The 82,358-nt window shown below is 40.0% G+C and carries 71 protein-coding genes, 8 tRNA genes and 2 pseudogenes; 28 read left to right on the top strand and 53 right to left on the bottom strand.

Going from position 1 to position 82,358, the window contains the following annotated elements:
• Positions 1–77 precede the first annotated feature (77 nt).
• The 3 genes from FTU37_RS07570 to FTU37_RS07560 all read left to right on the top strand — a co-directional run bounded on the left by FTU37_RS07570 (position 78) and on the right by FTU37_RS07560 (position 2,998).
• Positions 78–944, top strand: a complete 867-nt coding sequence (locus tag FTU37_RS07570; protein ID WP_373686295.1) for an AAA family ATPase — start codon at positions 78–80, stop codon at positions 942–944.
• Between the two features lie 3 nt (positions 945–947).
• The gene (locus tag FTU37_RS07565; RefSeq protein ID WP_179997719.1) at positions 948–1,619 is read left to right on the top strand and encodes an HNH endonuclease; all 672 of its coding nucleotides are present in this window, start codon (positions 948–950) and stop codon (positions 1,617–1,619) included.
• Between the two features lie 149 nt (positions 1,620–1,768).
• Positions 1,769–2,998, top strand: coding sequence for a transposase (locus FTU37_RS07560; RefSeq protein WP_180124101.1), 1,230 nt, complete (start codon positions 1,769–1,771; stop codon positions 2,996–2,998).
• 133 nt (positions 2,999–3,131) lie between these two features.
• On the opposite strand, the pseudogene FTU37_RS07555 reads toward FTU37_RS07560, so the two are convergent.
• The 6 genes and pseudogenes from FTU37_RS07555 to def (FTU37_RS07530) form a co-directional block, all read right to left on the bottom strand.
• A pseudogene (locus tag FTU37_RS07555) lies at positions 3,132–3,498 on the bottom strand (endonuclease domain-containing protein).
• 209 nt (positions 3,499–3,707) lie between these two features.
• Positions 3,708–4,748, bottom strand: a complete 1,041-nt coding sequence (locus tag FTU37_RS07550; RefSeq protein WP_180124100.1) for a molecular chaperone DnaJ — start codon at positions 4,746–4,748, stop codon at positions 3,708–3,710.
• A 90-nt stretch (positions 4,749–4,838) separates the two neighbouring features.
• On the bottom strand, positions 4,839–5,075 hold the full coding sequence (locus FTU37_RS07545; RefSeq protein WP_180124099.1) for a hypothetical protein: 237 nt from the start codon (positions 5,073–5,075) through the stop codon (positions 4,839–4,841).
• Complete coding sequence (locus tag FTU37_RS07540) at positions 5,065–5,217, bottom strand: hypothetical protein (protein ID WP_180124098.1); 153 nt, start codon at positions 5,215–5,217, stop codon at positions 5,065–5,067. The genes FTU37_RS07545 and FTU37_RS07540 overlap by 11 nt, the downstream gene beginning before the upstream one ends.
• A gap of 18 nt (positions 5,218–5,235) precedes the next feature.
• Positions 5,236–6,447: a GGDEF domain-containing protein gene (locus tag FTU37_RS07535; protein ID WP_180124097.1), complete on the bottom strand. Its 1,212-nt coding sequence runs from the start codon at positions 6,445–6,447 to the stop codon at positions 5,236–5,238.
• Between the two features lie 190 nt (positions 6,448–6,637).
• Positions 6,638–7,120 carry a peptide deformylase gene (gene def, locus FTU37_RS07530; protein WP_180025816.1) on the bottom strand — a complete coding sequence of 161 codons (483 nt, stop codon included), beginning with the start codon at positions 7,118–7,120 and terminating at the stop codon, positions 6,638–6,640.
• A 741-nt stretch (positions 7,121–7,861) separates the two neighbouring features.
• On the opposite strand from def (FTU37_RS07530), the pseudogene FTU37_RS07525 reads away from it, so the two are divergent.
• Positions 7,862–8,125 (top strand): annotated as a pseudogene (locus FTU37_RS07525) (MFS transporter); the annotation flags it as partial.
• An 89-nt stretch (positions 8,126–8,214) separates the two neighbouring features.
• Here the strand turns inward: FTU37_RS07525 and def (FTU37_RS07520) are convergent.
• Positions 8,215–8,697: a peptide deformylase gene (def, locus tag FTU37_RS07520; RefSeq protein WP_180124096.1), complete on the bottom strand. Its 483-nt coding sequence runs from the start codon at positions 8,695–8,697 to the stop codon at positions 8,215–8,217.
• A gap of 742 nt (positions 8,698–9,439) precedes the next feature.
• On the opposite strand from def (FTU37_RS07520), the gene FTU37_RS07515 reads away from it, so the two are divergent.
• The gene (locus tag FTU37_RS07515) at positions 9,440–10,720 is read left to right on the top strand and encodes an MFS transporter (protein ID WP_180124095.1); all 1,281 of its coding nucleotides are present in this window, start codon (positions 9,440–9,442) and stop codon (positions 10,718–10,720) included.
• A gap of 52 nt (positions 10,721–10,772) precedes the next feature.
• Here FTU37_RS07515 and FTU37_RS07510 read toward each other — a convergent pair whose 3' ends face one another.
• From FTU37_RS07510 to pnuC, 4 genes are all read right to left on the bottom strand, one after another.
• Positions 10,773–11,270, bottom strand: coding sequence for a DUF2505 family protein (locus FTU37_RS07510; RefSeq protein ID WP_180005318.1), 498 nt, complete (start codon positions 11,268–11,270; stop codon positions 10,773–10,775).
• Positions 11,271–11,447: 177 nt separating this feature from the next.
• Complete coding sequence (locus FTU37_RS07505; protein ID WP_180005317.1) at positions 11,448–11,603, bottom strand: hypothetical protein; 156 nt, start codon at positions 11,601–11,603, stop codon at positions 11,448–11,450.
• Positions 11,604–11,824: 221 nt separating this feature from the next.
• On the bottom strand, positions 11,825–12,124 hold the full coding sequence (locus tag FTU37_RS07500) for a hypothetical protein (RefSeq protein ID WP_180005316.1): 300 nt from the start codon (positions 12,122–12,124) through the stop codon (positions 11,825–11,827).
• Between the two features lie 77 nt (positions 12,125–12,201).
• On the bottom strand, positions 12,202–12,786 hold the full coding sequence (gene pnuC, locus FTU37_RS07495) for a nicotinamide riboside transporter PnuC (protein ID WP_180005315.1): 585 nt from the start codon (positions 12,784–12,786) through the stop codon (positions 12,202–12,204).
• Between the two features lie 222 nt (positions 12,787–13,008).
• Between pnuC and FTU37_RS07490 the strand changes: the two genes are divergently transcribed.
• From FTU37_RS07490 to FTU37_RS07480, 3 genes are read left to right on the top strand one after another with little or no spacing between them, the layout of a single operon-like run.
• Positions 13,009–13,794, top strand: coding sequence for a crotonase/enoyl-CoA hydratase family protein (locus FTU37_RS07490; RefSeq protein WP_180124094.1), 786 nt, complete (start codon positions 13,009–13,011; stop codon positions 13,792–13,794).
• Positions 13,795–13,848: 54 nt separating this feature from the next.
• Positions 13,849–14,739 (top strand): alpha/beta fold hydrolase, encoded by an 891-nt coding sequence (locus tag FTU37_RS07485; RefSeq protein ID WP_180124093.1) that lies wholly within the window; start codon positions 13,849–13,851, stop codon positions 14,737–14,739.
• Positions 14,740–14,789: 50 nt separating this feature from the next.
• Positions 14,790–15,353, top strand: a complete 564-nt coding sequence (locus tag FTU37_RS07480) for a TetR/AcrR family transcriptional regulator (RefSeq protein WP_180007549.1) — start codon at positions 14,790–14,792, stop codon at positions 15,351–15,353.
• On the opposite strand, the gene FTU37_RS07475 is transcribed toward FTU37_RS07480, so the two are convergent.
• The gene (locus FTU37_RS07475; RefSeq protein ID WP_168379275.1) at positions 15,335–15,823 is read right to left on the bottom strand and encodes a hypothetical protein; all 489 of its coding nucleotides are present in this window, start codon (positions 15,821–15,823) and stop codon (positions 15,335–15,337) included. The two genes, FTU37_RS07480 and FTU37_RS07475, sit on opposite strands and share 19 nt — an antisense overlap.
• A gap of 435 nt (positions 15,824–16,258) precedes the next feature.
• Here FTU37_RS07475 and FTU37_RS07470 point away from each other — a divergent pair, with 435 nt between their 5' ends.
• The gene (locus FTU37_RS07470; protein ID WP_180021235.1) at positions 16,259–16,705 is read left to right on the top strand and encodes a GNAT family N-acetyltransferase; all 447 of its coding nucleotides are present in this window, start codon (positions 16,259–16,261) and stop codon (positions 16,703–16,705) included.
• Positions 16,706–16,848: 143 nt separating this feature from the next.
• Here FTU37_RS07470 and FTU37_RS07465 read toward each other — a convergent pair whose 3' ends face one another.
• From FTU37_RS07465 to FTU37_RS07450, 4 genes are all read right to left on the bottom strand, one after another.
• Positions 16,849–18,645, bottom strand: a complete 1,797-nt coding sequence (locus FTU37_RS07465) for a diguanylate cyclase domain-containing protein (protein WP_180124102.1) — start codon at positions 18,643–18,645, stop codon at positions 16,849–16,851.
• A gap of 187 nt (positions 18,646–18,832) precedes the next feature.
• Positions 18,833–19,171 carry an FKBP-type peptidyl-prolyl cis-trans isomerase gene (locus FTU37_RS07460; protein ID WP_078191421.1) on the bottom strand — a complete coding sequence of 113 codons (339 nt, stop codon included), beginning with the start codon at positions 19,169–19,171 and terminating at the stop codon, positions 18,833–18,835.
• Positions 19,172–19,676: 505 nt separating this feature from the next.
• The gene (locus tag FTU37_RS07455) at positions 19,677–20,207 is read right to left on the bottom strand and encodes a YaeQ family protein (RefSeq protein ID WP_168379277.1); all 531 of its coding nucleotides are present in this window, start codon (positions 20,205–20,207) and stop codon (positions 19,677–19,679) included.
• Positions 20,208–20,272: 65 nt separating this feature from the next.
• Positions 20,273–21,286 carry a GTP-binding protein gene (locus FTU37_RS07450; protein ID WP_168379278.1) on the bottom strand — a complete coding sequence of 338 codons (1,014 nt, stop codon included), beginning with the start codon at positions 21,284–21,286 and terminating at the stop codon, positions 20,273–20,275.
• 568 nt (positions 21,287–21,854) lie between these two features.
• On the opposite strand from FTU37_RS07450, the gene FTU37_RS07445 reads away from it, so the two are divergent.
• The 3 genes from FTU37_RS07445 to FTU37_RS07435 all read left to right on the top strand — a co-directional run bounded on the left by FTU37_RS07445 (position 21,855) and on the right by FTU37_RS07435 (position 24,827).
• Entirely contained in the window at positions 21,855–22,076 is a 222-nt protein-coding gene (locus FTU37_RS07445) for a hypothetical protein (protein ID WP_078191424.1), read from the top strand.
• Between the two features lie 343 nt (positions 22,077–22,419).
• Positions 22,420–24,024, top strand: coding sequence for a bifunctional 3-(3-hydroxy-phenyl)propionate/3-hydroxycinnamic acid hydroxylase (locus FTU37_RS07440; RefSeq protein WP_180089124.1), 1,605 nt, complete (start codon positions 22,420–22,422; stop codon positions 24,022–24,024).
• Positions 24,025–24,146: 122 nt separating this feature from the next.
• Complete coding sequence (locus tag FTU37_RS07435; protein ID WP_180124092.1) at positions 24,147–24,827, top strand: hypothetical protein; 681 nt, start codon at positions 24,147–24,149, stop codon at positions 24,825–24,827.
• Between the two features lie 175 nt (positions 24,828–25,002).
• On the opposite strand, the gene FTU37_RS07430 is transcribed toward FTU37_RS07435, so the two are convergent.
• Complete coding sequence (locus FTU37_RS07430) at positions 25,003–25,611, bottom strand: glutathione S-transferase family protein (RefSeq protein ID WP_180074127.1); 609 nt, start codon at positions 25,609–25,611, stop codon at positions 25,003–25,005.
• 215 nt (positions 25,612–25,826) lie between these two features.
• Between FTU37_RS07430 and FTU37_RS07425 the strand changes: the two genes are divergently transcribed.
• Positions 25,827–26,735, top strand: coding sequence for a DUF4349 domain-containing protein (locus FTU37_RS07425; protein WP_180074116.1), 909 nt, complete (start codon positions 25,827–25,829; stop codon positions 26,733–26,735).
• Between the two features lie 119 nt (positions 26,736–26,854).
• On the opposite strand, the gene FTU37_RS07420 is transcribed toward FTU37_RS07425, so the two are convergent.
• From FTU37_RS07420 to FTU37_RS07375, 10 genes are all read right to left on the bottom strand, one after another.
• Complete coding sequence (locus FTU37_RS07420) at positions 26,855–27,748, bottom strand: LysR substrate-binding domain-containing protein (RefSeq protein ID WP_078191428.1); 894 nt, start codon at positions 27,746–27,748, stop codon at positions 26,855–26,857.
• Positions 27,748–28,953 (bottom strand): MFS transporter, encoded by a 1,206-nt coding sequence (locus FTU37_RS07415; protein WP_180124091.1) that lies wholly within the window; start codon positions 28,951–28,953, stop codon positions 27,748–27,750. Before FTU37_RS07415 ends, FTU37_RS07420 begins: the two co-directional genes overlap by 1 nt.
• Positions 28,950–29,546, bottom strand: coding sequence for a TetR/AcrR family transcriptional regulator (locus FTU37_RS07410; RefSeq protein ID WP_168379283.1), 597 nt, complete (start codon positions 29,544–29,546; stop codon positions 28,950–28,952). The genes FTU37_RS07415 and FTU37_RS07410 overlap by 4 nt, the downstream gene beginning before the upstream one ends.
• Positions 29,547–29,741: 195 nt before the next feature.
• Entirely contained in the window at positions 29,742–30,263 is a 522-nt protein-coding gene (locus tag FTU37_RS07405) for an acyl-CoA thioesterase (RefSeq protein ID WP_078191431.1), read from the bottom strand.
• 281 nt (positions 30,264–30,544) lie between these two features.
• Positions 30,545–30,721 carry a hypothetical protein gene (locus tag FTU37_RS07400; RefSeq protein ID WP_168379284.1) on the bottom strand — a complete coding sequence of 59 codons (177 nt, stop codon included), beginning with the start codon at positions 30,719–30,721 and terminating at the stop codon, positions 30,545–30,547.
• Between the two features lie 386 nt (positions 30,722–31,107).
• Entirely contained in the window at positions 31,108–32,100 is a 993-nt protein-coding gene (locus FTU37_RS07395; protein WP_168379285.1) for a patatin-like phospholipase family protein, read from the bottom strand.
• A gap of 242 nt (positions 32,101–32,342) precedes the next feature.
• Complete coding sequence (locus FTU37_RS07390) at positions 32,343–33,818, bottom strand: sodium:alanine symporter family protein (RefSeq protein WP_180124090.1); 1,476 nt, start codon at positions 33,816–33,818, stop codon at positions 32,343–32,345.
• A 59-nt stretch (positions 33,819–33,877) separates the two neighbouring features.
• A complete protein-coding gene (gene gltS, locus FTU37_RS07385; RefSeq protein ID WP_180124089.1) occupies positions 33,878–35,119 on the bottom strand; it encodes a sodium/glutamate symporter in 1,242 nt (413 codons plus the stop codon).
• Between the two features lie 632 nt (positions 35,120–35,751).
• Positions 35,752–37,059 (bottom strand): DcaP family trimeric outer membrane transporter, encoded by a 1,308-nt coding sequence (locus FTU37_RS07380; protein ID WP_180124088.1) that lies wholly within the window; start codon positions 37,057–37,059, stop codon positions 35,752–35,754.
• A gap of 644 nt (positions 37,060–37,703) precedes the next feature.
• Complete coding sequence (locus FTU37_RS07375; protein WP_180110909.1) at positions 37,704–38,906, bottom strand: multidrug effflux MFS transporter; 1,203 nt, start codon at positions 38,904–38,906, stop codon at positions 37,704–37,706.
• Positions 38,907–39,041: 135 nt separating this feature from the next.
• Here FTU37_RS07375 and yccS point away from each other — a divergent pair, with 135 nt between their 5' ends.
• The 4 genes from yccS (at position 39,042) to FTU37_RS07355 (ending at position 45,622) form a co-directional block, all read left to right on the top strand.
• Positions 39,042–41,210 carry a YccS family putative transporter gene (yccS, locus tag FTU37_RS07370; protein ID WP_078191437.1) on the top strand — a complete coding sequence of 723 codons (2,169 nt, stop codon included), beginning with the start codon at positions 39,042–39,044 and terminating at the stop codon, positions 41,208–41,210.
• An 85-nt stretch (positions 41,211–41,295) separates the two neighbouring features.
• Positions 41,296–41,856, top strand: a complete 561-nt coding sequence (locus tag FTU37_RS07365; protein ID WP_078191438.1) for a YcxB family protein — start codon at positions 41,296–41,298, stop codon at positions 41,854–41,856.
• 188 nt (positions 41,857–42,044) lie between these two features.
• The gene (locus FTU37_RS07360; protein WP_180124087.1) at positions 42,045–44,747 is read left to right on the top strand and encodes a sulfite reductase flavoprotein subunit alpha; all 2,703 of its coding nucleotides are present in this window, start codon (positions 42,045–42,047) and stop codon (positions 44,745–44,747) included.
• A 104-nt stretch (positions 44,748–44,851) separates the two neighbouring features.
• A complete protein-coding gene (locus tag FTU37_RS07355) occupies positions 44,852–45,622 on the top strand; it encodes a YdcF family protein (protein WP_180124086.1) in 771 nt (256 codons plus the stop codon).
• A gap of 53 nt (positions 45,623–45,675) precedes the next feature.
• Here FTU37_RS07355 and FTU37_RS07350 read toward each other — a convergent pair whose 3' ends face one another.
• The 11 genes from FTU37_RS07350 to FTU37_RS07300 all read right to left on the bottom strand — a co-directional run bounded on the left by FTU37_RS07350 (position 45,676) and on the right by FTU37_RS07300 (position 48,501).
• Positions 45,676–46,137: a DUF2750 domain-containing protein gene (locus tag FTU37_RS07350; RefSeq protein WP_078191441.1), complete on the bottom strand. Its 462-nt coding sequence runs from the start codon at positions 46,135–46,137 to the stop codon at positions 45,676–45,678.
• Positions 46,138–46,234: 97 nt separating this feature from the next.
• Positions 46,235–46,310, bottom strand: a tRNA-Val gene (locus tag FTU37_RS07345).
• Positions 46,311–46,408: 98 nt separating this feature from the next.
• A tRNA-Asp gene (locus tag FTU37_RS07340) sits at positions 46,409–46,485 on the bottom strand.
• A 44-nt stretch (positions 46,486–46,529) separates the two neighbouring features.
• Positions 46,530–46,605: transfer RNA gene (locus FTU37_RS07335), tRNA-Val, on the bottom strand.
• Between the two features lie 31 nt (positions 46,606–46,636).
• Positions 46,637–46,713, bottom strand: a tRNA-Asp gene (locus tag FTU37_RS07330).
• Between the two features lie 13 nt (positions 46,714–46,726).
• Positions 46,727–46,802: transfer RNA gene (locus FTU37_RS07325), tRNA-Val, on the bottom strand.
• Positions 46,803–46,823: 21 nt separating this feature from the next.
• Positions 46,824–46,900: transfer RNA gene (locus tag FTU37_RS07320), tRNA-Asp, on the bottom strand.
• Positions 46,901–46,947: 47 nt separating this feature from the next.
• Positions 46,948–47,024 (bottom strand) — tRNA-Asp (locus tag FTU37_RS07315).
• A 29-nt stretch (positions 47,025–47,053) separates the two neighbouring features.
• Positions 47,054–47,129: transfer RNA gene (locus tag FTU37_RS07310), tRNA-Val, on the bottom strand.
• Positions 47,130–47,579: 450 nt separating this feature from the next.
• Entirely contained in the window at positions 47,580–48,074 is a 495-nt protein-coding gene (gene elsL / locus FTU37_RS07305; protein ID WP_078192250.1) for a cell wall-recycling L,D-carboxypeptidase ElsL, read from the bottom strand.
• Positions 48,067–48,501 (bottom strand): YbaN family protein, encoded by a 435-nt coding sequence (locus FTU37_RS07300; protein ID WP_180039707.1) that lies wholly within the window; start codon positions 48,499–48,501, stop codon positions 48,067–48,069. Before FTU37_RS07300 ends, elsL begins: the two co-directional genes overlap by 8 nt.
• Positions 48,502–48,589: 88 nt before the next feature.
• On the opposite strand from FTU37_RS07300, the gene FTU37_RS07295 reads away from it, so the two are divergent.
• The 3 genes from FTU37_RS07295 (at position 48,590) to dapE (ending at position 51,012) form a co-directional block, all read left to right on the top strand.
• On the top strand, positions 48,590–49,453 hold the full coding sequence (locus tag FTU37_RS07295; protein WP_180124085.1) for a DUF1853 family protein: 864 nt from the start codon (positions 48,590–48,592) through the stop codon (positions 49,451–49,453).
• Positions 49,454–49,607: 154 nt separating this feature from the next.
• A complete protein-coding gene (locus tag FTU37_RS07290) occupies positions 49,608–49,757 on the top strand; it encodes an entericidin A/B family lipoprotein (protein ID WP_078191053.1) in 150 nt (49 codons plus the stop codon).
• A 121-nt stretch (positions 49,758–49,878) separates the two neighbouring features.
• Positions 49,879–51,012, top strand: coding sequence for a succinyl-diaminopimelate desuccinylase (gene dapE, locus FTU37_RS07285; RefSeq protein WP_180025835.1), 1,134 nt, complete (start codon positions 49,879–49,881; stop codon positions 51,010–51,012).
• Between the two features lie 68 nt (positions 51,013–51,080).
• On the opposite strand, the gene FTU37_RS07280 is transcribed toward dapE, so the two are convergent.
• The 6 genes from FTU37_RS07280 to pilG all read right to left on the bottom strand — a co-directional run bounded on the left by FTU37_RS07280 (position 51,081) and on the right by pilG (position 59,674).
• Positions 51,081–51,548, bottom strand: a complete 468-nt coding sequence (locus tag FTU37_RS07280) for a hypothetical protein (protein WP_078192254.1) — start codon at positions 51,546–51,548, stop codon at positions 51,081–51,083.
• A 3-nt stretch (positions 51,549–51,551) separates the two neighbouring features.
• Positions 51,552–56,066, bottom strand: a complete 4,515-nt coding sequence (locus FTU37_RS07275; RefSeq protein ID WP_180124084.1) for an Hpt domain-containing protein — start codon at positions 56,064–56,066, stop codon at positions 51,552–51,554.
• 162 nt (positions 56,067–56,228) lie between these two features.
• A complete protein-coding gene (locus FTU37_RS07270; protein WP_180124083.1) occupies positions 56,229–58,304 on the bottom strand; it encodes a methyl-accepting chemotaxis protein in 2,076 nt (691 codons plus the stop codon).
• A gap of 44 nt (positions 58,305–58,348) precedes the next feature.
• On the bottom strand, positions 58,349–58,885 hold the full coding sequence (locus tag FTU37_RS07265; RefSeq protein ID WP_078191058.1) for a chemotaxis protein CheW: 537 nt from the start codon (positions 58,883–58,885) through the stop codon (positions 58,349–58,351).
• A gap of 6 nt (positions 58,886–58,891) precedes the next feature.
• On the bottom strand, positions 58,892–59,260 hold the full coding sequence (locus FTU37_RS07260) for a response regulator (protein WP_078191059.1): 369 nt from the start codon (positions 59,258–59,260) through the stop codon (positions 58,892–58,894).
• A gap of 30 nt (positions 59,261–59,290) precedes the next feature.
• Positions 59,291–59,674 (bottom strand): twitching motility response regulator PilG, encoded by a 384-nt coding sequence (gene pilG, locus FTU37_RS07255; RefSeq protein ID WP_078191060.1) that lies wholly within the window; start codon positions 59,672–59,674, stop codon positions 59,291–59,293.
• Positions 59,675–60,017: 343 nt separating this feature from the next.
• Here pilG and FTU37_RS07250 point away from each other — a divergent pair, with 343 nt between their 5' ends.
• The 4 genes from FTU37_RS07250 to FTU37_RS07235 all read left to right on the top strand — a co-directional run bounded on the left by FTU37_RS07250 (position 60,018) and on the right by FTU37_RS07235 (position 66,700).
• Complete coding sequence (locus tag FTU37_RS07250) at positions 60,018–60,611, top strand: hypothetical protein (protein ID WP_373683064.1); 594 nt, start codon at positions 60,018–60,020, stop codon at positions 60,609–60,611.
• A gap of 46 nt (positions 60,612–60,657) precedes the next feature.
• Positions 60,658–61,761, top strand: a complete 1,104-nt coding sequence (locus FTU37_RS07245) for an efflux RND transporter periplasmic adaptor subunit (RefSeq protein WP_180124082.1) — start codon at positions 60,658–60,660, stop codon at positions 61,759–61,761.
• Between the two features lie 23 nt (positions 61,762–61,784).
• Positions 61,785–64,889, top strand: a complete 3,105-nt coding sequence (locus FTU37_RS07240; RefSeq protein ID WP_180124081.1) for an efflux RND transporter permease subunit — start codon at positions 61,785–61,787, stop codon at positions 64,887–64,889.
• A 95-nt stretch (positions 64,890–64,984) separates the two neighbouring features.
• Positions 64,985–66,700, top strand: a complete 1,716-nt coding sequence (locus FTU37_RS07235; RefSeq protein WP_180124080.1) for a proline--tRNA ligase — start codon at positions 64,985–64,987, stop codon at positions 66,698–66,700.
• 64 nt (positions 66,701–66,764) lie between these two features.
• On the opposite strand, the gene FTU37_RS07230 is transcribed toward FTU37_RS07235, so the two are convergent.
• The 6 genes from FTU37_RS07230 to FTU37_RS07205 all read right to left on the bottom strand — a co-directional run bounded on the left by FTU37_RS07230 (position 66,765) and on the right by FTU37_RS07205 (position 74,615).
• A complete protein-coding gene (locus FTU37_RS07230; RefSeq protein ID WP_180009837.1) occupies positions 66,765–68,072 on the bottom strand; it encodes a hypothetical protein in 1,308 nt (435 codons plus the stop codon).
• A 50-nt stretch (positions 68,073–68,122) separates the two neighbouring features.
• The gene (locus tag FTU37_RS07225; RefSeq protein WP_180124079.1) at positions 68,123–70,303 is read right to left on the bottom strand and encodes a DUF6160 family protein; all 2,181 of its coding nucleotides are present in this window, start codon (positions 70,301–70,303) and stop codon (positions 68,123–68,125) included.
• A gap of 30 nt (positions 70,304–70,333) precedes the next feature.
• A complete protein-coding gene (locus FTU37_RS07220; protein ID WP_168379306.1) occupies positions 70,334–71,023 on the bottom strand; it encodes a hypothetical protein in 690 nt (229 codons plus the stop codon).
• Positions 71,024–71,033: 10 nt separating this feature from the next.
• Complete coding sequence (locus FTU37_RS07215) at positions 71,034–73,094, bottom strand: hypothetical protein (RefSeq protein WP_180124078.1); 2,061 nt, start codon at positions 73,092–73,094, stop codon at positions 71,034–71,036.
• 245 nt (positions 73,095–73,339) lie between these two features.
• Positions 73,340–73,909, bottom strand: a complete 570-nt coding sequence (dcd, locus tag FTU37_RS07210) for a dCTP deaminase (protein ID WP_005008040.1) — start codon at positions 73,907–73,909, stop codon at positions 73,340–73,342.
• A 112-nt stretch (positions 73,910–74,021) separates the two neighbouring features.
• Positions 74,022–74,615, bottom strand: a complete 594-nt coding sequence (locus tag FTU37_RS07205) for a LysE family translocator (RefSeq protein ID WP_180124077.1) — start codon at positions 74,613–74,615, stop codon at positions 74,022–74,024.
• A gap of 436 nt (positions 74,616–75,051) precedes the next feature.
• Between FTU37_RS07205 and FTU37_RS07200 the strand changes: the two genes are divergently transcribed.
• From FTU37_RS07200 to FTU37_RS07190, 3 genes are read left to right on the top strand one after another with little or no spacing between them, the layout of a single operon-like run.
• A complete protein-coding gene (locus FTU37_RS07200) occupies positions 75,052–76,059 on the top strand; it encodes a TAXI family TRAP transporter solute-binding subunit (protein WP_168379308.1) in 1,008 nt (335 codons plus the stop codon).
• Positions 76,037–76,531 carry a DUF1850 domain-containing protein gene (locus tag FTU37_RS07195; protein ID WP_227591861.1) on the top strand — a complete coding sequence of 165 codons (495 nt, stop codon included), beginning with the start codon at positions 76,037–76,039 and terminating at the stop codon, positions 76,529–76,531. Before FTU37_RS07200 ends, FTU37_RS07195 begins: the two co-directional genes overlap by 23 nt.
• On the top strand, positions 76,528–78,540 hold the full coding sequence (locus tag FTU37_RS07190) for a TRAP transporter permease (RefSeq protein WP_180063268.1): 2,013 nt from the start codon (positions 76,528–76,530) through the stop codon (positions 78,538–78,540). Before FTU37_RS07195 ends, FTU37_RS07190 begins: the two co-directional genes overlap by 4 nt.
• A gap of 216 nt (positions 78,541–78,756) precedes the next feature.
• Here FTU37_RS07190 and FTU37_RS07185 read toward each other — a convergent pair whose 3' ends face one another.
• Positions 78,757–79,155 (bottom strand): hypothetical protein, encoded by a 399-nt coding sequence (locus FTU37_RS07185; RefSeq protein ID WP_180124076.1) that lies wholly within the window; start codon positions 79,153–79,155, stop codon positions 78,757–78,759.
• A 199-nt stretch (positions 79,156–79,354) separates the two neighbouring features.
• Positions 79,355–80,626, bottom strand: coding sequence for an iron-sulfur cluster carrier protein ApbC (apbC, locus tag FTU37_RS07180; protein ID WP_180034518.1), 1,272 nt, complete (start codon positions 80,624–80,626; stop codon positions 79,355–79,357).
• Positions 80,627–81,287: 661 nt separating this feature from the next.
• Here apbC and FTU37_RS07175 point away from each other — a divergent pair.
• Positions 81,288–81,626 (top strand): hypothetical protein, encoded by a 339-nt coding sequence (locus FTU37_RS07175; protein WP_180021292.1) that lies wholly within the window; start codon positions 81,288–81,290, stop codon positions 81,624–81,626.
• 48 nt (positions 81,627–81,674) lie between these two features.
• On the opposite strand, the gene FTU37_RS07170 is transcribed toward FTU37_RS07175, so the two are convergent.
• Complete coding sequence (locus tag FTU37_RS07170) at positions 81,675–82,073, bottom strand: hypothetical protein (protein WP_180021294.1); 399 nt, start codon at positions 82,071–82,073, stop codon at positions 81,675–81,677.
• Positions 82,074–82,358: the final 285 nt, after the last annotated feature.

Here is an 82,358-nt window from a genome sequence, read left to right as displayed (position 1 = left end):
CAATTAATTTGATGGCTTCAGCTTTAAATTCTGTGGTGTAAGTCTTGTGTTTCTTGCTCATGGTAAACTCCTGATGAGTGTGTTTAGTTTACCAAGTTAAAACCTCCTGTTTTTTCAGCACACATCATTCAATCAGCACCGAAATTAGTGATGCTCAAAATAATTTTTCTTCCAATATTGGAAATAAACTAGAACAACATTTATATAATATTACAGTAAACCAATCTTTATCATTAACACACAAAAAAGACTCTTCTTTATTTGAAAAGTATACCAATTGGTTTGAAAGTTTTGATGAAAATTTAAAATTTCTATTTGAGAATGAATCAACTCATTTACTCTTCGAAATAAACGACACTGAAAATAAATACTATATTGTTAAAGACTCTCAAAAATTTAGCTTTCAAGACTTATCTTCAGGATATCAAGCAATCTTCAACATTTATTCAGATCTTTTAATACGTACTGAATTTTTTAATATTCCTCCCTCTGAGCTCGAAGGAATTGTATTAATTGATGAAATTGATGCACATCTTCATATATCTTTACAAAAATTAATTTTTCCTTTCTTCACGCGATCTTTTCCTAAGTTGCAATTCATTGTAAGTACACATTCTCCTTTTGTTATTACCTCAACAGATAATGATACTGTTATATATGACATTTCCAGTGGTGAATTTTTTGAAGAAGATTTAAGTCGTTATTCACATGAGTCAATAATCAAAGAGTTATTTCATGTAAAAAATGAAAATGACAATCTAAAAATTCTCTCTGATCAGCTTTTAAAATTTATTGAAGAAAAAGAATCGATAGAAAACTTGAATGAAGTTCAAAACTTATTAGACAAATTAAACAAAGATTTTGAGAAGTTATCTGTTGAACTACAACTCCAATACATGGTAGCAAAAAATAAGCTTACAAAATTGAAACATGAGGGTAATTAATTCATGTTTTCAGTTGCAAGACCACCTACTTTCCCTAAAAGCTTAACCACATCTACTAAGGATTATCGTGCATCTGATGTAGTTGAAGTACTACAAGATATATTCTTCTCTAAATGCTATCTATGCGAAAGAAAAGGATTTCCCGACGTAAATATTGAGCACCGTGATCCACATGAAGGTGACCCTGTCAAAAAATATGACTGGGCTAATTTATTCTACGCATGCGTTAGATGTAATGGAATTAAAGCCAATATACACAAGAATATTTTGGATTGTTGCCAAGCTTTAGATGTAGCTCAAGCTATCGAATTACACTGCCCAATTGTCAATAATGATGACCACAAAGTAATTGTAAAGGTTGGAAATTTAGGAAGTAACCATGAAATTGAGTCAACAATTCGCCTTCTAGACCAATGTTTTAATGATACGAATACAGCTCTAAAAGGTATAAGTAGACATACATTGATAAAGCAAATTCAGAGATATCAAACTAAGCTTTTGATGATTAAAGATGAGCTTCTAGATGATAGTTTAATATTAACAACATCTGAAAAAAATCTGAGAATAGAAAAGTTAAAGGCTATGTGTGACCCTGAATTTCCTTTCTCTGCATTTTGGAAATGGTATATCACTCGTGATGTAGATTTATCAAAAATTGTAGGCAATGTCTTTTAAAGCCCTCACCCCAGCCCTCTCCCATAGGGCATAGGTATCTACACAATTCCTGTGCTTTACGTTAAATTGAAGAGCATGCTCTTCAATTTAACATCAAAGGCTTAGATCAGCGGCTAGTTAAACGCTATAACAGTCTTGTAAAGCTCAATATGAATCCTGTTGCCTCTCTTGCTCCCGCAATCAAAGATATTGCTTCTGCACAAAAAACTAGTTTCGCAACCACACAAGCCGTTTGGCGATTCTTGAACAATGAAAAAATCACATTTAAACAATTAAATGAACCTATTCATCAACTTGCTTGTGAACAAATCAAGACATCACAGCACCGCTATGCTTTAGTCGTTCATGATTGGTCACAACTACAATACGTCACACATCGCAATAAAACTCAAAAATTACAAAGAACGCATCAGTACGATTCGGGCTATGAATTACAAACCAGTTTACTTGTCGATGCAGCTTCAGGACTTCCCATTGCACCTTTAGCTCAAACACTTTCAGATGCTTCGGGTTGTTATTCAACATTCAATGAACAGCACACCGAGCGTCAAACACATTTGGATTCTCTTGCTGAACAAATTCAAAAAATTGAACAGTTTCCCATTGAGAAAACCTGTGTTCATATTATTGATCGTGAAGGTGACTCTATTGCCCACTTAAGAGAGCTTAGCAGCAATGATTTTCAATGGTTAATTCGGGCAAAAGAAGGTAATCGGATTGAATATCAGGGTGAAATTTTTAAAGTTGGAGAAGTGGCGGAACAGCTAGAAACACAGCAAGTGAAGCCCGTTGCCTATAAGGGTAGGCAACATCTGCTTCATGTTGGAGAAACCGATATACGCTTGACCCGTGCAGCCAAACCCAAAAGAAAAGATCATACAGGTAAAAGGGTTGCTCCTCAGCAAGGTGAGGCAATTGCAGCTAGGCTCATTATTGCAGTGGTTAAGGATAGTGAGGACAAAACGATTGCAAGATGGTCATTGATCAGTAATGTTTCTCCTGAAATTGATGCCAGAGAACTAACAACTTGGTATTACTGGCGATGGTCAATTGAATGTTATTTCAAACTGCTTAAACAAGCAGGACATGATATTGAATCTTGGCTTCAAACCACACCTGAAGCAATTTTAAGACGATTACTGATCAGTTGTATGGCTTGTGTGCTGACTTGGAGGGTGCAACGCTGTACAGATGAGCAGAACCAAAAAGTACGTGCGTTTCTCACCCGTCTATCAGGCAGACAACAAAAGAGAGGTCATCTTGAAAGTGCTCCTGCCATATTGTCAGGGCTTTCGATTTTACTAAATACGTTACAATTGCTTTCAGAATATTCCATAGAAGAATTAAATGAAATCGCTGCAATTGCCATAGGTACCTAAAAGATGTGTAGATACCTATGCCCATAGGGAGAGGGAGCGTCATTTGATTTAATGCCTGTATAAATTTCACAAGGGAGTTCCCTCTCCTGAGCAAGTTTTAAAGCACTGCTTTAAAACGAAGCGCAAGTGAGGGTTAGGGAGAGGTATTTTTTAATTCAGCACACCTCTGCCACAAATCCTCCAACACCACATCCGTCCGCCCCAACACATCATGATTCCAATACCGCACAACCGTTAAACCCAAAGCCTCTAAAAACTTCGTGCGTTCAGCATCATACTCAATGGCATCATCCATTCCATGCTGACTGCCATCTAACTCGATGACTAAACCAAGTTCATGACAGTAAAAAATCTACGATATACGGTTTGATCACATGCTGACGACGAAATTTAAGATTCATAAAACGCTTGGCACGGAGTATTTGCCACATGAAGTTTTCAGCAGTGTGCCGCATGGATTTGGCGAATATTAATAGTTGGGGGTCGAGTTTATTGTTCATTGCATTTTGCTTTTTATTATTTTATTTAGATTATCAAATTTTATAACCTCTCCCTAGCCCTCTCCTACAAGGAGAGGGAATATTCATTATTAAGCCAATTGACGGTATTTAATTAGATGCAGCTCCCTCTCCTGAGCGAGTTTTAAAGCACTGCTTTAAAACGAAGCGCAAGTGAGGGTTAGGGAAACATGCTTTTAATGAAAAAAGTATCAAAGCACCCCATTCTCCAACAATACCTCCAACCCCTTCACCTTCTCCATATATTTCAGTCGTTCTTTTTCCCACTTCACTTGTTCTTTCAACACTGAAACATCACCATCAATCACCTTATACACATCTTTCACCTGCATATTTTTCGGCTTGGTTTTTTCACTCCAGTGAAAACTATCCGTGATGTCATCAATCTGACTGGCTAGACGTTGGCTTTGAGCCTCAAGCGCCATTTTATAAAACTTTAAATGTTCATCCGTTAAAGCTTTAGGGCTTTTGCCTTTATTGGTTTCAAGCTGTAGTTGCAGCTTTAGTAAATAAAACAAATCCTGTGCTTCATGGGCTTGGTTCACCACTTGCAGCAATTCAGTTTTTTCAGCTTTTTTAGTTTCATCAGGTTCACGGTCAGGGTGAATCATGGCGGTGATTTTTAAATACACAGTTTTAAGCGATTGGTTCACTAACTTTTCAGCTTGCTCACGCTTTTGTGCTAGGCGTTTACGCTGGTGCTCTTCTTTCTCACGTTGATATTGTTCGCTGTCCCACTCTTCATATGACTCATATTCTTCTGTCGTTTCTTGTTCTATATCAACATAACCTTTTACTATGCTCTGTTCAGTTTGGGCTAACTTGGCTTTTTTATTCGGCTTTTGATTATGTGCATGATACTGCTGATAAAAAGCATCGACCTCCGAGACTTTTTCAAGTTCAGCAGTATTTAAATAATTAGATTTTTTCAGCTGCTTTGCCAGTTTCGCAAGCTTCACATCGAGCTGTGCTAAATCTGCTTTGGCTAAGTCTTCTTGCTGTAGATGTTGCCAAAGCTGAGTTAGTTGACGGTAGTACACCGCATGCAAATCACGATAGATCGGTACAAGTTTTAACTGAATATAACTCTGAATCTCACTTTTGGCATTTTGCCAAAGATCTAAATCCAGCTTTTGCTGTTCGATTTGCTCAATCAGTTTATTCAGCTTTTTATGCTGTGGCGATAAAGCTTCAACACTCGGGAGTAAACTGACTTTTAACTCAAAAGACATAAGCAAATTTAACACAAAAAGAAAATTATAGCCGATCTAAGCATTAAACTTATGGGCCCTTTGCCTAAATCAACAATGGATTTTTATCAATTAACCATCAAACCGTTGTAAATATTGACTCAACTCTTCTCGAACCACCACCTCATGCCCTGCATGACTTCGACTTTGTTCCAAGAGATGCTCTGAGTCGATCACTACCACGCGATGACCATCCGCAATTAAACGATCTACACCTTCAAACAACATTCGGACACCAACATCGTGTATCAAAGAAATATTAGTCAGATCTAAAACAATATGGTTATTCGCGACAGGTTCATTCTGCAATAGTCGCTGCCTCATTACAGATGAAGCGCTGTTGAACACATTTTTGTACCCACGCCGCTAAGCCATGATCAAAATGAATATTCTTTTGCTCGGTCTGAAAGTCGAGCTGCGCTAATCCGAGCTGAAATTGTAATTGCTGCATAACTATCGTTTAAATTATTTAATCTTCTGCCAAGTTTAACTCACGAAAGCTGCGTACTTGGTTACGACCTTGTTGCTTTGCCATGTACAGCGCTTGATCGGCCATACGCGTGACCACAGCAGACGGTGTCCCCTCAATCGCAGTTGCCACACCGAAACTTGCACTAATCTTCAACATTTGACGGTTGGCTATCATGGTTTCAGCTTCAGAAATAGCCAATCGACAGCGTTCAGCGACCTCTATCGCCTGCTCTAAACTCTGATTTTTTAAAATTAAAATGAATTCTTCACCGCCATAACGTCCAACCACATCTTGTACACGAGTATTGTCATTTAAAATTTGAGCAACACGTTGTAAAACGGCATCTCCTGCATCATGTCCATATTGGTCATTGATCAGTTTAAAATGGTCGAGATCAAGCAAAACGACTGCAAATTCAGGCCGTATCTGTTTACTGAGCCTATCAAGTTCATGACTGACATAACGACGGTTAAACACATTGGTCAGCCCATCAACACGGCTGAGGACTTCCATCTTTTGTTCACGGTGTCGCCACTGTAAAAGCAAAATCTGAAAAAATACTGCACTGACGATCAATATGGGCAAATACAACTCCGCCATACTCATGAGCCAAAAGGCGTTGTCGTAAAACTCACTCTGTTTTAAAGCTGGGCTGAAAATCGGTGCATATTCTAGATGGTCAATCGAAGTTTGATAGCAAATGTAGCCAATAAACAGTGTGATCGGAAATGTAATACTGAGCATAATCGCAGGACGATAAAAAACCAAACCGACCATCAGCAGATTGACCGTCCCCGCCATAGTGGCAGGACTATAGATCCCGATCATATAGCCACCATAGATCATGCCGATCCCAAACAGGACGGGCGCAAAATAGCTAAAAAACAGTCTAAAATTTAAATATTTTTTGAAATAAAGACTGAGTACTGCCAATACGCCATAACTGAGTAGGACTATACAAGCGACGATGATCCTGAACTTGAGTTCACTCGGATTAAACCAAATCCGATTGGTCGAATAATAAAAATTCATGATGCACCACTTCAACACGCTAACTTGACTCAGCATGCCAAAGATGAGAAGTAAACGCCCTTTATCGTAGTCAGACCAATTGATGATGAGATAGTCTGACTCAAACAAAAGATGCTTCAATTTACGCCATTGTACGCCCCATTTCGTACAGACAGCATTGCCCCAATTTTTCCCCATTAATCTACTTTTTTATTTTATTATTTCGCTAGTTATACAAGGTTTTAGCTTCAAAAAGAAAGTCTATTTTCACAGTTAAGCATGCAATCTTTGAAGCCTTTAAACTTCACTTGCACCACTATTCAAATTACTTTTCCGCTATTTTTTTAGCTCAATTGGTCACTTTTATATTTTTGGAATAGCACGGTTTTTATTCTAAACGCTCGGTGAATAAGATCCCGTTCAGATGATCGACCTCATGTTGTACGATCCGTGCGGGAAAGCCATTCAAGGTTTTCTCTTTGACTTCACCTTGAAGGGTCAAATATCGCACGTGAATTTGCTCGGCTCTCGGGACTTGTCCTCGTGCATTCGGCACACTTAAGCAGCCTTCTTCACCCAAAACCGTGGTCGTAGATCGAGATGTAATCACTGGATTGACCATCACGATCGCCTCCATTTCAGGCGCATCGGGATAGCGTAAATTTGCACGTGAAGCCACGATAATTACCCGCTTAGAAACATAAATTTGCGGTGCGGCAATGCCTACGCCTTGACGCTCAAGCATAGTGGCATGAAGTGTTTCACTTAGTGCAGTTAACCATGCAGAACCTATTTCAGATGCTTGCACCTCTGCGGCAGTGAGCGTCAAAATTGCTTCACCACGTTGTGCAACAGCAGCAATATGACTCATGTATTTATCCTTTTTTAAGTCTAGCAAGCTTAAATTATTTAACTGATGTTACGCACGTAAAAGTAATTACGCATTTTTAAAATGATATTTAAGTTTATTCGACGAAGTCTTACATCTAGGATTTAAATAAAGGGATTAGCCTTCGGCTGGAGGTACTCTTACGAAACAATGTTTCTCATTAGGCAAAATGAGAAGCAAAGCTTCGCAAGGAAACCATCTTGCGGTGCAATGCACCTCACCGACAAAACTCGTTCACTAGTATCAAATTGTTCAAAGTATCGCAAAAACTTTTTTGATTAGAAGGAGTCCTGTCTCAAACACTTGCGGATGACCTTAGCGCGTATCGTTCATTTATTTAAATCAAATAACGCTTCTGATGTTACTGCGTAATATCAGTTATTTAAAAAAAACAACCATGCAATATGCATTATTATCGGTTCTGAGTATAAAACAACAGCATGCTATGGCTTTGAATCTTTTGTGGTTTATATAGAGCACAAAGTAAAATAGTAGATCATACTACCCTATACCATTGATATTTATCATTTATACATCAAGTTACGCCATTATCTATTACCAATCATTCTTTAAGTTAATGCGACTTTATCTATATTATTTTTTTCTTAATTAATAATATTTTCATAACTATAAGTTTTTAATAAGGCAACAAAGTTTGATTATTCAATAAAAAATTGAATCACTAAAATCGTCAAATGCTATTTGCTGCTGGAAAATATTTGCATGGAAGCTCAGCCACGCCTGACTCGTCAAGATAAACGCACCCTCGGACTGTCATCCCTCGGTGGCGCACTTGAGTTTTATGACTTTGTCATTTATGTGTTCTACGCCAAAATTATTTCGGAACTGTTTTTCCCCACTGGACTCAGTCCATTTTGGGCGATGCTGAATACTTACGGTATTTTTGCAGCCGGATATTTTTTCCGCCCATTGGGTGGTGTGGTGATGGCGCATTTTGGCGATTTAATTTTACTATCTCGCTATTTTTTTAATCAACAAATGTCAACAGACCCTACTTTTCCGCTATTTTTTTAGCTCAATTGGTCACTTTTATTTTTTTGAAATAGTACGGTTGATTATTCTAAACGCTCGGTGAATAAGATCCCATTCAGATGATCGACCTCATGTTGTACGATCCGTGCGGGAAAGCCATTCAGGGTGTTCTCTTTGACTTCACCTTGAAGGGTCAAATATCGCACGTGAATTTGTTCAGCTCTCGGGACTTGTCCTCGTGCATTCGGCACACTTAAGCAGCCTTCTTCACCCAATACAGTCGTTGTCGATTGAGATGTAATCACTGGATTCACCATGACAATCGCCTCCATTTCAGGCGCATCTGGATAGCGTAAATTTGGACGTGAAGCCACGATAATCAGCCGCTTAGAAACATAAATTTGCGGTGCGGCAATACCTACACCTTGACGTTCAAGCATGGTGGCATAAAGTGTTTCACTTAGTGCAGTTAACCATGCAGAACCTATTTCAGACGCTTGTACCTCTGCGGCAGTGAGCGTCAAAATTGCTTCACCACGTTGTGCAACAGCAGCAATATGACTCATGTATTTATCCTTTTTTACGTCTAGCAAGCTTAAATTATTTAACTGATGTTACGCACGTAAAAGTAATTACGCATTTTTAAAATGATATTTAAGTTTATTCGACGAAGTCTTACATCTAGGATTTAAATAAAGGGATTAGCCTTCGGCTGGAGGTACTCTTACGAAACGTTGTTTCTCATTCGGCAAAATGAGAAGCAAAGCTTCGCAAGGAAACCATCTTGCGGTGCAATGCACCTCACCGACAAAACTCGTTCACTAGTATCAAATTATTCAAAGTATCGCAAAAACATTTTTGATTAGAAGGAGTCCTGTCTCAAACACTTGCGGATGACGTTACCGCTTATCATTCTTTCATTTGAATCAAATTACGCTTCTGATGTTACTGCGTAACATCAGTTATTTAAAAAAAAACAACCACGCGATATGTATAATTATCGGTTCTGAGTATAAAACAACAGCATGCTATGGCTTTGAATCTTTTATGGTTTATATAGAGAACAAAGTAAAATGACAGATCACACCACCCTATGCTATTGATATTTATCATTTATACATCAAGGTGTGCCATTATCTATTACCAATCATTCTTTTAGTTAATACGACTTTATCTATATTATTTTGTTCTTAATTAATGATATTTTCATAACTATAAGTTTTTAATAAGGCAACAAAGTTTGATTATTCAATAAAAAATTGAATCACTAAACTCGTCAAATGCTATTTGCTGCTGGAAAATATGTGCATGGAAGCTCAGCCACGCCTGACTCGTCAAGATAAACGTACCCTCGGACTGTCATCACTCGGTGGCGCACTCGAGTTTTATGACTTTGTCATTTATGTGTTTTACGCCAAAATTATTTCGGAACTGTTTTTCCCCACTGGACTCAGTCCATTTTGGGCGATGCTGAATACCTATGGTATTTTTGCAGCCGGATATTTTTTCCGCCCACTGGGTGGAGTGGTGATGGCCCATTTTGGCGATTTGATTGGTCGTAAGCGTTTATTTAGTTTGTCTATTTTACTCATGGCTCTGCCTACACTGATGATCGGTGTGATGCCAACTTTTGAAAGTATTGGCTATGCAGCACCACTCCTGCTCCTACTGATGCGCGTGATTCAAGGCATCGCGATTGGTGGTGAAATCCCTGCGGCATGGACTTTTGTTTCAGAGCATGTGCCAGAGCAAAAAATTGGGATCGCCAACGGCCTACTCACTGCCGGCTTATCTTTGGGTATCCTATTGGGCGCACTGATGTCTTTGTTTATTTCATTACAATTTACAGAGTCAGAAATCCATGACTGGGCATGGCGGATTCCATTTATTCTAGGCGGGATCTTTGGTTTTGTTGCGCTCTATCTCCGCAGTTATTTAAAAGAAACGCCTGTATTTAAAGCCATGCAAGAAAAGAAACAATTGGCTAAAGAGCTTCCAGTGAAACAAGTGCTACAACAGCACAAAACAGGCGTTGTGATTGGTATGTTGTTTACATGGTTCTTAACTGGCTGTGTTGTTGTGCTGATTTTAGCGATGCCAAATTTACTCACAGGCGCCTTTGGTTTTGAACGTGCAGATGCCTTTAAAATGCAAAGTGCCGCTATTGTGATGCAAATGGTCGGTTGTATCTTGGCAGGTCTTTTGGCAGATCGCTTCGGTGCGGGCAAAGTGATGCTGTTCGGTTCCCTCCTTGTCGCGATAATCGCGGGCGTGTTCTATAACAGCTTGGGCCATGTGGCAGCATCGACCGTGTTTACGCTCTATATGCTGCTCGGTTTGGCATCAGGTACGGTCGGCATGGTGTCTTATAGTATGGTGAAAATGTTCCCTGCACAGATTCGTTTCTCGGGCATTTCATTTTCATACAATTTGGCTTATGCCATCGCGGGTGGTATCACCTTGCCATTGGTTCAATGGTTGAGTTTATACAGCAACATTGGCGCTATGTATTATATTTGGACCGTCTGTTTGGTGACCTTCTTTACTGCGATGCTCTATCGTCAACGCTTTGAAAAAACATCTCACTAAAAATAAAAAAAGCGGTCAATGACCGCTTTTTTAAACTCGCTTTCAAGTCGATTCAGGCTTTTAAATTTTTACGTAATTCATCTTCTACAATTTCAATCTCGAGCTGACTAAAACGACGAATTTCACCTTCTGCATGTTTTTCTAGTAATCCACCAATCAGTGGAACTTTGACTTTCACCGTCCAATCCAAATTAAAACTGACTTGTGTCGCATCACCACTGACACTTCGTTTGCAACTTGCTTCGAGCGGTAAGTTCGGATCAAGTTTGACATCTGATGTTAACGCCGCCAAATTACTAATATCCGTACGTTTCAGACGAAACGCATCTTTTAAAAACTTCTTGGCAATATCTGGAATATTTACATCAAGGTTATATGCACGTTTTAAGGTATACATATCGCCTGTTTTTTTTGATTCTAAAATTTCTAGATTTTCACCCGGTATGCGTTTGCACACCGCTTCATGCAAGCTGATATCTGCGGCTAGTCGTTTAAAATCTTCAATTGAAACGCCATGAATAGTGGCATTGACGGTAAATTGATGTGCCATTCTCGTAATCCTTCAGGTCAATATTGGTTTTATTGTTTTATTTCGCCCAGTCTACAGTTGCTAAAACTGTGCTTTTAATTAAATCGAAAAGCGTTATGGCTGTCATTGACCTGAAACCAAGCTGAAAAAACAGAATTGCCATACTGCAACTCATTGGACTCTGCCTTAAAGGACTTTTTAATAGATTTGCCCATGCTGATCTTTAAACTCGAGCTGAAATTCCCAGCCCGCATCGATTTTTAAATACATCCCTGCATAGGACAACTTTGCGTACCAATGACCGAAGTCGAGGCTTACAATATCAAAGCTGGCTTGTTCAGGCAGCTGTTGCATTGGTTTTGCACTTATCAAAGCGCTTGGTTCAAAAGACGTGCAGTGCGAGCCATAATCATGAAAAAGTTCGAAACATAGCTGATTAAAAATTTTAAATGTTGAATCTTTTGGGTCAAGTTGCGTCATTGCTTTAATAACGTTCCATATCTTTTCATTTCTTCTTACGCTTATTTTTTTCTTTTTTAAAACGAATCTTTAAAGAGCTGATTTTAAAAATTTTATTAATTTAAAAGCATGCTATGCACCACACCATCCCGATCACGGTGTACCAATTTGATTACTTGTGAATAATCAATCAAGATACTTTGGTGTTTGTAACTGATTTGGATGCCGTATTCATCTGCACCATCATCCAAACCGCTGATGCTACATTGCGTGCCTTGTGGAAATGCATTGAGCCATTCAGCGTTATACACATCTGCTATTTGTTCAAACTGAAAAAAGCTCGCTTTTTGCTGCAATAGAAACCCAGCTTGTCGATCAAAACGCAGTTGCTGCTCAAGTTGAAAGTCGATAATCATGACTCTGCACGCTCTTTACTTATTCATCGGGTTCGGAATCGGCTATTAAAAGTAGCTTTGCCATCACCCAATGATCCTTATAAAGCTTTCATCGCCTGTTGCTGCTGTTTATTTTTGACTTGTGTCCATTGCCACCAACCAAATGCCGCCAAGCCCACAAAACCAGCATACAACGCCGCAGTGAGATACAGGTCTTTGTATATAAACATACCCACATAGATAATATCGACAAATACCCAAAGCACCCAAGTAGCAATATGTTTCCGGCTGGTCCAATACGTTGCGAGTAAGCTAAACGCGGCCAATTGTGCATCCAAAATCGGTACGGCTGCATCGGTAAAATAGTGCAAACTTAAACCAAAAATCAAACCGCCCACCGCTGCTAAGAGCATTTGAAAGATCACGAGTTTGGTCGCAATCGGTTCAATACGGATGTCATGATCTTGTTGTTTGCCCTTCAACCAGTGATAAAAACCGTAGAAGTTCACCACCACAAAGAAAAACTGCAAAATGGTTTCGCCATAAAGTTTGTAGGTATAAAACAAGTAGGCATACAGCAAAAAAGCTGCAAAGTTAAACCACCAACACCACATATTTCGCTTAATGGTTAAACTCACCCCGATTAAGCTAATAATAACTGCAAATATTTCTAAGTTCGACATGGTTGATTGGGCCTTAAAAAAGCTGCAGCTATTATGGAAAAAATCAGCCCAAAGGCAAGCTATATCACACACTATTTCATATCAACTCTGTAAATTTTAAATCAAACCACTCATCCACCAGACGATGATTTTGATGTTTTGAACGCATCAGTTTTGACAGTTTTCTAACAATCTTTTAAAAACTTAGCTATGCATAAAGAATAATCAGAAGGAATTATCCAAATGTCAGAACAACAAGGTCGTGTAAGTCGAGAAATTCGTGGTCATCTTTATTTAATCGGTTTGGACCGTGCAGATAAACGAAATGCGTTTGACAGTCATTTAATTCATGACCTTTCACTGGCGCTCACTGAATATGAAGATGATCCAAATTTACGCTGTGCGGTGATTTTTGCTCATGGCGATCATTTTACTGCGGGTCTAGATCTGGTCGAACTACAACCCAAACTTGGCAGCGGGCTGTTTAATTTTCCTGATCAGCAAATTAATCCGTGGGGAACCAACTCACGACAACGAAAAAAACCAGTTGTGGTCGCGGTACAAGGGTTCTGTTTTACAGCGGGTATTGAACTCATGCTGAATGCCGATATCGTGATCGCACAGCGTCACACGGAGTTTGCTCAAATGGAAGTGCAACGTGGCATTCTTCCCTTTGGTGGCGCAACAGTTCGCTTTGTGCAAGCAGCGGGTTGGAATAAAGCCATGCGCTATTTACTCACAGGTGAACGTTTCAATGCGCAAACGGCATATGACATGAACTTGGTGACTGAAATCACCGACCAAGCGCCCTTATCTCGTGCAATAGAACTTGCAGAACAAATTGCACAGGCTGCACCACTGGCGGTTCAGGCAACACTCGCTGCAGTACAGCAAGGGATGCATTTGGGAGCCGATGCTGCCTTTGCTCAATTGGATCAGCACTTACAACCACTACTAAAAACACAAGATGTACAAGAAGGTGTGATGGCCATGCTACAACGTCGCGCAGCCAATTTTCAGGGCAAATAACCCTTTATTTAAAGTGAGTAAACCCTTTACGTCCTGCCTATCAAGAGAAAAATTATGTCAACGGATTTAGAACCAGCAGCGCAAGAAATACATAGTACACCCGTGAGTTTCCCTGCAACCGATGGTTATACGCTTTCAGGCGTTGAATATCGGCCTAATACTGCCGCTAAGGCCAATATTATTATTTCAAGTGCTACAGGTGTACCTCAACAATTTTACCGTCGTTTTGCCGAGTATGCCGCAGGACTCGGTTATCAAGTATTAACTTTTGATTATCGTGGTATTGGACGTTCTGCTCCTCCAAAACTCAAAGGCTTTAAAATGTCCTACCTCGACTGGGGACGTTATGACCTTTCTGGTGCCATAGCTTATATGCAACAACACGGTCAGGAAACTTTTCTAGTGGGACACTCCTATGGCGGTCAAGCATTAGGCCTCACCTCAAATCACGATCAGATACGTGCCATGTATTGTTTTGGCACTGGCGTAGGTTGGCATGGCTATATGCCCTTTAAAGAAAAAATGAAGGTTCATGTGATGTGGAATATCGTTTTTCCGCCAATGGTTGCCATCAAAGGGTATTTGCCTTGGAGCAAACTCAATATGGGCGCTGACCTTCCTGTCGATGTCTATAAACAATGGCGCCGTTGGTGTAAAAACCCAACCTATTTCTTTGCCGACCCTGAGCTGAGTGAGTTATCTCAACAATATGCTGCTGTTCAAACGCCGATTTATGCGGTCGCTGCACTCGATGATGACTGGGCATTACCCAATTCACGACACGCTTTTATGCAGCATTATGCGCAAGCGTCAATGCACTATATCAATATTGAAGCGCAAGATTATGGTCTAAAACAGATTGGTCATATGGGATATTTCCGCAAAGGTGCTGAACCCTTATGGCAGGAAGTGATTGGAAGGTTTAACGAGCTATTAGTCGCCTAGACCAATTTACTTCATACATTGCACATTGAATTATTCGGATAGAGAGATACATGCGTCCACGGAAAAACACCTCTGAACATCTGTTGTTACAGTCAGCACACGCCTTTAAACGCTATGGCTATATGGGCTGCAGCATGGGGAAATTGGCTGAAGCCTGTGGACTCTCAAAAGCTGCGTTTTATTATGACTATCCGAATAAAGACGCTTTGCTGATGGAAATTTTAAACCTGACACACGTGAAGTTAAAGCACAGTATTTTTCAGCAATTACAGCAATCCACTGCATCACCTCAACAGACTTACCCGCACATCCATCAACTGGCCATCCAGTTTTTTAGCCAAGGTGGATTAGGTTGTTTAGTCGGGATATTAAGTATGGAACGTCAACATTTGCCTACCGAGATTTTTGCGAAATTACAGTCCATCTTTCACGAGTGGCAACTCGCCTTTGAAGTGTTTTTTCAGCGATGCATGAGCATCGAACATGCCGCGCAACTTGCCAAAATCAGCTTGGCGGATTATGAAGGCGCAATTTTAATGGCCCGAATAACCGATGATTTGAGTTATCTCGATTTAGTCCAAGATCGCATTTTGCTTCAACTTGCGGAGTCTTGATAGCGATATTCAATTTTATGTTCTTCGCCAAAACGGTCGACATGTGTATAAAACTCACCGTATCGGCCTAAATAATACTCGAGCGATTGATTGTAAAAATTCCAATAAATCGACCATTCATTCAAATCTAATTGGCGAATTTGAGTTTTACAATTCACTGGCATGCGACGTAAAAAGACTTCTTGTAACTGCTCGGCTGCCTGTAGCGAATCTAATTTGTATTGTTGTTGAAAGAAAATTTCCGCAATATCATCAAAAAGTTGCTGTTCATATTCATCAACTTCAATGACCTGATCGACTTGGCGTATAGCATCATCATTCGATGCTAAAGAGATACTGTTCGATTTTTCTGGTGCTTGGTAGCGCGTATATTTTTGACGATATTTTTCTGTTTTTAGGATTTTTTTGACCACAATGCCCGCTGCAGACAACGCGATCAGAATACATATCACAATGAGAAAATTAACCATAATAACAACCTACTGCCGATGACGCGCATGCACATCTTGAATCATCGAATATTTTTATGGACTAATATAACGCACAATAACGTTTAAAATTCATACAAAATTATTTTAAAGCTGAAATTTGGCCTATTTTCTTTGCTAATTTATTTCAAACTATTACACCTGCTGAAATCATTGAGTATGTATACATTTCTAAAAGATCTATTATTACTTTAAAAACAGTATAGTTAGATGCATTTATGTGGTTATTTATCCATATTTAATGATTAATTTATAAATATACATTTGTAAATTTTGCAACAATTTTGAAATAAAAACCCAACCCAACAGCGCAATGGCAGCAAAAAAACATAAAACGCAACAATAAGCCTCTTTAAGCACAGGGCGATATCTTCTGAAATGGCAGGCTGTTGGAGTTTTTTATAAAAAGAAAAAATTATGATACGCGAAGCACAAATCCAGGACATACCCGAAATTATTCACGTGATTCACAACAGCATTCGTTCATGTATCCAGGACCATCAACGTAATGAAAGTGTGATTCAAACTTGGCTTGAGGAGGCAAACCAATCAAATATTTTAATGTGGATGCTTTACAACGACAGTTGGGTCTACGTCAGTGACAATCGAGTGGTCGGCTTTATTTTAGTCAGTGATCAGGGACAAATTTTACTGAACTATATTTGCCCTGAACGTCAGTACCAAGGCATTGGTAAGGCGTTATTATTAAACATGATGCACTGCGTCCGGAAAAAGAATATTACCGAGATCAGTCTAGAAAGTACCCATACGGCACTCGCCTTTTACCAAAAATATGGCTTTGTCGCACATCAGGATTTTGAGCCTACCGATGTTCCGCTCAAATTGGTTAAACAGCTCTGTTAGTAGAGAGGCAAACCTCATAAAAAGATAGATTTTCAAATAGGATGAATATGATAGGTGAATTTAAAAAGAGATCAATCTAAATAAGTATTGGCAAAGGATACTAGCGATAGCACCGCAAAGTTTTCACCGTTTACAACGGAGTATCAAGGCTTAAGTTGATCGCGTCCTGCCTGTTTGGCCATATATAAATAATGGTCTGCATGCTTCATTAAGGCTTCGATACTGTCGAAGTCATTCTGCTTATCCATCCATGCCATCCCCAAACTCAGTGTGACGTAATTTTTGTCATCACCCCGATTAACATGTTCAAGCTGTTCATTACGCATGGCTTCGAGTACCAATTGTAATTGCTCTTGGGCAATCGCATACGGAACATCATGCATCAATATGGCAAACTCCTCTCCCCCGTAGCGAGCCACATAGGCTGAACTTGGCAGAGTGTTTTGCATGGTTTTCACGATCTGCTGTAACACCTCATCGCCTTTGAGATGTCCATAGTGGTCATTATAATTTTTAAAATAATCGACATCTAACATGGCAAAGACCAATGTTCGATGGCTATGAAAACGGACTTCCGAATATAAGCGTTGAATTTCAGCATTCAGTGCACGGCGGTTGAATGCCCCCGTTAAGGCATCAATACGAATTTGTAGCTCTAGCTTTTTATTCAGCTCATGGAGCTGTAAGGTGCGCTCTTTGACTTTCTGATCGAGTGAACTGTTTAGCTCAAGCAAACTATTATTCAACTGCTCGGTATGCATAGACTGCTGTGCATAATGGTGCGATTGCTGAAACATGATCAACAAGGCATACAAACTGGTTGAAATGAACGATAAATTGACTGAATCAATCAAATTCATCATCAGCAAAAAGTCGTTTAAAAAGGTAATGCACAGGAAAATAACCGCGATTAAATTTAATTTTGAATACGGTTCTTTCTTTTTCAGTGTTACGTAAAAACCATAAGCAAAATTACTTAGAACAACGATCACATAGGCAAAACTGTAAGTTGCCAAAGGTTGAAAAATTTCAGGCGTCGAAACAAAAGTCACTGAAATATTCAACGACAACAGCAAAATCGCGATCTGATAATTTAAGGTAAATAAATAGCGACGACTGAGCAAGTGGATATAACTTAAAAAGAAAATCGATGCCAAATAGGTAAATAAGTATTCTAATCGCGTGCCCCACAACCAATTGATATCGGTAAAAGTGGTATAGGCATAAGGTGCTGAAAATAAATTATGGAGTGCTAAAAAGACAATAAATAAGCCAAACACCAAGTTACTTCGGCTATTGCGACCGCGTAAACCTCGGAAAACAGAAAATAGGATCGTAAATAGTCCCACACCCAAGACGGCGCCCGACACCATCCCAATACTCATCATTTGTTGTTGGAATTGGCGGTTTACTGTCTTGGCGATACCAATACGCATTGGGTTTTCAAACCCGCCATGCATACTGTTAAAACTTGAAGCCTGAATGGTTAAAGTGAAATATTCATCTTGTGCCACAAAATAGGCAATTCGCGGTGCATTCTCCGTTTTTTGTTCTGCTTCAGTACGCCCAACTTCTCCCAAACGAACGATCACATCACCATTTAAAAATACCCGATACGCACCGTACTGATTTGGAATCAAGACCGCGATACGTCGGCCAATAAATTGTTTGGGGATTTGGAAATGTCCAGTAAATGTCCCAAAGCCTTTACTATCCCCTGTGATGTCTTTAAATGATACGGGAAGATAGACCGTTTGACCGACTAGAACTGAACTCGGAGACGTTAAAAATTGATTTGGATAAAACAACCATTTGCCTTGTAAGAGGCTACTGGTGTCTTCAGTGAAGTAGATTTGGTTAACTTCGTTTTGATGTTTTAAATAAAACGATTTAGGAGCAGTTTCATACTGTGCTTGAGCAGTCGATACAGTGAATGCCAATGTAAAAATAATAAAGGTAAGAACCCAGAACAATCTGGTGCAAGGCAACTGTAAAGACAACGGCTTTGATTCCTGCGTTTATACTCGAGCAATTATTCTAATCTACGGTAAAAGACAAAAATAACAACTACTATTTTATCAAATTGATCAATAACTTCCATGTCACTGATCTAAAACAGTCGCTGTATTAATCGCGAGTTTTTACATCATACAATTCAATCTCAAAAATAAGATTTGAATTGGCAGGAATTACATTACCCATTTTACGTTCACCATAAGCCAAATGTGATGGCACGATTAACTTACGTTTACCACCGACTTTCATCCCCATGATGCCCTGATCCCATCCTTTAATTACACGGCCTGTACCAATCACTGTTTCAAAATAATTACCACGATCCAGTGATGAATCAAATTTAGTACCGTCTTCTAACCAGCCTGTATAGTGCGTTGTAATCAAAGCGCCTTTAACCGCTTCTTTACCTTCGCCTACCACTAAGTCAATAATTTCTAATTCCGTGCTCATGCTCTCAACCTCAAATGCCGCAATCTAAATAAAGCACTATTATAAACAGAATCAGTCTGAACATGATGCCCTTGAATGCGTTAGAACTTACCGACTCAAAGTTGAGAACACAATGATTTAGATCAGTATGCAAATAAACATTTACTAGTAAAGCTCACATGTCTTGAAACATTTAGGAGTATTCCATTATCACTAAGATGCAATGGGAAGAAACGAATAAAAAATTTAAAGCGCTCTAAAAGTTTGAACGTTCATTGAATGAAGAAGTTTAAGCGCTATAAACAACGCTATTTACATAGCTAATAAAGAGGATTCTTCCATTGGCGTTACATAAATTGAGGGCTAGAAATTTTCCCGAATTAAATTTTTATTTTGGTTTTAGATTGACTGAGTTTCAAATCAACTTTTAAATTAACAGAATTGTATTAGCTGAAAAATAGTTATAGCAACAAGGATGCAAGCCTGAACTCACATCCATCGTGATGAATTAAATCACATCAAATGCTTATTGCAATTGTGTCCATTCAATCACCGCTTGAGCTTTATCACCAATCAAAGTCCATTCGCCATCCATTACGTTTAATTGTAAAGACATGGTTCGTTCGCATAACTCTTGAATGGCAGCTGTACTCGCTTCAGATAATTGCCAAATTTCAACATTCTTCAGGGTTTTCAGTTTGCTGTTGCGTTTATACCATTCGTCTACTGAAGAACCATAGGTAATCACAGCAACTTGTGGACAACGAGCACTGGCTTTTTTGACTTTATCTTCGTCAGGACAACCGACTTCAATCCATTTCACCAATTGACCTGTTAAATCTTTTTCCCACAACGCAGGTTCATCTGTTTCGAAAAGATCTTTGGTAAATTCTAATGCTTCGTCAGCATAGCGTGCATATGCCAAGACACGTACCATCAAACGTTCAATAGTTTCAGAAGGATGCAAAGCCATCGTCAATTGATAATCACCATATTGGTGTACATCCATATTGGCAATGTTCAAATCTGCTTTATAAATTGTAGCTTTTAGCGCCATGTGAAAGTCCTCAAATTTGGCGCCTAGCATATAAGATTTAGCAAGCTTTTGCTGCGCTGATTTACTTATTTCTCCGCTTTATCGGCATCGATACGGCACTGCATTAATCGATCTTCAAATTCGAGCCATTCACGTTCAGTTTGGTAAATAATTTCGACACGATTATCGATACTTTCCTCGCTCGACTGATAATTAAACTGATCAGGATTAAAGTTAAAGGTTTTCCAACCTTGGTCTGTCTGAAAAATACCTTTGATCCGTAGCCAATCTTGCTGCTCACAGAGTAAATCTAACAGCTCAAAAAAGTCGAAAATCCATCGTTTTGGGAGTTTCCAACCTGCGACACTATAGCCCTGAGCGGATTCAACATAATGATAAGGCAACTGTTTAATTTCTGTGGGTACATCGACCAACGTTTGCTTTTGCATCGCCAATAAAGGCTGAATTTTACGCGGACTTCCCACATAGGCGAGATCAATATTTGCCAGTTTTAATTCACCTTTGACGACATTGATCCATTGCTGCTGATACGGTAAATACGCTTGTTTGAGTCGTTCCAAACCAGCTTGATCGGCATCACTCATACAATCGACATGAGACACCACAACGATTTGTGCCACTTTGAGTTGATCGGCATACAGGTTTTGCGAAGTCCAATCTTGATCATGTAAGCGTGAGCCATCGACCACGGTCACCAATGCTCGCATGGCTAAATGCGGATGCCAATGTGGCTCAGTCAATTGCTCCAAAAGTTGTCCCGGATGCCCCAAACCTGTCGGCTCAATAAACAGTCGGTCGGGTTTCACCTCTGACAATAACCGTGACAACGCAATTTGCATCGGCAGTTGGCTGCTACAACATAGACATCCACCCAATAATTCCTTCACCGCAAAGCCCTGATCTTGCGGCAACATCTGTTGATCGACCCCAATTTGCCCAAACTCATTCATCAGTACGGCCCAAGTTTCGCCCGCTGGCTTTTGCTTTAATAACTGCTGTAAAACTGTGGTTTTACCCGCACCTAAAAAGCCAGAAATAATATGAACCGGAATCGCACCGTGGGTAGAAACTAATTTCAAAAGTGAGTCACTCAAATAAATAGCCAATGATTGATGGCCTTTACCATAATGATTTCAAAAAAATGCTGCAAGCCTAGTCTTCATTTCTCCGTCTTCATTTTCCTAAAGCATAGATTAGCCTAGTATCCGAGGCATTGAATGATGATCTGGCTGTTAAACAGCCTATTTATTCCATTTGCATGAATGCATGACATATCTGGTCACATTTTATTGGCAAAGTTAACTCTTATATTTAAAAAAATAGCCATATCGAAAAGAATCCTTACATTTGGATTTTAGTGAAAATTCTGGATTCAGCTTAATTACGACTTCGATGTAATCATCATGTAAACAATGAATGAATCATGAAGTCGATTTGGTCATTTTTTCTTGCAAAGTTAAATGAAGATTCCGATATTTTTTTACATTTAAAACACAGGATGGACGGTTATGTATTCATCCAGTTAACCAGTCTGTTTCACTTTGTTGCTCGCATTGATCACTCGGTTTTCTCAATTTAGCATGAGCTCTCTCCTGATGGACGTGATGATCTTTTCAGGACTTACTAAAATATATAAGGATGCTCAAAATGAAATTAACTCAAATTTTACTTGCTTCTACTCTAGCTGCTGCAGCTGCAACAAGTTTTGCTGCGAGCAAAGATAAACAAGAAGCGCCTGAACAAGAAAAAGTAGTGGTTAGCACTCAAGAACAGCCAGCGACTGAAACAACTGCTGCTGAAGGTACTGCTGCTCAACCTGCTTCAGAAGCAAATGCTGAAGGTTCTGCACCAGCTCAACCTGCTCAGTAATAGACGAATAGCGTACTCCACACGCTAAATTCATTTAGTCTGCTGCTCAACATTTATCCCTCACTAATAAAATGTTGTGCTAAATGAATTAAAGTCGCCGGATCATTGAAAAATGGTTCGGCTTTTTTATGCTCAAAGCCACTGATTGATAGATTTTAATGATCGATAAATCATTCAAAATGATTGATGATTTTCATATAAATAAATATATATCATTCACTTAAAATAAAACCCTGCAAAAAACACGACAATTCGATTCATCGTTTCGACTTATGCCTAGCTTGTTGAAAGCCTAGCTTTAGAACTTAATAGTGGCATATGTGAAGTGATTGGATGTTTACGCATGAGCAATAAAGCAAATTACACAACGGAAGTTGCCATTCTGGGCGCTGGTCCTGTCGGCTTAACCATTGCAAACTACTTAAGTAAGCAAGGCGTCAATGTCACTGTGATTGAACAACTGGACAGCCTGATTGACTACCCACGTGCGATTGGTATTGATGATGAATCATTACGTACCATCCAATCATTAGGTTTAGTGGACCAAGTGTTACCGCATACGACACCGAACCACGCGATGCGTTTCTTAACCCCTAAAGGTCGTTGTTTCGCAGACATTCAACCGCTCACTCGTGAATTTGGTTTCTCACGTCGTAATGCCTTTATTCAACCGCAAGTCGATAATGTACTGCTACAAGGTTTAAAACAGTACGAAACCACAAATGTTTTATTCTCTCGTCAATTGTCTGATTTTAGCCAAGATGCCAATGGTGTAACGCTCAATATTCAAAATAAAGACGGTGAAGCTGAAATAATTCAAGCGCAGTATTTGATTGCTTGTGATGGTGGTAACTCTGTGGTACGTCGTACCCTCAACATCGGCTTCGATGGTAAAACTGCACCGAACCAATGGATCGTGATCGACATCAATAATGACCCACTTGCAACGCCACACATTTACCTATGCTGTGACCCTGTGCGTCCTTATGTATCTGCTGCACTTCCACACGGTATTCGTCGTTTCGAATTTATGGTGATGCCTGGTGAAACTCAAGAAGAATTAAGCAAACCTGAAAACATTGCCAAATTATTGTCGAAAGTACTTCCAACGACCGATGGTATTGAAGTGATTCGTCAGCGTGTTTATACCCACAATGCCCGTATTGCAGATAAATTCCGTGTAGACCGTATTTTACTTGCAGGCGATGCTGCGCACATCATGCCAGTATGGCAAGGTCAAGGGTATAACAGTGGTATGCGTGATGCATTCAACCTTGCGTGGAAAGTTGCTATGGTTGTACAAGGCAAAGCTGGCCCAGCGCTTTTAGATACATACCAAGTTGAACGTAAAGATCATGCCAAAGCGATGATTGATCTTTCTGTAATGGCGGGTCATGTCCTTGCGCCACCAAAAAAATGGCAAGGTTTCGTGCGTGATGGTATCGCGTATGCGCTCAATTACATCAAACCGATCAAACAATATCTATTGGAAATGCGCTTCAAGCCAATGCCGAAGTACAACGATGGTGCATTGATCAATAACGGTGTTAAAGATTCACCTGTGGGTAAAATGTTCATTCAACCATATGTTCAACTTGAATCTGGTGAAAAAGTCCTACTTGATGAAGTCATCGGTAACGACTTTGCAATCATTGCTTGGGGCGTTGATCCGAAATGGGGTCTGTCAGATGCGACCATGAAAAAATGGCAAAAATTGGGCGTTAAATTTATCCAAGTATTGCCTGCTGTTCAGCTTAGCAATGAAAATCGCACCAAGTACGACAATGTGATTACGATTGGTGATATTGGTACCGATATTCGTGGTTGGTTTGGTAAAACCACTGAATCTGTTACGATTCTTCGCCCAGACCGTTTTGTTGCAGCGATTGCAATTCCACAAACTTTAGACAGCGTGAGCCAACAATTGTTTGCAAAATTGCATGCTTAATAATCGAAATAGATCTACAAGAATTAAAAATCACCATGCATAAAGCATGGTGATTTTTTTCTATAATCACTATAAACATCAGATGCTATAATCGTTCAATACATAATTATAAGCTTCGCAAAATGCAAAAAAGATTTCAGAAATTATTCATTTATAGTTTGTTAGGTTTTATTTTTATCTGTTCACTCATTTTCGTAGAGATACATCATTTTCATGCCAATAGTTGGTTACCTATTTTCGTTTTTTGCCTCTGTTTTCTTATTTCTTTGAATTGCTATTTATTACGCTTAGAAAAAGATGTGAACAAAAACGAAGAATCTAATTTTTTGTCCTTCCATTTATACATTTCATTTTTTTATTCAATCATTGCCAGCTTTTTTCTCACCACAGTGATTCTTGCTTTATTTGCATTACAAACGCAATATTTTGGTCAAGATAAAAATATCATTCTAAAAGGCCAAGTCTATTCACCCACATTTACACTAGAAAAGAAGCCCTGCCGAACTCGCCTTAAATTTCCCGAAAGTGGTTGGTCTACCTTCGCGTATCTCTGTCTAGATACCAAGAAACATAACTTTTCTGGTTATTACAAACTCCATTTGAAAACCAGTTTCGCAGGGGCTGCGATTCAGCATTATTATTGGATTGATGATCAATTAACATATCAGCAGCATCGTGCCTTAGATATGGATCCACATCAAAAAAGGCTACTCGAAATATATGCCAAACTTGAAAGAGATTTAGGCCCACCTCTATCTGATGATGAAGCCCATGATTTTTTAAATAGAACCAACAACGATTGAGTCTATTTAATTTAGCGCAATATATGCCATACATTATCTAGGCAATAATTAAAATCGCTTTATCATCTTAGTGATTGATATTTAAAACTCTTTCTTTTTAGTTCTCAAAGAAAGAGTTATATGAATAGACATATAGCAATACCAAGTTCAGCCAACAATCAAATAAGCATCCAAGTTAAACCGACTGAAACCAATGCACATTTTTTACCGATTCACGTTGCTGAATCTGCTGAATAAAAGGTTTAAATTCATCTAAATATGGCAATATTTTGAATGAAATTGCATACACCATCCAATAAGCTAAATACAAATCTGCTGCGCTAATTTTATCCCCCAACAGATATGGCTGTGCCTGCGCAAGCCCTGTTTTAATAAAATCTAAAAGTATTTTTTCATTACCAAAACTCAAACTGCCACGTTTTTCATCCATCAACTCAGTACTAATGCCGACATTTTTCATGTCCATATATTCAGTCAGCGGACCATGACAAAAAAACATCCATTTCAAATATTCACCCCGTTTTGGATCATCCAATGCGGGTGCTAAACCTTTGTCACTGAATTTATCGGCTAAATAGCTAAAGATGGCTGCAGTTTCACTGATCACAGCAGTACCATCGACCAAGCAGGGAACTTTGCCCATGGGATTAATCTTGAGATATGCCGCTTGATGCATCTCTTCATATGGCACTTCAATAATATCAACTTCTGACTCGATGTCTAATTCTTTTAATAAAGGCAGAATGGTATTACTGCGTGAGCGTGGATTGCTGTAGAGTTTCATTGCTGGGTTCATTGTAGATATCCTTATTTTCATCCTTGTTGTTCTGTCTATTACTATACGCGGCTTTATGTAGAATTATGTTGCGTTCATCCGTGCTTTAAACACTTTCCGATACAATACGCCCGACTAATAATTACGCTAAATTTGAATTTATATTTAAAGCAAAAAGTATTTACTCCGACTTTCTGATAATCAAACAATTGAGCTCTACATCGATGAAAAATAAATATTTAATTGCCATGTTTACGGTGATTTTAATTTCAGGCTGTTCCAAGAAAACCGAAGAAATGGCAACTGAAGCCAGCGCAGATGCACAACCTGCTCAAGTCAGTACACAGCAAGATCAAGCAGCGGAAAGCACTTCCAATGAGCCGTCTACCACGCCTGCAACAACACAAAAACCTGAAACTATTTTAAATGAGCAGGTCAACCCAGCCGAAGCCTCTCGTAAAATGGTTCGAGAAGCCAATGTCAGTTTTGAGTCGAAAGATGTGGTTAAAACGGCCTTAGAAATTGAAAAACTCACGCTAAGTTTAGGTGGCTTTATTGAACAGAAAAATATCGACTTTGTGGTGCAAGAGAGTCAATCCTACCCGATTGCTGACGGCAAAATTAAAATCTTTGAAAAAATAAATCCGCAAGCGGAAATGATCATTCGTGTGCCAAGTGAAAAAGCTGCACATTTCGTTAATCAACTGTTGCCCCTTATGCATTTTTTGAACCGTCAGCAATATTCGGCAAAACGCTATGAGCTAAAACTACTCGAAGAAAAAATGTCGCAAACAACGGTCGTGCCAGACCATGTAGCAGCAGCGCAAGTCAATGAAATCTCACGCCTGACTCGCTTAGAAGTTCAAGATCGTGTCCGCTATAGCACGATTGTGATTGGCTTTACTCAACCTGCCACTGTCCGTGAACATATCGATATTAACCTTGATGCTGTTGCGCAGTTAAATGGCGATAGTTTCTGGCAAAGAGCGTGGTATGGTATTCAAAAAGGTTGGCAATTTGTGTTGAGCCTACTGGTTATTCTCATTACGATTTGGCCACTCTATCTGATTATTTTTATCGGTTTGATTGCCTACCGCGTGATGAAACCCTATTTACAAAAATGGTTTAAATAAATCAGAGCGATAAAGGCAACTTATCATTGAGTCTTTGATTAAAAATACGATAAATAAAAAATCCCGAAGCGCTTAATTCAGGATTTTTTTATTTAAATCTTAGGGCAATATTTAAAGGCTTAGAAAAAGCCCATATAGAACTGCTCTTTTAAGACTTTTAAAATCAATTCGATTGCATCATTTTTACGATCTTTTCGATAGCTCGCATACAAACCAATGGTCGGCAAAGGTTCAACCGTACTTTTAACCAATATTTTATCACCGAGCAATGGAATGACATAAGACGGTACCAAACTCCACCCCACGCCCATACCGACCAAATTGACATTTAACAAAATATTGGTCGAATGCTGTACCAAGTTCACATTCAGTTTATTTTGCTTAAAGAAATCTTGAATAATTCGGTATAGCTCAGGTGATGAATGTTCATCACTAATAATAAAATCCTGATTATTCATGTTTTTAATGCTAATGTGCCGCTGTTCTGCCACAGGCGAATTTTTCGGTACAATCAGCGCCAAAGGCTCAGTAAAAATCTGAACAGATTCTATATCAGGGCTTTCTTCGACATAACGGGTAAAGGCAATATCAATTTCCCCTTTACGCACTGCACTGATCTGATCGACATCCATTAAACTATGAAAATGAATTTTTAACTCAGGAAACTGAGCACGGATATTCGGCATGATATAAGGAAAGACCTTCATTTCAGCCACAGGAACAAAGCCGATATTCAGTTGTTCTTTACTGAGCTGCGCAATTTGACGCGCATCTATCATGGCTTTTTCAGCATGTTCTAAACTCAAACGCGCTTCTTTTAAAAAGGCCTGACCTTCTGCAGTCAACTCAACTTTTCGGTTGGTTCGCATCAATAATTGCACCCCAACTTCCTGTTCTAAGTCTTTAATTTGCTGACTTAAAGAAGGTTGCACAGTACACATTCGCTGCGCAGCCTTGGTAAAATTTAGCTCTTCGGCAACCGCAACAAAATATCGTAGATGTCGTAATTCCATTATTCAGCTCCTAAAGCACTGCGTTTAAATTGGTTTGCCACGAATAAACGATACATCCACAAAGTGAACAGCACCATCACCGCACAAAATAAATAGGTTGCCTGAAATCCAAAGTATGCAATCAGCACACCCATAATGACCGAACCGACAGCAAGGCCAATATCAAACAAGGCAAAAAAGGTGGATATCGCATGTCCCATTCGGGCTTTTTCTACCGTTTGAATCGCGACCGTTTGCAGGCATGGGAAAACTGAACCGTAGCCGATGCCCATAAAAACTGCCGATATCCAAAGCACCCATTGATTCGTGAGAAAACTCACAACCACCAAACCAATGGCAAAGCAAATAAATGATGGATAGATGACTGCACTCGGGCCTTTACGATCATAGACTTTGCCAACCCAAGGACGGACGAGCAACATCGACACAGCAAAGACAATAAAAAAGATACTGGTATAAGCGAGTAAATGCTTCAACTCTGCATAAGCGGTGATAAAACTCATCACACTCGAATATGCAAATGCGGTCAGCAATGCCACAAAACTGATGGCAAGTACCCGTGTTTCTATCACATCACGCCATTGGATGGCTGCGGATTGGCTCGCTTGATCACTTGATTTATGCTGTACGTGTTCTTGTATTTGAACCAACCACGTAAAAATATAGCCCACTGCAACCAATAAGGCTAATACTGCAAATAAGGTACTAAAACTGCTGGATTGAATCATACTCAGCGCTAAAAATGGCCCGATCACCACTCCTAAGTTGGTCGACATGACAAAGTAGCCCATGCCTTCGCCCTTTCGATGATCTGGGATGTAATCATTTACGATGGGAACATTGACCGTGGTTAATATACTGAACCAAAAACCATGTAAAAAACGAATGACCAACAACGACCACATGCTGTCAATCCACAAATAACTCAGCGCAAAAACGACAAAAATAAAGCCTGAAATACGTACAGAATTGGCTTTACCAAAACGCTCAATGATCATGCCGGAAAAGGGACGAATCGCAATGGATGACACCAAAAACAGCGTTAAAGCCATACCCGCTTGCTGAATCGAACCACCCAATTCTTTCATAATATAAATGGGTAATATGGTCAGCAGCGCAAAGTAATAGCTAAATAAAAACAAGTTATTACTCAGACAAAAAACAAAAGACTTGTTCCATAACGATGCCTGATGTTGAGTAGTCATGAGGTCATTGCCTCGCTGCTACGCGTGGCTTGGTGCTCCGTAAAAATCGGGTTTAGCGCCAACTGCACCAGTCGCTTGATATAGTCTTCATCTGGCTGAGTGTTAAAGAAAATGATCTGATAATGAATCGGGCCATACAACATATCCAACATGAGTTCGAAAGGATAATCCGCGCGAATTTCGCCTCGTTGAATGGCCAATTGGATCAGCTCACGTGTCGCTTCTCGTCGAGGTAACAAATACTGTTTAAAAAACTCACCCGCTGCTTCACGATGCTCCGCCAAAACCACGAGCAACGCTCGACCCACGTGCTGATTTAAAGCCCGTGATAGTTTGAGCAATTGTTGATTTAGATTGAACTCTAAACTTTGTGATAAATCGAGTTCAAACACCGACGCGGTGTGTGCTTTAAAAGCATCGAAAACCAGATCGGACTTATGCTTCCACCAACGGTAAATCGTCGATTTTCCCACGCCTGCGCGAGCCGCAATATCTTCAATGGTCATGCTTCGATAATCACTTTCCGCCAAAGCATCTGTGACTGCCTGTAAGATACATTGCTTACGCCGAGAAGTTTTTTCAGTTTCACTCATAATTTAAAAACGAAACGCTACGTATCGTTTCATAATAAACAGTATTGGACTGAATGACTATCTTTAACTGAGCTTTGAAGAATAAACTTTAGTCGCACACTCGGAATTAAAATCCGTACTGCACTTTCCAAACGAATTTCAGAATAAAAAAAGATCGCTTAAGCGATCTTTTCAAATATTCAGCCACCAAAGCGATTAGCTTTGTGTCGATTTTTTATAAATACTGCAAGAAGGATGATGATTTTCCTGTAAACGTGCCACTTTACGATGTTCCGCAGCTTCGAAACGACAACGTTTCCAGTCATTATCTAAATTCAATGCCGGAATTTGTTTCGGTTTACCTTGATCATCAACAGCGACCATTGTGAAATAGCAACTATTGGTATGACGTACTGTACGTTTTTGAATATTCTGAGCTTCAACACGAATACCAATTTCCATTGAAGTACGACCTACATGGTTCACACTTGCAAGGAAAGTCACTAACTCACCCACGTGAATCGGTTCTTTAAAATTTACTTTATCGACTGATAGTGTCACCACGTAGCTACCAGAATAGCGACTTGCACAAGCATACGCGACTTGGTCTAACAATTTTAGAATCGTTCCACCATGCACATTACCCGAAAAATTCGCCATGTCAGGAGTCATTAAAACTGACATCGATAATTCTGACTGGTCGTCTAGTGCATTCGCAATTTGATCTAATGGGGACATCTTGTTTCTCTAGACTCGTGATATAACAATGATTAATGTGATTATTATATAGATTTTAATCAAAATTAAATGTTCAAATCGGCAAAAAAACCATCATTATTATTTATAGTGATCATACCATCATTCAGTAAAATATATATCGATAACGATATACACCCGATAAACAAGTATTTATTGCGCTATCTATCAGTTTTTTAAGCAAAGCTACGCTGTGTTTTATATTTAAAACACATCCATTAAAACGCGTTGCTCCATCGATTCAACACAGCACTGCATTAAACTTAATCTTCTAAGACTTTTAACATCTCGAAAGAGACGTTATCATAGCTGGTTTTTTGTTCACCATCATTAGTGCTTTCTAGCGTATAAGAATTATCGACATGTACATGAGTGACAATAAATACGCTATCTTCCATCATCGCAAGCTTTACTTTTTGCCCCACATCAAGCGTTTTCATCTACTGCTACCTTCAAAACAATTATTGGTTTTAAGTATTAATAACCTGATGATATTCTAAACACTTCAACGCTATTGGTAAACGTAAGCACATGAATAAAAATGCTAATATAGGTATATACTCTTAAAATCTACGTAAAACCAATTAATAGGATTTTCTTAATTAATTTCAAATAATTAACTGTATATTTTCGTATTATCACGATTTTTATATCTGGCAAATCTTTTGATTAAGACCTAAAACCAATCATCATCCAATATATTAATGATTACTAGATACTATTGAGCATGGGAAAAGCTGAGAGCAAAAATTAAAATGCTTTGCTGAAATAAAAATGCACCCTGAGAGGTGAACAGGATGCATGTCAATTTACGGATCGTACCAACCTAGTCTTTGGCTGCTAAATAAGGAATATGATGCCCCTTGCTGTATTGATGTTCAGCATAAACCCGAGAAATCTCTCCAAGTTTTTCTAAAGTTGCCTCTTCACCTGCTAGCATCGTCGCTTCACGGTCTTTCACATCAAATATATGTGCTTTTTCACGTAAATCAGGTTGAATCACAATGTCTGCACGCTTGAGTTCTTCTTGAGCTAAACGATTTTGCATAATATTGATATTTTGGTTAAACAAGCCCCAAACATTCGACGTTTCGGTATGAATCGGTCGTGCCAAAATATCCACTGCAATAATAATATCTGCCCCTAAATCTCGTGCAACATCCACAGGAACTGGGCTGACCAAGCCGCCATCGACATATTCTGTGTCTTCAATAATCGTTGGAATAAACATACTCGGAATCGACACTGAGGCACGAACAGCCTGTCCCGTATTGCCATAGTTGAACACGACTTTTTTGCCATCCTTTAACTCAGTTGCCACCACATACATCGGGGTTTTTAACAACTCTAAAGGCACGTCATCAACTTGCTCATTGATATAATCTTCAACTTTTTTACCGTCAAAAAAGCCTTTTTTGTCCAAACGTATTTCTCGAACATCATTGGCTTTCATATTCAAAGCGATATCTCTTAACTCATTGGCACTTTTACCTGATGCATAGATTGAACCCACAATACTGCCCGCACTGGTTCCGACAATAAAATCAGGGTGTATTCCCTGCTGTTCAAGTATCTGAATGGCGCCAATGTGCGCATAACCACGTGCCCCACCACTCCCTAAAACCAAAGCAACAATCGGACGCTTTTCCTGCTTTTTCACTTTTTTAAAGTCAATGCGGTTATTCGCCACTTGAGCAGGTGCTGCGGTATAAGTCCGAATTTGTGAGGTTGTTTCAGCGCTGACCGTTTTTGAGCCCACACTTTGACAACCCACAAGGCTGATTGCGAATGCAGTCATCAAAACAGTTATGCTTTTCATTGAGAGATATTCCAAATGCAACTCGAGATTTGAAGAGAAAAAGTAGTCTAATCAGTCCACATTCACGTCACTGTTATTATTCGTTAATGCCTCTGACCGATGCACATTATATTGACATACAACCTAGAAAGTCATTGGCTGTCAAAATTTCAGTGTCTAGCAGAATTTCCACATCAAGATCCAAAACATTGTCTAGCAAAAAAAGCCCCGATAACGGAGCTTTTTAAAGTTAATTTTTGACTTTACCAAATATCGGAATTAACGCGATCCTTATATTTTGGATGTTCATCCATTTTAAATACTGGCTCTTTTACACCCCGTTTTAACTGTGAGGTGTAGTCTTTCATCAGCATCAATAAGAATGGCGTCAGCAATAAAATCGCAAAGAGGTTAATACTCGCCATTACGCCCATGAAGAGATCCGCTAAGTTCCAAATCAGTGGCACACTCATGATTGAGCCAAAGTACACCATCATGAGGACGACTACGCGGAATATAAACATGACCTTAGGATTGTTATTGATAAACTGCACATTACCTTCAGCATAAGCATAGTTACCGATTACTGAAGAATAAGCGAATAAGAACAAGATTATGGCAAGGAAGTCATCTCCCCATGCGCCAATCTGGCTTTCAAGCGCCATTTGCGTCAAAGCAACACCCTCAAAGCCTGCATTTTCATACAAGCCAGATGCCAAAATAATGATCGCCGTACAGGTACACACCACAAATGTATCGACAAAGACACCGAGCATCTGAACTAGGCCTTGATTGACAGGGTGTTTAACATCTGATGCTGCCGCAGCATTCGGAGCAGAACCCATACCCGCTTCGTTTGAGAATAATCCACGCTTAATGCCTTGCATCATCGCCATAGAAACCATAGCACCGAAAAAACCACCTGCCGCAGCATCAAATTCAAAGGCTTTACTGAAAATTAACTGGAAAATATCTGGGAGAATCGCAAAGTTAGCAAATGCAACATAGAAAGCAACTGCGAGATAAAGCAACGCCATAAAGGGTACAAATCTTTCTGCAACTTTGGCGATTCGTTTAATCCCGCCAAAAATAATCAGCGCTGTTATAAAGACAAGGAATAACCCTACCCATGAAATTTCAAAACTAAAACTGCCCAAACTCAATACTAGATTGGCTTTATCCCAACCCCAAGCATGTGAAGTTGCACCCGTAATGGCATTGGCTTGTACTGCATTAAAGACAAAACCATAAGTTGAAATCAGCGCGATGGCAAAAACCACACCCAACCACTTTTGCTTTAAACCTTGTGTAATGTAATACGCTGGGCCACCACGGAATTGCTGATTTTGCGTATCACGCACTTTAAAGAGCTGTGCAAGTGAAGACTCCACAAATGCTGGACTCATGCCTAAAAATGCGGTAAACCACATCCAAAACACTGCACCTGGCCCACCAATTGCAATCGCAATTGCAACACCTGCGACATTACCTACGCCGACACGACTTGCCAGTCCCGTCACAAAGGCTTGGAATGGTGTAATCCCATGCTCATCATCGCCTTCTTTACGGCTAGATTTCATCACTTTAATACTATGAAAAAATAGACGAATCTGAACTGCGCCAGTGATTAAGGTATAGAAAATACCAACCGCCACTAAGAATACGACTAAGAAATCCCAAAGCGGATCATTAAAAACTTTGACCCAGCCCATGAGAGTTGCATTTAATTGTTCATCCATAATCAATACCTAAAATGCGAATACAAAAACAAAGGCTCTAAATTAGAGCCTTTGTAGAATTAAGCGAAAAATTTGAGAATTAATTGAATAACCGTCGCATTAATTAAATCAACAAAGAATGCGCCACATAGCGGCACAATTAAGAATGCCTTATGTGAAGGGCCATACATATTTGTAATCGCTTGCATATTTGCCACAGCCGTCGGCGTTGCACCCATACCAAAACCACAGTGACCTGCTGATAAAACAGCAGCATCATAGTTTTTACCCATGACACGGAAAGTCACAAAAGCAGCATACAAAGCCATCGTCAGCGTTTGTGCACCCAAAATGACTACAAGTGGGCCAGCGAGATCGGATAATTGCCATAACTTTAATGACAACAATGCCATCGCCAAATACAAAGATAGAGATGCATTACCAAATACATCGATAGCGCGGTCGAAAATTTGTACACGGAAAATACCTTCCAGTACATTTCGTAAAATTACGCCGCCAGCCAGTGCCCAAACAAATGTCGGTAATTCAAATACAGTACCTTTACTAAAACCTGTCATGAAGTCCGCAAATGCTAAACACCCTGCAAATAAACCTAATGTGGTAATTGCATTATCTGCTGTAATAAGACGAACTCGATGCGGATATTCAAACGGTACATATTCTGTTGAATTAATATCTGCTAGAGGAGTGTTATCACTTTTTTCAATTTGTTCATGAGTACGAGGCGTTGCAAGTTGATAGCGGTTAATTAATAGCTTAGCCAGTGGACCACCGATAATGCCGCCAATAATCAAACCAAATGTCGCACTTGCCATACCTAAGGCTAACGCACCTTGGATGCCATGTTGAACTTCTAAAATTTCACCCCATGCGCCTGCAGTACCATGACCACCAGTAAGGGTAATAGAACCTGCAATCAAGCCAATCAGAGGGTCAATACCCAGCACCGTCGCAAGACTAATACCCACAAGGTTCTGCACCATGATGAATGAAGCGACAGCGACGATAAAGATGACCAAGCCGATTCCACCCTCTTTTAATTTGGCAAAGTTTGCACTCAAACCAATAGAAGCGAAGAAAATCAGCATGAAACTTGTTTGTAATTCACTACTTGTGGTAATGCTATAACCCCAAAGACTATGCACCACCAAAGAAATAATCGCGGCAACTAAACCACCGGCAACAGGCTCTGGAATGTTATATCGACCTAAAAATCCAATACGATTAACAAGAAATCGTCCCAACAAAAGCACAATTACCGCTGCGATTAAGGTATAAAACGCGTTAAAACTAAATTCCATATAATTTGTCCAAAATTATTTGAATATTTTTAAAGCTCTTCTATCAGCATTAGCTGCCTTTATGGTCTGAAATACAACTACATTTTGTAATTTCAAATCAATAATGCAATTCAACGACTCAAGCTAAAGAGTTTGAAAAATATTCATCATCTGATTCAAATAAGTAAGTCTGAGCTTTAAAAATTAACTCAAAATGACTAACAAATCGCTAAAAGTTTTAAATTGAGAAACAGCCTCAAATGAAGCAAATTCAATGACAGAACATTGTGTATGTCTGTACTGTTTCGCACTATTTCTGAAAAGTCGCACATTATGCAGCCTGAAAAATAAAATTTCAGTACTTTTTATTACAAAAAGTTAATTTTTCTATAATTTAAAGTTATATCCAATTGTTTTTATTTAAATGCATTCGTATTTTTTATCTATATAAAATATTAAACATTTAAGCGTGATCTATACACTGTACGTGATTCAACGACTGCTTTAACCAGTACGACATCATGACTCAGGCGATTTAGTGAATCCATCTACTTAGTGCTGTGGGTTCATTTACATTGATATGTCCCCTTTTTAAACAAAAAAAGCCTGAACTGAGTCAGGCTTTTTTGATCGATTAGAATCGGAATTTGAGCTTAGAAGCTATATTTAGCCATTAAGCCAACGCGGTTATCTTTATATGTTTTCCCTGTAAACGCTTCACGTTTACCATTCACATATTCAACACCTAAATCAATTGGTTTCACTGGTGTATAAATCACATTTAACCAAGCTTGCTGTACTTCTTTGTTTGCAGAGTTATTTCCAACATCTTTAAATGCTTTTGCATAATCTGTATCTTCATCAGCAAATAATGCACCATAAGCTAAAGTTGAACGCAACTTTTCATTAAACTTATAGGTTGCACCGATTTGTACTGCGGTAAATTTATTCTGCTCAATATCCCCATTAGCATCAACAACATATGCGGTATTTGAGCCATATAAATAGTTGCTGTTCCCTTCTACATAAGATACATCACCATTAATTTTTAGCTGTTTCGTCACATCAAACGTTGTACCAGCTGCCAAACCCCACCCTAATTCATCATCATTACCGCCTTGAACTTTATGATGTTCCACAAGCGCACGTGCAGATGCATTCCCCTTACCATCCGCATAACCTTGAGTCAGTTTAGCTGTTAAAGCTGGAAGACTATATTTTACTAAAGAGTCAGTAACAGAATCATCCGTAATCCCTTTAGATGCTTTACTGTCGCCTTCTTCTGCAGCAACAAATAATTGTGTTTGCGGTGCAAGTTTTACGTTGTAACGCACTTGTGGCAAACGAGTTGTACCACCGCCCACGTTAGTAGCAAAATCAATCATTTCTGGTGCATGGCTAGACAAGAAGTTTGATGTGGTCTGACCAAATAACCAGTTGTTAAAGGTTAAATAACCATGACGTAGACGAATAGTTTCGCCACTTCCATTGAAATCGACCTCGATTTTACCGCCCACTTTATCATCACCACCGACCGGTGCTGTAAAATCTAAACCAAAACGTGTGGTTTTTGCTGTCGCACGTAATTTATCTTTTGTATTTCCATCTGTAGACGCAATTTTGTTGAAGTCATCATCAGCACCTTCAATGATGTAGTTCGCATCACCACGAACAAAACCGTAAAGGCTTACATCTGCACCTGTTTTAGATTTCAAGCTTGCAGCTGGAGAAGCTGGTGGCGGTAGTGGTGCAACAGGACGCGCTTTAACTTGCTGAATCTCTGTTTGTTGCTGTTGTTGAACTTGCTGCTGCGCTTTAATCAAACTTTTCAGTTCTGCAACTTCTGCACGTAATTGTTCAATTTCAGAAGTATTGCTGCCTGCATGAGCCATTGAGACCGTAGCCAAACTCATGGCAACAACAAGGGTTTTCATTGGGTGGAATACAGTTTGAGTTTTCATCCTAAGCTCTCTATTGTCCTGTCATTGTTGTATGCCCTAACTCTGGGCGCTTTGTTATTCGCCTATTTGAGCGGACAAATTTCAAGCTGCATATCCGTGCTTTAGTCGCATTAAAGTCCCAACTTGCAGCCCTTAATAACGAAATACTTGAAAGCAAAAAGCAAAAACGCTGAATCCATCACTGAAAATAGACTGAAATATTTAGTTAAAATTCAGACTTAGCCGATTCAGATGGCAAAAAAGCTCAACACCCATACCTTAAAGGTAAAAATCCATACTCTATAGGTATGTCATAAAAACGATAAAATCCGACACATTACCGATAGAGGCATTCGATAGATATTGATTCAGCATAAAGCACTGTGTTTAATGCAAATAATACTTATTTATCAGTTGCTCTATTTCATTCGAGTGGGACAACAGCGATCCACCGTTTCACTTTTTATTTTCAAGTGGATGATGGTTTAGAGATAAATTTCGAGCAAACAGCAATTGAGCTCAAGGTGCGATAAATAGCGCCCTCATTGAAAGTTATGAATGATGAACATTTATAATGAGTGACGCGGATATTTGATCAATAATACACGTACGTTGATGACCGACGTTTAAGTCAGACCTGCTAAACGTCATCACCTGCATTTAGTTCAACCCATGGCTGAAGCTTTTAAACTACGCATGGTGAACATTGCAACAACCACAAATAGCAGCATAATCAGAGCCATATTGATTAGCGCTGACCATACTAAAAAGTTCAAAAACACTCCGGCCAATAGACCACAGGCAAATTGCATACTTCCCATGATTGCACTGGCTGTGCCAGCTCGTGAGCCTTGTTCAGACATCGCCAATGCCATCGCATTTGGACCAGTGAAGCCGATTGAAGCAACACATAAGAACATGCCAAACATTACAACAATGATAGAGGAAAGATTATATAATCCTGCCGCCAATAAGATCAGCACACCACACAATTGAAGTGCATTACCCAATTGCAAACGATGGCGAACATCCAGTCGATTTGCAAGTTTCTTATTGAGGGTTGAAAACACCATAATCCCTAAAGCATTCGCCCCAAATACATAAGCAAATTGCTGTTGGCTCAGACCATAACCATCCATTAAAATGGCAGATGAGCCACTGATATAACAAAATAAAATTGCGCCAGAAAAACAGCCTGTGAGCATCGGTTTACGGAAAGTTTCGTCCTGTAAAATCGCACCATATAAACCTAAGACTTGCTTTAAACTTAAGTTTAAACGTCGCTCGACGGGTAGGGTTTCTTGAAAGAAAAAATGTACACAGAAAAGACAAAAAATACCGACAAGTACCAATACCGCAAATATGTATTGCCATTCAAACACCTGCAAAACCCATGCGCCTAAAGTAGGTGCAATGATTGGTGCAATTGTTGTCACGATCATCATACTCGCAAAGGCCTGAGCTGAAGCTTGCATACTTAAGCGATCACGAATTGCAGCACGAGCAATCACCACACCGACACACCCCCCCAAGGCTTGCAAAACACGAGCAGCGATCAAGCTCCATTCACTATTGGCAAAGACACACAGAAAACTGGCACAAATATATAAAACCAAACCGAAATATAGCGGTGTTTTACGCCCAATACGGTCGCTGACTGGCCCATAAATTAACTGCCCAATCGCCAAACCCAAGAAATACGCTGGAAGACTATTGGCCACTTGTTGTGTCGTGACACCAAAATCGTCAGCCATTTGAGGCAAAGCAGGCAAATACATATCGATTGAAAGTGGCCCCAAAGCAGTCAGTAACGCCAATAAGACGATCCAGCGTTGAGAAAATTCCTTTTGTGATTCGACGCTTTTCATAAGAATAATTCATTTATCGCAAGCAAGTTTTGCAGACAAGTTTACACTGCACATAGTATTATTTCTTGGCTTCAATGTGAAAATTCACACGATACACATTGCTTACTGCCCCATCGCTTTAGCAAAGGAAAAATTTTGAACGCCTGGCTCGCACGACTGAAACAAGCAACCTATAACACGACCTTTATGTATAACTTGCGCATGGTCATTGCCTTCGCAGGAACAGCCTTTGTCCCATATTTTTTAGATCAGCAATTGATGACCATTCCCCTCACCTTGGGTGTGGTTGCCGCTGGTCTAAGTGATATCGATGACCGCTTTTCAGTCCGCGTGCTCAATCAAATTTATACTTATATTGGGTTCTTTGTTACTGCGGTATCCATTTATCTGTTGTTCCCGCATCCGATCTTATTTGCATTGGGCCTGATTGTGTCTTGTATCGGTTGGATTCTTTTGGGTTCATTGGGTCGTCGCTATGCCACCATTTCTTATGGTTGTTTGGTGATCTCCGTGTATTCCATGCTTGGGGTCGAACTTTTTGAAAATTGGTATACACAAGCAGGTTTATTGGTCATCGGTGCGATGTGGTATGGACTGCTTTCGACTTTGAGCTTTCTACTGTTTCCTGTACGTCAAGTTCAGGACAAATTGGCGCAAAGCTATTCATCTCTAGGTGACTTCTTATTTGCAAAATCTAACTTGTTTGATGTCGATATGACACCAGAAAGTTACCAGCAAAGTTTGATTGAGCTATCGCTCGAAAATGGCAAATTAATTGGCATTTTCAACGATATGAAAACGGCCTTATTAACGCGTTTAAAAGGTGACCGTGGACAAAAAGATACGCGTCGTAGCCTGCAATATTATTTTGTCGCGCAAGACATTCATGAACGTGCCGATTCCGCGCATATTGATTATCAAAAATTGACCCGTATTTTTGAACATAGTGATATTTTATTTCGCTTTCAACGCGTGCTTTCGATTCAAGGTAAAGCTTGTAAAGATTTGAGTATCAGTATCTTACAGCGAAAACCTTATCATCATAATCAACGTTTTAAACATGCGTTCCACAATCTAAAATTGTCACTCGAAAAGCTGCGTGAAGAACAAAAATACGATGAAGTCTGGATCAACTCTTTATTTGCTTTATACCAAAACCTAAAAGGCATCGATGCGCAATTACGTAATGTCGAAACCGAGCGTTATATTGACCGACAAGCCCTGATTGAAAATCGTTTAAAAGATGATGATTTAAAAGGTTGGGACGACATCGTCATTCGATTCAAACAACATTTGAGCCCTGAATCGGTGCTGTTCCGTCATGCTGTGCGTTTATCGACCGTGTTATTTATTGGTTATATTTTTGTCCAAGTGACCAATATCAGTTATGGCTATTGGATTTTATTGACTGCCCTGTTTGTCAGCCAGCCGAACTTTAACGCCACCAAGCGCCGCCTCTATTTACGTATCATTGGCACATTGGTCGGGATTATTTTAGGTTATGCGATTTTATATTTTGTCCCTTCTGTCGAAGGTCAGTTATTGCTACTCATTTTAAGTGGCGTATTGTTTTTTGAACTACGTAGTAAGCAATATGCACAGGCCACTGCATTTATTACCATTTTAGCGCTGATCAACTTTAACTTAGATGGAATGGGTTTTGCTGCAGCTATGCCACGTATGATTGATACGCTCATTGGTTGTGCCTTGGCATGGTTTGGTGTGAGTTTCATTTTCCCAGATTGGAAATTCCGTCGCCTGCCTCGGACCATCAGCCGTTCGATTCAAGCACAGTGTGATTATTTGGCCGAAGTGGTTGAACAATACAAATCTGGTCGTAATAACGGGTTGAATTATCGTGTGGTCCGACGTGCTGCCCATAATACCGATGCAGAAGTAGCATCACTGATTTCCACTTTAGCCACCGAACCCGATACCGATCCGACTCAAAAAGCTTTAGCCTTTGAGTTTTTGTGCCTCAATCATACCTTTATTAGTTATATCGCAGCCTTGGGTGCGCATCGTGAAAAAATTCAAGATCAACAAGTCTTAACCTTATTGGATAAAGCTACGGATGACATTCAAGGTGCATTACTACGTGACGAAGTACCAGACTTAACGGCGCAAAATATGTTGCAAGAAATCCGTCAGCGGTTGTCACAAAATAGTGAGGAAGATCAAAAATCCTTGATCGTGCTACAACAGCTTTCGTTGATGTTTAACGTGTTGAACCAATTTAGCCAATTGAAACAAAATCTCAGTCATGAGCATGATCAGGCATCGACTGAACTGGCTTCGCTATAATTTGGATGATTTTGGAACAATATACTCACTGAATTGGTATAAATAATGCTAAACTTTTTACAGTTTTAAATCTGTTACTTTCACTATGACCGCAAAAAATTTATATGCCTACACGCTAGAGCCAGTGGCTTATGAAATTTCTGAAGAAGAACAACGTTATGCTCAACTTGTTCTGTCTCGCAGTAACTTCAAAATTGGCAAAAAAGCATGGCTAATTATGGGTGCAATTCTTGCACTGGCACTCTTGGGCCTCATCTTTATTAAGAACTATTCAACAGTATTTTGCTGGGTAGCTATTGTCTGTGTTGTGATTTACTTCCTTGTGCGTAAATTCGGTATCGAATGGTATGCGAAACGCAAACTGAATGAAGTCCCTGTTCAAGAAATTAAAGGCATTCGTATGGGTGTTCAGCCGCATGGGATCTCAATGCAGCAACGTATGGGCGCAAACATGGGTACGATGACTGTCGGTTGGAAAGACATTCATGAATGGTATGACACCAAAGACTTCATCCTTTTAAACTTTAAAGTGAAGGGTCAAGACGGTGCATACATCTTGCCTAAACGTATGGATAGCAAGAAGTTTCCATTTTCGACCATTCGTAAGCACTTAAATGAAACTGTAGGCCCAGCTAAAGCTATTTAAGCCAAACCGACATTTGTGTATAAAAAACCTCCGTTTTTTGGAGGTTTTTTTATCTGTTTAATTTTCGAATGATCATTGATAATTACAATAATGAGAATGAATATTACTTACTTTTTCCACATTCTCTACTACATCATCGTTTATAATTCGTCGCAATTCAGCAACCTTTTATCAATATTAAATCCATCATGTTTAAGAAAACCCTTTTCCAGATTCACTGGTTCTTGGGGATTAGTGCCGGCTTAATACTCTCGCTCATGGGGGTTACAGGTGCCATTTATTCCTATGAACAGCAAATACTTAAAGCAATCAATCAGGATAGCTATGTGGTTCAGGCTCAACAGCAGCCCAAACTAACCCCTGCTGAGCTTTATCAGCACTTTAGTCAGTCTGATCCTGACATGAAAATTAACAGCATCTCTATTGCCTCAGATGCTACCGCCTCAAGTACCGTGAATATTGTCAAAGAAGGTGCTCGTCGTGGCTATAACATGATGGTTAACCCCTATACAGCCGAAGTTTTACCTGAAATCAAAGGTCAAAAATTCTTCCAGTTTGTACAGCAACTACACCGTAATTTAACCGTTGGCCCTGTAGGTAAACAAATTACGGGCGCATGTACACTCATGCTAATTTATTTTGTCTTGAGTGGTTTATATCTGCGCTGGCCAAAAAGACATTCTGTAAAACAATGGCTTGCAGTTAAACCAAAGCTCAAAGGACGTAATTTCCTGTGGGATCTACATGCTGTCGTCGGCACATGGGTGATTATTTTCTATCTGATTTTGGCATGTACAGGTTTGTATTGGTCTTATGACTGGTGGCGTAATGGCATGTTTAAGGTCATGGGCGTTGAACGTCCACAGCCCCAGTTACAAGAAGGTCAAAAAACCAATGGGCACCCTACTGAACAGGCAGGTGCAAAGCAAGGTGGTGAAAAACATGCCACTGAGGCAGAACAAACTCGTGGTGAACACCAAACACGTTCTGAAAGAAATCCTGCAAGGTCAGGTCCCTCAGAACACGGCGCTCAAGAAAACAAACATGGTGCTGAAGGTCGCGGAGAAAAACGTGGTCTAAAACCAGAACAAGTGAATATTGCTCTTACGCAAAGTTGGAACGGCTTTAATCAAAATATTGGTCGTGAATACTCAAGTGTCACTTTTAATATTCCGAAAAAAGCCAATGGTGAATTAGAAATTAACTTTGTGGATGCCATCCCTCAACATGAGCGTGCGCGCAACAAAGCGACTTATAACTACAAAACGGATGCTCTTACCGATATCGAGTTATACGAAGATAAAAAGCTAAATGAAAAAATCATGACCAGCATGTTGCCTGTACATCGCGGTAGTTTCTTCGGACCGATTTATCAGTTCTTTGTGGTTATTGCATCCCTCATGATGCCGCTGTTCTTTGTCACAGGATGGATGCTCTATCTCAAACGTCGTAAACAGAAAAAACTGACACAGCAAGCCCGTCAAAGCTTAGCACCAGTTACCATCGACCCAAATGCACAGCCTTGGTTAATTTGCTATGCATCACAAACAGGTCAGTCTGAACAATTGGCATGGCGTACAGCAACAAGCTTACAAGAGGCTCGTCAGCCTGTCACAGTGAAAGCTGTTCAGCAACTTTCAGCAGATGACTTAACGCAAGCCGCTCAGGTTTTATTTGTTGCAAGTACCTATGGCACTGGGGAAGCACCTGACCTTGCTTCAAGCTTTGAACGTAAACTGATGGCACAAGGCCTCGATTTGAGTCATGTTCAGTTTGCCGTATTAGCTTTAGGTTCAGAAGAATATCCGGATACTTTCTGTAGCTTTGGTCATGCGATTCATCGTTGGATGCAGAGTAATGCTGCGAAGCCCCTGTTTAACACGATTGAAGTCAATAATGGCGACACCCAAGCCATTCAAGCATGGAATAGCGCTTTAGCCAAAGCGACTAAACTTGAACTTCAGCACATGCAAATTGAAAAAACTTTTGATGCATGGACATTGACCAAACGTGATTTACTCAACCCGAACAGTTTAGGTGCACCTGCATTTAATATTGAGTTAAAACCGCAACATGAAGCCAATTGGCAAGCGGGTGATATTGCAGAGATTCAACCAGGTAATAGTGCTGAACGTATTGCAAACTTCATGCAAAAGTACCAAATACAAAGTCAGCAAGTGGTTGATTCTACTCAGCAACGTATTGAAGATGCATTATGGGATCGTAACCTAAATACGGATGTTGAACCATTTACCAACCTTGATCATTTGCTTGAACAGCTTCCACCGCTTCCAACTCGTGAATACTCGATTGCCAGTATTCCAAGTCAGCAAGTATTACGCTTAGTGGTGCGTCAGCAATCCAATGCGGATGGTGAGCTCGGCTTAGGCTCAGGGTGGTTAACACAACATGCTGCGATCAATAGCACACTACAACTGCGTATTCGCACCAATGAATCATTCCACCTGATTGCAGATAATCGTCCTGTGATTTGTATTGGTAACGGTACAGGTATTGCTGGTTTACTCAGCCTGTTACATACACGAGTTCGTCAAGACTATACGCAAAACTGGCTGATTTTTGGTGAGCGCCAACGCGCACATGATTTCTTTTATCAAGACGTCATTGAAGCATGGCAAAACACCGGTTTAGTTCAACGCATAGACCTCACCTTCTCTCGTGATCAAACGGAGAAACGCTATGTGCATCATGAGCTACGTGATCAAGCGGCCTTATTAAAATCATGGGTAGAACAAGGTGCCGTGATTTACGTCTGTGGTAGTATCAATGGTATGGCAACGGACGTTGACCACGCATTGATTGATATACTAGGTGAAGATGTTGTTGCTGAACTGCGTCAAGCTGGGCGTTACCGTCGTGATGTTTACTAATAAGATGTTTACTCATAAATAGTCCCAACTAAAAACCAGACCTCGTGTCTGGTTTTTTTCACGCTATACTTAGGCCAAATACGAATACTGCTTTAATTTTTTGCATGAAAAGAATACTACTGCTTTGTGTAGGCTTGCTGCTCTGCGTAGATGCCATTTGGTTACTTACATTAGATAAAATTCATTTAGGCATCCTTTTACCCTTAGTCATTGGGTGTATTTTTATTTTATCCGGACTATTTTCAACCCAAATCCACAATATTTTAGATCAATACCCTAAACTCAAAAGGCTCTGGCGTGCTACATGGTGGTTGTTTTGGCTTTGGCTATTGAGCCTTTTACTGTTTTTTGCGTATTTACACTTCAATAGCCAGCAATCCAAGCCATTTACTTCCGTCCAAGCCATCATCGTTTTGGGTAGTGGTATTGAAAATGGTCAACCCTCTCCGACCTTAAAGGCGCGTCTCGATGCCGCAGCACCGTATGCCTTGCAACAACCCAATACTATTGTGATCATGACCGGTGGTTTAGGCTTTAATGAAAAAATGACCGAATCTTCCGTCATGAAACGCTATTTACTTCAACACTATGACATTTCAGCGGCAGGCATATATGAAGAAAGTAAAAGTACCAGTACAGAACTCAACCTGATCAACAGTAAAATGATTTTAAAACAACATCAGATTTCTCTTGATGCCCCCATTGCAATTGCCAGTAGTGACTTTCACCTCCCACGTGCAAAAGCAATTGCACGAAAGTTAGGCTATACACAAGTGTATACCATTGCAGCACCTACACCGCTGTACATCCGCTACAACTCTTGGTTACGTGAATATTTTGCCTTTTTGAGTGGTTTTGTACTCAATGAATATTAAAAAAGCCCTTGTTCGACCAATGAACAAGGACTTTTTATGCTGTAAATAAACCATTAATTTAAACGAATACTACGTGGCAAAGGAATTTTAAGGTTTTCAAAAATTTCTGGGCGCTGTTGATAGACTTGATATAAATAATTTTTAATATCTAACAGCATCTTTTCAGGCGCAACCAAAATATTTTGCCCTTCTGGGGTTAAATCTAAAGATACTGTAGTGCTCTCGCTGCGTAAAAACGGAATGACTTTTTCGATAAAGTCTTTTAATGAAATTTCCTGAATTTCATAATTGGACCAATTGTCTTTAATTAATAAACGTGCCAAACCACGGTTTTGCCAAATGGCGAAGGAACGTTGACCTGTAGGTGTCGCACAAAGTGCCCAACCATCTTGATATAACGCAATCACGCCACCTTGAGCGACCATATTTTCAATAAATTGTTTATAGGTTTCTTGAGGATTGTAATTTGTGGTTTGAGTTTTAGACGCTGCCTTGCGCTGATATGGATTTCTCATAGATCACATACAATATTAAAATTATTATAGAGCGGATTCTATGTAAATCAGAAAATTTAGGCAAGCTTTTGGATAAAGAAGTTTCTATAGAAGAATATGGTGGGCGCTGACGGGATCGAACCGCCGACATTCTGCTTGTAAGGCAGACGCTCTACCAACTGAGCTAAGCGCCCTGAGCGAAGAGTAACAAAGCGAAGCTTTGTCTGAGCGCAAGAGAAAAATCGAAGATTTTTCTAAAGGCATTCTCTTGAACAGAGATTTTTAAGATAAATGGCGCAGCGGACGGGACTCGAACCCGCGACCCCCGGCGTGACAGGCCGGTATTCTAACCAACTGAACTACCGCTGCATCACGTAGTTTCTTTCGAAACACAACCTATATCTTAAAAGATATGGTGGGCGCTGACGGGATCGAACCGCCGACATTCTGCTTGTAAGGCAGACGCTCTACCAACTGAGCTAAGCGCCCTTAAAGGGTACAACAATTATATTCTTTGAAATGGCGCAGCGGACGGGACTCGAACCCGCGACCCCCGGCGTGACAGGCCGGTATTCTAACCAACTGAACTACCGCTGCATCGCAAAAAATATGGTGGGCGCTGACGGGATCGAACCGCCGACATTCTGCTTGTAAGGCAGACGCTCTACCAACTGAGCTAAGCGCCCTCAAAAGGTCTATCATGTAAATGGCGCAGCGGACGGGACTCGAACCCGCGACCCCCGGCGTGACAGGCCGGTATTCTAACCAACTGAACTACCGCTGCACTTACACAATGTCGCTATTGTGGTTCAAACGAATTAAGATTTAAAGTGGCGCAGCGGACGGGACTCGAACCCGCGACCCCCGGCGTGACAGGCCGGTATTCTAACCAACTGAACTACCGCTGCACTCTAAATATCTTAACGCTGAAAAGGCTTGGTGGGCGCTGACGGGATCGAACCGCCGACATTCTGCTTGTAAGGCAGACGCTCTACCAACTGAGCTAAGCGCCCTTTTCAAAACATGTTCATCGTTTGATGAGGTGCATTATAGAGAATCCTCACGGTCTGTCAAACGCTTTTCTAACTCTTTTCCACTTTTTCTGTTTGAGTGATTAAAAAATAAGTTATATTGCGGAAAAATCAGTATTTTTGAACATTTTTTAGCTATAAACCTGTAAATTTATTACTAAAAATAGGACTTATATTCTGCATCATTCACATAAAAAACAGTTTTTCAGATGGACTCATAACTAATCATTCAGCGAACCGACGATTAATTCACCACACTCACGGCATTCTAAAACAACCTAGTGTACAAAATACATTCAAACACGATTTTCTGTTAGTTTGCGAGCATTACTTCTGACAAAAAAACGCCTTTCAAACTCACTTTAATTTTTCAAATCTTTGTTTTGATGCCATGAACTTCGGTTTTCATGGCTTATGCTTATAACGACGTGTTCAATGTTCAGTGATGTAAACCAGCGCATTTAATGGAATCAATTGATAAAGTTCTACAACATCGCTGTTTCGCATGCGAATACAACCATGTGACATCGGTATGCCCATAGGCTCGCGATCTGGTGTGCCATGGATATAAATATAGCGTTGATAAGTATCACAGCCCTCACCTGCATTAAAGCCCGGTTCCAAACCACTGAGCCATAATATTCGAGATAATATCCAATCCCGATCAGGATGTGATGCGGCAAGTTGCTCATCGTAAACCTCTCCGGTCCACTGACGTGCTTTAAAAACTGCATTTTGAGGTTGTTGTCCACCAAACTTTTCAGCGACTTGATGCCAGCCTCGTGGGGTCTTACCACTATTTTCCTGCTCACCAATGCCATTTTTACCCGATGAAATCAGGTAAAACTTATTCAGCTTCGGCAAAGTTAAAGTTTGATCTTTCAAGTTAATCAGGATATCGGCTTGATCTTGGGTATATTCAGACATGCTCTTGCTCTTTCTGCTTATCTTTATCTTCTTGTTTAGTCTGCGGCGATTGTTCAATAGTCCGCATCTGATTTGGCTCAGGTCGTGTCCATAACCAAATACCAACGATCAACATGGTTAAGTCCGTGAAAATCTTGACGGCAATCGGTGCAGAAGTAAAAAGCATAATCAGACCACTCACAAACATCATGATCGATGCAAACCATTTTGCTTTGCGGGGGACGGTGCCATTTTCGCGCCAAGCGCGTAGGGTTGGGCCGTATTTAGGATGATTCAATAACCAAGCATCCATTTGTGGCCAGCCTTTTGAAGCTGCCCATGCTGCTAATATTAAGAAGACTGTCGTGGGCATTCCCGGCAATAAAGCCCCTATAAAGCCTAAAATGACAAAGACAACCACTAAGCTTCGCCAAAACAACGTCTTCATACCGCTACCCTGAACTTTCAATTCAGGTAGTATAAGATGTTTTTAACAATTATCCGTTGTTATTCTGCATTATTCGAAAGGTTTCAATATGGCTGTAACCCCGACAACGTCGTCTTATTTTGAGCCATGGTTGCAATTTAAACAGCCCTTAGTTCGCCAATTGGCTTTCTGTATTGCCAGCCCAAATATTCTGCAGCAAATTCCCTATGAACTCGAAATCCGCTATCCCTTTCATTTTCATCCAAGCGAGCTTTGGCAAAAACATTTTGAAGCCTACCTACCCCGTTTAAAACAACTCGAACAACACCCAAGTACATTAGTAGAATTTTTACAAAAATTAAAAAGTACTCGTCTTGGTTTACGTTTCGAAATGTTTATGTGGTTTTGGCTTCTCGATCACCCATACCATCCATACCAGTTACTCGGACATAGCATTCAAAAAATTGACGGCCCTCGTACAGTAGGTGAACTCGATTTTGTTTTAAAAAATACCGAAAGTGGTGAAGTTGAACATTGGGAAGTTGCTTTAAAATATTATCTAGCCGAGCGTGATTTTCAATTACCCTATTGGTATGGCTTAAATCGTAGTGATACTTTGGCTCGAAAGCTCAATCATTTCACCCAAAAACAATTCCAATTTGACGAAGCACTTGGGCAGCAGATTCAACAACGCTATTGCGTTTTAAAGGGTCAATTATATTTACCTATTCAGCGTACCAGCACATTGCCCCACTGGGTCAATCCTGCACGTAGAATAGGTCAATGGGGACATGGCATTCCATCCACAAATCAAGGCTATTATCGCCTACAACGACATGAATGGATCTGCGTGCAGCAGCAACCGACAAGTGAAACCGCACATTGGTGGACAGATGGTTTATATAAAAAAGACAGTGATGAAAGCTATTATATGTATAGACAGCCACGCTTGGTTTTGCCGCAAACGATTTAAGACTCAATGCACCATTTAGTAGAAATTTACATTTATTTACTCAACCACCGTAAAAACCACCTACTGTTTGATACGGCTATTTTTTAATCTAAATCTCACATCAGAATAATTTATCCCTCTAAAAATTATTCTTTCATAATGGAGAATACAGTCAATGAAAAAAATTTTAGCTGCATCACTTATGGTTGCTTTTGTACTGACAGGTTGTAATACAGTAAAAGGTGTTGGTAAAGACGTATCTAAAGCTGGAGATGCGGTAACCAATACTGCTGAGAAAACTTCGGAAGAAATTCGCCGCAATTAATTTCTTTCCCAAGAATTTATAAAAGAGCCCTATTTTTTAATAGGGTTTTTTTACGTCTAAATTTCCCTTCGCTTGTTGATTCGCCTATTATATTGCGACATTTTTGACTTCTGTATTTAGCATGACCTCAACAGCAACTCTTGATCTCAGCCTAGAACTACTGCGCCAACCGTCGGTGACACCGATTGACCATACCTGCCAGAACATTATGGCAGATCGTTTAGCCAAGATTGGCTTTAACATTGAAAATATGCGTTTTGATGATGTAGATAATCTTTGGGCACGTAAAGGGACTGAAGCACCAGTATTTTGCTTTGCAGGTCATACTGATGTGGTACCTACGGGTAACTTGGATGCATGGGGTTCTGACCCATTTCTTCCTGAAATTCGCGACGGAAAACTATATGGTCGTGGCAGCGCAGATATGAAAACAGCGTTGGCAGCTATGGTTGTCGCTTCCGAACGTTTTGTTGCGAAACATCCAAACCATAAAGGTTCTATTGCATTTCTCATTACCTCTGACGAAGAAGGTCCTTCGATCAATGGGACAGTCAAAGTTGTTGAAACTTTAGAAGCGCGTAATGAAAAAATGACTTGGTGTTTGGTGGGTGAACCTTCAAGCACCAACACACTTGGCGATATTGTTAAAAACGGTCGTCGTGGTTCGCTAAATGCCAATTTAACAGTTAAAGGTAAACAAGGTCACGTTGCTTACCCACATCTAGCAATCAACCCAATCCATACAGCTTCAAAAGCATTGGCTGAGCTTTGCGATACCGTGTGGGACAATGGTAACGAATACTTCCCTGCAACGTCGTTCCAAATTTCCAATATTAATGCCGGCACAGGTGCAACCAACGTTGTTCCGGGCACGATGAATTTACTGTTTAATTTCCGTTATTCAACAGAAGTAACGGCAGATGAACTCAAAGCACGTACCTTGGAAATTTTAGATCGTCATGGCGTTGAGTATGACATCTCTTGGACGTTATCTGGTCTTCCATTCCTTACGCCTGTAGGTGAGTTAGTGAATGCCGCACGTGATGCCATTCGAGATGTTACAGGGACTGAAACAGAACTTTCGACCAGTGGTGGTACTTCTGATGGTCGATTCATTGCGCCTACAGGTGCGCAGGTGCTTGAGTTAGGTGTTTTAAATGCCACGATTCACCAAATCAATGAACACGTCAATGTGGCAGAACTGGAGCCACTTTCTGAAATTTACGAAAAGATTTTAGAAAACCTGTTGGCTTAAGTATTCCCTGCATAGTCAAAAAAAGGAACTCCATTGAGTTCCTTTTTTATATCTCGTTTTTGCAAATATTAAGCCGCTTGAAGCCCGATGCTGTTTTGAATATTGGCTAAATTTGGAATATGAAATACCTGATCGGCCATGCGTACATATTGGAAAATATTGGCATCTTTCACAGCTTTTTCTTCATCAACCACTTCAGAAATACGCAGACGAATGGTTTTCGGCATTTCATTACACATCAGTGCAAAACGCTGCCCAACATCATCACCCTCAATCACCAAAGCCACACCCTGATTTTTGGCAGGATCATTGACTGAGAAAACAGGCAATTTCAATTCATGCCATTCAACAAAAGGAACCTTGGTTGCACTATCAAGCGCTGATAGCACAATATTTTGTGGCAACAACATTGGCTCTTTACCATGACAATCAATGATATACGCATCGATAAACCCAGTAGATACCGTAATGAGATGTTGCAGTTCCTGTTGATCAATTTTATCGCTGACAATCTGAGAAACAGTATTTTGGCTCATAGATTACCCCTGCTTTTCTGCAATTAAAGCTTCAATATTGGCAAGCAATTCAGCTTCTTGGAATGGTTTACCCATATAGTGAGTCACACCTAAGCTAAATGCACGCTCACGATGTTTTTCACCTGTACGAGATGTAATCATAATGATTGGCAAGTCACGGTGAATGTCGTGGTGACGGACTAAGTTTGTCACTTCGAAACCATCCATACGTGGCATTTCAATATCGAGTAGCATCAAGTCTGGACTGACATTTTCAAGCTGCTCAATTGCATCTACACCATCTTTCGCGGTCACGATGTCATAACCTTGACGTTCAAGTAAGCGTGAAGTCACCTTACGTACTGTCACCGAGTCATCGACAATCATCACTAAACGACGTGCATTGGATTGACGGCCCAAATCACGCTGCTCAGCCGAATGTTTAACACGCTGCGTGGTTTGAATTTGACGTGCAATATTTTGCCCATCTAAAATCAAACATACATGACCATCACCCAGAATCGTAGCACCTGCAATCGCGCCCACACTGGTAAATTGTTGACCAATTGGTTTCACCACGATTTGAGAACGTGATCCCACCAGCTGATCGACCAATAAAGCAATGGTTTGACCACTGTTGCCTTTAATTAGTAGTACAGGCAATGAATGGCCGACATTATTTAAACGTGGAATTGGCTGATTACCCACAAACTCTGATAGATAACGTAGTTTGTAATTGGTATTGTCAATTTTAAACACGTCATCCTTACTATTGAAGTAAGTTTCAAGTGCCGTAGGTGCAATACGGACAATACGTTCAATTTGCGCTAATGAAATCGCATATTGCTGATCGCCAGCTTTCACCATCAAGGCATCGCTGACCGCTACCGTCGTTGGTACACGAATCGTAAAGGTCGTCCCTTTACCTAACTCAGACTCTACGGAAACATGACCACCCAAGGCTTTAATTTCACTTTGCACCACATCCAGACCAACGCCACGACCCGAAATTTGCGTTACCGCTTGTGCCGTTGAGAAACCTGGATGGAAGATCAATTGCAAGATTTCTTGTTTATCGAGGAACTGATCCGCTTTGATTAAACCAAGTTTTAAGGCTTTGTCTTTAATTTTGGTTTCATCAATCCCTTTACCATCATCACTGAAAGACACCAGTACATCAGTACCCTGACGACTAATATTCAAGACAATGCTACCCACTTCTGGCTTTTTCAAAGCCAAACGGTCAGCAGGATCTTCTAAACCATGGTCGACCGCATTACGCAGCATATGTTCAAATGGTGTCACCAAACGCTCTAAGATCGTACGGTCCAATTCACCTTCTGTATTTTGAACAATCAATTCTGCAGGACGGTTCAAGGTCGAAGAGGTTTGACGCACAATACGTTGTAAACGTGGTAATAAACGATCAAATGGCACCAAACGGGTACGCATCAGACTTTCTTGAATTTCTGACTGAATACGTGATTGTTGTAATAACAGACCTTCCGCATCACGGATTTTTTCTGCCAAGGTGCTCTTGAAGTCGACCAAATCCGACGCAGATTCAGCTAAAGATTTTGACAATTGGTTAATCGATGAATATTGGTCCATCTCCAATGGGTCGAAATCCGCATAGCGTGAATTTTCAGAACCATGTTTGGCAATAATTTGTGACTCAAGCTCACCATCCATTCGACGTAACTGGTCAGCAAGTCGCTTAATCGCCAACTCCATTTCATTCAATGTATTGCCTAGCTGACCTAAGTCCATCTCAATACGTGAACGGTTAATCGAGTTTTCGCCTGATAAGTCAATCATCTTCTCGACGAGATCAGCCGAGATACGAATCATCTCATTACTGTTATCAGAAGAATTAGCTTCAGACCATTCACCCAACATAGATGGAGGTTCAACACCATCACCTTGAATAAATTCAAAGCCTTTACTGACAATACCTTGTTCTAATTCTGCAACACGGTTTGGCAATTGAACCGTAACATCCACATACTGAATGGATTCTAGGCTCAATTTGATGCTATCAAAATTACTATAGTCGTGGTTGAAGATCGCTTCTTTTAACCATGCTAACGTCGTTTTGAGTAAGCCGTCATATGCATTTGAGTTGAAATGATGAACCGCGAAATGCTCAAACGTCGTCTCAAGTTGATACGCAATTGCGGCAACAGGTTCATTTTCAACCATACGCGCACCACCCTTAATACTGTGGGCAGCACGTTGTAATTGAAGCAATACGTTACGGTCACTACGTTGTTCAGTCCATTGATTTAATAATTGAACGGCTTGTTCAAGAATTTCCTCAGACTCTTCAAGGAAGGTTTCTTCCATGACAGAACGTAGATCGTCATCTGGATGCTCAACATGTTCAGCAACCGCATGTTCAAGATGTTCAACAGCAGACTCAGTGTGAGCAGTCGTTTGAGCTTCAACCACTGCTTCTGCAGTGTCTTCAGCAACATCCATCGGCTCTGACACCGATACATCTGGTTCTACTGCTGTTTGTTCAGTTTCAGCAGAAATAGGGGCCGAAGCCAATGCAACAGCTTCTGAACGCTCTCCTGCCACAATTGACTGAATATTCTTGAGAATATCGATCACATTATTCGCTGGGTAGTCGATCCCTTGGTCACGAATGGTTTGAATACGATCTGAAATATCATCCTGCACTAAACGAATAATTTGAATTAACGCAGGCGTAATCGAAATTTGCTGACGAATAATGCGCTCATAAATCGACTCTAATTCATGCGAAATTAAACCCACATGAGATGCGGCAATCATATTTGCACCACCTTTTAGGGTATGCAAATAACGCATTAAATTATTCAAAGCTGAAGTATTGGTCTGATCACGTGTCCAAGTACTGAGGTCTTGGTCAATCCCCACCAATAATTCTTCTGCCTCTTCAATAAAGATCCCCAAAAGATCTTCATCAAAGTCATTATTCGCATCTGCCGCTTGCATCTGTTGATGATCAAGTTGAATACGCTGACTTAATTGTGCGAAGTCTACTGCTGTTGTATTTGGAACAGCGGCTTTATCTTCTACAGTGGCAACAGGTTCAGCAACTACATGGGCTTCTGGTGTTGTCGTCGCTGCAACTGCTTCAATGTCTTGTTGAACAAATGCAGTCAGCTCATTTAAGAAACGTTGAACCTCTTCACTTAACACTACACGCTGACCCGCAGCTAAAGTGTCAAATAAATGAATAAACTCTTGATGTGCTTGCGCAAATAACTCATAGCCATAATCAGCATGGAGTAATTCAGGCTTTTCAATTAAAGACTGATACGCTGCACGCAGTTGAGTTGTGAAATCATGGATTCCAACAGACGCACGATTATCCGTATGTTCAATCAACTCTAAAGCTTGCTGACTGAGCTGTTGAATATAGTCTGGGAATTCAGCAAGGGCACGTTTATCAAACTCAAATTCAGCATCTAATAACTGATCAATATTTAATTCGATTAGTTTAGAAACCAAACCTTGCGGATTATCTTCAGGCGCCAATTGATCTTGGCTTGCAAAACCATAATCATCCCAAGCGGCTTTAAAGGTTTCATAAATAGACGCAAGATTTGCCTTATCTCCTGAACGCAGTACGTGTAAATAATCACGAACAAATTCAGCATATTGAATCAATAAAGCAGTTTCTTTCGAGCTCGATACGATTTCGTCTTGTAATAAGGTTTTGAATAAGTTTTCAACTTTTGAACTGGCTTCAAAAATCTCTTCGATTTGCGCCATTGACGAACTACCACGCAAGGTGTGTAGCGCGCGAATCAAGCCATTATAGTCTTGTGATTTACTGTCATCAGATTGGAGGAACTGATCAATCGTTTGTAGATGTTCTTCAGCTTCTTCAATAAAAATGCTCACTGTCTCTTCGACCAGTGACGCATCTGCATCCACTTGCTCAAGAACAGGTTCTGATTCAACGACCACATCAATCGTGCTTTCAAGCACTTCTACAGGTGACGTAGCTTCAACATCAGTCAGTTCTAAACCAGTGACATCATCTTCAGATTTTAATTGATCTGCCAGTTTTAATAATTCTTCGAGTGCAGGCTCAAGGCTGATATTTTGTTGTAATTGTTGCCCCATTAAAACCAATGGACGTAAGTCAACATCCAATTCGGCAACATTTTTAAACCGTGGATAGAGCTTATATTGATAAACATTTAAAACTGTTTGTGCAAACTTTTGAACGGTCGGCGTTAACTGTACCGAACCCGCAATAACACGGTTCAGCGTATCTTCAACTGCCCATGCAGATTCACCCGCCGATTTTGCCCCGACCATACGACCCGAACCTTTCAGGGTATGGAAATGACGACGAATCGTCGTTAAAGTGTCTTTATCTTGTGGATTTTCCAACCAAGTTGTAAATAAACCCGCTAGTTCTTCAAAGATTTCTTCTATTTCTTCAACAAAAATCTCTAAAATTTCTGCATCTTGATCAAGATAACTATCTTCAGGAAGCGTAGTTGTTTCAACTAAATTTTTTAATATTTCTTTCATAGCTAAGGCTTCTTATGTTTTGCCACCAAGAAGGTTGCTCAAACTTAATTGTAACCATCACCTAAGACTTAACTGTGACGTTAAGTTCACCTTATCGATGTGTTATCTGTAATCGGTGCAGTACCCTAGCCGTAGCTAAGGTACTGCAGGTTTGCGCCTGACTTACTCTGGGAGTTTAAAGTCAGATACAGATTCACGTAATGATTCAGCCATGTTCGCCAATTCAGATACCGAACGTGCAGTATCAAATGTTGCACTGGTGGTTTGCGAGGTAATTTCTTGTACAACGTTCATCGTTGTCGCAATATGACCTGCAGAAGCAGACTGAAGTTTTGCAGCATCCGAAATGTTTGCAATCAGTTTCGCCAAGTTACCCGATACAGACTGAATTTCATCCAGTGCTACGCCGGCATCTTTAGACAAGTTCGCACCACGTACAACTTCCGAAGTCGTTTGTTCCATTGAAATTACGGCTTCGTTGGTATCCGTTTGAATGGTTTTTACCAAGCCTTCAATCTGTTTGGTTGCAGACGCTGAACGTTCCGCAAGACGCTGTACCTCATCCGCTACCACGGCGAAACCACGACCTGCTTCACCCGCCATCGACGCCTGAATTGCTGCGTTTAATGCCAAGATGTTCGTTTGGTCGGCAATATCGTTAATCAGTGCGACAATGTTACCAATCTCTTGAGAAGACTCACCCAAACGTTTAATACGTTTTGAAGTTTCCTGAATCTGTTCACGAATCGTGTCCATACCTTCAATTGAACGGTTTACGACATCTGCACCGTTTGCAGCAATTTGTACAGAACGTTCTGCTACAACAGCTGATTCTTCAGCGTTCAAAGATACTTGGTCAATCGACATTGCCATTTCGTTAATCGCGGCAGATGCACCAGCAATCTCTTGCGCCTGATGTTCAGATGCTTCTGCAAGCTGGTTGGTAATACCCTGCGTATTCGCCGTATATTGCGCAACTTCTTGAGAAGTTTCTGTAATACGCGATACAAGGTCACGTAATTGGTCGATTGCGAAGTTAATCGAGTCGGCAATCGCACCAGTAAAGTCTTCAGATACCGTCGCATACGAACGTAAGTCACCGTCTGCAAGATCGGCAATTTCATCGAGTAAACGTAAAATCGCGTTCTGGTTACGGTCATATTCTTCTTGAAGACGAGTTACACGGAATTTATCCGATTGACCACGTAAAGAAAGAAGTTTGAACACACAGATCAAGAAGGCAGTTAAAGCAAGAATCAACAGTACCGCAGGTAAAATGGTTTTCAGACCAGTACTAGAAGACAATTGATTTAAATTACCCAACAATTTGTCTGACTCAGCAAAAATTTGTGAAGATGCTTTACGTACGTTCACAATTTGCGTTGAGTTTTTCAAAATCGTCGCAGCCGCTGATTTCAATACGTCATCATATTCAGCTTTAATACCTTCAAGTGACTCACGTAATTCAGGGCTTTCAATACGTTGTACACCAAGCTCTGTACTACCATCCAATTGAGCATTTAAGTACAAACCGAAGGTTTCAGTATCGGCACTGAAGTCATCCGCAGACTCACGTGAGCTATCAGAACCTGAAAGTACCGAACTGATCGAACGTAAAATACGTTCTGCAATGAATACTTGGTTTTTCGCAATAACCACCTGGTTCGAAGGCATGTCTTGACGTGCCATTTGGTCGACCATCAAGTTATATTCAGCCTGAATCCCCGGAATGGTTTCACCAATCGCGATGTTCGTGTCATATAACTTGTTAATGATTTTTTGTTGCGAAGTAATCAAGTCAATACTTTTTGAAACTTCAGCCCACTGCGTATCTACAGATTTCAGCGCATCGGTATTTGCATGAATATCTTTTACAGTTTCTAAGTTTTCTTTGAACGAATCTTGAGAAGCAATTAATTTTTTCATTGCATCTTCAGTACCTGAAGCAGTTGCCTCAGTTGCTTGACGCGAAATTGTTTGCGAAAGAAGACGGAGTTCACCCAAACTTTGCGTTAATTGGTTACCGCGAGGAACGCTATAGAATAGGTATAATAAAATGATCGTTGCCAGTACTAATGAACCAATCGCACCATAAATAAATGGTTTGGATTTTTCACTATCACCAAAAACTCGAGATAATTGATCTGTCTGTGATTGCAGTTTTGCCAGAAAAGCATTACCGCCTTTACGACCACTGGTGCTTTCACCCGTATTTTTCTTTTTAAGTTTAAAGCCCATTCAGCTTCTCCCCGATTACGCCTTCTTTCGTTCGTGCGCGACAATTAATTTATAAATTTTATAGATGCGTTCATGTATTTGGGATTTTGCAGTAAACGACTGAAGAGAAATACATTCCACTGCTGGTTATGCTGGTGGAAATACCCCTGACAATATTCCTGTAAATTTCGATCCAACTCATTATGTTTAGAAAAATAACTTTTCTTATTAAAGTGTTGAATACCCAAAACTTGATCGACTACCAAACCGACATAATGGTCATTATGACTAATACATAAAACTTTTTGAGTGGGTGAAAAACTACTTCGATGACCGGTTATATATTGTGCTAGGTCAGACAAAGAAAGTAAGCGTCCCCGAATATTGGCTAGTCCCATCACCCAAGGTTGGGTATTGGGAACTGGCGTATATTTTGGTGGGTAGATCACTTCAGCTACTTCACCTAAAGGAGCAACGTAATATTGCCCCATCATCTCAAAAGCAATGCCTGACCATCGGTTTACTTCATTTTCAGTGGAAACATAATTTTTGTTTCCTCGTTTTGCGATTCGAAGTAATTCGATAAATCCATTTGCTGCCATAGAGCTTTATCCTGCATTGAGGTGTTGCTTAATCACATCAATTAATTGTTTTTCGTCTACAGGTTTAGTTAGATAATCAGAAGCACCTTGGCGTTTACCCCAAACACGGTCAGTTGCCTGATCTTTGGTACTTACAATGACAATCGGAATATGTTTGGTGGTCGCACCACGTGCAATTTGACGTGTTGCTTGGAAACCATTCACACCCGGCATTACCACATCCATTAAGACCAAGTCTGGTAACTCAGCTTGAGCCATTGTCACCCCATCTGCCCCATTTGAAGCTTCAATCACTTCAAATCCGTGTTTACCTAAAATTTCTTTAAAACGGAAAGTTTCTGTTGGTGAATCATCAACGATTAGGATACGTGCCATGCTTTTTCCCCAAAAAAATAAAAAATCTAATTAAGCTGTAACGTGATTACGGATTGCATTCAGCAATTCATCTTTACTGAATGGCTTCGTTAAGTATTCATCCGAACCCACAACACGACCCTTCGCCTGATCAAATAAACCGTCTTTACTTGAAAGCATAATCACAGGAATATTTTGATAATTTTGAGAGTTTTTAATCAGGGCACAAGTTTGATAGCCATCAAGACGTGGCATCATAATATCGACAAATACGATATCTGGATTCGCATCTGCAATTTTTGAAAGTGCTTCAAAACCATCTACAGCAGTGACGACTTCACATCCTTCACGCTGAAGCAGCGTTTCGGCCGTACGACGAATGGTTTTTGAATCATCAATTACCATGACTTTTAGATTTTGGAATTTATCGTCCATTTATTGACCCTACCCATTGAGGATGTACAAACAATTAAGTTAGCAGCATTATTATTTACAAGTTGTGAACATTTTTAACATATCTTTACTTGCGTTTTCAATGAACATTTTCTGCGCAAACACACAAGATTTCTTGTTTTTATTAACTGCTTCACACTTTCCGATGACCAACGATTTTTTTTTAACTTGGAATAGTATTTAATTGTCTTAATTAAGCATATTATAGCAAGATTATTACTTTAAAATAAGTAATTTAGTCAACTTTAAACTGGGGAGTACAAGGTTGAGTCCGTTTACAAAAAAAATTCACTTGATTGGCCTTAAACATTTCTCAAAAAAAGTCATTCTGACGACTTGTTTACTGGCTTATACCCCGCTTTTATTTGCTGCACCAACCAATACGCAGCAACCACAAAAGGCGACTTGGTATCGTTACTATGACAGTAAAGGCATAGCAAACATCAGTACCAATGTGACACCAAATCACATCCGCTATGGTTATGAAGCACTTGATCAAAATATGCAAGTGATTAAACGTAACCGCCCCTACAATGCTGAAGCGGACGTTAGACAAGCTCCTCAGCGTGCTGCCCAAGCACGTCAGCAAGCTTCAGATATCAAACTTAAAAAAGCCTATACCAATAGCCGAACTGCGGCCATTAAAAAGCGTGATGCACTGACTGGTATACGTAAACAGATCGTGTTTGAACAAGAACAATTAAAACAATTACAAAATGATCGTGTATTATTTGTTCGCCAAGAACGTGAACATTTTCGAAAAGGTGAAACCGTTCCGGCAAAATTAAAAACAATGTTGGATAATAATCAAAAAAATATGGTGGCGAAAAAAGAATACATTCAATCGTTACAAACTCGCTATCGAAATACAGAAGCTGAATACGACAGAATTATTACGCGTTTAAAAGCGATGGAATAAACTTGTTATTCAATTGCTTTTGTAGACCGCTGATATAAGGACCATTATGCAATCTGCACAGCAATCATCCCCTTTTTTAAAGCTTAGCCTGCTTTGCATAAGCCTGACTTTGGCTGCATGTCAAAAAGAAGATCCGCAGCAAAGTGTAAAACCAGAAAATAAGATTGAATTGATTCAACAAGATCTGGTGACGATCGAACAAGGCAACGCCATTTCAAAAACAGCCTTTACAGGCACCATTCGGGCAGTCAATCAGAGCAGTATTCAAGCCCAAGTCACTGCGACTGCAACCAATGTTAATGCAGAGGTCGGACAACGTGTCAGCAAAGGCCAAGTGTTGGTGCATTTAAATAATCAAGACAACGCAGCACGTCTTGCTCAATCACAAGCGAACCTCGCATCCACACAAGCTCAAGCCAATCAAGCCAAACTGATGATGGAGCGCAAACAGCGTTTGCTAAATCAAGGCTTTATTTCCAAAGTAGAGTTTGAACAAAGTCGTGTCGATTACCAAGCTCAACTGGAAAATGTTCGAGCCCAACAAGCCAATGTCGATATTGCACGTAAAGCCAATCAAGACAGCACCATTTATAGCCCTATCCAAGGCGTGATTACCAAACGTGATGTTGAACCGGGACAAACGGTTGCTGCGGGACAAACCCTTTTTGAAATCGTCAATCCAGACCAATTAGAAATTCAAGCCAAATTACCAAGTGATCAGCAAGCTGCACTGAAAATTGGACAAAAAATTGAATATAACATCCAAGGCAATAGCAATTTACTCACAGCACAAATCAGTCGGATTTCACCAATTGCCGATCAGGCTAGTCGTCAAATTGAATTTTTTGCAGCCCCAAATGAAACCATTACATCATTAAGTATTGGTGCTTTTGTCGAAGGTCACATTTTAGGTACCGATAATATTTCAGGCCAAAAAATTCCACTCGATACCATTCAAAGTCTAAAAGACCAACCTTATGTCTGGGTCATTCGTCAAAATAAAATTGCCAAAGTGCCTGTACAAATTTTGAATCAGAATTATAGCAATAACACCGCGATTGTTCAGGGCTTACAAAATAGTGATCTGATCAGCCGAATTAAATTTAATGATTCAGATATCAAACAAGATGTAAGTATCAGCCAAAATTAAAAGAATAAGGCAGGACAGTTGTTATGTGGTTAACCCGAATTAGTGTGAAATATCCTGTTTTCACCATCATGATGATGTTCTGTCTGATGGTGCTAGGACTCGCTTCTTGGCAACGTATGGGCGTTGAGGAATTTCCTGATGTCGACTTCCCTTTTGTTGTGGTCTACACCAACTATCCAGGTGCTTCTCCTGAGTCTGTCGAATCTGAAATCACTAAGAAACTTGAAGATCAGATCAATACCATTTCTGGCCTCAAGCAAGTGATTTCACAGTCCAGTGAAGGTTTATCCACGGTTATTGTCGAATTTAATCTAGATGTCTCGTCCTCTGTAGCTGCACAGGATATTCGAGATAAAATTGCACCAGTAACCGCACAATTTCGTGATGAAATTGATGACCCCATCGTAGAACGTTATGACCCTACTGCCAGTGCAATTATGTCGATTGTTTTTGAATCGAAGGACATGTCTTTACGTGATTTGAGTTCCTATCTGAATCAACGGATTGTGCCACAGCTCAGAACGGTTCCCGGTGTCGGTACGGTCAATTTATTGGGTGATGCACAGCGTCAAATTCGTATTCAAGTAAATCCGCAAAAATTACAAAGTTTCGGGATTGGGATAGACCAAGTTATAAACACCCTAAAATCTGAAAATATTGAAGTTCCGGGGGGGACTTTAAAACAAAAGAACTCAGAATTGGTGGTCGAAATTAAATCTCGGGTTATTCACCCAAACTCATTCGGTGATTTAGTGGTTGCCAATAAAAATGGCGCGCCGATTTATCTCAAACAAATTGCCGAAATAGAAGATAGCCAAGCTGAAATGGAGTCGAGTGCTTATCTGAATGGTAAAACAGCCGTCGCTGTCGACATTCTGAGAAGTTCGGACTCTAATGTGATTGAGGTTGTTGATAATACCCGTAAAACCTTAAGTAAAATCCAAAAGCAATTGCCGCAAGGCACGACCGCAGAAATTGTGGTTGATTCTTCAAAAGGTATTCGTGGCAGCATTAAAGACGTGGCACGTACGATTATTGAAGGTGCAGTACTTGCGGTACTCATTGTATTGTTATTTCTCGGCTCATTTCGTTCGACAGCCATTACAGGTTTAACCCTACCGATTTCGCTACTAGGTACCCTCACCTTTGTTTGGATTTTTGGTTTTACCATCAACATGATGACCCTACTGGCTCTCTCGCTGAGTATCGGTCTCCTGATTGATGATGCCATTGTGGTACGCGAAAATATTGTCCGCCATGCCGATATGGGCAAGGACCACGTCACCGCCGCACTCGACGGCACGAAAGAAATTGGTTTAGCTGTATTGGCCACGACCTTGACCATTGTCGCGGTATTTTTACCTGTGGCATTTATGGGCGGTATTATTGGGCGGTTCTTCTATCAATTTGGTGTAACCGTCAGTACTGCTGTACTGATTTCAATGTTTGTGAGTTTCACCCTTGACCCGATGTTGTCTGCTCACTGGGCAGAGCGCCACGATCCTAATAAAAAGCCGGGAAAAATCAAATGCTTCTTTAACTGGATTTCGGGCAAACTCGACAACCTAAGCCATCATTATGAAAAATTACTCAAGCTTGCTTTAAAGTTCCGTCTCATCACCCTTTTAATCGCCGTTGCATCATTATTTGGTGCATTGGGTTTATCCAAACTGATCGGAACCGAATTTGTACCGGTACCAGACAAAGGTGAAATTCGGATCAAATTTGAAACACCAGTTGATGCAACCCTTGAATATTCACAGGCGAAGCTTAAGCAAGTAGATCGTATCATTCGCCAGCATCCAGAAGTCAAAGCCACTTATGGTGCCATTAATAGTGCTACTGACCGCGGCAAAAACCATGCCAGCATTCGTGTCACCGTTTCACCACGTACGGAGCGTAGTCAAACCTTAACGGATCTCAACAATGAATTCCGTACACGTTTAAAACATGTGGCAGGAATTACTATTACCTCGATTGCCTCAGCTGATGAAACAGTTTCGGGCGGTCAAAAGCCGGTCATGATCTCGATTAAAGGCCCTGACTTAGATGAGTTACAACGCATTTCAGATCGATTCTTGGTTGAAGTTGCCAAAGTCGAAGGTATTGTCGACTTAGAAAGCTCGCTTAAAGAACCTAAACCGACGCTAGGTGTACATATCAATCGCGTTTTAGCCAGTGATTTAGGTTTATCCGTCAATCAGATCGCCAATGTGTTACGCCCTCTTCTTGCGGGGGATAATGTAACAACGTGGAAGGATGATAAAGGCGAAACCTATGATGTAAATTTACGTCTCACTGAAGATCAGCGTCGACTACCAACAGACATTCAAAGCATGTACATCACATCGCAAAAAACCGATGCCACAGGCTTACCTATCTTGGTTCCATTGGCAAGTGTGGCTAGCTTTGAAGAAACACTCGGTGCTTCACAAATTAACCGTCGTGATCTGGCACGTGAAGTGATGGTTGAAGCCAACACGGCAGGTCGTCCCGCGGGTGATATTGGAGCCGAAATCAATGAGATTGAGAAAAATTTCGACTTGCCACCGGGTTATAGTTTTGTCACGCAAGGTGCCAATAAAGATATGGCTGAATCAGCGGGTTATGCAATGACAGCGATTACGCTCTCTATTGTGTTTATTTATATTGTTTTGGGTTCACAATTTAATAGCTTCATTCACCCTGCAGCCATTATGGCGTCATTGCCCTTATCATTGATTGGGGTGTTCTTAGCCCTATTCTTATTTAATTCAACCATGAACCTCTTTTCCATTATCGGGATTATTATGCTCATGGGCTTGGTGACAAAGAACGCAATTCTACTCATCGACTTTATTAAAAAAGCCATGGATCATGGGGTAAATCGTTATGAAGCGATTATTGAAGCAGGTAAAACCCGTTTACGCCCCATTTTAATGACCACCAGTGCAATGGTGATGGGTATGGTTCCGCTTGCACTTGGTCTGGGTGAAGGCGGTGAACAAAGTGCGCCTATGGCACATGCCGTGATTGGCGGGGTGATTACCTCTACCCTACTAACACTTGTGGTTGTACCGGTGATTTTTACCTATTTGGATGATTTCCGAAACTTCCTTGCACGTCAGGCCAAAAAAATCATGTCATAATGACAAAATCTAAAATGAGGTGACTTTGGAAATGTTCACCTCATTTTTTATTGTATACTCTCCACTTTAACGCTTAATTTTTTAGGACAGTTTCCATGCGCGCGAGTCGCTTTTTATTTGCAACGTTAAGAGAAACCCCAAACGATGCTGAAGTTATTTCACATCAGCTTATGCTTCGTGCCGGGATGATTCGTAAATTGGCTTCAGGTTTATACACTTGGCTGCCGATGGGCGTTCGCGTATTAAATAAAGTTGAAGCGATTATCCGCGAAGAGATGGATCGTGCTGGTTCACTTCAAGTCCTGATGCCTGTCACTCAACCCGCATCTTTATGGGAAGAATCAGGTCGTTTCGTACAATATGGTCCAGAACTTTTACGTTTTAAAGACCGTCATAACAATGACTTTGTACTTGGCCCTACACATGAAGAAGTGATTACAGATCTTGCTCGCAATGAATTGAAAAGCTATAAGCAATTGCCTGCAAACTTCTACCAAGTACAAACCAAATTCCGTGACGAAATCCGCCCTCGTTTCGGTGTGATGCGTTCACGTGAATTCATCATGAAAGATGCCTATTCTTTCCATGTTGACCAAGCTTCTTTACAAGAAACCTATGACAAGATGTATGCAGCTTATTGCAAAATTTTCACTCGTTTAGGTTTAAATTTCCGTCCAGTTCAAGCGGATACAGGTTCAATTGGTGGTTCGGGTTCTCATGAATTCCACGTCCTTGCGTCTAGCGGTGAAGATGACATCGCATTCTCTACAGAGTCAGATTATGCTGCTAACGTAGAAATGGCTGAAGCCGTACTAGTTGGTGAACGTGCTGCTCCGACTAAAGCACTTGAAATTATTGATACACCAAATCAAAAAACCATAGCTGATGTTTCTGAATTCCTTAAATCAAAACCTGCTCAATCTGTAAAAGCATTGTTGGTTCAAGGTGTTGCTGAAGAAGGTAAAGCTGCGCCAGTGGTTGCCTTATTCCTACGTGGCGACCATGAACTGAATGAAATTAAAGCTGAAAAACACCCATTAATTGCTGCTCCATTGGCCTTTGCAACTGAAGCACAATTGGCTGACTTAGGTTTAACGGCTGGTTTCTGTGGCCCTCAAGGCTTAACCCAAAAAGGCATTACAGTTATTGTTGACCGTGCAGCGTCTGTACTTTCAGACTTTGTTGCTGGTGCAAACCAAGTCGATAAACATGCTGTAGGTGTAAACTGGGAACGTGATGCACAATACACCGAAGTTTATGACCTTCGTAATGTTGTTGAAGGTGACCCTTCTCCAGACGGTCAAGGTACAATCTTGATTAAACGTGGTATCGAAGTTGGTCATATCTTCCAGTTGGGTCAAAAATACTCTGAAGCACTTGGCTGTAAAGTCTTAGGTGAAGACGGCAAACCTCTCGTTGTGACTATGGGTTGCTATGGTATTGGTGTAACCCGTGTTGTTGCTTCTGCAATTGAACAAAACTTCGATGACAAAGGGATTATTTGGCCGTCTGCAATTGCTCCTTTCGAAGTTGCTATTGTGCCAATGAATGCGCATAAATCACCGCGCACGTTAGAAGCAGCTGAAGCACTGTATGCAGAATTAACTGCTGCTGGTTATGATGTTCTTCTAGATGATCGTAATGAACGTCCAGGTGTTAAATTCTCTGATATCGAGTTAACAGGTATTCCACACCGTATCGTTATTGGTGAGAAAGGTTTGGATGCTGGTACATTTGAGTACAAAGGTCGCCGTGATGAAGAATCAAGCAACCTCAGTAAAGAAGACCTTTTAGCGAAAATTGCAAAATAATTTGCGCTAAATATAAAAAAATCCCGCTAAGTGCGGGATTTTTTTATATTAAATACTTTAAGCCTTAACAGAATTTCAGCCCGCCGAAGCAGTTAGAACGAAACTCCTGTCCAGAAAGTTTTAAATTGTTTAATGGGAAATCAATTAATGACGGGTTTTTAATTTCTTTAACATCTAAAGCCGAACCTGCAACACAACCAAAGATTAAATCTCCACAATTACGAACATTGGTACTTAAGTCATGGTTAATTCCAGCGATCGTTTGTTTCAACACTTCATCCGTAATCGCCACTTTATCTGAAGGTGTAATACTCCCCAAATCGACCTCATCTTCCATCGCCAACCACCAACCTCTTTCTGCTGCAACTGCAGCACCAGGCCAGAGTATTTTTTGAGCTTGTAAGGATAACGAAGCAGGGTTATTTAGATAAAGTGCATGGATCAAACCTAAACTTTGATTTACCGTAATATCGGTTTGTAGTCCAGTAAGATAGCCTGTTACGTCTTTATTCAAATTAATATTTAACCCAAGTAGAGAGATCTGAGCTTCTAATGGACCACTAAAATCTAGACGATCAACTGTACCTGTGCCTTTTAATACCGCAATATTATCCTTAATTCTATTCCCGCTCACGACAGTGGCTGGAATTGTAAAAGGTGCTGTGGTTGATTTTAAATTAAAAGAATAATTATCTGATTTGTAGTGAAGCGGTAGATCAACTTCAGCACCAAATAATGTCCCCTTAACTGCCCCTTCAATGTATTGCTGCGTAGAAGCATAGTCCATCACACGCTCGGCAGTTGTTGCAACACCCGCAGACGCTTTGGTTTTCATATACCCACTAAAGGTGTTGATACCATTGGGTGTATTACTATTTTCTGTACCTAATGTCATTAACCCAGAAATTTTTTCAGCGCTCAGACGAAAGCCCATCACTTCACGAGTTGCAGCTGATTTGGGATCTTTAATTGCAATTTCGATAAAAGGATTGGTCAACAAAGCAGAAGTTGCCGCACGTTCATCAGACGTATAATTGCTATTTACAGGCAATCCACTCAATGAAATATGATCGATATCAATATCACAAGCACCTGAGCCATTTGCACCACCACAACCCAATTGCAGCTTTTTAATATTGGCATTGAGCTCCATTTCAGCTTCTAAACCAAGCTTATAAAAGCCGACATTGGATTGGTCTACGGCTTGTCCACTCTCATCCACAGAATTATACCCCTGCGTATATTCCATGGAGAGTAATGCTTGACCATCAACTTTTGATAAGCTTTCATCATCTAAAGCCATCATTGCATGAGATAAGCTACTCATCGCAAATGTCGAGAAGATCAAACCTCTGATTAACTTCTTTTTCATAACAAATTCCCTGTTCGTTATTTTATTTATTTGTTATTGATTTAATATTATTAGCGTGGAGTAATCCCCATGGTGCTTCGCATTGTTCCACCGGTTAGGGCTATATCCGCCATCTTTTGCATATTGCCATTTGTTAACATCGATACTTCTGCACGAAACACTTTAGACATATTATTGGTTGGATTGAATTTCACCTGATTATCAAACTCTACCGAATCTTGTTTCATTTTAATTCGAGCATCAAAACCTAGATCGCCCTGCATTTTATTAATATTGATACTTGAAGCTGAAACGACACCGCTGGCATTTACATCTTCATTCATCAAACTTAAATAGCTTCCCATAACTTTTTGATCTTTCTTTTCAGCATCTGTTAATGCTTTAAATTCAAAGCTTCCACGAAAAGATAAATAATTATTTTCTGCACTGTCATTTAGGCCCGGTACTATAAATAGCTCACCTTTACCATCAAGTTTAAACGCAATATTCGTCAACACATCATCACGTTTAGAGAAATTATCTAAAGGTACTGTAGTCCCACATTTGGCAGAAGCTGTAGTCGCACAGTTATAGGTTGAACCCGGAAGTTGACCAATCGCTAACTCGGCATTAGCTGCAATCAATAAATTATCTGCACGTACATAGATGCCATCATTTTCATAACCAATCACACCATCAGATTGAATAAGGGCATTGATGTTTCGTAAGCCTGCATAATAATTGACTTCTTGACCATTAATACCTTTTTTACCATCAATCAAAATAATGGAAGTTGTACTTGGTGTTCCTGTTTTTTTATCAACACCATAACCATCTGTGCTCATTACAAGGTTATAGCCAATACCTGATTTTTCAGCCGCATTTTTATAACTGTATTTTTTCTCTGATAATGCAACATTGGCATTCATATTATAAATCGGGATACCAATCCCCCAACTGTTGTCATTACTTGCAATTGCAGCAATTGAGTTATCAGAAATAAATCGTGCGGTACGCGCGATGGACTGAAAATCCATACCACGAATCGCCACTAGTGCAAAATTTCCACCCGCCGTTTGATTTGACAGATTCTGGGTTAAAACATTATTGGTTAAGCCTAATGTCGCTTTTAATTTATCATTTACCAGAAAATCAAGGCTTTTGGCTTGAATGGTATTGATATAAATATCGCCAAAATCAATATAGGCATTTTTATCAGCAACTAAAGACGTTAAATTAGAAAATTCAATGGCATAACTACCAATACCCGTATGGCCAATTTCTAAGGTTGTCGGTGCTTGACCTGCAACAAGACTCGGATCATCCTTTGAAGTAAAATCCGCGCGCACTCCTAAATGTAAACCACCTGAACCAACAGACTCATATCCTGAAGCTTTCGTTGCTAGACCAAAATCTTTAATTCCGTCTTGATTGGCATTTAAGGCCACTCGTGCATTAGTGACAGCACCCGATGCTCCCATACGAATTAAATTGCGCTGTGCACCACCATCGGTACCGTAACGTAGATCGATATTAACGCCGGGGTTTGTGGCATCGCTACGTGAGCTATGCACATCTGATGTGTCCTTGACCCGCCCCAAATTGACCGTATGATCTTTGCTCCCTGTGGATTTTGTGGTGAGAACAATGCCTTCATCAGCTGCAACATACATATAACCTGAACCAGCAAAGTTAAAGTTAAAGTCCTTTAAGGTTACGCTATGTCCATTCATACCATGACTAATACTGGCATTTTGCAATTGAAATTCCATATACGCCGTATCATTACGGTTAAATAGACCATTGCTGGTTTCAAGTAATACTTTTAAAGGTGAAGATGTTGCAATCGTAAGTGAACCTAAATTTTGCGTATGCGTTTGGCACGTTGCACCTTGACACAGCAGCATAATATTTTGTGCAACAGCCGTAAATGGACTGACACTTGCAGCTATACGCATGCCTACACCAGCATCCGTAGTCCCAACATCAAAATCTAATTTTGATGTAATGGTGCTTTGCCCAACACCATCTATTTGTACATTGTGCAAACCCATTTTCATCTTATTTTGGTCAGTTGGGTCAACCCAATTTAACTGATCAACTTTGACTCTAGAAACTTCATAGGTAATCGAAATACCATCTTGGCCAGTAACTGCACCCAAGCTTTCATCGGTCATCGCTTCAAAAGCATAGGCGTGTTGAGCAAGTAAAATACTGGTTGCGAGTGCCGTTAAAGTTGTTATTTTTTTCATCACTATATCCTTATATTCAGTCACAGCTGATTAACAGCGACCTGCACCATTTCCAGTGCAGTTAAAACTGAAGATGTTTAACTTTCCACTCATGTGCATGTTGCCGTGCACATTAACACCCATAAATCCTTGTTCTGAACCACGATCAAAATCAGGCACAGCTAAAGTTGAAGTTGTTCCATCAGCTTTCTTTTCGGTATAGGTCGTATAAGTACTGGTATTCTCATAACCTTCCTTACCTGTCGTACCTGTTTCCACCGCCAACGTAGCAAAGCCTAAATTCCTAATTTTTAATGGCTTATCATCATAAAATGTCAACTGCATAGCCGTTTGTGGATTACCTTCACGATTGATAATCGTCACACCATCTAGTGAAAATTGATCGATCTGTAACGTTCCTTGAAACTGTTTAAACACCAACCATTTCTTATTACCATTTGCATCCACATGATTATTGGGTGCAAGAGCTAAGCGACAAAACTCATTGGATGAACATTGATATCCATAAAAAGCCTGAGTAGTTTTACCATTCGCATCCATGATAGAAATGTTGTTTTTCGACATATCATTGGCGTATTGATGGTTTAATGAAAGCGTCCAACTGAGATCTGCACCGCCTTGACCGGTTGCAGCGGTAAGTTCCCTATTATCCATAGACACTAAACCTGCATGAGTTTGTGTCAGTGCAGCACAAACAACAGCGCATAAAATTTTATACATGTGATTTCTCCTACAGCCCTGTTGTTCTTATTTTTAAGTGCTGAATCAATACGCCATCTATGGCAACAGATCCTAAATTCGTGCTTTGTCCATTGACACCTTTAAACACCACACCTGTCGCAGTATCCGTACTTTTTGCATTCAACAGATTACCAGGCAAGCGCTCTACTGTACCGATCGCAATGCTACTGTGTGTTGCATTACGTCCTTGATATAGTGCTGTCGCATCTGAAGAGTTTGCTTTTAACTCCGTGCCACAACTATAGACATTACAGGTTGAACCTTTAAAGTCTGCAGCAGTTAAACCCGATGTACCTGTGGTATTACCAGCGATATCCGTATAGTAAGTATAAATTTTACTGTAAATAGAAGGTACATTTGGAATACGTGTCACTTCCAAAATAATATTTCGACCTTCTGAACCCACAATAAAGGGCTGATACATATTTCCTAAAACTAAATTGATATTTGGGCTATATAAATATAGACCTTCAGTTTCATGAAAGATTGGAGCTGCAGATCGATCCATCGCTGGTGTCGCTGCTGTTCCATCATCCAATTCAGGGCGTGCAGCTGTACTGATACGCATGCCGCGAGCATCCAAATCTCCATCATTGATACTCAGTGACTCAGCACGATCATTGGTATTAATACGAATTAAACTGGCTAAACCTAAGGTTTGGTTGTAATTTGTATTTGTAGATTTTAGGGTTTGAAAAATTCGAACTTGTGATCCATTAAAACTCAGGCCATTCGCAACAATTTGAGTACGTAAACGATAGTCTTTATCTAAGCCGCTAGTCGGCGCACCGGTAATCGGATCAACAACATTGCTTGAATTCAACGACCGTGAAAATACATCCATCCACAAACCAAGCTTGATGTTGTTAGATGCATCATCTGCCGCAATTTTCTTTAATGGTGCCTCAATCGCTAAGTAACCAACATTCCCCTTATTATCTTTCGCAAATTGTTCAACATCTTGATTACCCGCATGGAAAAGCCATGGGTTTTCTGCTGTACCCCAATTAAATCCTTGGTCTGTATAGCGCGTTGCTAATGAACTTTTTCCATTTTTATCTTTGCTATTGGACAGGGCTAAGCCATATATAAATACATCTGCTTTCGATCTGAGGCTCGATACGGTCGCAGTCGAGGCAATTTGTTTTGCTGTAATTTCAGCATTTTTTTTCACCGTTGCTAATGCTGAATCACTCGCCTTTTGAGCTTCAAGCTTGGCATAGTCCGTTGCCAACTGATTGAGGGTTTCTGCAGCTTTGGCATTTAACTGAGCATCTTTTGTTGGATCAATAAGATTTGAACGTGTAATTTTTCCTGAGACATAATTTTTATAAAACGTAGACCCAGTAGGTAAATTACCCGTACTATTGTTACCGTATAGTAACTCAATCATTTCATAGGTATTTTTTAAAGCAGCAGCTTGAGACTTTTCTTTTAACCACGGTGTAATTGATTCTTTCGTTGTACCATCATCTTCTAATTTCAAACCAGACGATGAACCATCATAATAATCTGCATAACGCTGATCGTAATATGCCTTCATCGTTGGTGATTCAAGATAAGACTGTACTAATCGGCCACGATATTCTGTTGAATATGTTGCTATGGTTTCATTGGTAATACGTGTAGCATTATTGGTCTCATAGGTGCTTTTAGAACTTAAGAAAGTGGAGTCATAAACACCGTTATAGCCCGTAACTCGGCCTTGCTGATAGGCATCAACATATGCAGCTTTATAGATTTTATCGTAAGCACGCTGGCCTAATTGTTCATAGTTTTCACCTGTAGGAATAATCCGAATAAAACCTGTATCGCTTTTCCCTGGATCAACCATACCAGACGCATAACTAGAAGCCGTAGAACGGTCATTTGGCCCTTGAAAGACCATTTTGAAATTTTCTAAAGTGAGTGCAACACCTTCACCTGTTGTGGCTGAAAGTGCTTCATCTGATAAATCTTGAAGCGCATAAACAGATGGTGCAGCAAACATGCTGACTGCGGCTGCTAAGCAACTCTGGCGGAATAACTTAGCCTGGGTGAATTGAGTCATCTCTACCTTCCTTTTATCAGATGCTCTGCATCTCTCTTATATTTATTCCTGAGAACTGGCTTTGATGTTATTGCCCATTTATTCCTTAAATGGAGACTTGTGATAGACCAGTCACTTAACTTTTTATTATGCTGAATAATTACTCAATTGCAAAAACTTCCCCACCGAATGGTCTATTTTCCGATGAATGACCCAACAAAAAAGCGGGCTAATTCGCCCGCTTTTTTTAAACTAAATCCGAAGGATTAAGCTTTCGGTAAAGTCACACCGGTTTGACCTTGGTATTTACCACCACGGTCTTTATAAGAGGTTTCACACACTTCGTCTGATTCAAAGAACAACATTTGTGCGACACCTTCACCCGCGTAAATACGTGCAGGCAAGTTGGTTGTATTCGAAAATTCTAAAGTCACGTGACCTTCCCACTCTGGTTCAAGAGGCGTCACATTGACAATAATACCGCAGCGAGCATAGGTTGATTTACCCAAACAAACGGTTAACACATTACGTGGAATACGGAAATATTCGACTGTACGTGCTAGTGCAAACGAGTTTGGCGGAATGATACAAACGTCTGATTCGATATCAATAAAGCTTTTATCGTCAAAGTTTTTAGGGTCAACAATTGCTGAATGAACATTGGTAAAGACTTTAAATTCACGAGCACAGCGCACGTCATAACCATAGCTCGACACGCCATACGAAATAAGCTTTTCGCCATTTTCATCATAACGGACTTGGTTTTCTGCATACGGTTCAATCATGCCGTGTTTTTCGCTCATTTCGCGAATCCAACGATCAGACTTAATAGCCATTTATCTCTATCCAAAAACTTAAATCAATTATTGCGTGGTACTTTAACTGAAATCCAACTTAATGAAAATAAGCTTTGCCGAACTAAGCGGATTTAGTCATTTTCAAATCAATTTAAAGTTTTAAAATCGCAGAATAACTCAGTGGTATCGAAAAACTAACCAAGACTAGCGATGCTGTTCGTTGTAAATTGGCTTGATTGAGCCAACTAATTTTATTCGATGCCAAAACTGAACCAAGGAAGGTCCAAAAAAATGCAATAGGAACAATCAACAACAAAAAGATCAGCATGTGAGCTACATAATACTGCGCATTTTGCCAAGCCAATGCAGGAAAAATCGCAGATGCGAATAATAATGCTTTGGGGTTTAATAACGTCGCAACAAAGAGTTCGCGTGCACGAATGCCCTTTTGATTAAAATTTTCAGCAACAGTTGCTGTACGCCATAATCGCATAGCCAAAAATAGAATATAGCCAGCACTATACAGTTTTAAAATGGTCGGCAGTAAAGGCAGATGTACGGAAATTTTACCAATGAGAAAACCCCATAGGCTAATCGAAATAAGATAACCAAAGGCTTCCGCTGGAATGAGTCGGAATGATTTACGTAGCCCAACTTGAATACCCGAAGATGCGAGTAGCGTATTGGTTGGTCCCGGCGTTAACAAAATACTGATAACTAGACCAATAAAAAACCATGAAATCATACTTTGACCTCAAACTTAATCCGCGAAGATTAATTCAGTTGTTTCGTATTAGCAAAATAAAAAATAGAAATGCTTATAAAAAACTCCTTATTTAATTATAAATTCAGTAACTTAAATAGAAAAACAAAACCTTAGCTGAACAGTCATTCAGAGCACCTTACAATTCAAAGAAATATCTTGAACTTATATTTATAAAAGAAATTTCACATGATTCCATGTATACCCTACAGTTTTTACACGTAACAAAATATTATTAAAATAAACGATATAGCTCCATGCCATTCTTACGCATAACCATTATTTATTGGAGACTAAAAAATCAAAAAAAAATACTTTTCAAAAATAATTGATTAAGTTATGTTCAATTGAGTAGTGGAAATTAAAATTAAAACTCATCAAATCAATATTCAAAATTTATGTGTAAAAGGACGTTTCTATGAACCAATGGACAAAACTCACGTTACTCTCGGTTACTTTGGCGTGTATTACTGCTTGCTCAAATGATCAATCTACTTCAAAAAATACCACGGAAGGAAAAAGCGCAGAAACTGCTACATCTGACAAACTTCAAACCAAGTTCGTAACCATTGCAACTGGTGGGGCATCAGGACCTTACAATGTGATTGGGACAAGTCTTGCAGAAATTTATAACAAAACCTTTGGTGTAAATTCTAAGACTCAAACTACAGGTGCATCCGTCGAAAACTTAAACCTTCTGAAACAGAATAAAGTTGAAATGGCATTTGTTATGAGTGACAGCTTAACAGAAGCACTGAACGGAACAGGAAGTTTCGCAAATGGTAAAGTTGAGAATGTCAGCCAAGTCGCAGCGCTTTATCCCAACTACGTACAAATCGTAACCTCTAAAAAATCAGGGATCAAAAATATCGAAGATTTGAAAGGTAAACGTATCGCTGTAGGTGCACAAAATTCAGGTGTAGAAGTAAATGCACGTACACTGTTGAATGGTTTTGGAATCACCTATAAAGATATTAAAGTTGATTATTTAGGCTATGCTGAAGCCGCTGATGCTTTAAAAGGTGGCAAGCTTGATGCAGCATTCCTGACTAGTGGCATTCCAAATTCATCACTCATGGAACTTCAACAAAGCTTTGATCTACAGTTGGTTTCAATCAATGCAGATAAAGTCAAAGAAATAGCTAAAGATCAAAGTTATTTCTTACCGATGATTATTCCAAAAGGCACATATGGCAATACTGCGGACATTCAAACTGCCGCAATTAAAAATGCATTAGTTGTTCGCACAGATATATCGGATGATGATGTCTACAAACTAACAAAAACTTTCTTTGACAGTTTGCCTCAATTGGCAACTTCACACCAAGCAGCAACAGAAATCACGCTTGAAGGTGCTCAACAAGGCCTTGTAGCGCCTCTACATCCAGGCGCGAAACGCTACTATGATGAAGTGGCTAAAAAATAATAAGCTTCAAAAAAATGCAGTTTATACTGCATTTTTTATATTGTTCTTCTTAATCTATGCTAGCTATCCAACACTGTATACGCAGGTTAGAGTTGAAACTGATATATGCAAAATTTCAACTGATCAATTTGATTTACAGTGGAAGCATTCAGTAGAAAAGACGGCTTGGTCTGAACAATATCAGCGTCAAAAGAATAAGTTTTTACTGCGCCACACCGATTTGATTTCATTTGGTGCAGGTACACCCTCAAATTATCCCATTGAGTTTCAAAAAAATGGTGTGATTAGAATGCGGGTCAATCAAAATATAGATGAAATCAACTGGGTGATTTCTAGAAATATGCAAGGCACGATCCTCGCTGACCAAAAAATTTGGTCTATTTTTCAAAGTTACCCAGACTATAGTTTGGTCAACATCTCGGTTCAATATCAACCCAAATGGAAGTCTTGGTGGATTGGAGAATGCCTATGAATTCCAAAGAAGATAAAGTTGTATTAGAACAACTCGATGAGAAACAACAACAAGCCATATTAGAAAAATTTGATCGGGAATCTGTTACTCGAATCAATATGAGCAAATCTGTTACCTACTTTGTTGCATTTGTAGCGATCTTTTATTCATTATTTCATTTATTTATTACGTTTAATCCTTTACCTGAGTTAATACAGCGTGCAGCCCATGTCGCTATTGGCCTAGCACTCATTTTTTTACTCTATCCAGCTCGTCAAACAAGCTCCCGACAGCATATTTCACTTCTCGATTGGTTCTTGGCTTTGCTTTCCATCTTCAGTTTTTTATATTTATGGAAAGAATATCAATCTATTATGACCACTCGAGGTGGTATTCCAAATACCTTAGATATCGCGTTTGCAATTATGAGTGTGGTATTAGTCATAGAAGCAACTCGCCGGGTCATGGGGTGGATGCTGCCCATTTTAAGTTTAATTTTCCTGACCTATACATTTATCAGTCACTTTGATTGGTTGCCAGATCGATTAATTACTCGCCCTTATACCATCAGCGACATTTTCGGACATATGTATTTAAAAACCGAAGGCTTATATTCTTCGGCAATTGGTGCATCCGTCACTTTTATTTTCTTATTTATCCTTTTTGGTGCTTTTCTTGCAAAATCAGGTATGGGGAAATTGTTCAATGATCTTGCCATGGCATTGGCGGGTCATAAACAAGGTGGTCCTGCCAAAGTTGCTGTAATTTCAAGTGGATTTATGGGCAGTATTAATGGAACTGCTGTTGCCAATGTTGTTGGCACAGGCTCATTTACCATTCCATTGATGAAAAAAATTGGTTATCACAAGAATTTTGCTGGTGCCGTTGAAGCCAGTGCATCCGTCGGTGGACAAATTTTGCCGCCAGTCATGGGTGCGAGTGCCTTCATTATGGCCGAAACAACTGGCGTGAGTTATGGCACGATTGCACTAGCCGCATTATTACCTGCCTTATTGTATTACCTTGGCGTCATGGCTCAAGTTCATTTCCGTGCGGGTAAAGATGATCTGAAAGGCGTACCTAAAGCTGATTTACCTAAAGTAAAAGAAGTTCTAAAAGAGCGTGGACATTTACTTATTCCAATTTTGGCACTGGTCTTTTTCTTATTTCAAAATATTCCTGTGAGCTATGCTGCTGTCTACACCATCGTCCTGACCATCTTTGTAGCAGCTTTAAGAAAATCAACACGAATGGGTGTAAAAGATATTTTAGATGCGCTCGTTGATGGAGCCAAACAATCATTATCTGTGATGGCTGCTTGTGCTGTCGTTGGTATTATTATCGGCGTAGTAAGTCTGACAAGTTTTGGTTCAGTAATGACTTCTTCAATTATGAGTTTAGGTGCAGGTAGTCTCTTTCTCACTTTATTTTTAACCATGATTGCATCGATGATTTTAGGCATGGGGCTTCCATCTATTCCGGCCTATATCATTACTGCCACCATGGCAGCACCAGCACTCGCAAACTTTGATATCCCTGTATTAGTCGCGCATATGTTTGTGTTCTATTTTGGTTTATTTGCAAACATCACCCCACCAGTTGCCCTTGCCGCCTTTGCGGGCGCAGGAATTGCAGGCGGTGATCCAATGCGCACTGGGTTTCAGGCCTTAAAACTATCTCTTGCTGGTTTTATTGTTCCATTTTTATTCGTTTATAACCCTGCCATGCTGATGATTGATACCACCAATGTTGCAGTCAATGCTCGAGAATTTGCCTTTCCTGCATGGACAACTATAGTGAGTATTACTGTCACTTCAGTGATAGGAATTCTCGCTTTAGGCTCCGCAGTTGAAGGTTATTTCAAGACTTATCTCAACTGGTTCTGGCGTATTTTTTTAGGTGTGGGTGCGCTGTGTATGATTATTCCAGAAACCATTACAGATATTGTAGGCATTATCATGGTCATCATCGCAATTACGGTGAATATTATCACTGCTAAACGTAAAGCAAACCCGTCTCTTTCCTCCTAAAAAACCAATTAAAAAGCCCGGTAATTACCGGGCTTTTTAATTTCTTAGACTAAGGCGTACCCTCATTTGATGGGTGGGTTTTAATGACTTCAAATAATATTTAAAATTATTTGTTCCTCTATATTTTTTCAATGCTAAGCCCCTTGTAACAGAGGAGATTTGGCAAAAAAAAAGCCTGACCGGAGTCAGGCGCACTGAAAAATCAATAGTCAGTGATTAACCCACAATCGCTTTTTTCAAGTCTTTTGCAGTTTGTGCTTTTTGCGTTGCTTTGGTTTTTTCTTTTGCAATTTTTGCTTTCTTATCAACAGCTTTTTGATCTGCCTTGGCTTTGGCTTTTGCAGCTTTCTCTGCTTTAGCTTCAGCTGCTTTTTTCGCTTTGAGTTCTTTTGCAGTCAATTTTGATTTTTGATCGCTGACTTTTTTTGCCGCTTTCGCTTCAGCTTCAGACTTTGCTTTTACCGCTTTTTGTACATCTGAATTTGCTGCGATTTTTTGTTGCGCAATTTGACCCGCAACCTGTTTCGCAGTTGGAGCAGTTGTATTTGCCATTGCAGAAGCGGCGAACACGGTTGTACTCACAGCAAGAACAAGAGTTTTGACTAAAATTTTCATTTGGTTAACTCATTATTTATCAAGATAATTTAATGAGTGTGATTAAGCGCTAAAATATAGTGTTACATATGTACACAATGTAGCATTGTGTAAACAAAATAACCAACTGCCTATAAAAAAATCAAAATGGGTCTTTTAAGAAAAAAAATCTGGCACGAAGCCAGATTTTAATACGATCAACTTAAATTTCAGTTAAGCCTTAGAAAATACGGTTTTTATCTTTTTCAGCCTGAGGTAATGCATCTGCAATTTTTTGCGCAATCGCCATATAGCTTTCAGCAGCATCATCACCAGCAATCACAGACGGTTTCCCTGCATCGGCATTTTCACGAATTTGTACATTCAGCGGTAAACGACCTAAGAGCGGAATGTCATATTGGGCTGAAAGTTGGTCACCACCACCTGTGCCAAAGATTTGCTCTTCATGCCCACAGTTCGAACAGATATGGGTCGACATATTTTCAACCACGCCCATCACGGGAATGTGTACACGGTTAAACAATTCAATGCCTTTGGTCGCATCCATTAATGCAACGTTCTGTGGTGTCGTCACAATCACAGCACCTGTCACCGGTATACGCTGTGCAAGCGTCAACTGAATATCACCTGTGCCTGGTGGCATATCAATGACCAATACATCCAGATCAGGCCATAATGTTTGATTAAAGAGCTGCATTAACGCCCCTGTCGCTTTCGGCCCACGCCAAGCCACTGGTGTATTGTTATCCCCAGTTAAGTGACCAATTGAAAGCACAGCCATACCATAGGCTTCGATAGGAACAAATTGCTCAGCTTCAATCATCGGCGTACGGCCTGCATTGCCGAGCATCGTTGGAATACTTGGACCATAGATGTCTGCATCTAATACCCCAACTTTTAAACCTAGCTGTTGTAATGCGAGCGCCAAGTTCACAGTGGTGGTCGATTTACCCACACCGCCTTTACCAGATGACACCAAAATGACATTTTTAATGCGTGGATGTTTCGGTACATCACGTTGTTGTGGAGCCGCTTTTTGAATCGGCGGATTATTCGGATCAACTTCAGCAGGTGCTTCAGGTGTTTTCGCAGACGCATCCACAACTGGAGGTAACTGGCTTTTTGCTGCTGAACTCTCTGCTTTTTCTTGGCTAGAACAGCTTTCGCCTTCTGCATGATGATGACCACAACCACCTTCAGATTTATGCCCTGTTTTTTGTTGAATCACATGCATATTCAGCTCGTTAATGCCGCATTTTTCCAACGCATCAGCCAAATCGTCATGGATTTTTTGCAAGTCATCGGCTTCTGAAGGAAAGGTATTAATCGTGATCTGTAAGATCTGACCTTGCACATTTACCTGTGTAATACGGTCTTTTAAAGCATTATTTGAATTGGGAAGTACGTAGTTTTGTAAAACCTGTTGGATTTCCTCTTCTTTCACCTCTTGGGAGGGTGAAAACACAGATTTTAGAGAAGAAAGCCACGACATTATGTTGTCTCCAAACAGGAACATCAAAAGATAATAGCGATAGTTTACCTGTTCATCTGCCACAGAGTAAGAGGGAGATGAATGACTTATCCCTATAAGCTTATAAAGTTGAGTAACTGATGTTACGCACCTAAAAGTAATTTCGCATTTTAAAAATGATTTTTAAGTCTATTCAACGGAGTCTTATATCTAGGGTTTGAATAAAGAGATTAGCCTTCGGCTGGAGGTACTTTTGTTTTGGCAAAAGTACCCAAAACCATTGTCATCCGCAAAACTCGTTCACTAGCGTCAAATTATTCAAAGTATCGCAAAACCATTTTTGATTAGAAGGAGTCCTGTCTCAAACACTTGCGGATGACCTTACCGCGTATCATTCTTTTATTTGAAGCAAACGGTGCGTCTGATGTTACTGCGTAACATCAGTGAGTAATTTAGTCAGCTTTCAAGCAAGTTTTCAAGCGTGTGCCACTTAAAATGCCCTTATAGTTGATCTATGCGGCTAAACCAAAGCCATTAAATTTTAAATTGATTACATATCAACCATACTTTTACAGCGTAATTTCAGTTTATATTTCAATCGTTTCAACAGAATAATTATAGTGATGGATGTGCAATCTAAAGGCACATTTTGTGCTTTTTAGTTTTTAAAATGGGGATGACGATGTATCAGAAGACTGTGTATAAGAAGAATATGTATAAAACGGCTTTATGTGCCTTGATGCTCCTGACTTCAGCAGCCCATGCAGAAGTTATGACTGAAGCCATTCAAACACCTGACCGACAAACTGTAGCGATTGGTGATAGCCTCGATCTCATGCGCTCGCGTATGCAAGCCTCTCCGATGAAAATGGTGTCCTATCCGCTGCAAGAGAAAAATCTGCCTGCAAAATTGGCGGTAGATTACACCTACGAAATTGCCAATATGCGCTACGTGATTACCGTAGTCGATGATCAAGTCAAAAATATTAAGACTGAAAATTTAGATGGATTAAAGCAATGAAACCTAAAAAAGCCGCTCTTTATAGAACGGCTTTTTAATCAGCCCCAATTAAGCTTGGTCATCTTTTTTAAACTTATGCAGTGTGTCAGTGGCTTTCTTTTTTAACTCGTCAAATTTCTCTGTCGCCTGCACTTTTAGTTCATCAAATTTTTCGACAGCCTCATGTTTAAGTTCGGAGGCTTTGACTTTGGCTTCATCAAATTTATGACTCGCTTCTGCTTTTAACTGCTCTAGACGGTCTTTGGTTTCAGCATGCTGTTCTGCATGTTCATGTTTGGCGTCATTTAAGGTTTTTTCACCCTCAAGCTTGAGTTCTTCAACTTTATGCTTTGTACCATCGAGTGCTTTTTCACCTTCAAGTTGAGCCTCTTTGGCTTTGAGCTTTAGATCATCACCCAACTCTGACGCTTTATCTTTCAATTGATCAATTTTATTTTCAGTTGTCATCGTTCTCGCCTCTTCTCTGTTATTGTCTAACAATAGTTATAACGCGATTTGAAGCAGATACTTGAAATAGACGCATTTAGAAACAAATCAACCACAGGAAAACGCCATGTGATTGCCTATTTTCACAATGGCTTGATGCAAATATGCATGGTCGATTTTAGGGTCTGTTGACATTTGTTGATTAAAAAAATAGCGAGATAGTAAAATTAAATCGCCAAACCCAATTTTACACTCGCTATGCCTCGAACAATGCTAAATGATCAACACTGGTCCAAGTTACTTGCT

This window comes from Acinetobacter sp. YH12097, from assembly GCF_013419225.1.
Lineage (GTDB): Bacteria > Pseudomonadota > Gammaproteobacteria > Pseudomonadales > Moraxellaceae > Acinetobacter > Acinetobacter amyesii.
Note: the sequence above shows the minus strand (reverse complement) of the source record. Positions and strands in the feature narration are given on the sequence as shown.

Coding starts and splice junctions, on each gene's coding strand:
- FTU37_RS07355 (WP_180124086.1), top strand. CDS start 44,852: ATGAAAAGAATACTACTGCTTTGTGTAGGCTTGCTGCTCTGCGTAGAT.
- FTU37_RS07220 (WP_168379306.1), bottom strand. CDS start 71,023: ATGTATAAAATTTTATGCGCTGTTGTTTGTGCTGCACTGACACAAACT.
- FTU37_RS07380 (WP_180124088.1), bottom strand. CDS start 37,059: ATGAAAACTCAAACTGTATTCCACCCAATGAAAACCCTTGTTGTTGCC.
- FTU37_RS07425 (WP_180074116.1), top strand. CDS start 25,827: ATGAAAAATAAATATTTAATTGCCATGTTTACGGTGATTTTAATTTCA.
- FTU37_RS07505 (WP_180005317.1), bottom strand. CDS start 11,603: ATGCAACAGCTGCCTGAACAAGCCAGCTTTGATATTGTAAGCCTCGAC.
- FTU37_RS07485 (WP_180124093.1), top strand. CDS start 13,849: ATGTCAACGGATTTAGAACCAGCAGCGCAAGAAATACATAGTACACCC.
- FTU37_RS07190 (WP_180063268.1), top strand. CDS start 76,528: ATGAATTCCAAAGAAGATAAAGTTGTATTAGAACAACTCGATGAGAAA.
- FTU37_RS07290 (WP_078191053.1), top strand. CDS start 49,608: ATGAAAAAAATTTTAGCTGCATCACTTATGGTTGCTTTTGTACTGACA.
- def (WP_180124096.1), bottom strand. CDS start 8,697: ATGAGTCATATTGCTGCTGTTGCACAACGTGGTGAAGCAATTTTGACG.
- FTU37_RS07170 (WP_180021294.1), bottom strand. CDS start 82,073: ATGACAACTGAAAATAAAATTGATCAATTGAAAGATAAAGCGTCAGAG.
- FTU37_RS07375 (WP_180110909.1), bottom strand. CDS start 38,906: ATGAAAAGCGTCGAATCACAAAAGGAATTTTCTCAACGCTGGATCGTC.
- FTU37_RS07565 (WP_179997719.1), top strand. CDS start 948: ATGTTTTCAGTTGCAAGACCACCTACTTTCCCTAAAAGCTTAACCACA.
- FTU37_RS07535 (WP_180124097.1), bottom strand. CDS start 6,447: ATGGGGAAAAATTGGGGCAATGCTGTCTGTACGAAATGGGGCGTACAA.
- FTU37_RS07300 (WP_180039707.1), bottom strand. CDS start 48,501: ATGAAGACGTTGTTTTGGCGAAGCTTAGTGGTTGTCTTTGTCATTTTA.
- FTU37_RS07440 (WP_180089124.1), top strand. CDS start 22,420: ATGAGCAATAAAGCAAATTACACAACGGAAGTTGCCATTCTGGGCGCT.
- FTU37_RS07410 (WP_168379283.1), bottom strand. CDS start 29,546: ATGAGTGAAACTGAAAAAACTTCTCGGCGTAAGCAATGTATCTTACAG.
- FTU37_RS07560 (WP_180124101.1), top strand. CDS start 1,769: ATGAATCCTGTTGCCTCTCTTGCTCCCGCAATCAAAGATATTGCTTCT.
- elsL (WP_078192250.1), bottom strand. CDS start 48,074: ATGTCTGAATATACCCAAGATCAAGCCGATATCCTGATTAACTTGAAA.
- FTU37_RS07175 (WP_180021292.1), top strand. CDS start 81,288: ATGTATCAGAAGACTGTGTATAAGAAGAATATGTATAAAACGGCTTTA.
- FTU37_RS07265 (WP_078191058.1), bottom strand. CDS start 58,885: ATGGCAGCAAATGGATTTATCGAATTACTTCGAATCGCAAAACGAGGA.
- FTU37_RS07350 (WP_078191441.1), bottom strand. CDS start 46,137: ATGAGAAATCCATATCAGCGCAAGGCAGCGTCTAAAACTCAAACCACA.
- apbC (WP_180034518.1), bottom strand. CDS start 80,626: ATGTCGTGGCTTTCTTCTCTAAAATCTGTGTTTTCACCCTCCCAAGAG.
- FTU37_RS07205 (WP_180124077.1), bottom strand. CDS start 74,615: ATGATTTCATGGTTTTTTATTGGTCTAGTTATCAGTATTTTGTTAACG.
- pilG (WP_078191060.1), bottom strand. CDS start 59,674: ATGGACGATAAATTCCAAAATCTAAAAGTCATGGTAATTGATGATTCA.
- def (WP_180025816.1), bottom strand. CDS start 7,120: ATGAGTCATATTGCTGCTGTTGCACAACGTGGTGAAGCAATTTTGACG.
- FTU37_RS07245 (WP_180124082.1), top strand. CDS start 60,658: ATGCAATCTGCACAGCAATCATCCCCTTTTTTAAAGCTTAGCCTGCTT.
- FTU37_RS07415 (WP_180124091.1), bottom strand. CDS start 28,953: ATGACTACTCAACATCAGGCATCGTTATGGAACAAGTCTTTTGTTTTT.
- FTU37_RS07470 (WP_180021235.1), top strand. CDS start 16,259: ATGATACGCGAAGCACAAATCCAGGACATACCCGAAATTATTCACGTG.
- FTU37_RS07215 (WP_180124078.1), bottom strand. CDS start 73,094: ATGACTCAATTCACCCAGGCTAAGTTATTCCGCCAGAGTTGCTTAGCA.
- FTU37_RS07480 (WP_180007549.1), top strand. CDS start 14,790: ATGCGTCCACGGAAAAACACCTCTGAACATCTGTTGTTACAGTCAGCA.
- FTU37_RS07455 (WP_168379277.1), bottom strand. CDS start 20,207: ATGGCGCTAAAAGCTACAATTTATAAAGCAGATTTGAACATTGCCAAT.
- FTU37_RS07295 (WP_180124085.1), top strand. CDS start 48,590: ATGGCTGTAACCCCGACAACGTCGTCTTATTTTGAGCCATGGTTGCAA.
- FTU37_RS07225 (WP_180124079.1), bottom strand. CDS start 70,303: ATGAAAAAAATAACAACTTTAACGGCACTCGCAACCAGTATTTTACTT.
- FTU37_RS07550 (WP_180124100.1), bottom strand. CDS start 4,748: ATGTCTTTTGAGTTAAAAGTCAGTTTACTCCCGAGTGTTGAAGCTTTA.
- FTU37_RS07230 (WP_180009837.1), bottom strand. CDS start 68,072: ATGAAAAAGAAGTTAATCAGAGGTTTGATCTTCTCGACATTTGCGATG.
- FTU37_RS07420 (WP_078191428.1), bottom strand. CDS start 27,748: ATGGAATTACGACATCTACGATATTTTGTTGCGGTTGCCGAAGAGCTA.
- FTU37_RS07280 (WP_078192254.1), bottom strand. CDS start 51,548: ATGAGCCAAAATACTGTTTCTCAGATTGTCAGCGATAAAATTGATCAA.
- FTU37_RS07235 (WP_180124080.1), top strand. CDS start 64,985: ATGCGCGCGAGTCGCTTTTTATTTGCAACGTTAAGAGAAACCCCAAAC.
- dcd (WP_005008040.1), bottom strand. CDS start 73,909: ATGGCTATTAAGTCTGATCGTTGGATTCGCGAAATGAGCGAAAAACAC.
- FTU37_RS07445 (WP_078191424.1), top strand. CDS start 21,855: ATGAAATTAACTCAAATTTTACTTGCTTCTACTCTAGCTGCTGCAGCT.
- FTU37_RS07200 (WP_168379308.1), top strand. CDS start 75,052: ATGAACCAATGGACAAAACTCACGTTACTCTCGGTTACTTTGGCGTGT.
- FTU37_RS07195 (WP_227591861.1), top strand. CDS start 76,037: ATGATGAAGTGGCTAAAAAATAATAAGCTTCAAAAAAATGCAGTTTAT.
- dapE (WP_180025835.1), top strand. CDS start 49,879: ATGACCTCAACAGCAACTCTTGATCTCAGCCTAGAACTACTGCGCCAA.
- FTU37_RS07430 (WP_180074127.1), bottom strand. CDS start 25,611: ATGAAACTCTACAGCAATCCACGCTCACGCAGTAATACCATTCTGCCT.
- FTU37_RS07490 (WP_180124094.1), top strand. CDS start 13,009: ATGTCAGAACAACAAGGTCGTGTAAGTCGAGAAATTCGTGGTCATCTT.
- FTU37_RS07275 (WP_180124084.1), bottom strand. CDS start 56,066: ATGAAAGAAATATTAAAAAATTTAGTTGAAACAACTACGCTTCCTGAA.
- FTU37_RS07185 (WP_180124076.1), bottom strand. CDS start 79,155: ATGAAAATTTTAGTCAAAACTCTTGTTCTTGCTGTGAGTACAACCGTG.
- FTU37_RS07365 (WP_078191438.1), top strand. CDS start 41,296: ATGACCGCAAAAAATTTATATGCCTACACGCTAGAGCCAGTGGCTTAT.
- FTU37_RS07475 (WP_168379275.1), bottom strand. CDS start 15,823: ATGGTTAATTTTCTCATTGTGATATGTATTCTGATCGCGTTGTCTGCA.
- FTU37_RS07515 (WP_180124095.1), top strand. CDS start 9,440: ATGGAAGCTCAGCCACGCCTGACTCGTCAAGATAAACGTACCCTCGGA.
- FTU37_RS07395 (WP_168379285.1), bottom strand. CDS start 32,100: ATGAAAAGCATAACTGTTTTGATGACTGCATTCGCAATCAGCCTTGTG.
- FTU37_RS07390 (WP_180124090.1), bottom strand. CDS start 33,818: ATGGATGAACAATTAAATGCAACTCTCATGGGCTGGGTCAAAGTTTTT.
- FTU37_RS07360 (WP_180124087.1), top strand. CDS start 42,045: ATGTTTAAGAAAACCCTTTTCCAGATTCACTGGTTCTTGGGGATTAGT.
- FTU37_RS07510 (WP_180005318.1), bottom strand. CDS start 11,270: ATGGCACATCAATTTACCGTCAATGCCACTATTCATGGCGTTTCAATT.
- FTU37_RS07460 (WP_078191421.1), bottom strand. CDS start 19,171: ATGAGCACGGAATTAGAAATTATTGACTTAGTGGTAGGCGAAGGTAAA.
- FTU37_RS07435 (WP_180124092.1), top strand. CDS start 24,147: ATGCAAAAAAGATTTCAGAAATTATTCATTTATAGTTTGTTAGGTTTT.
- FTU37_RS07240 (WP_180124081.1), top strand. CDS start 61,785: ATGTGGTTAACCCGAATTAGTGTGAAATATCCTGTTTTCACCATCATG.
- pnuC (WP_180005315.1), bottom strand. CDS start 12,786: ATGTCGAACTTAGAAATATTTGCAGTTATTATTAGCTTAATCGGGGTG.
- gltS (WP_180124089.1), bottom strand. CDS start 35,119: ATGGAATTTAGTTTTAACGCGTTTTATACCTTAATCGCAGCGGTAATT.
- FTU37_RS07540 (WP_180124098.1), bottom strand. CDS start 5,217: ATGCAGCAATTACAATTTCAGCTCGGATTAGCGCAGCTCGACTTTCAG.
- FTU37_RS07405 (WP_078191431.1), bottom strand. CDS start 30,263: ATGTCCCCATTAGATCAAATTGCGAATGCACTAGACGACCAGTCAGAA.
- FTU37_RS07500 (WP_180005316.1), bottom strand. CDS start 12,124: ATGATTATCGACTTTCAACTTGAGCAGCAACTGCGTTTTGATCGACAA.
- FTU37_RS07400 (WP_168379284.1), bottom strand. CDS start 30,721: ATGAAAACGCTTGATGTGGGGCAAAAAGTAAAGCTTGCGATGATGGAA.
- FTU37_RS07260 (WP_078191059.1), bottom strand. CDS start 59,260: ATGGCACGTATCCTAATCGTTGATGATTCACCAACAGAAACTTTCCGT.
- FTU37_RS07270 (WP_180124083.1), bottom strand. CDS start 58,304: ATGGGCTTTAAACTTAAAAAGAAAAATACGGGTGAAAGCACCAGTGGT.